This is a genomic window from Blautia sp. CGZ-1-C1, assembly GCF_056504575.1.
In genome coordinates this window covers 1-115,343 of sequence record NZ_JBWLUT010000116.1, presented here as the reverse complement: position 1 = coordinate 115,343, position 115,343 = coordinate 1, and the positions used below count along the sequence as shown (strand labels likewise).

The 115,343-nt window shown below is 40.6% G+C and carries 94 protein-coding genes, 4 pseudogenes and 1 other annotated feature; of the genes and pseudogenes, 85 read left to right on the top strand and 13 right to left on the bottom strand.

The window, feature by feature from the left end; genetic code table 11:
* Positions 1-388 precede the first annotated feature (388 nt).
* Both AC058W_RS11020 and AC058W_RS11015 read right to left on the bottom strand, forming a co-directional pair.
* Positions 389-3,721, bottom strand: coding sequence for a TRAP transporter large permease subunit (locus tag AC058W_RS11020; protein ID WP_479390079.1), 3,333 nt, complete (start codon positions 3,719-3,721; stop codon positions 389-391).
* Complete coding sequence (locus AC058W_RS11015) at positions 3,722-4,276, bottom strand: TRAP transporter small permease (protein WP_008705255.1); 555 nt, start codon at positions 4,274-4,276, stop codon at positions 3,722-3,724.
* A 1,035-nt stretch (positions 4,277-5,311) separates the two neighbouring features.
* Here AC058W_RS11015 and AC058W_RS11010 point away from each other — a divergent pair.
* Both AC058W_RS11010 and AC058W_RS11005 read left to right on the top strand, forming a co-directional pair.
* Complete coding sequence (locus tag AC058W_RS11010) at positions 5,312-5,779, top strand: DUF3990 domain-containing protein (RefSeq protein ID WP_019163165.1); 468 nt, start codon at positions 5,312-5,314, stop codon at positions 5,777-5,779.
* Entirely contained in the window at positions 5,763-6,206 is a 444-nt protein-coding gene (locus AC058W_RS11005; RefSeq protein ID WP_118411492.1) for a hypothetical protein, read from the top strand. The genes AC058W_RS11010 and AC058W_RS11005 overlap by 17 nt, the downstream gene beginning before the upstream one ends.
* Before the next feature lie 72 nt (positions 6,207-6,278).
* Here AC058W_RS11005 and AC058W_RS11000 read toward each other — a convergent pair whose 3' ends face one another.
* Complete coding sequence (locus AC058W_RS11000; RefSeq protein ID WP_118411491.1) at positions 6,279-6,644, bottom strand: MGMT family protein; 366 nt, start codon at positions 6,642-6,644, stop codon at positions 6,279-6,281.
* A 386-nt stretch (positions 6,645-7,030) separates the two neighbouring features.
* Positions 7,031-7,546, bottom strand: coding sequence for a DUF2798 domain-containing protein (locus AC058W_RS10995; protein WP_118136222.1), 516 nt, complete (start codon positions 7,544-7,546; stop codon positions 7,031-7,033).
* Between the two features lie 420 nt (positions 7,547-7,966).
* Here AC058W_RS10995 and AC058W_RS10990 point away from each other — a divergent pair, with 420 nt between their 5' ends.
* From AC058W_RS10990 to AC058W_RS10960, 7 genes are all read left to right on the top strand, one after another.
* Positions 7,967-8,359 (top strand): VOC family protein, encoded by a 393-nt coding sequence (locus AC058W_RS10990; protein WP_118411490.1) that lies wholly within the window; start codon positions 7,967-7,969, stop codon positions 8,357-8,359.
* 95 nt (positions 8,360-8,454) lie between these two features.
* Complete coding sequence (locus tag AC058W_RS10985) at positions 8,455-10,221, top strand: sensor histidine kinase (RefSeq protein WP_118419937.1); 1,767 nt, start codon at positions 8,455-8,457, stop codon at positions 10,219-10,221.
* Entirely contained in the window at positions 10,218-11,606 is a 1,389-nt protein-coding gene (locus AC058W_RS10980) for a response regulator transcription factor (protein WP_479390078.1), read from the top strand. The genes AC058W_RS10985 and AC058W_RS10980 overlap by 4 nt, the downstream gene beginning before the upstream one ends.
* A 98-nt stretch (positions 11,607-11,704) precedes the next feature.
* Positions 11,705-13,714: an alpha-amylase family protein gene (locus tag AC058W_RS10975; RefSeq protein WP_019163155.1), complete on the top strand. Its 2,010-nt coding sequence runs from the start codon at positions 11,705-11,707 to the stop codon at positions 13,712-13,714.
* A 23-nt stretch (positions 13,715-13,737) separates the two neighbouring features.
* Complete coding sequence (locus AC058W_RS10970) at positions 13,738-15,045, top strand: extracellular solute-binding protein (protein WP_118136217.1); 1,308 nt, start codon at positions 13,738-13,740, stop codon at positions 15,043-15,045.
* Between the two features lie 76 nt (positions 15,046-15,121).
* Positions 15,122-16,018, top strand: a complete 897-nt coding sequence (locus AC058W_RS10965) for a carbohydrate ABC transporter permease (protein WP_019163153.1) — start codon at positions 15,122-15,124, stop codon at positions 16,016-16,018.
* A gap of 225 nt (positions 16,019-16,243) precedes the next feature.
* Positions 16,244-16,864 (top strand): carbohydrate ABC transporter permease, encoded by a 621-nt coding sequence (locus tag AC058W_RS10960; RefSeq protein ID WP_182364448.1) that lies wholly within the window; start codon positions 16,244-16,246, stop codon positions 16,862-16,864.
* Positions 16,865-16,933: 69 nt separating this feature from the next.
* Here AC058W_RS10960 and AC058W_RS10955 read toward each other — a convergent pair whose 3' ends face one another.
* Positions 16,934-18,157, bottom strand: coding sequence for a dicarboxylate/amino acid:cation symporter (locus tag AC058W_RS10955; protein ID WP_118411488.1), 1,224 nt, complete (start codon positions 18,155-18,157; stop codon positions 16,934-16,936).
* Positions 18,158-18,582: 425 nt separating this feature from the next.
* On the opposite strand from AC058W_RS10955, the gene AC058W_RS10950 reads away from it, so the two are divergent.
* The 12 genes from AC058W_RS10950 (at position 18,583) to AC058W_RS10895 (ending at position 31,760) form a co-directional block, all read left to right on the top strand.
* Complete coding sequence (locus tag AC058W_RS10950) at positions 18,583-18,966, top strand: DUF3783 domain-containing protein (RefSeq protein WP_118411487.1); 384 nt, start codon at positions 18,583-18,585, stop codon at positions 18,964-18,966.
* Positions 18,967-18,994: 28 nt separating this feature from the next.
* The gene (locus AC058W_RS10945) at positions 18,995-20,116 is read left to right on the top strand and encodes a glycerate kinase family protein (protein WP_173699744.1); all 1,122 of its coding nucleotides are present in this window, start codon (positions 18,995-18,997) and stop codon (positions 20,114-20,116) included.
* A 188-nt stretch (positions 20,117-20,304) separates the two neighbouring features.
* Positions 20,305-21,240 (top strand): LysR family transcriptional regulator, encoded by a 936-nt coding sequence (locus tag AC058W_RS10940; RefSeq protein WP_055054165.1) that lies wholly within the window; start codon positions 20,305-20,307, stop codon positions 21,238-21,240.
* Between the two features lie 305 nt (positions 21,241-21,545).
* Positions 21,546-23,624 carry a beta-galactosidase gene (locus tag AC058W_RS10935; RefSeq protein WP_118411485.1) on the top strand — a complete coding sequence of 693 codons (2,079 nt, stop codon included), beginning with the start codon at positions 21,546-21,548 and terminating at the stop codon, positions 23,622-23,624.
* 246 nt (positions 23,625-23,870) lie between these two features.
* On the top strand, positions 23,871-24,311 hold the full coding sequence (locus tag AC058W_RS10930) for an extracellular solute-binding protein (RefSeq protein WP_479390077.1): 441 nt from the start codon (positions 23,871-23,873) through the stop codon (positions 24,309-24,311).
* Positions 24,280-25,182 (top strand): ABC transporter substrate-binding protein, encoded by a 903-nt coding sequence (locus AC058W_RS10925; protein ID WP_479390076.1) that lies wholly within the window; start codon positions 24,280-24,282, stop codon positions 25,180-25,182. Before AC058W_RS10930 ends, AC058W_RS10925 begins: the two co-directional genes overlap by 32 nt.
* A gap of 73 nt (positions 25,183-25,255) precedes the next feature.
* Positions 25,256-26,134, top strand: a complete 879-nt coding sequence (locus tag AC058W_RS10920) for a carbohydrate ABC transporter permease (RefSeq protein ID WP_117675534.1) — start codon at positions 25,256-25,258, stop codon at positions 26,132-26,134.
* Positions 26,135-26,147: 13 nt separating this feature from the next.
* Positions 26,148-26,984 (top strand): carbohydrate ABC transporter permease, encoded by an 837-nt coding sequence (locus AC058W_RS10915; RefSeq protein WP_118411483.1) that lies wholly within the window; start codon positions 26,148-26,150, stop codon positions 26,982-26,984.
* A 76-nt stretch (positions 26,985-27,060) separates the two neighbouring features.
* Complete coding sequence (locus tag AC058W_RS10910) at positions 27,061-27,858, top strand: response regulator transcription factor (protein ID WP_479390075.1); 798 nt, start codon at positions 27,061-27,063, stop codon at positions 27,856-27,858.
* 35 nt (positions 27,859-27,893) lie between these two features.
* Positions 27,894-28,760: a hypothetical protein gene (locus tag AC058W_RS10905; protein WP_479390074.1), complete on the top strand. Its 867-nt coding sequence runs from the start codon at positions 27,894-27,896 to the stop codon at positions 28,758-28,760.
* Complete coding sequence (locus tag AC058W_RS10900; protein ID WP_479390073.1) at positions 28,721-29,680, top strand: sensor histidine kinase; 960 nt, start codon at positions 28,721-28,723, stop codon at positions 29,678-29,680. Before AC058W_RS10905 ends, AC058W_RS10900 begins: the two co-directional genes overlap by 40 nt.
* Before the next feature lie 22 nt (positions 29,681-29,702).
* Positions 29,703-31,760 carry a beta-galactosidase gene (locus AC058W_RS10895; RefSeq protein ID WP_243009934.1) on the top strand — a complete coding sequence of 686 codons (2,058 nt, stop codon included), beginning with the start codon at positions 29,703-29,705 and terminating at the stop codon, positions 31,758-31,760.
* A gap of 198 nt (positions 31,761-31,958) precedes the next feature.
* Here the strand turns inward: AC058W_RS10895 and AC058W_RS10890 are convergent, their stop codons facing one another.
* Both AC058W_RS10890 and AC058W_RS10885 read right to left on the bottom strand, forming a co-directional pair.
* The gene (locus tag AC058W_RS10890; RefSeq protein WP_117675528.1) at positions 31,959-32,501 is read right to left on the bottom strand and encodes a prolyl-tRNA synthetase associated domain-containing protein; all 543 of its coding nucleotides are present in this window, start codon (positions 32,499-32,501) and stop codon (positions 31,959-31,961) included.
* Between the two features lie 709 nt (positions 32,502-33,210).
* Complete coding sequence (locus AC058W_RS10885; protein WP_117845810.1) at positions 33,211-34,107, bottom strand: helix-turn-helix domain-containing protein; 897 nt, start codon at positions 34,105-34,107, stop codon at positions 33,211-33,213.
* Between the two features lie 411 nt (positions 34,108-34,518).
* On the opposite strand from AC058W_RS10885, the gene AC058W_RS10880 reads away from it, so the two are divergent.
* From AC058W_RS10880 to AC058W_RS10755, 26 genes are all read left to right on the top strand, one after another.
* Entirely contained in the window at positions 34,519-35,757 is a 1,239-nt protein-coding gene (locus AC058W_RS10880; RefSeq protein WP_117845809.1) for a galactokinase, read from the top strand.
* A 122-nt stretch (positions 35,758-35,879) separates the two neighbouring features.
* The gene (locus AC058W_RS10875) at positions 35,880-37,685 is read left to right on the top strand and encodes a histidine kinase (protein WP_243009938.1); all 1,806 of its coding nucleotides are present in this window, start codon (positions 35,880-35,882) and stop codon (positions 37,683-37,685) included.
* Between the two features lie 33 nt (positions 37,686-37,718).
* Positions 37,719-39,329 carry an AraC family transcriptional regulator gene (locus AC058W_RS10870; protein ID WP_243102385.1) on the top strand — a complete coding sequence of 537 codons (1,611 nt, stop codon included), beginning with the start codon at positions 37,719-37,721 and terminating at the stop codon, positions 39,327-39,329.
* A 402-nt stretch (positions 39,330-39,731) separates the two neighbouring features.
* Positions 39,732-40,874 carry a sugar ABC transporter substrate-binding protein gene (locus AC058W_RS10865; protein ID WP_118609355.1) on the top strand — a complete coding sequence of 381 codons (1,143 nt, stop codon included), beginning with the start codon at positions 39,732-39,734 and terminating at the stop codon, positions 40,872-40,874.
* A gap of 158 nt (positions 40,875-41,032) precedes the next feature.
* Entirely contained in the window at positions 41,033-41,971 is a 939-nt protein-coding gene (locus AC058W_RS10860; protein WP_117675012.1) for an ABC transporter permease, read from the top strand.
* An 11-nt stretch (positions 41,972-41,982) separates the two neighbouring features.
* A complete protein-coding gene (locus AC058W_RS10855) occupies positions 41,983-43,479 on the top strand; it encodes a sugar ABC transporter ATP-binding protein (RefSeq protein ID WP_019163060.1) in 1,497 nt (498 codons plus the stop codon).
* Positions 43,480-43,491: 12 nt separating this feature from the next.
* Positions 43,492-44,451: an ABC transporter permease gene (locus AC058W_RS10850; protein ID WP_117675010.1), complete on the top strand. Its 960-nt coding sequence runs from the start codon at positions 43,492-43,494 to the stop codon at positions 44,449-44,451.
* Between the two features lie 404 nt (positions 44,452-44,855).
* The gene (gene pduB / locus AC058W_RS10845) at positions 44,856-45,572 is read left to right on the top strand and encodes a microcompartment protein PduB (protein WP_119242286.1); all 717 of its coding nucleotides are present in this window, start codon (positions 44,856-44,858) and stop codon (positions 45,570-45,572) included.
* Positions 45,573-45,814: 242 nt separating this feature from the next.
* The gene (locus AC058W_RS10840) at positions 45,815-46,303 is read left to right on the top strand and encodes a DUF2798 domain-containing protein (RefSeq protein ID WP_118136177.1); all 489 of its coding nucleotides are present in this window, start codon (positions 45,815-45,817) and stop codon (positions 46,301-46,303) included.
* 448 nt (positions 46,304-46,751) lie between these two features.
* Entirely contained in the window at positions 46,752-47,612 is an 861-nt protein-coding gene (locus tag AC058W_RS10835) for a 4Fe-4S binding protein (RefSeq protein WP_479390072.1), read from the top strand.
* Entirely contained in the window at positions 47,605-47,850 is a 246-nt protein-coding gene (locus AC058W_RS10830; RefSeq protein WP_117675001.1) for a sulfurtransferase TusA family protein, read from the top strand. The genes AC058W_RS10835 and AC058W_RS10830 overlap by 8 nt, the downstream gene beginning before the upstream one ends.
* A 91-nt stretch (positions 47,851-47,941) precedes the next feature.
* Positions 47,942-48,259: a thioredoxin family protein gene (locus AC058W_RS10825; protein ID WP_117674999.1), complete on the top strand. Its 318-nt coding sequence runs from the start codon at positions 47,942-47,944 to the stop codon at positions 48,257-48,259.
* Positions 48,260-48,303: 44 nt separating this feature from the next.
* Complete coding sequence (gene thiS / locus AC058W_RS10820; RefSeq protein ID WP_117674997.1) at positions 48,304-48,510, top strand: sulfur carrier protein ThiS; 207 nt, start codon at positions 48,304-48,306, stop codon at positions 48,508-48,510.
* Positions 48,510-49,316, top strand: a complete 807-nt coding sequence (locus AC058W_RS10815; RefSeq protein ID WP_118247514.1) for a HesA/MoeB/ThiF family protein — start codon at positions 48,510-48,512, stop codon at positions 49,314-49,316. The genes thiS and AC058W_RS10815 overlap by 1 nt, the downstream gene beginning before the upstream one ends.
* 110 nt (positions 49,317-49,426) lie before the next feature.
* Positions 49,427-49,837 (top strand): M67 family metallopeptidase, encoded by a 411-nt coding sequence (locus AC058W_RS10810; protein ID WP_117674993.1) that lies wholly within the window; start codon positions 49,427-49,429, stop codon positions 49,835-49,837.
* A gap of 21 nt (positions 49,838-49,858) precedes the next feature.
* The gene (locus tag AC058W_RS10805; protein ID WP_118247513.1) at positions 49,859-50,857 is read left to right on the top strand and encodes a sulfate ABC transporter substrate-binding protein; all 999 of its coding nucleotides are present in this window, start codon (positions 49,859-49,861) and stop codon (positions 50,855-50,857) included.
* A 162-nt stretch (positions 50,858-51,019) separates the two neighbouring features.
* Positions 51,020-51,856, top strand: a complete 837-nt coding sequence (gene cysT, locus AC058W_RS10800) for a sulfate ABC transporter permease subunit CysT (protein WP_118411127.1) — start codon at positions 51,020-51,022, stop codon at positions 51,854-51,856.
* Positions 51,856-52,680 (top strand): sulfate ABC transporter permease subunit CysW, encoded by an 825-nt coding sequence (gene cysW / locus AC058W_RS10795; RefSeq protein ID WP_118411126.1) that lies wholly within the window; start codon positions 51,856-51,858, stop codon positions 52,678-52,680. The genes cysT and cysW overlap by 1 nt, the downstream gene beginning before the upstream one ends.
* Before the next feature lies 1 nt (position 52,681).
* Positions 52,682-53,740: a sulfate/molybdate ABC transporter ATP-binding protein gene (locus AC058W_RS10790; protein ID WP_118136165.1), complete on the top strand. Its 1,059-nt coding sequence runs from the start codon at positions 52,682-52,684 to the stop codon at positions 53,738-53,740.
* A 21-nt stretch (positions 53,741-53,761) separates the two neighbouring features.
* The gene (locus AC058W_RS10785) at positions 53,762-55,573 is read left to right on the top strand and encodes an adenylyl-sulfate reductase subunit alpha (RefSeq protein ID WP_118411125.1); all 1,812 of its coding nucleotides are present in this window, start codon (positions 53,762-53,764) and stop codon (positions 55,571-55,573) included.
* Positions 55,570-55,884, top strand: a complete 315-nt coding sequence (locus AC058W_RS10780) for a 4Fe-4S dicluster domain-containing protein (protein WP_117674980.1) — start codon at positions 55,570-55,572, stop codon at positions 55,882-55,884. Before AC058W_RS10785 ends, AC058W_RS10780 begins: the two co-directional genes overlap by 4 nt.
* A 98-nt stretch (positions 55,885-55,982) precedes the next feature.
* Entirely contained in the window at positions 55,983-56,882 is a 900-nt protein-coding gene (cysD, locus tag AC058W_RS10775) for a sulfate adenylyltransferase subunit CysD (protein ID WP_117674978.1), read from the top strand.
* Between the two features lies 1 nt (position 56,883).
* Positions 56,884-58,524, top strand: a complete 1,641-nt coding sequence (locus AC058W_RS10770; RefSeq protein WP_117674976.1) for a sulfate adenylyltransferase subunit 1 — start codon at positions 56,884-56,886, stop codon at positions 58,522-58,524.
* 562 nt (positions 58,525-59,086) lie between these two features.
* Entirely contained in the window at positions 59,087-59,824 is a 738-nt protein-coding gene (locus AC058W_RS10765; protein ID WP_479390087.1) for a DMT family transporter, read from the top strand.
* Between the two features lie 309 nt (positions 59,825-60,133).
* Positions 60,134-60,388 carry a kinase gene (locus tag AC058W_RS10760; RefSeq protein ID WP_117674972.1) on the top strand — a complete coding sequence of 85 codons (255 nt, stop codon included), beginning with the start codon at positions 60,134-60,136 and terminating at the stop codon, positions 60,386-60,388.
* Between the two features lie 130 nt (positions 60,389-60,518).
* A complete protein-coding gene (locus AC058W_RS10755; RefSeq protein ID WP_118411124.1) occupies positions 60,519-61,238 on the top strand; it encodes an SGNH/GDSL hydrolase family protein in 720 nt (239 codons plus the stop codon).
* Positions 61,239-61,440: 202 nt separating this feature from the next.
* On the opposite strand, the gene AC058W_RS10750 is transcribed toward AC058W_RS10755, so the two are convergent.
* Both AC058W_RS10750 and AC058W_RS10745 read right to left on the bottom strand, forming a co-directional pair.
* Positions 61,441-62,544: an FAD:protein FMN transferase gene (locus AC058W_RS10750; protein ID WP_117845799.1), complete on the bottom strand. Its 1,104-nt coding sequence runs from the start codon at positions 62,542-62,544 to the stop codon at positions 61,441-61,443.
* A 13-nt stretch (positions 62,545-62,557) separates the two neighbouring features.
* Positions 62,558-62,617 (bottom strand): annotated as a pseudogene (locus tag AC058W_RS10745) (DUF6783 domain-containing protein); the annotation flags it as partial.
* Between the two features lie 229 nt (positions 62,618-62,846).
* Here AC058W_RS10745 and AC058W_RS10740 point away from each other — a divergent pair.
* The 16 genes from AC058W_RS10740 to AC058W_RS10665 all read left to right on the top strand — a co-directional run bounded on the left by AC058W_RS10740 (position 62,847) and on the right by AC058W_RS10665 (position 87,671).
* Positions 62,847-64,448 carry an AAA family ATPase gene (locus AC058W_RS10740; RefSeq protein ID WP_118590609.1) on the top strand — a complete coding sequence of 534 codons (1,602 nt, stop codon included), beginning with the start codon at positions 62,847-62,849 and terminating at the stop codon, positions 64,446-64,448.
* Positions 64,449-64,464: 16 nt separating this feature from the next.
* Positions 64,465-64,647, top strand: coding sequence for a DUF6472 family protein (locus AC058W_RS10735; protein WP_118136154.1), 183 nt, complete (start codon positions 64,465-64,467; stop codon positions 64,645-64,647).
* A gap of 231 nt (positions 64,648-64,878) precedes the next feature.
* On the top strand, positions 64,879-65,508 hold the full coding sequence (gene upp / locus AC058W_RS10730; RefSeq protein WP_118590611.1) for a uracil phosphoribosyltransferase: 630 nt from the start codon (positions 64,879-64,881) through the stop codon (positions 65,506-65,508).
* Positions 65,509-65,552: 44 nt separating this feature from the next.
* Positions 65,553-65,693: a sequence feature (ribosomal protein L10 leader region), on the top strand.
* A gap of 41 nt (positions 65,694-65,734) precedes the next feature.
* A complete protein-coding gene (gene rplJ, locus AC058W_RS10725) occupies positions 65,735-66,238 on the top strand; it encodes a 50S ribosomal protein L10 (protein ID WP_118590613.1) in 504 nt (167 codons plus the stop codon).
* Positions 66,239-66,305: 67 nt separating this feature from the next.
* Positions 66,306-66,680: a 50S ribosomal protein L7/L12 gene (rplL, locus tag AC058W_RS10720; RefSeq protein WP_019163102.1), complete on the top strand. Its 375-nt coding sequence runs from the start codon at positions 66,306-66,308 to the stop codon at positions 66,678-66,680.
* Positions 66,681-66,767: 87 nt separating this feature from the next.
* Positions 66,768-68,867 (top strand): right-handed parallel beta-helix repeat-containing protein, encoded by a 2,100-nt coding sequence (locus AC058W_RS10715; protein ID WP_479390071.1) that lies wholly within the window; start codon positions 66,768-66,770, stop codon positions 68,865-68,867.
* A gap of 248 nt (positions 68,868-69,115) precedes the next feature.
* Positions 69,116-72,979, top strand: coding sequence for a DNA-directed RNA polymerase subunit beta (gene rpoB, locus AC058W_RS10710; RefSeq protein ID WP_118247503.1), 3,864 nt, complete (start codon positions 69,116-69,118; stop codon positions 72,977-72,979).
* Positions 72,980-72,996: 17 nt separating this feature from the next.
* Positions 72,997-76,737: a DNA-directed RNA polymerase subunit beta' gene (rpoC, locus tag AC058W_RS10705; protein ID WP_117674953.1), complete on the top strand. Its 3,741-nt coding sequence runs from the start codon at positions 72,997-72,999 to the stop codon at positions 76,735-76,737.
* Between the two features lie 437 nt (positions 76,738-77,174).
* Positions 77,175-79,223: a serine/threonine-protein kinase gene (locus AC058W_RS10700; RefSeq protein WP_118247502.1), complete on the top strand. Its 2,049-nt coding sequence runs from the start codon at positions 77,175-77,177 to the stop codon at positions 79,221-79,223.
* Positions 79,207-80,022: a PP2C family protein-serine/threonine phosphatase gene (locus tag AC058W_RS10695; protein ID WP_117674950.1), complete on the top strand. Its 816-nt coding sequence runs from the start codon at positions 79,207-79,209 to the stop codon at positions 80,020-80,022. Before AC058W_RS10700 ends, AC058W_RS10695 begins: the two co-directional genes overlap by 17 nt.
* A 14-nt stretch (positions 80,023-80,036) precedes the next feature.
* Positions 80,037-81,266, top strand: a complete 1,230-nt coding sequence (locus AC058W_RS10690) for a hypothetical protein (protein ID WP_118247522.1) — start codon at positions 80,037-80,039, stop codon at positions 81,264-81,266.
* A gap of 422 nt (positions 81,267-81,688) precedes the next feature.
* Positions 81,689-82,963, top strand: coding sequence for an extracellular solute-binding protein (locus tag AC058W_RS10685; RefSeq protein WP_118247501.1), 1,275 nt, complete (start codon positions 81,689-81,691; stop codon positions 82,961-82,963).
* A 176-nt stretch (positions 82,964-83,139) separates the two neighbouring features.
* Entirely contained in the window at positions 83,140-84,030 is an 891-nt protein-coding gene (locus AC058W_RS10680; protein WP_278277948.1) for a carbohydrate ABC transporter permease, read from the top strand.
* Positions 84,031-84,042: 12 nt separating this feature from the next.
* The gene (locus AC058W_RS10675; RefSeq protein ID WP_117845793.1) at positions 84,043-84,888 is read left to right on the top strand and encodes a carbohydrate ABC transporter permease; all 846 of its coding nucleotides are present in this window, start codon (positions 84,043-84,045) and stop codon (positions 84,886-84,888) included.
* A gap of 83 nt (positions 84,889-84,971) precedes the next feature.
* Positions 84,972-86,507, top strand: a complete 1,536-nt coding sequence (locus AC058W_RS10670; protein WP_118136147.1) for a glycoside hydrolase family 32 protein — start codon at positions 84,972-84,974, stop codon at positions 86,505-86,507.
* Between the two features lie 165 nt (positions 86,508-86,672).
* Positions 86,673-87,671, top strand: coding sequence for a LacI family DNA-binding transcriptional regulator (locus tag AC058W_RS10665; protein ID WP_118247500.1), 999 nt, complete (start codon positions 86,673-86,675; stop codon positions 87,669-87,671).
* A gap of 112 nt (positions 87,672-87,783) precedes the next feature.
* Here the strand turns inward: AC058W_RS10665 and AC058W_RS10660 are convergent, their stop codons facing one another.
* Together AC058W_RS10660 and AC058W_RS10655 are read right to left on the bottom strand one after the other, a co-directional pair.
* Positions 87,784-88,923, bottom strand: coding sequence for a serine hydrolase (locus tag AC058W_RS10660; RefSeq protein ID WP_243009334.1), 1,140 nt, complete (start codon positions 88,921-88,923; stop codon positions 87,784-87,786).
* Between the two features lie 45 nt (positions 88,924-88,968).
* Entirely contained in the window at positions 88,969-89,979 is a 1,011-nt protein-coding gene (locus tag AC058W_RS10655; protein ID WP_117674945.1) for an N-acetylmuramoyl-L-alanine amidase, read from the bottom strand.
* Between the two features lie 634 nt (positions 89,980-90,613).
* Between AC058W_RS10655 and rpsL the strand changes: the two genes are divergently transcribed.
* The 10 genes and pseudogenes from rpsL to AC058W_RS10605 all read left to right on the top strand — a co-directional run bounded on the left by rpsL (position 90,614) and on the right by AC058W_RS10605 (position 98,260).
* Positions 90,614-91,030 (top strand): 30S ribosomal protein S12, encoded by a 417-nt coding sequence (rpsL, locus tag AC058W_RS10650; RefSeq protein ID WP_117674944.1) that lies wholly within the window; start codon positions 90,614-90,616, stop codon positions 91,028-91,030.
* Between the two features lie 224 nt (positions 91,031-91,254).
* Positions 91,255-91,725, top strand: a complete 471-nt coding sequence (gene rpsG / locus AC058W_RS10645; protein WP_020993199.1) for a 30S ribosomal protein S7 — start codon at positions 91,255-91,257, stop codon at positions 91,723-91,725.
* Between the two features lie 17 nt (positions 91,726-91,742).
* On the top strand, positions 91,743-93,863 hold the full coding sequence (gene fusA, locus AC058W_RS10640; RefSeq protein ID WP_117674943.1) for an elongation factor G: 2,121 nt from the start codon (positions 91,743-91,745) through the stop codon (positions 93,861-93,863).
* Between the two features lie 273 nt (positions 93,864-94,136).
* Positions 94,137-95,330 carry an elongation factor Tu gene (gene tuf, locus AC058W_RS10635; RefSeq protein ID WP_019163091.1) on the top strand — a complete coding sequence of 398 codons (1,194 nt, stop codon included), beginning with the start codon at positions 94,137-94,139 and terminating at the stop codon, positions 95,328-95,330.
* A 120-nt stretch (positions 95,331-95,450) separates the two neighbouring features.
* Positions 95,451-95,660 (top strand): annotated as a pseudogene (locus AC058W_RS10630) (TnpV protein); the annotation flags it as partial.
* 134 nt (positions 95,661-95,794) lie between these two features.
* Entirely contained in the window at positions 95,795-96,139 is a 345-nt protein-coding gene (locus tag AC058W_RS10625) for an eL24 family ribosomal protein (protein WP_019163089.1), read from the top strand.
* Between the two features lie 55 nt (positions 96,140-96,194).
* Positions 96,195-96,560: an SdpI family protein gene (locus AC058W_RS10620; protein WP_019163088.1), complete on the top strand. Its 366-nt coding sequence runs from the start codon at positions 96,195-96,197 to the stop codon at positions 96,558-96,560.
* Between the two features lie 49 nt (positions 96,561-96,609).
* Positions 96,610-96,801: a DUF6019 family protein gene (locus AC058W_RS10615; protein WP_008705135.1), complete on the top strand. Its 192-nt coding sequence runs from the start codon at positions 96,610-96,612 to the stop codon at positions 96,799-96,801.
* Positions 96,802-96,838: 37 nt separating this feature from the next.
* Positions 96,839-97,153: a DUF3784 domain-containing protein gene (locus AC058W_RS10610; protein WP_118572144.1), complete on the top strand. Its 315-nt coding sequence runs from the start codon at positions 96,839-96,841 to the stop codon at positions 97,151-97,153.
* 150 nt (positions 97,154-97,303) lie between these two features.
* Positions 97,304-98,260 (top strand): helix-turn-helix domain-containing protein, encoded by a 957-nt coding sequence (locus tag AC058W_RS10605; RefSeq protein ID WP_479390070.1) that lies wholly within the window; start codon positions 97,304-97,306, stop codon positions 98,258-98,260.
* A 456-nt stretch (positions 98,261-98,716) separates the two neighbouring features.
* Here the strand turns inward: AC058W_RS10605 and AC058W_RS10600 are convergent, their stop codons facing one another.
* Positions 98,717-98,935, bottom strand: coding sequence for a hypothetical protein (locus tag AC058W_RS10600; protein WP_019163084.1), 219 nt, complete (start codon positions 98,933-98,935; stop codon positions 98,717-98,719).
* 132 nt (positions 98,936-99,067) lie between these two features.
* Between AC058W_RS10600 and AC058W_RS10595 the strand changes: the two are divergent.
* The 3 genes and pseudogenes from AC058W_RS10595 to AC058W_RS10585 all read left to right on the top strand — a co-directional run.
* Positions 99,068-99,679 (top strand): annotated as a pseudogene (locus AC058W_RS10595) (AAA family ATPase); the annotation flags it as partial.
* 253 nt (positions 99,680-99,932) lie between these two features.
* On the top strand, positions 99,933-100,748 hold the full coding sequence (locus AC058W_RS10590) for a hypothetical protein (RefSeq protein WP_019163080.1): 816 nt from the start codon (positions 99,933-99,935) through the stop codon (positions 100,746-100,748).
* Between the two features lie 69 nt (positions 100,749-100,817).
* Positions 100,818-101,507 (top strand): response regulator transcription factor, encoded by a 690-nt coding sequence (locus tag AC058W_RS10585; RefSeq protein ID WP_118609367.1) that lies wholly within the window; start codon positions 100,818-100,820, stop codon positions 101,505-101,507.
* 224 nt (positions 101,508-101,731) lie between these two features.
* Here AC058W_RS10585 and AC058W_RS10580 read toward each other — a convergent pair whose 3' ends face one another.
* Positions 101,732-102,934 carry an IS110 family RNA-guided transposase gene (locus AC058W_RS10580; RefSeq protein WP_117677739.1) on the bottom strand — a complete coding sequence of 401 codons (1,203 nt, stop codon included), beginning with the start codon at positions 102,932-102,934 and terminating at the stop codon, positions 101,732-101,734.
* 315 nt (positions 102,935-103,249) lie between these two features.
* Here AC058W_RS10580 and AC058W_RS10575 point away from each other — a divergent pair, with 315 nt between their 5' ends.
* The 9 genes and pseudogenes from AC058W_RS10575 to AC058W_RS10535 all read left to right on the top strand — a co-directional run bounded on the left by AC058W_RS10575 (position 103,250) and on the right by AC058W_RS10535 (position 114,918).
* The gene (locus AC058W_RS10575) at positions 103,250-104,248 is read left to right on the top strand and encodes a sensor histidine kinase (protein WP_479390069.1); all 999 of its coding nucleotides are present in this window, start codon (positions 103,250-103,252) and stop codon (positions 104,246-104,248) included.
* 1,214 nt (positions 104,249-105,462) lie between these two features.
* On the top strand, positions 105,463-106,215 hold the full coding sequence (locus tag AC058W_RS10570) for a TRM11 family SAM-dependent methyltransferase (protein ID WP_479390086.1): 753 nt from the start codon (positions 105,463-105,465) through the stop codon (positions 106,213-106,215).
* A 148-nt stretch (positions 106,216-106,363) separates the two neighbouring features.
* Positions 106,364-106,582 carry a helix-turn-helix domain-containing protein gene (locus AC058W_RS10565; RefSeq protein ID WP_118609369.1) on the top strand — a complete coding sequence of 73 codons (219 nt, stop codon included), beginning with the start codon at positions 106,364-106,366 and terminating at the stop codon, positions 106,580-106,582.
* Positions 106,582-108,501, top strand: coding sequence for a Dam family site-specific DNA-(adenine-N6)-methyltransferase (locus AC058W_RS10560; RefSeq protein WP_479390068.1), 1,920 nt, complete (start codon positions 106,582-106,584; stop codon positions 108,499-108,501). Before AC058W_RS10565 ends, AC058W_RS10560 begins: the two co-directional genes overlap by 1 nt.
* Positions 108,486-110,204, top strand: a complete 1,719-nt coding sequence (locus AC058W_RS10555; protein ID WP_118609371.1) for an AlwI family type II restriction endonuclease — start codon at positions 108,486-108,488, stop codon at positions 110,202-110,204. Before AC058W_RS10560 ends, AC058W_RS10555 begins: the two co-directional genes overlap by 16 nt.
* A gap of 34 nt (positions 110,205-110,238) precedes the next feature.
* A pseudogene (locus tag AC058W_RS10550) lies at positions 110,239-111,916 on the top strand (AIPR family protein).
* Positions 111,917-112,312: 396 nt separating this feature from the next.
* A complete protein-coding gene (locus AC058W_RS10545; protein WP_025580146.1) occupies positions 112,313-112,978 on the top strand; it encodes an energy-coupled thiamine transporter ThiT in 666 nt (221 codons plus the stop codon).
* Positions 112,979-113,357: 379 nt separating this feature from the next.
* Entirely contained in the window at positions 113,358-113,819 is a 462-nt protein-coding gene (locus tag AC058W_RS10540) for an NUDIX hydrolase (protein WP_117846376.1), read from the top strand.
* A 118-nt stretch (positions 113,820-113,937) separates the two neighbouring features.
* Positions 113,938-114,918, top strand: coding sequence for a Wadjet anti-phage system protein JetD domain-containing protein (locus AC058W_RS10535; protein ID WP_479390067.1), 981 nt, complete (start codon positions 113,938-113,940; stop codon positions 114,916-114,918).
* Positions 114,919-115,343 lie beyond the last annotated feature (425 nt).

The window sequence follows — 115,343 nt, the reverse complement described above, 5'->3', positions numbered from 1 at the left end:
TCCGGTTGCCCTCGGTAAAATTAATGTGAAAAGAATTTAAGCATCCCACCGCCCAAAGTTGGATGCTTATTTCTTTTTATGTTGATCTATGTAAGTCAATGCCGTAAAGATTACTAATAATAAAGTAAGAACTTCCATTGTGTTCATCAGGCATCCCCTCCTTTCATAAAACTGGAAGGCAAGGGTAGAAACTTCGCATCCGGAGTCTGTTCAATTATACCAGTTCAGTATAACGTTAAAGAGAGAAGATATCAAGTACTTTATGTTCTAATACTTAAATTATATAAATAATTAAACAGGGTATGAAGCTCATCTTTATTTGATGAAACTTCATACCCTGTTCTTTTATTTTTATGGAGATATTAACTTTTCTAATTGGATAAAGGTGTTATTTTGTAAACAGATCAACCAGATCCTGAGCGTCGTCGTAGTCCTGGCTCTTGAGTTCGTTTACGAACCACTCGTCAACGCCGTCAACAGCTTCCTTGAAGGAATCGATATCCATATCAGATTTCTCTGTGAATGTCACGCCGTTTTTGGATTCCCAGCGTTCTTTGATCTCATCATCGCTGGAACGGTTGATGTAACGCTCGTATTCAACTGCTTTCTGTCCACATTCATCAACAACAGCCTGCTGTTCTGGTGTCAGGTCGTTGTAGATGTCTTCGTTGATACAGAAGAACAGACAGTCATAAATTGCATCCCACATAGAGCAGTAAGGCTGAACTTCCTGAACGCTTGCAGCGTCGATAGCAGGAAGTGGATTCTCCTCACCCTCAACAGTGTTCTGCTGAAGTGCTGTATAAGTTTCAGACCAGTTCATGTTAGTAGCATCAGCACCCCATCTCTTGTAACATTCCATCAGAAGGTTGGAACCGGCTACACGAACTTTGAGGTTCTTCATATCGTCAACAGTTTTCACTTCATGTTTGCTGTTTGTCAGTTCGCGGAAACCGTTTTCTGCGATACCCATGCAGTGGAGTCCGTATTCACCGAGGATTTCTTTCAGCTTCTCACCGGCTTCGCCGTCAAATTTTGCATCAGCATCATCATAAGAATCATAGATGAATGGAAGAGAAACAACATTGAAACGTGGATCGAATGCGGAGTAAATCAGGTTGGAATGCATGGAGATCTGAACCGGGTCACCATTCATCAGAGCCTGAATACCTTCGGACTGGTTGCCGTTTGTCAGCTGGTCGGCAGCGTAAATGTTGACTTTGACTTTGCCGCCTGTAGCTTTTTCCATCAGTTCACCGAACTTACGTCCGCCGTCAGCCCATGTACTTGTCTCAGTGGTGGAGCATGCGAAGTTCCAGGTTGTTTCCGGCCAGTCCAGATCACTGTAATCTTCCACTGTGTTGAAGGAATCCTTTGTGAAAAGATCAACCAGATCCTGGGCATCGTCATAGCCCTGGCTCTTCAGTTCGTTTACAAACCAGTCATCGATACCGTCAACTGCATTTTTGAAGGAATCGATGTCCATGTCTTCTTTCTCTGTGATTGTTACACCGTTCTGGCTTGCCCAGCGTTCTTTGATCTCGTCATCTCCGGAACGGTTGATGTAACGCTCATATTCAACTGCTTTCTGTCCTGCCTCGTCAACAACTTCCTGCTGTTCTGGTGTGAGGCTGTTGTAGATGTCTTCGTTGATACAGAAGAACAGACAGTCATAAATTGCATCCCACATAGAGCAGTAAGGCTGAACCTCCTGAACACTTGCTGCGTCGATAGCGGGAAGTGGATTCTCCTGACCTTCAACAGTGTTCTGCTGAAGTGCTGTGTAGGTTTCAGACCAGTTCATGTTTGTGGCATCAGCACCCCATCTCTTGTAGCATTCCATCAGAAGGTTGGAACCTGCTACACGAACCTTCAGGTTCTTCATATCGTCTACAGATTTAATCTCATGTTTGCTGTTTGTGATTTCACGGAAACCGTTCTCTGCAATACCCATGCAGTGGAGTCCGTATTCACTGAGGATTTCCTTCAGCTTTGCACCTGCTTCGCCGTCGAATTTCGCATCTGCATCGTCGTAAGAATCATAGACGAACGGAAGAGAAACAACGTTGAAACGTGGGTCAAATGCAGAGTAGATCAGGTTGGAGTGCATGGAGATCTGAACCGGGTCCCCATTCATCAGAGCCTGAATACCTTCGGACTGGTTGCCGTTTGTAAGCTGGTCAGCAGCGTAAATGTTGACTTTGACTTTGCCACCTGTGGCTTTTTCCATCAGTTCACCGAACTTACGTCCGCCATCAGCCCATGTACTTGTCTCAGTAGTGGAGCATGCGAAGTTCCAGGTCATTTCCGGCCAGTCAAGGTCGCTGTAATCTGCGATTGTGTCAAAGGAGTTATTGCCGTCTCCTGCCTCCTTGGAAGCTGTGTCAGAGGAAGCGGAGGACTGATCACCTGTGTAGGAGCCTTCTTTTGCAAGAGCTTTTGGAAGGAAAGTGGAGGTGATCGGGATGTATGTAACGATCAGAAGAACTGCAACGCAGGCTGCGATCATTGGCACAACTGCCCTTGAGATCTCCTGCAGAGTAACTTCCAGACCTTTTTTGATCTTGATGCTGATTGCTACGAAAAGGTTTACGCCTACAGGAGGAGTTACCTGTCCGATTGCAAGGTTTACAGTTGCCATAACACCGAATGCTACTATATCGTATCCAAGAGCCTTACATACAGGAAGCATGATCGGGATGAAGATGTACATAGCGGAGTTTGCATCGATGAAGCATCCTGCGATCAGGAAGATGATATTTACGATCAGCAGGAAGGTAAACTGGTTATGTGCGATGCTTCCAAGTAAATTGGAGGCGGCATCTGCAATACCGAATTTGGTACATACAAAGGAGAACAGAGAGGCACTTGCTACGATGAGCATGATACCGCCGGTTGTCTTTGCTGAGTCTACCAGAATGTCAAACATATCGCGGAAGGAAACTTCGCGGTAGATGACCATACCTACGAAGAGTCCGTATACAACGGATACGGCTGCTGCTTCTGTTGGTGTGAAGATACCGCCGTAGATACCGCCCAGAATGATGACCGGCATCAGGAATCCCCAGAAAGCATCTTTAAAAGCGTCCCAGCGTTCTTTGCCTGAGGCTTTTTCTCTGGATGGTTTGATGTTGTGTTTCTTTGCTTCCAGCATTACTACGATTACCAGTGCCACGCCCATAAGAAGACCTGGTACGATACCTGCCATGAACATATCTGCGATGGATGTGCCTGTGATGGAGGCATATACAACGAAGGCGATACTTGGCGGGATGACAATGGCGATGGAGCTTGAGGTTGCCATCAGTGCTGTGGAGAATGGTGCGGAGAAACCGCCTTGTTCTACCATTGCAGGGATCAGTACGGCGCCAAGAGCTGCAACAGTTGCAGGGCCGGAACCGGAGATGGCGCCGAAGAAGCAGGCTACGATAACACATACGATGGCGATACCGCCTTTTTTGTGGCCTACGCAGGTATCAACGAATTTGATCAGTCGTTTGGAGATACCGGCTTTTGCCATGATGTTTCCTGACAGTACGAAGAATGGGATTGCCAGGAGCAGGAATTTGCTGATTCCTGAGTACATGTTGGTTGCTACGATCGTCAGGGATGTACCGGAGTAGAGGATTGCGCATACGGAGGAAAGTCCGAGGCAGATTCCGATGGGTACACCCAGGATCAGGAATATGAAGAAGGAGATAAATAAGATTGCACTGATCATTTATTTGGCCTCCTTTTTGTCTGTTGTGATTGTGTTCATGTTACTTTTTGTGCTGTTGTCGGTATTTTTGGCACTGTCGGTTTTGCAGCAGAAGTCCAGACAGAATTCAATGAAGTGAAGAATCATGCATCCTGCACCGATGGGTACGAAGGACCAGAAGATCCATTCAGGCCAGTTTAATACGAAGGTTCTTTTTCCATTCTGAAGCTGAGTGATTACTTTGTCCATTCCGTATTTGAAAAGGATGACGCTGAAGATGATGCTCAGGACTGTGATCAGAATCACGGATGGTTTCTTCAGTTTCTTTGGAAGGCGGTCTGTGACCAGTGTCAGGCTGACCAGTTCTCCTTCGCGGCAGGCCAGTGCGGCTGCCAGCAGGGTGATGAGTACGAATACCGCTACTACAAGTTCTTCTGTGAAGGACCAGGAACGGTGGATGACTTTACGGGAAAATACGTTTCCCACAGTCAGCACCAGGATCAGCAGTGTGGAGATCACAAGGACGATCTTTTCTACTGCAGCCAGTGCGTTCATGATTTTTTTGTAGATTTTCATGCTCTCTACTCCTCTCAAAAAATTTGCTGCTGTTTTTCGGAATTTGGAGCAGATTCAAGGCAGATGGAATGTAATGGTTATAATATGTAATTAGTTACATTTTTCATCTGTGGTGAATTCTGTTGTCTGCGAAAAACAGAAGTAGTGTTTCGGTTTCAGATCGACAGCCTGGAAAAGAAAGTATGTCTCGTGTGTCAGGGCTTTTTTATGTTATAGGAATATTATGGAGTAATTTCCTATAACATAAAAAAAGTCCGCCCCATGCAGGGACGGACATATGATATTCCGTAACCACCCTGTTTCACCTTTGAAACAAGTACGATTCTGCAACGTACCGATATACGCGGCTCCTGTAACGGGGGGCGGCCGGGGAAGCTTACTGTGAATACGGCAATATCTGTGATGGCTGTATTCAAGGGTTCGGCTTTCCTTCTCGGGGATGATATTCGAAACAGGTCTGTCACTGCATTTCACCGGACTGCAGTTCTCTGAGGACAGGGGGACTGTTTTTACTGGTTCCCTTCGTTGAATTTATGCGTTATAGGTTTAGCTGTTTAAAAAGCTAAAGCAATTTTAACGCTGTTTGTTTTGAAAGTCAAGAGGTTTTTGTAAGTATTTGGGGGAAGTTTGTTGGTGTGGGGCGTACACAGCGCAAGAGGGGACGCGCGAAGCAGCATCTCTCTGCAGGTTCAGTTCCGGGGGCTAAGTAACTCTAAGGTGGGGGAAATTCGCTAAAAGCATGAAGAAAAATGCAAAACTCGCTCCGTCGCAGACTCCGCTCAGACAGGTTGCTATTTTTCTTCATAACGCGGATTTCCCCCGTCTAAGAGTTACTAAGCCCCCTCCAAATTCACCTGCAGAGAGATGCTGCTTCACGCTGATTATTGGATGTGCTAGAAGAATGAGTTTGTTGGAAGAAATTGGGTGGAGCCAATTTCTTCTTGGGGTGGTTGTGGAAGGGTAGGGGATGATATATACTTATGACATGAGTACATACAGTGATTATAAAATTAGGAAGGGGAGGTCATAATTTAGATGGTGTTGTTTCATGGAAGTAGAGAAATCGTTAGATTTCCTGAGGTGAGAAGAGCGGTTTTTAATAAAGATTTTTATTTCGGTTTTTATTGTACTGTTTATAAGGAACAGGCAGAACGGTGGGCGACCAGATATGGGAAAAAGGGATATGTGAATAGTTATGATTATATTCCGAATCCTGCATTGAAGTATTTGAAGTTTGAAAAAATGACGGATGAATGGCTTGATTTTATTGCAGCATGCAGAACGGGAAAATCGCATACTTATGATATTGTAGAGGGACCTATGGTTGAAGATACAATCTTCAATTATGTACAGGCTTTTGTGGATGGGAAAATAACAAGGGCTGCATTCTGGGAGCTTGCAAAGTTTAATCATCCAACGCATCAGATTAGTTGTCATACAATTTCTGCATTAGATACATTAACATTTATGGGAAGTGAGGAAGTTTATGGGAACAAGAAATAACAGCAATTTATTTTATACGTGTAGTTTGATTGAATATGTAGGGCGTATTCGGAAACAGAAACGTTGTATGGTTCTGGATTTGATGGGGAGAGAAACACTGGAGCGGATTTATGACTATGCGGATGTTTTTCATTGTGAACCAATTGAGAAGGTTGCATCAGAATTTGTAGAAGAATGTCAGATTTCAGAGGGTGAGTTTGATAATGTTGGAGAGTGCAGGTATCGTGTTCCGGATTATTGGACGATCGGTGAAGTTTATGAACGGGTGATTGAAGATTGTTATCAGGATCAGAAGATTATGAAAGGGGTATGGGAAGTATATCATTCCTGGATAGATGAAAGTATATCGGACTATAATACGGATTTTTATTATCAGTCACGTGATTATATTGCAGAATGTTATAAAGCTGGAGAGATACTGGAATAAATGATGGTATAAACAAGTAAGTTTTCTGTTTTAACTGTAAAAAACAATAAGCAGAGAACTTACTTGTTTTGTTTATATGTTATTTTGCTTAAATACACTTTCAAAATACAAAGCATCGTCAAGGGTAGTTTTCCACTGATATTTTTTGAGGTCGGTTTTCCATCCCTTGTCTGTGCGGATGACAGTTACTCCTTCACTTTCGAGAAGGATTTTTTGCTGGTCGTAGGTTTCGAAAGAGGTGGCGCCGCTTAGAATGCCGGAGGCGTTCAGGATTCGGTGGGCGGGGATGTTTGGGTCGAGTTTGCCGGTGCGGAGGGCGTAGCCTACCTGACGGGAGTTTTTGGGTTTCTGGCAGAGGAGGGCAATCTGACCGTAGGTGACGACGGTGCCGTAAGGGATGTTTTGGCAGACGATGGAGGCGCGTTTGTAGAAGTCCATGAATATAAAAATCCTTTCGTTTGAAGTGAGTTTTTGCTTGTAAAATTAGATGAAAATATAAGAAGAATATATCATGGATTTTAAGAAAACACAAAATGATTTTTTGTCTTAATGTTTGACGAAAATTGCGCAGAAAAAATGTTGCTGATAATTATCTTTATGAGTATAATATAATAGAAATTTGAAATTTCAAAAATTAGTGAATCTTTTTCATAAAGAGAGAACTAAAAAGCTGGTGAGTCTCCACCATAAAGGGAGAACTTAAAAAAGCGGTGAGTCTCCACCACAAAGGGAGAACCTAAAAAAGCTGGTGAGTCTCCACCATAAAGAGAGAACCTGAAAAGTCAGAGGGCGAGAAATCACCCTCTCTTTATTATTATATGGACTTATTCCGCAAATCCTTGCTGTTCCATTTCATGTTCTATTTTACCTTCATTTTCCTGACCTGCTGATACGAACAGGTGACGGAATACGAATCTGCAGAATGGTCCGACAACCAGGATCTGCAGTGGGTAGGCTATGATGAAGTTCAGGCAGATGGTCTGGAGCCAGATGAAGATGAGATTTGAAGTGATTCCTGAAGATTCGATGGTTCCAAGCAGGCTCATCAGCGGTACCATTGTGCAGACGGTGAAGGTCTGGATGCAGAGGATGATGAAGATCGGGCGGTCAGTTGGTTTGGCTACGCGGAACGCGAAATATTTGGATGTTTTGCTGGCGATGAAGAATGCGCAGAGGAATCCGATGAACCATTCCAGCGGAAAAGAATGCAGTGCGTGACTGAATGTAGCCGCCTGAAGTCCACCGGTGTGGATAGCGACGTTATAAACGCCCATGATAAAGATTATACAGCCGGATGTGATAAGGGTGAAAATAAATTCCTGAAATTTTGTTTTTGGCATAGTTAAGCCCTCCTCATAAAATAATAAAAAACTCCATATAAACGCAAAAATGCCGCCTACCCGTCTGACAATGGATAAGCGACATTTTTTGTCGTATTTATTCTATCAGTTATTGGGATTCTATGTTATGGGAATTTTGCACAAAATATAATCGTGAAATAATAGCTTTAGAGTCTTTTTGACAAAGGGATAGGAACGTTTATTCATGGATGAGGATAAAATAAAGTATAAATAGAAGTTACAAATTCACTTGACAACCGAATAATTCTCTGCGTATATTGTAAAAAAATGAGATATTAAGTGACTGAAAAGTCTGATTATGGTTACTGGTTATTGCGTTCTCAGTAACGGATTATGAAAAGCAGTCTGACATAACGAGCGACAAAAAGTCACAAGGATCAGCAGAAAGGGGCAAAAACTATGGATTTAAAGAACTACTCAACAGGGGTACAGCACATTGGAATTCCGACAAATGACATTGATAAAACAGTAGAATTTTATCACAAATTAGGTTTTGAAACAGCATTTGAGACAGTAAATGAGGAAGCAAACGAGAAGGTTGTTTTCCTGAAACTGGGAACTCTGGTAGTGGAGACTTATGAGAACCATGCAGCGAAAATGGAGCATGGCGCGATCGATCATGTTGCACTTGACGTAAAAGATATTGAAGAGATTTTCCAGTATATCAATGAAGCTGGTTTAAATTCTACACAAGATACCATTCATTTCCTGCCATTCTGGGAAAATGGAGTGAAGTTCTTTACAATTGAAGGACCGAATAAGGAGAAGGTGGAATTTAGTCAGTATCTGTAAATAAAAAGGAAATAATCATTAAGGGTCGATACATTGACGGAAACAGTGTATCGGCTTTTTGGGTAATGTTGGATTAATAAGTGGGGGTGGTGCGAATGCGTAAAAAATATCATGAGCTGTCTTTGGCGAAAAAATTTTCTCTTACAAGTATTGGCTTCTTTTTTCTCACAATCCTTGTATTAACTGTATTGATTCAGTTTTTATACGAAAAATCAGTATTAAATATCACCAGCGAAAGCTATAAGGAAAAGTTTGAGATAGTGTCTGATAACAGTCAGAGTATATTAGAGAATTCGGGAAAGATAGCTAAGGTAATATTAACAGATGAAGCAATACAAAACTGGTTTTTACAGGATTCTGAGGAATCAGCAGATCAGTTAAAATATAAAATGCAGGTAGAGAAACGTCTGGATTATTTGGATGCATTGTATCCAGATAAACAGTATAGCAGTATTTCTGTTTTTGACTCATATGGACATATGGTAAATTCTAACAGTATTCGATCTGAGGCATCAAAATACGAACAGTTTTTTAACATAATAAAAGAGAATTATAACGTAAAATGGTTGGATTTATATGAAGTATCCCTGGGAGATTATGAGAAAAATGGAATTGGTTATATCAGATATTATAGAGATTACGATTCGGGACTTATTAAAGGATATGTTCTTATAGAATATCAGTCGCCACTTCTGATAAATAATTTTGCACATATCAGATATGGGGAGACAGGCAGTTATCTGATTGCTGATACAGATGGAAACAAAAAAATAGAAAATGATCAGGATGTATCAGGAAATATTTCGGAAGAAGAGTATTTTCAATGGGCTGAAGATAATAAAAAAGGAGGAAAAGTATTCAGGATTGACGGTAAAAGATATCTTGTGACAGCGTCAGTAATCCCTACACTGGATTGGCTTATGATTGGTCTGACACCAGTGAATGAACTTACAAAAGCCGGGAAAGCGATGACACAGATTATTTATGTAGTAGGAATTATTGCTGCTTTAATCAGCACATTTTTCAGCCTGAGGGTTTCTCGCAGTGTAACAAAGCCTTTGATATATTTGACAGATACCATGAAAAAATTTGGAAAAGGAGATCTTTTTGTACGTGTTCCTGTATTGTATGAGGATGAAATTGGAATATTATCGGAAGAGTTTAATAAGATGTCTGAACAAATCAGGCAGCTGGTTGATCAGGTATATAGAGAGCAACGGGCAAAAAGAAAATCTGAGCTTGCAGCACTTCAGGCACAGATTAATCCACATTTCTTATATAATACATTGAATAGTGTAAGTTCGCTTATCAAAATGAATTGTCCGGATGAAGCATTTATCATGATTCAGGCGATTGGTACATTTTATAGAACTTCACTTAGCGATGGAAAAACATTAATACCGCTGGAACAGGAAATAACAAATATAGAGAATTATATAAAAATACAGAAAGTCAGATATGGAAATAAAATAGAATATGAGATTGATATAGAAAATGAAATTTTGCAGGAGTGGATTGTAAAACTGACACTTCAGCCATTGGTAGAAAATTCTATATATCATGGTATAAAGGAAATGAGGGGAAAAGGAATTATCCGAATCAAAGGATGGAAAGAGAAGAATAAGGTTTTTATTCAGGTGTCAGATAATGGGCTTGGAATTCCAGAAGAAAAATTAGAAGAACTGTTTAGTAAAGATTACAGAGAAAAAGGCTCAGCATTTGGATTATTTAATATTCAACAAAGATTGCAGATTTATTTTGGAAAAGAATATGGTCTTACAGTAGAAAGTAAACTGAGTCAGGGAACGAAGGCAACAGTGTGCATTCCTGTAGATTTTAAGAGAGAAGAGGATAGAAAATGAGGGTATTCCTTGTAGATGATGAATTTTTGCAGAGAGCGTTAGTGAAAAAAACAGTTGACTGGAATAGTCTGGGTATGGAAATATGCGGAGAAGCAGAAGAAATTATATTGACCGCTTATGGTGAATTTGAATATGCAAGGGAGGCACTTTCTTTTGGAGCAGTCAGTTTTGTGCTGAAACCGTTGGACCCTGAAGAATTAACAAAAGAGCTTCAGAAGTGTAAAGAAAAACTGGAACATATTTATAGACAGAAATCTTCTGTAAAGAAAATGCAAAAGGATCAGTTTCTTTTAGAACAGCTTTCAGGTATGGTACCTTCTGAAAATCAGCAGAGTAAATGGGAGGAAATGAAGATTCCGTTTGATAAACCATTATCAGTGGCTTTGATTAGACCTGAAAATAAACAACAGAATAACAAAATGGCAGAAGAAATGGAAGAAATAATCCAGGATTATTTTCCGGTATATGAAATGATTTCTATGAACCAAGGATATGCTTTTATTCTATTTGGAGAAGAGAATATGGAATATCAGATTCAGCTTCTCTGTACTTATATGCAGGAAATTATGAATAGTAAAAGGAACTGGAATGGAGGAATCAGCAGGGTATTTTCAGACATCAGAGAATTGAAAGCGGCCTATCAGGAGGCATATTCTGCAGCCAGAAAAGGAAAAACAGAACAGAAAATTCTGATTTACGAGCCAGTAGATATGTTTCAATTTATACGATCATCGTTATATGATTCGGAAGTATTTTTGTATTATATCAGAAAAAATGAATATGAAATGCTCACAAAAGAGATAGGTGAAATGTTTATTCAAATGGAAGAACAGAATGTCCTTTCTGACACAGCAGTATATATATCTACGGATATTCTGATCCATATTTGTCTGTATATGTCTGAACTGGGAGTTGATTTTTCTTTAGTTGTGGAAAAAGAACAGAGACAATTAACAGGATTGCAGAATAATGGTGAAATTGAAGAAATTAGAAGTGTATTAATGTGTATATTGGAAAAATGCCGCATATGTGCAGCAGAAAATAAACTTCCTGCAACAAAGAAAAAAGTAAATGATGCAGTAGATTTTATTGATAGTAATTATAGTAGGATTGATATGAGCTTGAATCTGGTAGCAGATACAATTGGGGTGAATGCGAGTTATCTAAGTAATATATTTAAAAAAGAAAAAGGATGTTCATTAAGTAAGTATTTGACTCAGACACGTCTGGAACAGGCAAAGAAATATCTTACAGAGTATCCGGATAAAACACTTATAGAAATTGCAGAGTCAATAGGATACAGTGACGTTTATTATTTTAGCAAGAATTTTAAAAAGTATTATGGTATTTCTCCGTCTAAGTACCAGGAAGAGAGAAAAATGTAATTATCCAAAATATTTCCCAGACGTCCAAAGAATCTACATTCACGTAATAGCACAAAAATGGTAATCTTGTCTCATCAAAAGACAGGAGGTAAAAGGAAATGGCTGAAAAGGAAATTCCATTTCGACAAATTCATCTGGATTTTCACACCAGTGAAGCCATTGAGGGGGTCTGCTCAGAATTTGATGCGGAAGAGTTTGCCCAGACTCTTGCGGATGCGCACGTGAATTCTATTACTTTGTTTTCTTGTGGACATCACGGAAATTTATATTATGATTCCAAAATGTTTCCGGAAATGGTCCATCCTCATCTGGCACACAGAGATTTGTTGAGAGAACAGGCTGAAGCCTGCAGAAAACGTGGAATACAGGTAAACCTTTATACAACCATTCGCTGGAACAAGAGAATCGCAGATATGCATCCGGAATGGATCTGTATTGATGAAAACGGAGCACTTCAGGACTATAAGGGAAAGGGGTATTTTGAGGCTGGTTTTTATAAAAACCTTTGTGTAAATACACCGTATCGTGATTTCTTGAAAAAGCAGTTCGGAGAAGTTCTGGAAACGATTCCGGGAGATGGAGTATGGTATGATGCAGCTTTTATGAATGAATGCTGCTGTCCATCCTGCCAGAAACTTATGCGGGAAAAAGGTCTGAATCCTGCAAAAAAGGAAGACCGTCAGGAATTTGCAAGGTGGACTTATTATGATATGGTCGAAGATCTGACCGCATTTGCAAAAAAATATAATCCAGATTTTCATGTCTGCTATAACAAAGGACATGTTGGATATCTCGATAAACCAGTGATAAAGGATTATTCGTATTTTTCTTTTGAATCTCTTCCGGGAGTAGAATGGGGATATCTTGATTTTCCTGTTTCTGCTAAATATATGAGGAATTTTGGAAAAGAGTGTCTTGGACTGACAAGCAGATTCCACACAGAATGGGGCGATTTTCATGCATTTCGTAATGAGGCAGCTATGGAATATGAAGTATTTTCCATGCTTTCCCATGGATGCAAATGTACGATTGGTGACCAGATGGATTACTGGGGAAAATTGAATAAGGATATGTATCAGCAGATCGGAAGGGTTTATAAATCTGTAGAAGAAAAAGAACCCTGGTGTGAGAATGCAAAACCAGTATCTGAAATTGGTGTTTTTACAGCAGAAGAATTTTATGCTACAGGCGTAGCAGGACAGATTCCAGGTGCATCTGAAGGTGTGGCAAGACTTCTGATGGAATATGGATATCAGTTTGATTTTATTGACAGTACTTCTGATTTTGGAAAATACAGGTTGTTAATTTTACCGGATGTAATTCCTGTAGATGAAATATTAGGCCGGAAACTGAGTGCTTATATAAATGCAGGAGGCAAATTACTGGCAAGTTATCAGTCTGGTCTTGACAAAGATCACCAGAAATTTATGATCTCAGAACTGGCAGTAAAATATCTTGGAGATGCACCATATAGTCCGGATTTTATATGGCCGAAAGAACATCTGGCAAAGGGTCTTGCAGATGCAGAACATGTAATGTATGACAAAGGAACACTTGTAGAAGCGACAGATGAGGCTCAGTTTGTCCAGAAAGTAATCCCGCCGGTATTTAATCGTACATATGAACATTTTTGTTCTCATCTTCATTCTCCATCAGGAAGAAAAGAAGTATATCCTGGTATTGTGGAAACAGAAAATACAGCGTATTTTATTCATCCGATTTTTACAACATATCAGAACTGGGCACCTGCATGGTATAAAAAGATCCTGAGAAATGAATTAGACAGAATGCTTCCGAATCCGCTGATTCAGCATAATGGACCATCAACAACACAAGTTACAGTGTTAGATCAGGAACAAGAGAACAGAAGAATTGTACATGTACTTCATTATGTACCGGTGAAGAAATGTAAAAATCTTGAGATTGTTGATGATATTATTCCTTTATATAATCTTAAGATTACTATGACAGAAGAACGTGAAGTAGAGAAAATTTATACAATACCCGATAAACAGGAAGTTCCATTTGTACAGGATGGAAAAAAACTTGAATTTACTCTAAAAGAGATTAAGGGACATCAGATGACTGCTGTTTGTTACAAAAATTAGTAAGGAAAAGAGGAGGTTTTTATATGAAGACAGGGAAAAAAGTTTTAGGGGCTGTATTAGCGGCAGCAATGGCATTATCATCTATTACACCGGTATTTGCAGCAGATAAAGTTAAGATTACATTTATGAGCCGTGACAGTGGTGATACACCTATAGCAAAGGTTTATGAAGACCAGATTGCAGCATTTATGGAAGAAAATCCTGATATTGAAGTTCAGAACGATTCTGTTTATGAGGAATCTGCTTATAACAATAAACTGAAAGTTGCATTATCTACAGGAGAAACACCAAATATCTTTTATTATCCGGCAATTGCCGGCCTGAAAGAATGGGCACAGAATGGAGTTCTGTTGGATCTGACAGATTCACTTAACGAAGATGAAGAATGGAAGAACACGTTCCTGGATGGAGCATTAGATACATATGATCTGAGTGCTTATGGAGTGGATGGAATCTATGCATTGCCAAATGAACTGAATGTGGATGCTATTTTCTACAATAAGGCTTTATTTGAAAAAGCCGGTATTGAGAAAACTCCAGAAACAATGGATGAACTGTATGAGGATATTGATAAGCTGGTTGCTGCCGGAATTACTCCGTTTGGAGTAGGCGGAAAGAATACCTGGGTTATGGGACATATCTTTAATAATATTCTTGCTAAAAGAATCGGAAGAGATGGCATTATAAAATTGGGTACTGGCGAGAAAAAATGGACGGATGATGATGTAGTAGAATGCCTGCAGATTACAAAAGATTTAAAAGATAAAGGTGCTTTTGCAGAAGGATTTGAAGGAATGGATTATAATACTCAGATGAATCAGTTCCTCACCGGAGAAGTAGCAATGATTTCTCACAGCAGCCCTATCATTCCTGAAATGTTTAATACTGAATCAGAAATTTTGGATGATATTTCATTCTTTGCATTCCCATACTTTGAAGATAAACCAGAGTATAAAGATACACATGTAGTATATACTTCCGGATGGATGCTTTCAGGAACTATGAGTGATGAGGAAAAAGAGGCAACTCTAAAACTGGTGAAATATATGACATCTAAAGAGTCTATTCAGGCACGTATGAATGCAGCGATGAGAGTTGCTCCATATAAAGATATTGATGCATCGGAAGACGCACCGCAGATTTTCAAAGATATGGTTGAATATACAGGTACTATTAAAGATTCTGTAGGAGAATATTTTGACTATGATACCTGCTCTACATTAGTAGATACTTCAAGAAATGGAATTTTGAACATGATGCTGTCTGATTCCGCTGAGAATACAGCACAGACTATTCAGGCAGATATTGATGCAAACCGTCCACAGAGCTGACAGATAAAGCAAAAGGAAGGGGGGGAGAGCACCCTTCCTTTTGTTTACTCAAAAATAGAAAAGAGGAGGGGTTATTTTGGAAAAAATAAGGAAAAATAAGAAAGTTATTGCGGTATTTTTGATACCTGCAGTATTGATCTATCTTTGTTTTGAATTGATACCTGTAGTTATGTCTGTCTATTTTTCATTTAATGACTGGCCTGGGCTTCAGGCGGTGCCGCTTAAATTTGTAGGATTTAAGAATTATAGTAATCTGTTCCATAATGCAGTTTTTCTTAAGTCGTTGCAGAATGTTCTTATTTACGTTGTTGTAAGTGTTATTTTGCAGGTTCCTATTGGATTTGGACTTGGATTACTGATCCATCATTTCAAAAAAGGACAGAGATTTTTTAAAGCTGCATTTTTTATTCCTATGATTTTATCAGTGACAGCAGTAGCATTGTTATGGAATTTTATTTATTTTCCTACTGACAAGGGAATTCTGAATAGTCTTCTTATTAAAATTGGACTTGGAAATTATATTCAGCAGTGGCTGGTTAATCCTAAAACTTCTTTGATATGTCTGATTGTTGTCAGTACATGGACCAGTGTAGGATATTATATGATCATTTGTTTGGCTGGTCTTACTTCTATACCGGATTCTGTTTTGGAAGCAGGAGAATTAGATGGAGCAACTGGCTGGAAAAAGATTTGGAATCTTTATATTCCAATGCTTTGGGAACCATTAAAAATGTCTACGATCATGGTGATCACTGGAGTATTAAAGATTTTTGATACTGTATACATTCTGACACCTACAGGAGGAACCAGTAACTGTACTATTGTACCAGCACTTTTAATGTATAATGAAGCTTATAGATATGGTCATTATGGAACTGGAAGTGCGATTGCTACGGTCATCTTTGTATTAAGTGCTGCTGTTTCTATTTTTAGTTTGAAACTTATGAATCAGAAAGAATCCATAGAATATTAGGGGGGATAGATCATGAAAACAAAAAAACATTCCGCAGGGTATTATATAGGATTTCTGATATTTATTATAGTTGCTTTGATCAATATTTATCCGATGGTATTTTCAATCTTCTGTTCTTTTAAAGGAAATTTGGAAATATTTTCATCATTTACTGCTTTACCTAAGAAATTACGGATAGAAAATTATTTAACTGCATGGAATGTGGGAAATATAGGAAGATATTTTTTGAATACAATTATTCTTGCAGTTGGAACTCTTGCGATATCATGTCTTTTTGGAGCAATGGCATCGTATGTTCTGGCAAAATTTAAGTTTCGCGGAAAATCAAAAATATATTTACTGTTTATTTCAGGAATGATGATTCCTATTCAGGCGGTATTAATTCCGTTGTCTTATATTTTTGGAAAACTTGGAATTATGGATAATTATCCGGTATTGATTTTGCTTTATGCGGCGTTTTGTTTTCCAATGACAATTTTGATTCTTACTGGATTTATGAATGGAATTCCGACAGAATTAGAAGAAGCGATGGTAATTGATGGAGCAAATATTTATCAAGTATTTTTTAAGATGATTTTGCCACTGTCAGTTCCGGGAATTGTAAGTGTTTCAATTTTTAATTTTATACAGGTATGGAATAACCTGTTGTTTCCTCTTATTTTTATTTCTGATAAAGATAAAGGTACTATTTCTATGGGACTTCTTGCATTTTTTGGAGAATACAGTACAGATTATAGTTCCAGCATGGCAGGAATTTGTCTTACAACCATTCCGGTAATTATTGCGTATATTTTCTTCCAGGAAAAAATAGAGAATGGTTTAATGAGCGGAGCTGTTAAAGGGTGATAAAAAAGTTGTTGTACTTTTCATTTCCAATATGAAAAGATACAACAACTTTTTTGTATTCCTTATGTATTAATCCTCAAGCTTAATTTTCTCTTTCAGAACTACACAGCCTGCCATATCGCCAATAACGTTAACGCAGGTAGCACCCATATCGCAGAGTGTATTGATACTGATATAAACACCCATAACACCTGCCGGCAGGCCTGCCATAGTTGCCAGGGCTGCGAAGGATGCGATGGCACCGCCCGGGATTCCAGGGGTTCCGACTGACAGGAGTACGTTTGCCAGAAGGATTACGATCATCATGGAAATGCTTACATTAATTCCACATGCATTAGCGAAGAACATGATCATGAATGACATCAGGATGGATACGGCATCCATGTTTACAGTAGCACCAAGAGGAATGGCGATACTTGTGATTTTGTTGGATACGCCCATTTCATCTTCCATACGCTGTTTGCTGATGGGAATGGTTGCTGAACTGGAGCAGGTTCCGAATGCGTTCAGAGCTGCAGGAAGCATTGCTTTGAAGAATTTCACAGGGCTTTCTTTGCCGATGAATTTCACGGAGCCGCCGTAAATGACCAGGGCAAATCCGAAGAATGCCACATACAGGATGATCAGCTGAGTTGCCAGTGAAATGATGGTTTCTGTACCGTTGGCTTCTACAACAGGAACGATAGTACAGAATACACCGATAGGTGTGAAGTACATAACTGTGCTGATGACTTTCAGACAGACTTCATTGCAGGAATCGATTACATTCAGAAGTGCTTTACCTTTTTCACCGATAGCGATAAGTGTGAAGCCTACGATGACTGCGAATACAAGTACCTGAAGCATATTTCCGTTTGCGAAAGCTGCAACCGGATTGGATGGGATCAGGTTTTTGATGGTGTCCAGAATGCTGGTCATCTCAGTTGCCTGGATGTCGGAAGTTGCCATCTCGAATTTAACACCTTCGCCAAGATGGATCAGTCGCGGGATGATCAGTCCTGCCAGGCTGGCAAGTGCTGTGGTGCACAGGAAAAAGATCATGGCACCGGCTGTGATCTTGCCGGTTGTGCGGGCATTTCCGATACTGGAGATACCCATGATAATGGAACAGAAGACCAGTGGAAAGATCATCATGTTCAGGGCATTCATGTAAATGCTTCCTATGAGACTTGTGACGGTAAGAACCGGTTCGAACCGGTTTGCCAGAAACAGACCGGTAATGATACCCAGGATCAGTCCGGTAAAGATTGCTGTGGTAATATGTTTTTTATACCACGAATAGAATTTTTTCATTTGTTCCCTCCTCGTTTTCGTTTCCTGATATGGAAAAATAACACGACAATACTTTACCACAATAATGTGTGAATTACAATATTTCCCGTTGTTTTCTTATTTGAGTGGGAGTGTTTCCGAAATGCTCAAGGAACATCCTGCGAAATAGTTTGTAATTGATAAAGCCATGCCGCTCCAAATTGTAACACAGAAAAACAGGCATCGATGATACAGATATCGAAGCCTGTTTTTCTGCGTTGCCGGAAATTATTTTGTAATATTCCTGTGACATAAAAAGTCCTATACAGGCTATTATGATTGTCAGGTGCAGGTGAAGAGGGTATAATAGTTGTAATTATTTAACTAAATCAAGGAAGAACCTGCTTCAATTGTAAAGAGCAATAAGTAGTAGGTGGGGATTTACTTGTATCAGAAGGAGTGTTTATATGAAACCAACTATTTTATTAATAAATTTTCAGGATCAGCAGAAGCTTCGTAAGTTAAAGATGGCATTACTGCCTTTTAAGATTCGTTTAAAAACTGTAGAAACTCAGGACTATAGTCAGCCAATCGGATATCTGGCAGGAGTAAAGGACGTTTCTCAGGTACAGATTCCATCAGCGCTGATACCTCAGGAGCAGATGGAGAAGGAAATGCTGATTCTTGCAGGAATCACCGGGAATCTGTTTGACCAGGTGCTTTACACTCTGCGGAAAGCAGGTACACCTGTGGATTACAAGGCAGTTCTGACGGAGCATAATCAGAACTGGAACTGTATGCAGCTTTATAAAGAACTGGAGAAAGAACATAATATGTATCACCCGTCTTAAATAATAGAAATAGTTGGAGGTTTTGGCTATGAAGGTTGTAGTTGCAGTTGATTCATTTAAGGGAAGTATGACTTCCATGGAAGCAGGAATGGCTGTCAAAGCAGGTATTCTTGCAGCAAAAAAGGACGCAGAAGTGATCGTAAAACCTCTGGCTGACGGTGGAGAGGGAACTACGGATGCGCTGATCGAAGGTCTGAAGGGAGAACGTGTGGATGTGACAGTTACAGGTCCTTATCATGAGCCGGTTCAGGCATATTATGGATATCTCAGGGAAAGTAATACCGCAGTCATGGAAATGGCAACAGCAGCAGGTATCACACTTTCAGATAAGAAGGAGCCTATGACCGCTACCACCTATGGAGTGGGAGAACTGATCCTTCATGCAATCGGCAGAGGTATCCGCAACTTCATTATCGGTATTGGCGGAAGCGCCACTAATGACGGCGGAGTGGGTATGCTGAAAGCACTTGGCTACAGATTTCTGGATGAAAAGGGAGAGGATGCCGGAGAAGGCGGACAGGCACTTGCAAAGATTGTATCTGTAGAAATTTCAGACAAAAAGCAACTTCTTTCCCAGTGTAATTTCAGGATTGCCTGTGATGTGATCAATCCTCTCTGCGGTTCTCAGGGAGCTACATATATCTATGGACCGCAGAAGGGAGTTACCTCCGATATCCTTCCGGTTCTGGATGCAGGCATGAAAAACTATGCAGAGGTTACTGCCAAAGTGATTGGTAAAGATAACCAGAATGCAGCAGGTGCAGGTGCGGCAGGCGGACTTGGATTTGCATTTCTGAATTATCTGGATGGAGAGCTGACACCGGGAATACAGCTTATTCTGGATGCTGTCCATATAGAGGATGAGATGAAGGATGCAGATGTGGTTGTGACAGGGGAAGGTCGTCTGGATCATCAGACTGCCATGGGAAAAGCCCCGGTGGGCGTTGCGAAGCTTGGCAGGAAATATGGCGCAAAAACCATTGCATTTGCAGGAAGTGTTACGAAGGAGGCAGTTGCCTGCAATGAAGTAGGAATAGATGCCTTCTTTCCAATCGTGCGCGGAATTTCCACACTGGAAGAAGCAATGGATCCGGACACTGCAAAAGCAAATATGGCTGCAACTGCAGAGCAGGTATTCAGACTGTTGTAATTATTTTTTATAAAAAATCTTCTGAAGCAGATAGGAAATCGATTTGATATGTCTGCACAGGAGATTTTTGTTTGCAGAAATTGCAATGTTGAGAAACTTCAGATGATATAGTAAAATTATTACAGCCAGAGAAAATACTTTGAAAAAAGTTGATTAAAAGATCTAAGGATATGTAAGGGAGAGACAACATGACACTAACACAGATGAATTATATCATCACAATTTCCGAAACTGGTTCATTAAATAAAGCTGCGGAGGCGTTGTATATTTCCCAGCCTTCTCTGACCAATGCAGTGAAGGAACTGGAGAAGGAGCTTGGAATCATTATATTCAACCGCAGCGGCCGTGGTGTGACACTGACCAATGACGGGACAGAATTTCTGATGTATGCCCGTCAGATATACGGACAGTATGAAAGTGTGGTTGAGAAATACAGTGAGGGTGGTTCCTATAAGAAGAAATTTGGCGTTTCCACCCAGCATTATTCTTTTGCAGTGAAAGCATTCGTGGATATGGTGCAGAAGTTTGATGTGTCGGAATATGAATTTGCCATCAGGGAGACAAAGACTGCAGATGTGATCAGTGACGTCAGCGCCATGAAAAGCGAGGTGGGAGTACTTTATCTCAGTGATTTCAACAGAAAGGCACTGCTAAAGCTTCTCCACTCTGCGAATCTGGAGTTTCATCATTTGATTGACTGTCAGGCATATGTATATTTGTGGAAAAATCATCCACTGGCAAATGAGAAATCTATCAGCTACAGCCAGCTGGCAAAATACCCTTGTCTGTCCTTCGAACAGGGAGATAAGAGCAGTTTTTATCTGTCAGAGGAGATTCTGTCTACCAATGAATATTCCAGAACAGTTAAGGCTTCAGACCGGGCGACTATGCTGAATCTGATGGTAGGACTTAATGGCTATACCCTGTGTTCCGGAATTATCTGTGAGGAGCTGAATGGCAGTGACTATCTGGCAATTCCCTTTGAAGGAGATGAGCAGAACCAGAACAGCGACATGGAGATCGGCTATATTACCAGAAAGAATTCGATTCTCAGCAAGGTGGGGAATCTGTATGTCTCTTCACTGAAGAAATATCTGGAGCAGAATACTGTTTCTGCGGAGTAATAAAAAAGAATTACAGAAAGCAGAGGAATATTGATTTCCTGATTTGCATATGCTATAGTGCTTGTAGGCAAAAGGATAATATATGTCTGTGATAGACGACAAAACCCCGGAAGTGTACCAGATTTCCGGGGTTTTTATTCCTGTTTTAGGAGTGGAAAGGATGTAAAACAAATAAGTGATATTTATCTGAGAAAAATGATATTTACCCGAGATATGTGATATCATATCCTGCAGATTTCAGTTAATATAAGAAAACAATTAAAAGGAACATTACAGTCAGAGTATCAGTCAGGAGGATATTATTAATGAAGAAACTTCTCTACGGAGCAGCATATTACGATGAATATATGCCATATGACCGCCTGCAGCAAGACGTGGCAATGATGAAAAAGGCAGGAATCAATACAGTAAGGATCGCAGAATCCACATGGAGCACCTGCGAACCACAGGAAGGTGTTTTTGATTTCTCACATGTGGAACGTGTTATGGACGCAATGGAGGAAGCCGGGATCAATGTGATCATCGGAACTCCTACATATGCAATTCCTACATGGATGGTGAAATCCCATCCGGATGTTATAGCAGAAACTGTAAAAGGCAGAGGAATCTACGGAGCCCGTCAGATAATGGATATCACTCATCCGGTCTATCGTTTCTATGCGGAGCGTGTGATCCGCAAATTAATGGAATGCACTGCACACAGAAAATGTGTTATTGGCTTCCAGGTAGATAATGAAACTAAGTATTACGGGACAGCAGGTAAAAATGTTCAGGAGAAATTTGTAAAATACCTCCGTAAGAAATTCAATAATGATCTGGATGCCATGAATTATGAATTTGGTCTGGATTACTGGAGTAACCGTATCAATGCATGGGAAGATTTCCCGGACGTAAGAGGAACTATCAATGGAAGTCTTGGTGCAGAGTTCGAGAAGTTCCAGAGAACACTGGTAGATGAATTCTTAAGCTGGCAGGCAGATATCGTAAACGAATACCGCAGAGAAGATCAGTTTATCACTCATAATTTTGACTTTGAATGGCGGGGATATTCCTATGGAGTACAGCCGGATGTAAACCATTATCATGCAGCGAAGGCACTGACGATTGCAGGCACAGATATTTATCATCCAACACAGGATGATCTGACAGGGGCAGAGATTGCATTTGGTGGTGATATGACACGTTCTTTAAAGAGAGATAACTACCTTGTTCTGGAAACAGAAGCACAGGGTTATCCGGGATGGACTCCGTACAAGGGACAGCTCAGACTTCAGGGTTATAGTCACCTTGCAAGTGGTTCTAACAGCGTAATGTACTGGCATTGGCATTCTATTCATAATTCTTTTGAGACATACTGGAAGGGACTTCTCAGTCATGACATGCAGGAGAATGCACCATATCGCGAAGCATGTATTATGGGTAAGGAATTCTCAGAAATCGGAAGTCATCTGGTGAATCTGAAGAAGAAAAATCATGTTGCTATCCTTGTAAGTAATGAGGCATTAACGGCTCTCAAGTGGTTCGGAATCGAGGCAACTGCGGCAGGAAATAATGGCATTGGATACAATGATGTTGTTCGCTGGATTTATGATGCACTGTATCAGATGAATATTGAGTGTGACTTCGTATGGCCGGAATCTGATAATCTGGAACAGTATAAAGCAATCTTTATCCCGGCACTCTATGCAGCACCAGATGAACTTCTGGAAAGACTGAAACAGTATGTGGCAGATGGTGGTACGTTGGTGGCAACATTTAAGACGGCATTTGCGAATGAGAATATTAAGGTAAGTCATGAAATGCAGCCGCATATTTTAAGTAACTGCTTCGGAATCAACTATCAGCAGTTTACCTTCCCGAAGAATGTCGGACTGACTGGAAGTATTATCCGAGAAAGTGGTGCAGATGAAGCAGATAAGAAAAACGAAACAAAAGAAATTATTGAGACTGAAGAAAATACAGATGTGCCTGCAACAGCTAAAGTATTCATGGAATTATTAATGCCACAGGAAGCTGAAGTTTTGGCATTTTATGACCATTATAATTGGAAAGAATATGCAGCAATCACTAAGAATCATTATGAAAAAGGAACTGCCATCTACATTGGTTGCATGACAGATGACAATACTTTAAAAGCAGTGATCACAGAAGCACTTAGGAGCGCTGAGTTAGAGCTTCCGGAATACAGATGGCCGGTGATCGTAAGAAAAGGAACCAACGATCTGGGAAAATGTGTCAGATATATCCTGAACTATTCTGCAGAAGAACAGAAAGTTTCTTATTATGGAAAAAACGGTACAGAGTTGTTATCAGGAGAATCTGTACAGGATGGAGAAAGCATCACGGTTTCACCATGGAATATAAAAATTGTTGAAGAAGCATAAAATATAGGTAATGTAAAACACAGGGAGATTTTTCTTATAGATATTCCTGTGTTTTATATTGCCTTTAAATATTGATATTATATTGTGCAAAAACTATAAAAGACAAAAAACTAACAAATGAATGACAAAATAACAAACAAAAAGGATATAATTCTTTCTTTAAATGAATGTAAAAATTGATAAAATGTTCTTATGGAAAACACAGAGATATATACAAATATCACAAACAGGGAGGAAAGAAATAAGATGAAAAAATTTACAGTGTGTTTACTGATCGGTGCAATGGCTGCAAGTATGCTTACCGGCTGTGGAAGCAATGGTGGAAGCTCTGATTCTTCAGACTCAAAAGCAGACAGCAGTTCAGAAACAATGACTATTATGATGAACGGTTCTGATTCAGATGCATATATGGAAGGATACCGTAAGATCATTGATGGATTTAATGAGTCCAACGAGTATGGAGTAAAGGTAGAAATTCAGAACGTAACCAACTCTGACTATAAGACAAAACTGACAACAATGATGGCTTCTGACTCTGAAACAGATATTATCTTTACATGGGAACTTGGATATCTTGAAAACTTTGTAAATGGTGATAAAATCGTCAGCCTTCAGAAATATCTGGATGAAGACGAGGAGTGGAAGAACAGCTTCAATGGAGGTATCTTCAGATCCTTTAACATATGATGGTGAAGTATATGCGATTCCGACTCAGCAGAGTACAGCTATCATGTATTATAACAAAGCAATTTTTGATAAATATGGTCTTGAAGTTCCGACTACATATGATGAGTATGTTCAGGTATGCGACACATTAAAAGAAAATGGAGTTACACCTGTTGCATTAGCTTCTACAGCGGATGATGCATGGCTTGTATCTCAGTATATCCAGCAGCTGAGTGATGGAATTAAAGGCGAGGATTTATTCAACTCTATAAAAGGCGGCACAGGAAAATGGAACGATGAAGGTATGGTTGAAGCTGGTAAACTGTTCCAGGAAGAAGTTAATAAAGGATATTTTGAAGATGGATTTACCGGAGTATCAAGAGAAGAGGCACAGTTACAATTTGCAAATGGACAGACAGCAATGTACTTCAACGGATGTTGGGAAATCTCCAATCTGGATAAGAAAGAGAATGCTGCAGAAGCAGAAAATATTAGTTGTTTCTTAATGCCGGCAGTAAATGAAGAATATGCAGGTGTAGAAGTTGGCTCTGTTGATACTTCTTATGCGATTACTAAGAACTGCAAGAATGTAGATGCTGCAGTAGCACTGTTAAAATATATGACAAACGAAGAATCAACTTCTTCATTACTTTATGATTATGGACGTTTCCCAAGTACAAACATTGATATCGACGATTCAAAATTAACACCGCTGTGTGCAGATTTCGTAAATCTTCTGGGAGATGCAAAGGCACAGACGCCATGGTTTGACCGTGTAGATACTGATCTTGGAAATGAATTTAACAATACAGCAATTGGAATTGCAAACGGTGATGATGTGCAGGAAGCATTTGATACCCTGCAGTCTTATGCAGAAAGCAAGAGTAAATAAACAGATTGTTAAATAAACTGGCGGAACCTGAGATTTTACATTGGGTTCCGCTTGTTAAAAGGGAGAGTTGTCTATGAATAAAGTAATGGGTAATAAGAAAACCATAGCACTTTTTGTATTGCCTGCATTTATTATTTATGCAATCTTTGCATTAGCTCCTATCTTTTATAATGTGTATCTTTCATTATTTGATACAGACCTGATGTCAAAGATGAACTTTGTAGGAATCAAAAATTATCTGAGTCTTTTCAGTGATAAAACATTTAAACATGCATTTGGAAATAATATTCTGATGGTTGTCGGATCTTTGGTGGCACATATGCCATTAGCAATGTTCTTTGGTAATGCAATCTTCAAAAAAATCAAAGGTGCATCATTTTTCCAGACTGTATTTTTCCTTCCATGCGTAATCTGTGGTGTAGCAGTTGGTCTTACATGGACATTCATTTACAATGGTAACTATGGTCTTTTGAATGGATTCTTAAAGGCAATCGGACTTGGCGGTCTGCAGCAGATGTGGCTGGCTAACAAAGAGACAGCAATGCTTTGTATCATTATTGTTATCATGTGGCAGTATGTTGGTTATCATATGGTAATTCAGCTAGCTGCAATGAGAAATATTGATTCTTCTTTCTATGAGGCTGCTGAGATTGATGGTGCTACAGGCTGGCAGCAGTTTAAGTACATCACATTTCCGCTTATCAAACCAATCCTGAAAATTGACGCGGTTCTGATTATTACAGGTTCTCTGAAATATTACGATTTGGTTGCTGTTATGACTTCAGGTGGACCAAACCATGCAACAGAGGTTATGTCTACATATATGTATTATCAGTCATTTAATATTCTGAATTATGGATATGCCAGTGCAATCGGTGTTGTTTTAATGTTACTGTGTATATTATCTGTAGGAATTTCCAACAGAGTATTCAAGACAGACGAAACAGTGTAGGAGGTGTTGGGAAATGAAGAGAAGTGCCTCAGAAAATATATGGCTCGTTATTAAATATATATCGCTGATCGGGTTTACGATTCTTTGTATCTACCCTCTTGTATGGCTGTTTTTGGCATCATTTAAAACGAATGCTGAATTGTATACGAATACATGGGGATTACCGGAACAGTGGTCAATGACAAACTATGTAAATGCAGTTGTAAAAGGTGGTGTATTCAGATACTTTGGAAACTCAGTTATTATTGCTGTTTCTGCGGTTCTGGTTACTGTAATCCTTGCAACAATGGCATCTTATGCAATTGCCAGAATGCATTGGAAGCTTGCAAACCTTACACATAGTATTTTCCTTTTAGGAATGATGATTCCTATTTATGCTCTGGTAATTCCTCTGTTCTCTATTTTTAAGGGGATGGGGCTTCTGGATACACATCTTGCTGTTATTATTCCGCAGATTGCTGTAGGATTTCCGATGGCCATTTTCATTATCTGCGGATTTATGAGAAGTATTCCTACAGAACTTGAAGAGGCAGCAATTATTGACGGATGTACGGTATTTCAGTGCTTCTTTAAGATTATCCTGCCAATAGCAAAATCTTCAGTTGTAACAGTTGCAGTCGTTCAGTTTATCAATGTGTGGAATGATCTTCTGTTGCCGAGAATTTTCCTCACGGAAAGTTCAAAAATGACGCTGCCGGTAGGACTTACCAACTTCCAGGCGATGTATTCTACAGACTATGTAGGTATGATCGCGGCAGTTATTATTACAATTATTCCTAGCATTGTAGTTTATATTTTATTACATAAGCAAATTATGGAAGGTATGGTTGCAGGTGCTGTAAAAGGATGATATGATTCAGAAAAAAGAAATCACTGCTTCTTATATGGGGCAGTGATTCTTTGAATCAGAAAAAGGTGGTAATGTTATGAATTTGTTGATTGCAGATGATGAGGTTGTAATTCGCAGGGGACTGCTGAGTCTTGACTGGAAATCAATAGGAATTACAGATGTGTATTCGGTTGCAAATGGAGTAGAAGCGAAAGAACTTTTATTGAGCACATCGATAGATCTGGTTATTTTCGATATCAGAATGCCCGGTTTCAGTGGACTGGAACTGGCGCAGATGGTGAAAGAACGCTCTATGGATGTGGCTGTTGTAGTTTTATCTGGATTTTCAGAATTTGAATATGCAAGATCGGCAATGCGATATGGTGTATATGAATATCTGCTTAAACCGGTTTCTCCAAATGAACTGATGGAAACAATGCATAACGTTATGCACCGTCTGGAACAGAAAAGATTTGAACAGAAGTTATTAAGCCAGAAGGATGAATTTGGGGAAAAGCATGATGCGGTATCGCAGGTAAACAGTCTTTTTGTACAGTCATCCGGTGCAATCAAATCGATTCTGACTGATATCGCGCAGAATTATGAGCAGAATATTTCTTTGTCAGATCTGGCTGAGAAGTATCATTTTTCAGAGAGTTATATTTCACGTAAGATTAAGAAAGAAACAGGCTATACTTTTGTGGATATTCTAAACGGGATTCGTCTGATGTGTGCTGCGAGTCTTCTTAAAACAGGTGAAAAGATAAGCGATGCGTGTGAAAAAACAGGATTTAATGACCAGCATTATTTTTCACAATTGTTTAAGAAAACATTTGGATGTACACCGTCGAATTACAGAAGTGAAAGCGGGAGAAACTCTCTCGGGGCTTTATGAAATTCTGAACAGTAAAGCTGGAAATGGAAAGTGATATGGCAAGACAAAATAAATTAAAGAAAACAGGTGGCTTAAAAACAAATGGCGGCCTGATGAACAAAATTTTTAAAGTTTATATGCTGTTAATGTTCATTTCCTGTATGGTTCTTCTGATTGTTTTTGGAATTCGTTTTTCGAGCGTTTATAATTCACAGGCAAAATCTCATATGAATGATGTTACTGCAGCTGCGGAAACAGGAATAGAAGAAAGAATCAGCCAGATAGATCAACTTTCTGTGTCAATTCTGATCAATAACAGTGTGCAGGAGAATTTAAAATCAATTAATCATCAAAAGGTTATGGAACCGGAGAAAACATCTTTTCAGATTGAAAAGGCAGCGATTTCCAGAGATATTCGAGGAAGTATTTTTAATATTCCAGGTATTGTATCAGCCAGAATATATTCTTCTGATGGTGTGGAAATTGTAATAGGAACTTCCGGCAAAAAGATGAAAGCCGATGATATCACAAGAGAAAAGATATATGCAAAAAACGGAGGTGCATTATGGGCAGACGATGAAGAAAACGGGATGGTTGGCCTGTATCGCGCAATCTTAAGTGTTGACGATTTTAAGCCTATTGGATATATGGTTATTGAATGTAAAAATTCATACTTCAGTGAGAAGCTTCGATCTGTTCCGAGTACTTATAAAAACCGTTTTTATCTTTTGAATAATGAGATGGATATTATTGCATCCAGTGAAGAAAATATGCTGGGAATTTCTTTTCCACTGAAGACCAGAGATTTTAAGAGAGTAAAAATTGTCAGAGATCCCAGTACTGAGAAGAATAGCTATTTCACATATCAGTATATGAACAATGGATGGCTTTTGGTTTCTACTATCAACGTAGGGCAGTTGTAGAAGATATCGGAATTGCCCTTTTGAGTGTACTTCTTACGTTTGGAATCGTGATTCTGGTGTCTCTGGTAATAATGAGACATGTCGCCAGAGTTATGGTAAAACCGACAAAGAAGCTGGTGGATAGTATGACTGCATATCAGGAAGGAAACTTTGATTCCCGATTCAAGGTGGAAAGTCAGGATGAGATCAGCCAGATTGGTATGGTCTATAACCAGATGGCAGATAAGGTACAGAATCTGATAGAGAAGAATTATACACTGGAAATCGCAAACAGAGAGGCTGAAATCGAATTTCTGAAAATGCAGATCAACCCTCATTTTCTGTATAACTGCCTGGATACGATAAGCTGGCTTGGCTTTTCAAATGGAAACAGTGAAATAACGGATTTGGCAGTTGCTCTGGGAAAATTTCTCCGGGCAAGTATTAAAAGGGAAGACTATTATACGGTAAAACAGGAAATGGAGGTTGTAGATAACTATTTATTTATCCAGAAATACAGGTTTGGAGACAAAATAGAGATCAGACATAATATTCCTGATGAAGTGCTGAATTTCTATATACCAAGCTTTATCATTCAGCCGGTTATAGAAAACAGTATTGGACATGGTCTGGAAGAACAGATTGAAAAAGGTATCTTGTGGATCAACATTCAGCTATGTGATAACAAATATCTTCAGTTTAATCTGACGGATAATGGAAAAGGCATGGATGAAGAGCAGTTAAAACAGGTCATTCAGAATTATAGTGATAAAAATAAAAAAAGCAGTATTGGATTGAGTAATGTATATCGAAGGTTGAATTTGTTATATGGAGAAGCATGTGAATTTCATGTGACAAGTGTAGCGGGAGAAGGAACAGAGGTGACTTTCAGGATTCCTGTAATGCAGGTACCTGGCAATCATACTCAGAATGAAATATAAATGTTTGGTGGAGGACATGACAATGAATGCAAAACAGAACTACAAATGGAACGAACTGACAATGGGAACCTGTTATTATCCGGAACACTGGGATAAGAAACTCTGGGCAGATGATCTTGACAGAATGAAGAAGGCCGGAATTTCTGTAATCCGTATTGCAGAGTTTGCATGGAGCAAAGTAGAGCCGGAGGAAGGTGTTTTTACCTATGATTTTTTTGATGAATTCCTGGATCTGTGCAGTGAAAAGCAGATGAAGGTTATCTTCGGAACACCTACTGCAACTCCTCCTGCATGGCTGACAGAGAAATATCCGGAAGTCTTAAATGCACGGAAAGATGGTGTGCTTCTCAGACATGGAGGAAGAAGACATTATAATTATAACTCACCGGTTTATCAGAGACTTTGTGCAAGAGTTGTGGAGAGAGAAGCTGCTCATTATGCGAAACATCCGGCAATCGTGGGATGGCAGATTGATAATGAGATCAACTGTGAAGTGAATGAGTTTTATTCAGAGGCAGATTCTGTTGCATTTCGTGAATTTCTCAGAAAACAGTATGGAACTCTGGAGAAATTAAATAAAGCATGGGGAACTACCTTCTGGAATCAGACTTATACAGCATGGGATCAGATTTATGTTCTGCGCCCGGTTTTAAGTCAGGGAATTAATCCTCATCAGCATCTGGATTATATCAGATTTATTTCAGAGAGTGCCCGTCATTTCTGTAAAATGCAGGCAGAGATTATCAAAAAATATGTAAAACCGGGAGACTATATCACAACAAATGGTAAATTCTGGAATCTCGACAATCATAAAATGGAGAAAGAGTCTCTTGATGTTTATTGCTATGATTCTTATCCGGATTTTGCATTTGGTCTGGATCGCGATCCGCTACACAGTGATGATCTGAATGATCGTAAATGGTCCCATAATCTCGCAGAGGTACGTTCTATTTGCCCTCATTTTGGAATTATGGAACAGCAGTCCGGTGGAAATGGCTGGACAACCAGAATGGAAGCACCGTCTCCGCGTCCGGGACAGTTAACTCTCTGGGCAATGCAGAGTGTAGCTCACGGTGCTGATTATATTTCTTTCTTTCGCTGGAGAACTTGTACATTTGGCACAGAAATCTACTGGCATGGAATTCTGGATTATGATAATCGTGAGAATCGTAAATACAGAGAGGTTCAGGATTTCTATAGGAAGTTAAAAGCAATTGACGGTGTATGCAATTCGGAATATAAAGCAGCATTTGCAATCGTTAAGGATTATGATAACGAATGGGATACTTCTGTAGACGCATGGCATAACAGAGTTGCAGGAGCAAGTGAGCAGGGAATCTTTAAAGCTGCTCAGCTGACACATACACCATACGATATGGTATATCTGCAGGAGGACAGTGAACTTACAGATCTGACGAAATATCCGGTACTGTTTTATGCACATTCGGTACTGATCAGTGAAGAACGTGTGAAACTTCTGAAAGAATATGTAGAGCAGGGAGGAACATTAGTTATCGGATGCCGTTCAGGTTATAAAGATATGAATGGCAAATGTGTGATGCTTCCACAGCCAGGGCTGCTGGCAGAACTCACCGGTACAGATGTACGTGATTTTACATTTACAAGTCCTGCAGAAGACGAGGTATTTGCAGAGTTTGGCGATAAGAAAATACCAATGCCGGTATTTAATGATATCATTACACCGCTGGAAGGCACAAAAACACTGGCCGTCTATGGAAACAGTTATTATGAAGGAAATCCTGCGCTTACCTGCCATGCAGTTGGCAAAGGACAGGTACTCCATCTGGGTGCAACTTTCAATAAGGAAAATACTGAAGCATTGTTTGATTATCTGAAGATTAAAGAGCCATTTAAAGAATATATTGAAGCTCCGGAAACAGCGGAAGTGATTATGCGTGAGAAGGATGGAGAGAAATACATTTTTGTATTAAACTACCAGGCTGAAAAGATTGAATATACACTTCAGAAACCAATGATCGCACTTTATGATAAAACAGAAGCAACAGGAAGATGTTCACTTCCTGCATTTGGAACTGCTGTGTATAAAGTAATAGAATAAAAAATATTTCGAGAGTTACCGAAAGAATATAAAGACAGGGATTGACTAAAAACTGCTATAGAAACAAGAATGATATATTTGGCTTGTTATTCAAAGAAACATATATCAGGAAATGTTTGATATAGCAGTTTTTATTTGTCTGTGTATATGACAGGAAGGATAATCTTGGTAATTTTTATCAGGTAGTTTTTTGATAGATTATTCCCCAAGTAATTTCACATAACGTGCCTGATGATGAACGGCAGGGAGAAATACATTTAAAATATCATTTGTCTTTATACGGAGGCTGGAAGTGTTGATACATGGATGGCAGCCAAGATAAGCCTGGTTCAAAAGATCTTCATCAATCAGGAGCTGTACCTTATTGTCCTTGTCGTTCATCAGTCCCATAACACTTACAGAACCCGGAGTGATATCCAGTAATTCTTCCATATGTTTCTCATTGGCAAAGGAGAGCCGGGCGGTGTTTATCTGAGAGGAGAGTTCTTTTGTTTTAAATTTCTTATCTCCTGGCATCAGCAGGAGATAGAAGTCTGTCTCCTGTCTGTTGCACAGGAAGAGGTTCTTGCACATATGTGTTCCGAATAATGCGTCTATATCCTGGCATGCTTCAATAGTCATTGCTGCCTCGTGATCTATCCGGTCATAGGAGATACCAAGAGAGTCTAATAAATCGTAAACACGTATTTCTTTTTCTAATCGCCCGGCGTTAGTGGCAGGACGTCCATTTAATAATTCCATTTTTTAATTCCTTTCGCGTGATTATAAATGTAAAAGCATTGCTTTGAAGATATCTGCAGGCATTGTAGCACAGAGGTTTATAAAAAACAATATAATGGATGGAAAGGGGATTAAAAAGAGTTCTTCTGCTTCTATAAATTGATAGTTAATGAGAAACTTTGCTCGAGATGAGCGTAGAATTTTATAAAAATGTTGTGTTTTATATATTTTTAAATAAATATGAGAAAGGGAAAACTGGAAACATTTTTTATTTACTTAAGTTTGTTTCCAGTTTTGACTTGTAAAGAAATGTTACATATTATCTCTGAATTCTTCAAGAGAAGAGGCGCTAAGAGAAAGTTGAAACCAGGATTTAAGTTTTGCAGGGTTAGTCTCAGCGCAAATTATTTCTTTTAATTCAGGAGATACGGCAAATTTAGATTCGAGAGAATCAAGGAGAACTTTTTGTTTTCCTTCTGTAGTGTTTTCTTTACGCCCGGTATTTTTTACGTAATCCAGAAACTGTAATAGTTCATCGGGAATATCAGTGTTATTTTTGTCGTGGGCATTGAGATAAATTGTTACAATACCATCATTTATAGAATTACCAGTTTCTCTGCAGACAGTATTGGTAGTATAGCGATAAAGCCCATCACCAAAAGGATCAAAATCACAGATAAAGATGACATAAGTGTCTGGAAGGTTCTCATAGGAATCGCCGGAAATTGTGCTATTCTTTTCTCATATTTTGCTTCCTATATTTTTGTGGACTGCAGCCTTTGACCTTGGAGAAGACCTTAGCGTAGTAGTTGGAGTCTGTGAATCCGGATTTCTGAGCGACTTCCATGATGCTGTCGCCGGAACTTAAGAGAAATTCCAGGCTTCGTTCTACGCGGTATTCCTGCAAAAATGTAAATAAAGATACATTCATGTAGCGCTTAAATAAGCGGCTACATTCACTTTCGCAGAGGTGGATTTCCTCTGCGATATTTTTCATCTGAATTTTGTTCATATAGTTGTGTTCCAGGTAGTCCATGATCTCACGCATACGATTACGTTCCAGTTTACTGTGTTCAGTATAGGGAAGATCTTCCGGAAGATTTTGCAGCATGCATCGCCACAGCTTCTGCAAAGTTCCGGTGATATCCAGTTCATAAAAAGCATTCTTTTCTTCATACAGACGTATGATGTCTTTTACATATCCGGCAAAAAGCTGATGCCATGGCTGGGAGTGGTCAATGTAAATTGCGGGAAGTGAGAAGTTCTGTACAAATGGTTCTACATATTTTCGGCGCAGGACGCTTTCATAAGAACCATAAATGATTTTCGGAAGAAAGGTAATGGAAACATATTTTCCATCCTGCATATCTTCCATGAAACCGGCATGAAGGACATTGGCGTTTCCGAGAAGGATATCTCCGGTTTTCATATGGTAAGTACATTGATTTACTTTATAAAGAATCTGACCATCTAAGACAAGTGTGATTTCTATTTCCGGATGCCAGTGCCATAAAAAAGAACCGGATTTATAGCCGGAAAGCTGCTCGTAGCTTACCAGCAGAGGAAATTCGTCACTGCCGTGTTTTTTGAGTTCTTTTTGCGAGCCATCTGTTATAATTTCCGCCATTATAAAAATCCTCCTGATGCAACATAACATATTTCAGTTCAATCTTGGTTTTCTATATACTTTGAAGCTTATATTTATGTCAAAAGACTTGATGAATGATAAACTGAAAGTAACTATATTTATATTGTACACGCATAGAGTGATAAACGCAAGATTTTACTATTTCTTCCTTAAATTATTAAGGAATTTTTCAGTTCACGAAGGTATACTCAATTCCAAGAGTGAAGCCGTAATAAGGCTACCTCGTTACTGGTAACAGTAACGGTTACTCCAAACTTTCATACACATATTCCCGTCTGCCGCTGGCTTTTCATACACTGCCACTGTAAACAACGAAAAGTAAGAGTATACAGCTGTTTATAAGCCTGTATATCAGCGGCCAGACCGGAAAATATCCGGAGGATTTTTGAAATGAATATTCCAAATAAAAATGAATTAACACGTATTTACGGCGAAGCAGAGAAATCATCAGCCCGTTTTCAGGCAGTCGCTGATCACTTCGCAGAAATTTACCATCATGATACAGCAGAATTTTTCACAGCACCAGGAAGAACAGAGATTATCGGAAACCACACAGATCATAATGGCGGCCGCGTAATCGCAGGAAGTATTGATATGGATACCATTGGTGCCGCTTATCCGAACAACAGCAATATCATCCGCATCACAAGTGAGGGATATGATAAAGAAGTTGTTGTTGATATTGAGAAGCTTTCTGATGTACCGAAGGCTCAGGGAACAGTATCTCTTGTAGCTGGTATGGTAGAAGCTATCCAGAAATTTGGCTTCAAGGTAGCAGGATTTGATGCTTACGTGACAACAAATGTAATCCGTGCAGCAGGTGTAAGTTCTTCTGCATCTTTCGAAATGCTTGTATGTTCTATCATTAACTATTTCTTTAATGATGGTGCAATGACATATATTAACTATGCAAAAGCAGGACAGTACGCTGAGAACGTATACTGGCTGAAAGCTTCCGGATTAATGGATCAGCTTGCCTGTGCAGTAGGCGGACCGATTCTTCTTGATTTCTCTGATAAAGAGAACCCGAAATATGAAAAAGTAAACTTCTCCTTCCAGGACTATGGTCACCACCTTGTAATCGTAAATACAGGAAAAGGCCATGCTGATTTAAGCCAGGAATACTCTGAAATTCCGATGGAAATGAGAGAGGCAGCAAAAGCAGCAGGCGCAGAACTTCTCTGCGAGACAACTCTTGAAGATGTGCTGGCGCATATGTCTGAGATTGAGAATGACAGAGCAATCTTAAGAGCGATTCATTTCTTTAAAGAGAATGAACGTGTAGAAAGAGCTGCAAAGGCCGTTGAGGAGAAAGACGGAGAGACTGTACTGAGACTTCTCAGCGAATCCGGAAAATCTTCATGGGAATTACTTCAGAACTGTTATCCGATCAAAGCCTACACAGAGCAGAAAATTTCTGTCGCACTTGCTCTTACAGATCTCTTCCTTGAGAAACTGGGCAAAGGTATCTGCCGTATTCATGGTGGCGGATTTGCCGGAGTTATCATGTGCGTAGTACCGGAAGAAGAGACAGAGAATTACGTTTCCTACATTTCTAAATTTGCAGGAAAAGAGAATGTATATCCGATGAATATCCGCGCGGTTGGTGCAGTACATATCGAACTGTAAAAAATATATAGATTCATATTTTAGAAAGCAGTGGGTTCCCGCTGCTTTCTTTTTTCTTTTCAAGGGGGAATTTCTGTATTATAATTATATAAATCACGATAGTTTTTGAGGGGATACGGATAATGGAGAAAAGATGGACGATGCGAAAAGCTCTGCTCGTTTTGTGTATCAGCAGCGTAGTATTTGCACTGCTTTTACAGACATTTCTGTTTCATCAGTCATTGCGCAGACAAATCCGGGCGGAGAGTATTTCAGACCATGAGCTGTCATTGAATAAAATGCAGACAGATCTGTCTGATTTTATCCATACGATACGTGGTGAAATGCTCACAATTTACAGTGAACAGGATCTGATAAGTGCTATGCGCGATGCGGCAGAGAAGGATGCCAGTCTGAAGGACTATTACTGGAGAAGCTGGTATTTTGCGAGAAGACGATTTACGAAGGAGGATCAGGTTCTGGCTATGTATCTCTATGATACGAAGGATAATCTGATCAGTACTTATCGTTATAATTCAGTTACTTATCCGAGAAATATTTATAAGGCAGATTATGATGACAATGCAGACCGGGTTTATGATTATGTACATGGGGACCGTACAGACCTGATGATCTCAGGCTATCATAATCCTGTTGCGAAAAAAGATATTATCCGGTTTGTCCTGAAGCTTCATAATTATGATGCAGACAGGAGCAGTCTGGGATATCTTGTCTGTGACATCAACAGTGCTGCATTTACCTCTATTATGGCGAAATATGTAGATGTGGAGCAGGTTTGCTTATGGCTTCAGCCATTGAATGACCAGGTAATAGCGATCACCGGTCAGGCTTCAGAAACTCAGCGCAGAATCCAAAAGCAGCTTGCGAAGGTAATTGAGGGCTATTATAAATCGAATGATCTGGAACAGGAATATGAAGGAAATTACCTGATCCAGGTGCCACAGGAGAATTATAATCTGGAAGCGTTTGTGCTTGTTTCGCAGTCACTTCTTACAGCGGCACAGAAGGCACTGATCAGAACACTTCTTATTATAATGACGGCTATGATTTTTGCCATCATGGTGCTGGTATTGTTTGTATCGCAGTGGATGACAAAACCGGTAGAGGAAATGAGCAGTACGATTACGCGGATTAAGAATGGAGAAACCACACTTCGTGTGCAGCCGGTCGGATGGTCACAGGAGCTGACGACTCTGGGTACGGAGTTTAATGAAATGCTTGACCGTATGGAAGTGATGGCACAGGAAGAACTACAGCACAAAATGCTGGTGGAGCGCACAGAATATAAAATGCTTCAGGCACAGATCAATCCGCACTTCCTTTATAATACACTGGACACGATGAGTGGTATCGCGAATGCACAGAATTGTCCGTTGGTAAGTGGAATGTGCCGTTCCCTGTCTGCGATTTTCCGTTATAGTTTGAATATGACGGACGAGCTTTCCACTATGCAGAATGAGATGGCTCATGTGAGAAATTACCTCTATGTAATGGATGTGAGAAATGGCTCTGCGATTGCATATGATTACCAGATAGACAGCGATACACTTCAGGACGAGATGCCGCGAATCTGCATTCAGCCGGTTGTGGAGAATGCACTGTCACATGGGCTTAGAAATGTACGCCGTAAAGACAAGAAGCTTCTGATACGTTCAGAGCATATAGATGAAAACCTGGTCATCACAGTTTCTGATAACGGTGCCGGAATGGATGCGGAATCTATGAACCGGTTGCTGGAACAAAATGATATGAAACGTGTGGAATCTGGTGTTTCTATCGGAATCCTGAATGTCAATGCGCGTCTGAAAAAGCTCTTTGGCGATGAATATGGATTACATATTGAGAGTACAATGGGAGAGGGAACGACGGTAACGATCACTGTGCCGGCTATTGCGACGGAAAACACTGCGAATATCCGATTGACATGAAGATAACACGGAGGGGAGAAAAAATTGAAATCCATGAAATACAAAGTTCTTGCAGCGGACGATGAATTTTGGAGCCGCGAAAATATCCGGAGTCTGATTCCATGGGAAGAATATTCTCTGGAATTTCTGGAGCCAGCCTGCGACGGTGAGGAGGTTATCGAGAGAATCCCGGAGGAGCATCCAGATATTATTCTTACGGATATTAATATGCCATTCTTAAGTGGTCTGGAATTGCTGCAGAAACTTCAGACAGAATATCCGGATATTGTAACGATTGCAATTAGTGGCTATGATGATTTTGAGAAAGTAAAAGGTGTGTTTGTGTCCGGTGGCCTGGATTATCTTCTGAAGCCGGTAGGAAAAGAAGAAATGGTTAAAGTTCTGACCAAAGCACTGGGAGTTCTGGAAGAACGGGAGAATGCAAAAAGGCAGGATGAGACCAGCCGTATTCAGGAGCATAAGCTTTCTTCGTTTCTGGAGGACAGTGAATACTCAGCATTACTTTCCGGAAAGCTGTATGGTCAGTCTGCGGCTCAGACTCATGTATCCAGCACAAGTACTTTCTCAGAAGTAGCTGCCCTGATGGTGAAATTTTATAACATTACAGAAATTGCAGAGCGGTTCGACCATGATAATCTTCAGATGTCATGGAAGATTAAGTCGTGTTTAAAAGAACTCACAGGTGATGCCGGAAATCCGATTATTTTTAACAATAGCAATAAAATGAGTGAATTTCTAATCGTAGAGACAGCGGATGCGAAAGCGCTCAAGACACTTGCCGACAATATTCTGAAGGAATTTTCTATGGAAGAGTACGGTCCGGTTTCTGTGGCCATTCATGAACAGACCAGCTCGTTGGATGACATCGGAACGGTTTACAGAGAATTGATTTCTGCGCTGGTTACCCGTCCGTTCAGCAGAAGTCATTGTGTTCTTTTGTGTCCGGAAGATAAAAGTGGTGAGAATCAGACAATCGGGAAGTCAGCACCTGTTCATATGGAAACAGAACTGTATCATTTACTGGAGACAGGGCAGAGATCAGAGACAGAGAAGCTGATCTTTAAGACTTGTAAGTTCGGTGCGTGTGATGACGGTACCTGGAGTTATCTGGATGTGAAACAGTATGTAGGCAGAATTACCGGGATTTTGTACCGTTATGTGCAGGAAAAATGCCCGGAACTTACCGCACAGGCAGAGGAGGCAATGGATAATATTGATTATTATATGAAATGTCTCAATGCACCATCTCTGTTTGCCGCGCTGAAAATTCTGCTGAACAGTTTATGGGAGAACGGAGAAGATAAAGAGTCGGATTCCAATTCCATCGTGCAGCAGGTAGAGCAGATTCACAAATATATTGAACGCTCCTATCATGAAAATATCACCCTTACTGCATTGGCAGAGGAGTATCATATGGATGCCAGCTATCTTTCAAGGATATTCAGCCAGAAATATGGTGAGACAATCATTGCTTTCCTTACCAGAATCAGGATGGAGAAAGCGGCAGAACTTATGAAGGATCAGGATAAGAAACTTGAGACGATTTCGTTCCTGGTGGGATATGACGATTATAATTACTTCAGCAGAGTATTCCGCAAAAAGATGGGAAGCAGCCCGAGAGAGTACAGAAATAATCTTGTCTAATGATAAATGAGCTCATTTAAATATAGCATAGAAAAAGATCTTCTAACGCAGAAGATCTTTTTCTATGTCTGGTACATTCTGGAATATTCCGATATAGTTTTTTTATGATATAACAAAGCTGTGCGGTCAGGATTCTTTCCTATTATTATATATTGGAAAATAACAATAGCAGGATTTCAAAATTGGATAATTTAGCATCATTTTGCACAAGCTATTCATAATTTGTCCAACTTTTATATACAAACTGGTCAAAAATGTGCAACAAAATTTTCCAAATATGTCCTAACTGAACAAAGCCAAAGTATGGTTTAATAGAATCACAGAGGAACGGAAGTCCCGTGAACTTAAACTTCCGCTCACAAAAATCAAAAAAGCAAATTTTTTCAAGGAGGGTTTTACAACATGAAAAAAAGAATGAGAAAAGCCGTTGCTATCGCAGCAACAGCAGCAATGGTTGGTTCCTTACCAATGAGCGCAGTTACAACACAGGCAGCTGACGACGACATCACAATCGGTGTTTCCATCTGGAGCTCCACAGACGTACTTGGAAGCCAGAGTAAAAAAATCATCGACAAAGCAGCTGATGCTCTTGGTGTTAATGTAATGTATGTTGACCAGGGTCACGTATCTGAGCAGGTTACAGCTTCTGTTGAACAGCTTTGCGCAGCAGGATGTAACGGTATCGTAATCTGTAACTCTGCAGACTCCGAAATGACATCTGCAATCCAGACATGTGATGCAAACCAGGTTTACCTTACACAGTTCTATCGTATCATCTCCGAAGAGAACAGCCCTGAAGTATATCAGACAGCATGCAACTCCCAGTATTATCTTGGCGCAGTTCATGAAGACGAAGTAACAAACGGATATACACTGGTTAACCTGCTTCTTGAGAACGGTGACAGAAACATCGGTCTTGAAGCATGGACAGTTGGTGATGCTACCTTCCAGCAGAGATGGAAAGGTTACAAACAGGCAGTTGACGAATGGAATGAAGCTAACCCGGATGACCAGGCAACAATGACAGAGCCTGTATATGCTAACACATCTTCTGAAGAAGGTGCAGCAGCAGCTCTTTCCCTTTACAACTCCAATCCTGATATGGACGCTCTGATCGTTGCAGGTGGCGGCGGTGACCCACTTGTTGGTTCCATCGGTGCTCTGGCAAACGAAGGACTTACAGGAAAGATCGACGTTGTTTCCACAGACTTCCTTGATGACCTTGGCGAGCAGCTTGAATCAGGCGGAATGTTTGCTGAATCAGGCGGACACTTCTGTGATCCGTTATATGCATTCCTTATCACATATAACGCAATCAAAGGCAACTATGTAAAAGATGAAGGATCCTTCGGATATGAGATCCAGTTCCCATACCTGTATGTATCTTCCTCTGAAGACTATGAAAACTACAAGAAATACTTTGTAGATGACGATCCATACACAGATGAAGAACTTGTTGAATTAGCAGGATACAGCTTTGATGATCTGAACAAAGCAGCTACATCACTTTCTATTGAAGATGTTATTTCCCGTCACAGCAACTAATATGATGAACTTATGCTCCACTGCCTTTTCTCCAAAGGGCAGTGGAGAAACTTTTAAGAGGTAATTGTCAGTGCCCGCTCGAAGCAAAAGGCCAAACCCTGAGGAAGTGTCTGACCTCCTGCTTTTGGCGGGCGGAGAAATGAATAAGGAGAATGGTTATGAAAAAACTCAAACAAAGCCAGTATTATGGAATCGGCCTTCTGGTTCTTATGCTTGTAGTTTTCTGGGCAGTATTTAAAGTACTGGCACCGACTACTTTCGGTTCCCCGGCGAAACTGGCCACTTATATGAAATCAGCATTAATTTACGCAGTTGGCGGATGCGGCCTTTACTTTATCTGCGTAATGGGACCTTTCGATATGAGCGTTGGTGCCAATATCGTACTTTCATCCATTATCGCCTGCAACGCAAGTGAGAAATTCGGTTATGCCGGTCTTATCATTGCGCCGCTGATCTGTGGTACGATCATTGGTCTCATCAATGGTGTGGTTTATATCAAATTACACATTTCTTCCCTGATCGTTACATGTGCCCTGTCGCTGATATACGAGGCGTTCAGTGTATATGCCACAAACGGAAAGAACGTAATCCTTTCCACAAGCTACAGAGCATTCGGTGATTATCCGGTCAACCTGATCCTGGCACTGATCGCATATCTGCTCTGTGCATTCATCCTGAAATACACAAAAATCGGTACTTATACATACGCAATCGGAAGCAATGAAGTTGTTGCAAAGAACATGGGTGTAAATGTTTCCAAATATAAAATCGTAGCCTTTACTCTTGCAGGTTTCTTCTTCGGACTTCAGGCAATCCTGACAATCAGCTTTGGTACTTCCATGACATCAGCTTCCAACCTTTCCTCTATGAGCCGTAACTTTACTCCTCTGATGGGAACCTTCTTTGGACTGGCATTTAAGAAATACGGCCATCCGGTTATCGCTATCGTGATCGGTGAGATGATTATCCAGCTTATGTTCAATGGTTTCGTTGCACTTGGTGCTCCGACTACTATCCAGAACGTGGTAACAGGTGTTGCACTGCTGGCAATCGTTGCACTGACAACCAAACCGGTTAAAGGTCTTGTAGTAAAATAAGGAGAACGATTATGGGTGAAATATTATTAAGAGCAGAAAATATTGATAAACATTTTGGCATCACACACGCCCTGGACAACGTTTCCTTTACATTCAATAAAGGTGAGATCCACGCACTGATCGGTGAAAATGGTTCCGGTAAATCCACATTGACATCCTGTCTGACAGGCATTTACCAGAAAGATTCCGGTAAGTTTATCCTTGAAGGAAAAGAGATCACTGCAACAAACCAGGTTGAAGCCAACCATCAGGGTGTAGCCATCATCGTACAGGAGATCGGAACACTTTCCGGACTGACTGTGGCAGAGAATATTTTCCTTGGAAACGAGGATCAGTTTACCAAATATGGTATCAAAAATACAGCAGCAATGAACAAGAAAGCTCAGGAATATCTGGACAGCTATGGATTCAATTATATTGATGCAACAAAAGTAATCGACGATTATAATTTCGAGGATCGTAAGTTAGTTGAAATTGTAAAATCTACTTACTTTAATCCGAAGGTTCTGGTTGTAGACGAGACAACAACAGCGCTTGGCCAGAAAGGCCGTGAAGAGCTTTTCAAGGTAATGCATAAAGTTCGTGATACAGGAAACTGCGTAATCTTTATTTCCCATGACCTTGAGGAAGTTATTGAGCAGTCTGATAACATCAGCGTACTTCGAGATGGTGTGAAGATCGGTTCCATCACAAAGGAAGAAGCTACACCTGACAGACTGAAAGCCTTAATGGTAGGCCGTGAGATCGGTGACAGCTACTATCGTACAGACTACGGCGAAAAGGTATCTGATGAAGTTGTTCTTTCTGCAAAGAACGTGACAGTAAAAGGACAGATCGAGAACCTAAACCTTGATCTTCACAAAGGTGAGATCCTTGGTATCGGAGGACTTTCCGAATGTGGTATGCATGAGGTTGGAAAGGCACTTTTCGGAGCTTCCTATTTCCGTCAGGGAAGTGTAACTCTGGGAGACGGCACACCGATCAATTCCATTCCGGATGCCATCAAACACAGTATTGCATATGCTTCCAAGGACCGTGACAATGAGTCTCTGGTCATCAATGATACAATTGGCGATAACATCTGTCTTCCATCTCTGGAAGATCTGAAGACTCATGGATTCCTTCGCGCAAAGACGATGAATGAATTTGCCAATAAATTTGCAAAACAGATGAGTACAAAAATGACAGGCGTTGACCAGTTTGTATCCGCTCTTTCAGGCGGTAACAAACAGAAAGTCGTTCTTGCACGCTGGGTTGGAAAGGACTCCGACCTGATCATCCTTGACTCCCCTACACGTGGTATTGATGTCAAAGTTAAAGCTGATATCTACGCCATGATGAACGATATGAGAAAAAGAGGAAAATCTATTATTATGATCTCTGAAGAAATCATGGAGCTTCTGGGTATGGCAGACCGTATCCTGATCATGAAGGACGGTAAGATCAATGGTGAATTCCTTCGCTCTCCGGATCTGAAAGACACAGATCTGATTGACAATATGATTTAAGGGGGTAAAAAAATGAGTACAACAAAAAAATCAACTGAGCAAGTACCATTTCTGGAACGTCCCATTGTGCGTACGATCCTTCCTATTGCAGGATTCGTGATCATCTGTGTATTATTTGCATTCCTCACAGACGGCAGACTGTTTCAGCCGAAAAATATATCACTGCTTCTGAGCCAGTCATACATGCTGCTGATCTCATCTATCGGTGTGTTCATGGTAATGACAATGGGTGGCCTGGATTTCTCCCAGGGCTCCATGCTTGGTGTTGCTTCCATCGTAGTCTGCTACCTTTCCCATTACAACATGGTTCTGGCAGCTCTGGGTGGTGTGGTAACAGGCGGACTGATCGGACTGATCAATGGTTACTTCAATGTTAAGAGAAAAATCACAAGCTTCATTGTTACAATCTGTACCATGTATCTGTTCCGCGGAGTTTGTGCTTATGCAACAACTAACTCACCTGTTTATGCAGTAAGTGATATTTCCAAATACAACACACTGCCATTTATGCTTACTTTCACAGTGCTCATCTTCGTAGTGGCATACCTTGTATTCACTTACACAGGTCTGGGCTCCAGACTGAAGGCAATCGGTGCTGGTGAAACAGCTGCAAGATTCGCAGGTATCCGCGTAGAGACTACAAAGATCCTCGTATTTGTGGCAGCAGGCTGTATCACAGGACTTGCAGCATTCGTAAATGCCATCAAAGTAGGTTCCGTTACATCTACAGCAGGTAACCAGCTGGAAACACAGATCATGATCGCTCTGGTACTTGGCGGAATGCCTGTAAACGGTGGTGCTAAAGTAAGATTCTATAACATCATCCTTGGTGTTATGACATACAAAGTACTTTCCAGTGGTCTGGTAATGCTGATGATGCCGACACAGTTACAGCAGCTCATCCTTGGTATCATCTTCCTGATTGAGGTTGCAATCTTTAGTGACAGGAAGACTGGTATGATTGTTAAATAAAGTTCTTGTTTATGGCTCAGGCTATGGCAGATGGATATTTGCGATATTCAATTGTTACAGATGTATATGGCCCTATGAACCTTAGCCATGTATCTGACATATTCTCATTACTATACTTACATAAAAATCCCGGCTTCTGCAGAGAAAATCTGCGGGAGGCGGGTTTTTTGTCGAAAACTTTTTCTTGTTGAATTTGGGTGTTTGCGTTATAATGAGTCCATAGAGTTCTTCTGTTTCGGAAAGGACAGGGATAGTATTCCAGATGAAGCAGAGGTTTGACATCATATATTTTATAATTTTATTGCTTATCATCTCGGAGCATGATAAGCTAAAAATATAAAAATCTACTTTGGATAAAATCATATATATAAAATGCTATGGGGTAAACATGGAGGGGGTACAAAATGATAGACGTACACAATATCAGTACACACTGTACACGTAGTGAATTTGTGGGCACTGCAGTTCTGGATACGATCGGGCTGGTAATTTCCGGAATCGATGATACGTTGCTTAATGAAATGAACGTGGGAACGAAATATCACTGTCTGGGGCTATTTAGTTCCCGTACCGGAGCAGCAGGACAGATCACTGCCATTGACGATGCGGTAAAAGCGACCAACACAGAGGTCCTTTCTATAGAATTACCGAGAGATACTAAGGGCTGGGGTGGACATGGAAATTATATTGTTCTTGGTGGAACGGATGTCTCTGATGTACGACATGCGGTGTCTATGGCTCTGGAGCTGACCAATAAATATGCAGGAGAACTGTATATCAGTGAGAGTGGTCATTTAGAATTTGCTTACTCAGCCAGTGCAGGACAGGCACTGAATAAAGCGTTCGGAGCGCCAATCGGAGAGGCATTTGGATTCATGGCAGGTTCTCCGGCTGCAATCGGGCTGGTGATGGCAGATACGGCGATGAAGTCGGCTTCTCTTTCCATTGCAAAATATATGACTCCTGATAAAGGCACCAGCCATTCTAATGAGGTGATCCTAGCGGTTTCCGGTGATGCCAGTGCGGCAAAAACAGCGGTACTGAATGCCAGACAGATAGGACTGGAACTGCTGATCGGAATGGGCAGCTACCCGGAAATCCCTGGAGTACCATATTTATAGTATATTTAAACAATATCTCTCCATATTCTTTGTATATAAGTTACAAAAGTGATATAAGAAACAAAAAAATGGATATTGAAAAAAATTCTTGACTTTTCCATCCGGAATCCGTATAATAACCAACGGTAAATTTAAGAGAAAGATATTTGGTTTTATTGGAAACGGTACATCCTCCCTGGATGGTTATGAACAACACAAATTTCTGTTTATGTTATTCATGTACTATTTAAGGAGGATTTTTTATGCCAAAAAACAAGTTTCAGGAAGTAATTTTTACGATCATCATGGTATTTGTGATGGTTTATGCAATGATCTGCTACAATATTGTATTAAATACAGGAACAATGACGAATGAGACATTTCTCTTAGCGTTTCATGAATTAGTATTTATGGGACCGATCGCGTTTATCCTTGATTTCTTTATCATCGGTGCTCTTGCAAAGAAGGTTGCATTTGGTATTGTGGATATGAGAAGAGATAATCCGTTCCACCTTGTACTTGCAATTTCAGCAGTGTCAGTTGCATTTATGTGCCCGTGCATGAGCTTTGCGGCAACTGTACTGATCAAACATGCACCGGTAAGCCAGATCATCCCGACATGGCTTCAGACAACAGCAATGAACTTCCCGATGGCATTCTTCTGGCAGATCTTTTATGCAGGTCCGTTCGTAAGATTCGTATTCGGAAAACTTTTCCCGGAAAAAGAAAAGGCAGCAGCTTCTGCTGAATAAAATATTGAGATTTGACCGCAGCATTCTGTATTTACAGGATGCTGCTTTTTTCATACCGTTTTTGCCAGAGTATTTTTCAAGCACATTTTAGGTTGGGAACAGGCATATGCGTATTGTATTTATTTTGATACACTATTGACAAATAATGTCATTTCGTGTAATATCATAGAAAACATACCAAATAACTATGAAAAGTAGAAAATAGCCATCAAGTTAACCAAATCAAGTAAGTCCCCTGCTTCAATTGTGAAGAGCAATAAGCAGTGGGTGGGGACTTGCTTGTATCAGAAGGGGTACAAGCCCCTTCTGATAAACTGCGGAGCAGTTATTTGGTGTAGAGCCACGTAGCGAAAGCGGATTGCGAATATCCGATTGACTACGGTAAAGTGAACGAGAGAAAGAAAAGTAAACAAAAATCAAGGGAAACTCTGACAGGAGGGAAAGAAAAATGGCAGATTATGCAGCATTAAAAAAAGGCGGATTCATGCGCCAGAAACAGAAAGATAATTTTTCATTAAGAATCCGTGTAGTTGGCGGACATCTGGATGCGAAACAGCTTGCAAAAGTAGCTGAGGTTTCAGAGAAATATGGTGAGGGCTACGTACATCTTACTTCCCGCCAGGGTGTGGAGATCCCATTCATCAAATTAAGCCAGATTGATGAAGTGAAGGAGGCACTGGAAGAGGGAGATGTAGTTCCGGGTGTGTGCGGACCGAGAGTTCGTACCATCACAGCCTGTCAGGGTGCAGCCATCTGTCCAAGCGGATGTATAGATACTTACGCACTGGCACAGGAACTGGATGAGAGATACTTTGGACGTGAGCTTCCTCACAAATTTAAATTTGGTGTTACCGGATGCCAGAACAACTGCTTAAAAGCAGAGGAGAACGATGTAGGAATCAAAGGTGGTATCAAAGTAGCATGGCAGGAAGATAAATGTATCCAGTGTGGTGTCTGCGTGAAAGCTTGTCGTGAAAGTGCCATCACATTAGAAGATGGAAAGATCACAGTAGATTCTTCCAAATGTAACTTCTGTGGAAGATGTACAAAAGCCTGTCCGACAGACGCTTATGACAACACTCACGGATATATCGTTTCTTTCGGAGGAATCTTCGGAAATCACATTAATAAAGGAAAAACAGTGATTCCATTTATCGAAGATCACGAAAAACTTCTCAAGGTGTGTGATGCAGCAATCAGATTCTTCGAGAAGAATGCGAAAGCCGGTGAGAGACTGAAATTTACGATTGACCGCGTAGGCGAGGACGAATTCAATAAAGAAATCCTGGAGGCATATGAAAATGAGTGAGATTAAATTTGATGATACTGTAGATATTACCGATGTTGTCTGCCCGGTAACTTTTGTAAAAGCAAAGGTAGCACTGGAGGAACTGGATGAAGGCCAGATCTTATCCATCCGCATGAATGACGGAGAGCCGGTACAGAATGTACCACGAAGTATCAAAGAGGAAGGACATCAGATCCTGAAACTTGATGATAATGAAGATGGAACCTACACACTTTATGTGAAGAAAGCAGGAGACTGATCCGTGAAAGCGGGAAGCCGGATAAAAAAGACAAGAGACTGAGAATAAGAGGCTGAATAAAAAAGACAGGAACTGACAGGAGTGAACTATCATGGCAGAGAGATTAAACGGAGAGACTTTTAAAGAGAAAGCTTTCCAGCCAGGAAAACTTACACTGATTGATTTCTATTCCGATAGCTGCGTACCATGTAAGAGAATGGTTCCGGTATTTGCAAAGCTGGAAGAGAAATACGGTGATCAGATTTATATAGGAAAAGTAAATGTAGCTTACGAGCAGGAACTTGTAGAAGAATACAAAGTTATGTCGGCGCCGACACTGATTTTCCTGAAAGACGGAGAACAGATCGAGAAGCTGACCGGAGCAAAGAAAGCGGCAGATCTGGAAGAAATCATTGATAAAAATCTTTAAAAAATTACACATATAAAAACATACAGAAATGGAGAACAGAGATTATGGTTATCACAGTAGCAGGAGATAAAAAAGAAGTAAAAGACGCAATCACAGTGGCAGAACTGATCGTACAGGAAGATGTAGAGACTCCTCAGTATGTAACAGTATCTGTAAACGATGACTTTATCGACAAGGCAGAATTTGAAACTTACGCATTAAAAGAAGGCGACAGCGTTGAATTCCTGTACTTCATGGGAGGTGGAAGATAGTGGCATTTACAAATGATCAGCTCGAACGATATTCCAGACATATCATTCTGAAAGAGGTTGGAGCAAAAGGACAGAAAAAACTGCTCAATTCCAGTGTTCTGATCATCGGAGCAGGCGGACTTGGAGCACCGGCAGCTCTTTACCTTGCGGCAGCAGGTGTGGGAACGATTGGAATTGCAGATGCAGATGAGGTAGACCTTTCCAATCTTCAGCGTCAGGTCATCCACGCAACAAAAGATATCGGCAAACCAAAGGTACTTTCCGCAAAAGAATCCATGGAAGCCATCAACCCGGATGTGACAGTTAAAACTTACCAGACTTTCGTAGATTCCGAGACAATCATGGATCTGATCAAAGATTATGACTTTATCATTGATGGAACCGACAATTTTCCGGCAAAATTCCTGATCAATGATGCCTGCGTTATGGCAAAGAAACCATTTTCTCACGCAGGAATCCTTCGTTTCCAGGGACAGCTGATGACATATGTTCCGGGAGAAGGGCCATGTTACAGATGTATATTCAAAGATCCGCCGCCAAAGGATGCCGTACCTACCTGTAAACAGGCCGGCGTTATCGGAGCGATGGGAGGCGTTATCGGAAGCCTTCAGGCGATGGAAGCAATCAAATATCTTCTGGGAGTTGGCGATCTTCTTACAGGATATCTTCTTACATATGATGCACTTACAATGGAATTCCGCAAGATCAAACTTCCGAAACACGTAAAGAACTGCCCGGTATGCGGTGAGCATCCGACAATCACAGAGCTGATCGACTATGAACAGGCAGAATGTGACGGAATCTGATTCGCTTTGGTCGATTCAGATAAGCCTTCTGCTTCGGCTACAAAGAGCAATAAGTAAGCAGCGAAAGCGGATCGTAAATATCGGCTGGAGATAAAGGAGCAAGAAAAATCATGATCACAATGTCAAAGAATGACTACGAAATAATTTTAAAACACGCCAGAGAAAATCTTCCGGAAGAAGCCTGCGGATTGATCGCAGGAACTAAGGATGGAAATGATAAATCTATCAAAAAGGTTTACTGCCTGACAAACATCGATCATTCCAATGAGCACTTTTCGCTGGATCCGAAAGAACAGCTTGCAGCAGTAAAAGATATGCGTGCGAATGGTCTGGTACCTCTTGGAAACTGGCATTCCCATCCGGAAAGCCCGTCCAGACCTTCAGAAGAAGATAAACGACTGGCTTATGACAGCACAGCAAGCTATATGATTCTTTCTCTGATGGACAATGAGAATCCTGTTCTGAATTCTTTCCATATAGAAGGAACGGAATCTGAGAAGGAAGAACTTGTATTACTGTAAAGCAAAGCAGGAGAGAAATAAATGATCAGAAAATTATTTGCATTTGGCCTGGCAGCTGTACTGGCACTGACACCGGTACAGGCTTTTGGAAAAACAGTGTCAATCACCAATGTTTCCTATGACCCTACCAGAGAAATGTTTGAACAGTACAACAAAATATTTGAAGAACACTGGAAGGAGAAAACCGGGGAAGATGTAGAAGTGACACAGTCCCATGGCGGTTCCGGGAAACAGGCATTGGAAGTAGCCAATGGTCTGGATGCAGATGTAGTAACACTGGCACTGGAATACGATATAGAATCCATTGAAAACGCAGGACTGATTGAGACAGGCTGGCAGGATAAGTTTGACAATGAAAGTTCTCCGTATACTTCGACCATCGTATTTCTGGTAAAGAAGGGAAATCCCAAAGGCATCAAAGACTGGGATGACCTGATAAAGGATGGTGTGGGTGTGGTAACTCCGAACCCTAAGACATCCGGAGGTGCGAGATGGAACTACATGGCAGCATGGGCTTACGCAGATAAGAAGTATGACGGAGATGAAACCCGGATGAAGGATTTTATCAGGAAGCTTTATCTGAATGTAGTAGTTCTTGATTCCGGCGCAAGAGGGGCAACCACTTCTTTCGTAGAGAACGGACAGGGCGATGTGCTGGTGGCATGGGAAAATGAAGCATATCTTTCCATGCGTGACTATCCGGATGAGTACGAGATCGTTACTCCGAGTGTGAGTATTCTGGCACAGCCGTCTGTAGCAGTGGTAGATGAAGTAGTGGATTACAGAGGAACGAGAGATGTGGCAACTGAGTATTTAAAATATCTGTATTCCGACGAAGCGCAGGAGATTGAAGCAGAGAACTACTTCCGTCCGACCAATGAAAAGATCCTGAAAGAACACAATGATGTGTTTGACCTGAGCGTAGATCTGGTAAACATCAGCGACTACGGCGGATGGGATGAAGTACAGAAAAAGCACTTCACAGATGGCGGAATCTTTGATGAGATCTATGAGAGATAAAACATCTATATGTAGATTGAGAGCAGCTTTCAGATGGGAATCAAATCAGAATAAACCGCAAAATGTTAAAAGAAATTGGTGCATTTACTTACAAGCATGAAATGAAAGATTGACGAGGATAATGACAGCAGGACATACGAGACAGAGAGGTGGTAATTGATTATGAAAAAAAGAAATAAACCAGTGATTCCAGGATTCGGACTCTCCATGGGAATTACCATTTCCATACTAAGTCTGGTGGTTCTGATCCCACTTGCCAGTCTGGTGATCTACACAGCACAGATGAGCTTTAAAGATTTCATTGAAACCATTACAAGAGCCAGAGTATTGGCTTCCTTTTACACAAGCTTCATATCCGCTTTTGCAGCAGCAGTGATCAATGGAATTATGGGAACTATCCTTGCATGGGTACTTGTAAAGTATGAATTTCCGGGCAAGCGGATCATGGATGGAATGATTGAGCTTCCGTTCGCACTGCCAACCGCAGTTGCAGGTATCGCGCTGACATCCTTAACTTCCGATTCCGGACTCGTCGGAAGCTTTTTTGCCAGATTCGGTATTAAGATCGCATACACAAGGATCGGTATTACAGTAGCCATGATCTTCGTAGGAATTCCGTTTGTTGTACGAAGCGTACAGCCGGTTCTGGAGAAGATGGACAATTCCTACAGCGAAGCAGCCGGAGTGCTGGGAGCAAAGAAATCAATGATTTTCTGGAAAGTCATTTTTCCGGAACTGAAACCGGCGATTTTTGCAGGAACCGGACTTGCTTTTGGCAGATGCCTTGGTGAATATGGAAGTATCGTATTTATCGCAGGAAATAAGCCGTATTACACAGAAATCACACCGCTGATCATTATGTCAGAACTTCAGGAATTTGATTATTCCAGCGCAACGGCGATCGCACTGGTGATGCTGGCGGTTTCATTTTTCATTCTGTTTCTCAATAATGTGATCCAGCAGAGAAACGCGAGAATCTTAAGGGGAGGAAATGCCTGATGGACAACAATGTAAAGACTTCAGAGAAAATCACAAAATGGCTGCTGATCGGTATCAGCGTCCTGTTTCTGGCAGTAATGCTTCTCCTCCCGCTGATCACTGTGATCACAGAGGCTCTGCGAAGCGGCTGGGAAGTTTACCTTGAGGCGGTAACGGATGAGTACACAATTAAAGCACTTCTCCTTACGGTCAAAGCAACACTGATCGCAGTCATCTTTAATACCATTTTTGGTATCTTCGCAGCCTGGGCACTGACTAAGTTTCAGTTCAAGGGCAAAAAACTGCTGACCACATTGATCGATCTTCCGGTTACGATTTCACCGGTCATCGCAGGTCTGATTTTTCTTCTGATTTTCGGACGTCAGAGTCCTGTTTACTTTTTCCTTATTAAATTCGGAATTAAAGTTGTATTCTCTGTACCGGGAATCATCATTGCAACTGTATTTGTAACATTTCCTTTTATTTCCAGAGAACTGATTCCGGTTCTGGAAACAGAAGGAACAGACGAGGAAGAAGCCGCAGCACTGATGGGAGCGAACGGCTGGACGATCTTCTGGAAGATTACTTTTCCTCATATTAAATGGGCGTTGCTTTATGGAGTTGTGCTCTGTACGGCAAGAGCCATGGGAGAGTTCGGCGCAGTATCCGTCCTTTCCGGACATTTAAGAGGAAAGACCAATACCCTTCCTCTCCATGTCGAGATTTTATTTAACGAGTTTCAGTATGTTCCGGCGTTTGCCGTATCTTCATTGCTGGTGATCATGGCAGTTATCATTCTGGTGGTCAGAAGCGTGATCGAATACAAAGGAAAGAAGGAAGCCTGATATGTATGTAGAGTTAAAAAATATAAATAAGACCTATGGTTCCTACCAGGCATCAAAGAATGTAAATTTCGGAATCGAAAAAGGTAAGCTGATCGGCCTGCTGGGACCGAGTGGAAGTGGAAAAACAACCATTCTTCGAATGATCGCAGGTCTGGAAACTCCGGACAGCGGCGAGATCATTATCGATGGAAAAGTAGTCAACGATGTGCCGGCCAGTGAGCGAGGAATCGGATTTGTATTTCAGAATTATGCGCTGTTCCGTTATATGACTGTTTATGATAACGTAGCATTTGGTCTGAAAGTTCAGAAAGTAGATAAAAAAACGATAGACACCCGGGTCAGAGAACTGGTAAAGCTGGTAGGTCTGGAAGGACTGGAGAAAAGGTATCCGAGTCAGCTGTCTGGTGGACAGAGACAGAGGGTAGCATTTGCCAGAGCCCTTGCACCGAATCCACAGGTGCTGCTTCTGGATGAGCCGTTTGCAGCGATTGATGCAAAGATTCGTCAGGAACTGAGAAGCTGGTTGAAAGAAATGATCGAGAAGCTGGGAATTACCAGTATTTTTGTTACACATGATCAGGATGAAGCAATCGAGGTAGCGGATGAGATCATCATTACCAACGCAGGACGGATTGAGCAGAAAGGCACTCCGGTAGAAGTTTACCGAAACCCGGAGACAGCTTTTACCGCATCTTTCTTCGGACAGCCATCTATACTGAAAAATGCAGATGATTTCCACACATTTACTCAGGCGGAGGGTGCAGACAAGATTATTGTCCGTCCGGAATTCGTAAAAGTTTCCAGACTGGATGAAGTAGAAAAGTTCAGATCTTCCGTATCTCAGGGAGTGGTTGAACGAGTTTCCTTCCGGGGAGATAATCTGGAACTTCAGATCAGAGTGAACAATTCGGTGGTAACAGCAAGAAGAAGCCTTGAGAAAGCAGATGTCAGGGAAGGGGAAATCGTTAATGTGTTCCTGTACAGGATTTTTGCACTGAGAGGCGATACGGTACAGCTGATTGAGAATGAAGCTGTAAGAGATGATTCGGTAATTATCTAACACACTTCTGGAGGAAAGGGTATGAGAACAGAGAGAATCAAGACCGACGTACTAATCATCGGCGGCGGAACAGCGGGATGTTTTGCAGCATACGTTATCGGTCAGAAAAGCAACAGGAAAGTTCTGATCGCAGAGAAAGCAAATATTAAACGAAGCGGATGCCTGGCAGCAGGTGTCAACGCCTTAAACGCATATATCACAGAAGGCAGAGTTCCACAGGATTACGTGGATTATGCCAAAAAGGATGCCCATGGAATCGTCAGAGAAGATCTTCTTCTGAGCATGTCGGAGAGACTGAATCACGTGACAAAAGTGATGGAAGATCTGGGTCTGGTCATCCTGAAAGATGAAAATGGCAAATACGTTGCCAGAGGAAATCGAAACATCAAGATCAACGGCGAGAACATGAAGCCAATCCTGGCAAAAGCGGCAGCTGAGCAGGAAAATGTCACAGTTTTAAACCACGTAAACATTACAGACTACAAAACAGAAAACGGAAAGATCACAGGTGCGGTGGGATTTGGCGTAAATGAAGATATTTTCTATGATATCGACGCAGAAGCAGTCCTTTGTGCGACAGGCGGTGCGGCAGGACTTTACAGACCGAACAATCCGGGATTTTCCAGACATAAGATGTGGTATCCGCCATTTAACACAGGTGCAGGATATGCGATGGGATTACTTTCCGGCGCAGAGATGACAACTTTCGAGATGCGTTTCATCGCATTGAGATGTAAAGATACGATCGCTCCGACAGGAACTATCGCGCAGGGCGTAGGAGCCAGACAGGTTAATGCACATGGCGATATTTATGAGACAAAATACGGCCTGACAACTTCTCAGCGTGTTTATGGTACGGTCATGGAGAACAGGGAAGGAAATGGTCCTTGCTATCTCAGAACAGAAGGCATTTCCAAAGAACAGGAACAGGATCTCTATAAAGCATACCTGAATATGGCACCATCTCAGACCTTGAAATGGATGGAAGCCGGCAAGGGTCCTTCGGAAGAAAACGTAGAGATCGAAGGTACAGAGCCATATATCGTAGGCGGACATACAGCCAGCGGTTACTGGGTAGACAATAACAGAGCCACAACAATCGAGGGATTATATGCAGCCGGAGATGTTGCAGGCGGATGCCCGCAGAAATATGTAACCGGTGCACTGGCAGAGGGTGAGATCGCCGCGGAAGCGATTCTGGAATATCTGGGTAATAAAGATGCCGAAACCAGAGGCAAAGGGGCAACTGAAAAACAGCGAGATGCATCTGGGCAGGCAGAAGAGAAAACCGTAACAAAAATAACCAAAGATATAGAAATAGCAGAAGATCAGAAGCTTTCTGAAATAGCAGAAGCAAAGAAAGCAGAGTATGAATCTCACTTAAATTCGCCCCGTTCCCTGATGAATGCAGAACAGCTTGAAGAAGCAATGCAGAAGATCATGGATCAGTATGCAGGCGGAATCGGAACCGATTACAGATACAGTGAGACAAGCCTTGCGAAAGCAGATGAAAAGATCGCAGCACTGCTTCCTGTTGTAGATACACTGGCAGCGACAGATACTTATGAGCTGATGCAGATCTATGAACTTCGTGAGCGACTGATCGTATGCCGCGCAGTTATCGCACATCTGGCAGCAAGAAAGGAAACCAGATGGCACAGCTTCGGAGAGAATACAGATTATCCGGATCAGAGTGAAGACTGGATAAAATATGTAAACTCCCGTATGGAAAATGGTGAGATCAAAATTTTATATAGAGATCTGGTAACAAAAGAGAACGCTGATAAGCAGGAAACAGCAAATACAGCAGAGAAAGGAGCAGGTGAAAGATGAGCATTCGGATTCAGAAAAGCAAATGCGTAGGATGTGGCAAATGCATCGAAGCCTGTCCCGGAAATCTGATTAAAAAGGACAAAGAAGGAAAAGCCTTTATCCGTCAGGTAAGAGACTGCTGGGGATGTACTTCCTGTATCAAAGAATGCAGCCGCGACGCCATCCGCTTCTTCCTTGGAGCTGATGTGGGCGGCAGAGGCGCAAGCATGATCGTGTCAGAAAAGCCGGACATTTCCACATGGACAGTGGAGAAGCCGGACGGTACAAAGATTACGATTCAGGTTAATAAGAAGGATGCCAATAAATATTGACAGGAATTAACTTTGAAAGAAAATTTTCCAAGAATATGGCAGAAAAATATCTGCCAGATTTTTCAAAATATATTTAATAAACAGAGGAGGATAATGCAATGAGTAACTTATCTCATCTTGATGAGCTTGAGGCAGAAGCAATTTATATTATGCGAGAAGTAGCAGCCGAGTGTGAAAAGCCGGTTATGCTTTATTCTATAGGAAAGGACAGCTCCGTTATGCTCCATCTGGCGCTGAAAGCATTTTACCCGGAGAAACCACCTTTCCCGTTCCTGCACATTGATACAACATGGAAATTCCGCGAAATGATCGAATTTCGTGACAGAGTCGCAAAAGAAAACGGAATCGATATGCTGGTATACACCAATGAAGAAGGTGTGAAAGCAGGAATCAACCCGTTCGATCATGGTTCTGCATACACAGATGTCATGAAAACACAGGCATTAAAACAGGCCCTGACAAAATATGGTTTCACAGCAGCATTTGGCGGTGGCCGTCGTGATGAAGAAAAATCCAGAGCGAAAGAAAGAATTTTCTCTTTCCGTAATTCTGCTCAGGCATGGGATCCGAAGAACCAGAGACCGGAAATGTGGAAACTCTACAACACCAAGATCCAGAAAGGTGAAAGCATGCGAGTATTCCCGATTTCCAACTGGACAGAGAAGGATATCTGGCAGTATATTCAGCGTGAAAATATCGAAATCGTACCATTATATTTTGCAAAAGAAAGACCGGTCATCTACAGAGATGGAAACATTATCATGGTAGATGATGACAGATTAAAACTTCGCCCGGGTGAAAAGATCGAGCACAAAAAAGTCAGATTCCGTACTCTTGGGTGTTATCCGCTGACAGGTGGTATCGAATCTGAGGCAGATACACTGGACGAGATTATTGATGAGACATTAAGTGCTGTTTCCTCTGAACGTACCAGCCGTGTGATCGACCACGAGGCAGCAGGCAGCATGGAGAGAAGAAAGAGAGAGGGGTATTTCTAGGATGAAAGGATTATTGAAATTTATTACATGCGGAAGTGTGGATGATGGAAAATCCACTCTGATCGGACATATTCTTTATGATGCAAAGCTTCTCTATGCAGACCAGGAAAAAGCTCTGGAGCTGGATTCCAAGGTAGGAAGCAGAGGCGGCGCCATTGACTATTCACTTCTTCTGGATGGCCTGATGGCAGAACGTGAGCAGGGTATCACAATCGACGTTGCATACAGATATTTTACAACAGATAACAGAAGCTTCATCGTTGCGGACACACCGGGACATGAAGAATATACCAGAAACATGGCAGTTGGTGCTTCTTTTGCAGATCTGGCAGTTATCCTTGTGGATGCTTCCCAGGGAGTTCTGGTTCAGACAAGACGCCATGCAAGAATCTGCGCACTGATGGGAATCCGTTACTTTGTATTCGCAGTAAACAAAATGGATCTTATCGGTTATGATGAGAAGCGTTTCCGCGAGATCGAGAATCAGATCGCAGCACTGGTAGAGGAACTAAAACTTGCCAATGTAACCATTATTCCGGTATCTGCCACAGAAGGTGACAATGTCACAACAAAATCTGACAATATGCCATGGTATAAAGGAGAAGCACTCCTTACACATCTGGAAACTGTAGACATCAAAGAAGACACAGAAAAAGGTTTCTACATGCCGGTACAGAGAGTCTGCCGGCCAAACCATGAATTCCGTGGATTCCAGGGACAGATCGAGAATGGCTCTATTAAAGTCGGTGACCTTGTAACTACACTTCCGAGCAAGGAAGAAGCTCATGTAAAGAGTATTCTGGTTGGAAACAAAGAAGCTGAAGAAGCAGTACAGGGACAGCCTGTCACCATCCAGCTTGACAGAGAAGTGGACGTTTCCCGAGGATGCGTGCTCACAATCGATTCCGGTGCAGTCCTGACAGACTCTGTGGAAGCAGATATCCTCTGGATGGACGACAATGCCCTGACAGACGGCAAGAATTTCTTTGTAAAGATTGGCACAAAGATGATTCCAGGTCTGGTTACAAAGATTAATTATTCCGTAGACGTAAACACAGGCGAAAAGAAAAACGCCTATACTTTAAATAAAAATGAGATTGCCTCCTGTACTCTGGAGTTCTCAGAGAAGATCGTGGTAGACGAATTTGACAAGCACAGAACACTTGGAGAGCTGATTCTGATCGACCGTGTCACAAACATGACATCTGCCTGCGGTGTTGTGAGAAAAACTCTCGTTTCCCAGGATAAATCCCAGATTGGTAAAGTAGACGAGCAGGTTCGTGCCGGACTTAAGGGTCAGACCCCGGTTGTCGTAGAATTCCCAATCGGCAAAGAAGGAATCACACTTGAATTTGCAGAGCAGGTAGAAAAAGGGCTGACTGTACTTGGAAGACATACCTATCTGTATCACCCGGCAGCAAGTGAAAACTATGCAGAAACTGTTCGTCACCTCAAAGCAGCCGGACTGATCGTACTTCTTGTCCTTGATGAAAACACAGCAAAAGACGAGACACTTAAAGGACTGGATGGATTCTATACAAACTGGCAGCTGGATGGACTTACTGTGAAAGACGCAGTAGACTTCGTAAAGAAGAAATCTGTATTTGCAGTACAGAATGCACAGGATGGAAACTATATCTGATCGAATCAGAAAAATGTAAAGACAGCGTATGGAAAACGGTCTGTGTAAGTATGTGAGTAAACTATTGCAGAATAAATTCCGAAAAATAATATAAACCGTCACAGATAACGAACATTTCTGTTACTGTTCACACGTCACTATCCCGCGAGGTGTTTTGGCATGAAAATGCCAAAATCCCGAGACATACCGCGCGAATTTATGCGAATAGCATAAATTCTGTGCATCGCGAAGCGTGTTACTGAGAACGGAGTGAACAGTAACACATTTCTGTGGCGGTTTTTTGCACCCAAATTGATTCCTTGACAAGTTTTGGTATTGCGGATTATACTCATCTCTGATTTATATTAGTGTAGACAGGATATATACGTTATGAATGAGAAAACAAATTCAAACAACAAAAAACGAGAGGTGATTCTGGGAACATTTCTGACGATCATTGGCGGCATTTTGTGGGGAATCTCCGGTGTCTGTGGTCAGTTCCTGTTTCAGAACAAAGAGGTAACGGCCTCCTGGCTGGTGCCGATACGTCTGGTAACAGCAGGAGTTCTGCTTCTGTGCTACTATTTCATCAGAATTAAGGGAAAAACCTTCGATATCTGGAGAAGTAGAGAGAAACAGGGGGGATATTATCATTTACGGGCTGGCGGGAATGATGTTGTGTCAGTACAGCTATTTTCAGACAATCGAGTGGTCCAATGCCGGAACTGCAACAGTCATTCAGTATCTCGGACCTGCGCTGATCGTTGTGTGGGTATGTCTGCGTACAAAACGTCTTCCTGAGAAAAAAGAAGTGCTGGGCGTAACCCTTGCGGTGACAGGAATTTTTCTGATCGCAACACATGGAAATCCTACTTCACTGGCACTATCACAGAAAGCACTGATTATGGGACTAATTTCGGCAGTTTCAGTAGTCATATATACGATAAAACCAGCCAGATTGCAGGCGCAGTTTGATACACCACTTGTACTGGCATGGGGGATGCTGATTGGCGGCGTGGTGCTTATGGCAGTATTTCGTCCGTGGAACTATCAGGTGATTTTTGACGGAGAAACATTTGTGGCACTGGCTTTTATTATTATTTTTGGAACGATGGCCGGATTTTCCATGTACCTGACAGGTGTGAAGATGATAGGCTCCGTAAAAGCCAGTCTTTTCTCCTGTGTGGAACCGGTAGCTTCGATGGTGCTGACCGCGGTCTGGATGAAAGTAAGCTTTACGACACCAGATCTGATTGGAACTTTGCTTGTAATTGCGACGATCATTATTCTGGCGGTTCCGGCAAAGAAGAATAAGAATTGAGTAGCTGCTGTTCGTGCGTTATTATGCCGCTGAGAACGGAGTGAACCGTAATACAATATCTATTTTCGGAATGCCCCAAGTTGTATTCAGATTACATGGGATATTGCAGAGTATGGTATAATAATCTCTATGTAATGGGGTATACATGGGGATGCAAACTATAGCTATTTGCAGTTATTTGTATTTATCTTTCGTATCTTAGAGATATTAAGCAGATAATTGTGTATATGCTGTAATAGTTGTAGTAATTTTTACAGTAAAAATAATCAGTATGAAAATATACTGATCATCCAAACGGGAGGTATTTCGATGCGATTAGAAAAAGTGCAGGAAGCATTAAAAACAAAAAATATTCATTATGAATACACAGAAGAAAATGGATGTGGAAGCCTTGACTTTATGTTCCGTGGTCTGAGATTCCATGTGTGGGAATACGAAGACCGTGTCTGGGGAGCAGAGACAAACGTATTCGAAGCAGGCAGAAGCCAGGATATTGAGGGTGATTATGAAGAAATTATCTCTAAAGAAATCCTCTCATGGCCAGATATGATGCCGGGGATGTAATTACGATATATAGATGCCAGATATATCCATTAGGTAATTATGTGAGAATTCATTCTGAGGGGAGTGAGTACGACAGAAAAAACATAAAATCAAATCAATAATATTAGCAGCAGGCATTGCAGTAATCTGTATGTTCTCAAACGTTTATGCGTCAGAAGTTGCAGGCCCACCAAGACCGGCTGCGATGAAGCCAACATCAACACCTACACCAACGGCAACGCCAAAAGCAACAGCAACACCGAAGCCGACGTCAACACCAGTGCCGACAGCGACACCAGAAGCTGATGAACAGAATCCGGCAGATCAGGGAACGCTGAGCAAACCAAATCATCCCGATACAGTCTCAGCAGACAAGCTTGTTTTCATCGGAGATTCCAGAACAGAAGGACTCAGAGATGCAGTGAACGATGACAGCGTCTGGTCCTGTCTTTCTTCCATGGGTTATGACTGGATGGTATCAACAGGCGTGCCGCAGGTAGAAGATCAGATAGAAGATAACACTGCGGTCATTATTCTGATGGGAGTCAACGACCTCTATCATGTCAATGATTATCTCAGCTATATCAATTCCAAAGCAGCTGAATGGGCTAATCGTGGAGCACAGACATATTTTGTCTCCGTAGGACCAGTGCAGAATGATCCGTATTGTAGCAATACGGAGATTGAGAGCTTCAATGCAGCAATGCAGGCGAATTTAAGTGGTGTTACTTATATAGATGTGTATTCTCATCTGGTATCAGAAGGATTTTCAACCGTAGATGGAACACACTATCCTGACAGCGTATCCATAGATATTTATAACTTTATTCTCGATCATCTGGAAGAACAGAGAAGTGGAATATGGGGATAGTGTACGAATCATCTGATATCTGGCAGCCAGTACGTTATCATATTGATTTCAAAATAACTATATCATTTGCGTGTCTGTGAATTTGATTGTGCAGATAAAAAACTTAACATAGTTGTGGAAAAATTGAGAAAAATAGTGAAAATAAGAGAGCTGCCGTATAACTTTTGGTATAGCAGCTCTCTTATTTCATTTGTGAAGAGTGTCAGTCAGTTTCCGTAACTGTAATTTCTTTCTGGAAGTCTTTCGTATAATGTATCGCATAATCTGAGGTAACAAAAAATGCCTGCACATCATCCAGAGATTCAGCCAGTTTCAATCCATCTTCAAGCCCAAGCGCGAAGCAAGTCGTACTTAGTGCATCTCCATCTACAGACTGATCAGAGATAATCGTAACTGCGATTAGTCCATTGTCATAAGAATATCCTGTCTTGGGATTCAGCAGGTGATGGTATAAAGTTCCGTCCTGTTCAAAACATCTCTCATAAACCCCGGAAGAAACAACAGATTTATCTTTAATATCCATAACAGCGATCGTTTCACTTCGATCCGCAAATGGCTTCTGAATTCCAATCTTAAATGAAGAATCATCCGGTTTTCCACCGATACAGAGAACATTTCCACCAAGATTAATAATTGCGCTTTTCACATCCTGAGAAATCAAGTACTCTTTTAATCGGTCCGCAATATATCCTTTGGCAATAGCACCTAACTCTATGGCAGTGTCGTCAGTTTTTAATGTAATCTCATTATTGTCTTTTCCACCAACAGAGACATTATGATAATCACATTTTGACAGAGCAGTCTGAATCAGACTGTCTTCCGGTACCTGTGGATCTTCAGCGGTAAAATCCCACAAAGAAGTCAGTGGCTCAATCGCAATATCGAAAGCACCATCTGACAAATCAGAATAATAAAGTCCCTTCTGAATCAGTTCAGCCAGAGAATCTGATACCTGATAGGTATTATCTGTTCCATCTACAGGTGTGAGTTGTCTGTGATTTAGTTTATATAATTCGCTGTCACTTGCGGTGCGGCTGAATATTTTCTCATATTTGTCACATAAATTCATACATTCGGTAAGGAGATTTTTGTTCTGAGAATCGTAAATAGTAATTGTAACTGCGGTATTTAGTTTAATCGCGGTAGTAGAAATTGGCTCCTGAGATTCAGAATCAGCGGTCTGAGTGGTGTTTACTTTTGATGAACACCCGGACAAAACCGCAGAAGACAGAATAAGAGTTCCTGCGAGTATTGAAAAAGTACAGTGCTTTATTATTTTTTTTATAGATATATGATATAATGTCATAAATGTAACCTCTTTAATAAGCATGTTTAGAGCGTGTTTGAAAAATTATTTCCGCAATCTGTACGCTCCACTTACAGAACCTGCAACTGGCAGTTCCTTACGGATGCATAGCGACTTTATAGCATATTTTGTAGAAAGTCTTTTTCAAACACATTTATAATGAATGGTGTAATGTACGGATATCACAGATTCAGATAATATTGTTGATAATAATTTATCATCATAGAAACTATATTTTAGTATATCAGAAAAGACATACTCTGCACAGGCAGAAAACAATCTTTTCGGAAAGGAGATTCCAGATGGGAATTTATCTAAATCCGGGTAATAAGGGATTTCGGGAGAGTATACAGTCTGCTATTTATGTGGACAAGACGGAACTGATAGATAAACTAAACGCTGTTCTGGATACCAGACAGAAATATGTATGTATCAGCAGACCGAGAAGATTCGGAAAATCCATGGCGGCAGATATGCTTGCAGCGTACTATGATCGTGAAACAGATTCAAGAAAACTCTTTGAAAAATATAAAATAGCGAAGAGCAGTTCTTATAAGAATCACCTGAATCAATATGATGTGATAAAGGTAAATATGCAAGAGTTTTTAAGTGCATCATCAGATGTGAATGCTATGCTTCTGATGTTGCAGAAAAGACTTGTGCAGGAACTGAAAAATAAATATCCTGAGTTTGTCAGCAGCAATTATCTTGTATTTGATATGCAGGATATTTATGCACATACGCAGCATCCTTTTGTAATTCTGATTGACGAGTGGGATTGTCTTTTCCGAGAATATGAGAATGATCATGAGGCGCAAAAACAATATCTGGATTTTCTGAGAGCATGGCTGAAGGATAAAGAATATGTAGCATTGGCATATATGACAGGAATTTTACCTGTAAAGAAGTATGGCACTCATTCTGCGCTGAATATGTTCACAGAATACTCTATGACAAATCCAAGAGAAATGGCAGAGTACTTTGGGTTTACAGAGGGAGAAGTGAAGGAATTATGCGAAGAATATGGGAGAAGCTTCGAGGAGATGAGTGCATGGTATGATGGATATGAGCTGACTGCAGTAGAAAACGGAAGATTGAAAACATATCCTATGTACAATCCTAAATCGGTAGTAGATGCTATGATAAGTGGAATGTTTGATAATTACTGGAATCAGACAGAGACTTATGATGCGCTGAAAATTTATATACGTATGAACTATGACGGTCTGAAAGATGATGTGATACGGATGTTGGCGGGAGACAGAGTGTTGGTTAATACGGGAACTTTTTCTAATGATATGACTACATTTCAGGGAAAGGATGATGTGCTGACACTTCTTATACATTTGGGATATTTAAGCTATCACTGGCAGGAAAAAACAGTATCCATTCCAAATAAAGAAGTTGCCCAGGAGTATGTAAATGCGATTGGAACTATGGGGTGGAAGGAAGTAATGGACTCCATAGAAAAATCAAGAAAACTTCTGGAAGCAATGTGGAACATGGACGGAGATACAGTAGCTCAGGGAATTGACAGAGCGCATCAGGAAATCTCAATTCTCAAATATAATGATGAAAATACTCTTAGTTGTACGATTAATCTGGCGTTTTACTTTGCGAGAGAATACTATACGATTATTCGTGAACTGCCTGCCGGGAAAGGATTTGCGGATATTTGCCTGATACCACGAAAGATATATGCAGATAAACCTGCGGCAGTTATTGAACTGAAATGGAATAAAAGTGTGGAAGGAGCAATCTCTCAGATAAAAGAGAAGAGATATGTGGATGCGTTGAAGGATTATCAGGGAAATCTTTTGCTTGTGGCAGTAAATTATGATAAAAATACGAAAAGGCATAGCTGCGAGATTGAGAAGTTAGAAATTAGTAAAAGTAAAGAATGATAGGAGGAACCAGACGATGTCCGATGCAGTAAACTGCGAATATTGTGTAAACTACAGTTATGACGACGATTACGAATGTTATACCTGCGAAGTAAATCTCGATGAAGACGAGATGGTGAAATTTATCACCGGAAGCTTCCATCAGTGTCCATATTTCAAGATGGGCGATGAATATCGTATTGTTCGTAAGCAGATGTAAAATATTATTACTGTTCACACGCCACTATCCCGCGAGGTGTTTTGGCATGAAAATGCCAAAATCCCGAGACATATCGCGCGAGTTTATGCGATTAGCATAAATTCTGTGCATCGCGAAGCGTGTTACTGAGAACGGAGTGAACAGTAACAAAATATTCCTTTTATAAAATGCCATCAGGCATTATAATAGGGGAAAACAGTTACAATGTATAACTAAGAGAGGAAAAAGATAATGGAAAATGTTTATATCATGGATCACCCATTGATCCAGCACAAGATCTCCATGCTGAGAAATAAAAACACAGGAACAAATGAATTCCGTAAACTGGTAGAGGAAATTGGAATCCTCATGGGTTACGAAGCTTTAAGAGATCTTCCTGTAGAAGACGTAGAAGTGGAAACTCCGATCGAAACCTGTATGACACCAATGATCGCCGGAAAGAAACTGGCAATTGTACCGGTCCTGCGTGCAGGTCTTGGAATGGTCAACAGCATCCTGACTCTCGTTCCGTCTGCAAAAGTCGGTCATGTAGGACTTTACCGCGACCCTGTAACACATGAGCCGCACGAATATTACTGTAAACTTCCGGAATCCATTGATGAACGAATTGCAGTTATCGTAGATCCAATGCTTGCAACCGGCGGTTCTGCAGAAGCTGCTATTGATTTTGTCAAAAAACAGGGTGGCAAAAACATCAAATTCATGTGCATCATCGCAGCACCAGAAGGACTCAAACGTCTCCACGAAGTACATCCGGATGTGCAGATTTACTGCGGACATCTTGATCGTGAATTAAATGACCATGCTTATATTTGCCCGGGACTCGGCGATGCCGGAGACAGAATTTTCGGAACAAAATAAAAAATATTAAAAATCACTCTTGACAACATAAAGTCAATGTGCTATTATACATCAGAACGCTGCCGAAGACAGTAGGTGCCGTAAGGCATAAGTTGTAAACGCCTACCGAGGACTAAGTATTCTTTATGTTTATGGAAGATTACGCAAGCCTTACTGTCATGCAGTAAGGCTTTTTCTTTACTCATTTGCAGCGGTATACGAAATCTATAAGGAGGTGTACCATTTCATGGCAAAAGTAGAACTTAAACAACCGGTCGTAGAAGAAATTATCAACAACGTGAAAGATGCAGAATCTGTAGTACTCGTTAACTACAGCGGTCTTACAGTTGAACAGGATACTGCTTTACGTAAGGAATTAAGAGAAGCTGGTGTTGTATATAAAGTATACAAAAACACAATGATGCATCGTGCATTCGAAGGTACTCAGTGCGAAGAACTTATCCAGCACTTACATGGAACAAACGCTCTGGCAATCTCTGCTACAGACGCAACTGCTCCTGCAAGAATCCTTGATAAATTCGCAAAGAAGAACCCGGCTTTAGAGTTAATCGCAGGTGTCGTTGAAGGAAACTACAACGATCAGGCAGGTATTCAGGCACTGGCTGGAATCCCGTCCAGAGAAGAACTTCTTGGCAAACTGCTTGGAAGCATCCAGTCTCCGATTACAAACTTCGCTCGTGTGCTTAATCAGATCGCTGAGAAAAACGGCTCTGAAGCAGCAGCTGAATAATTTTCATTAATGCCCAAGGGCACAAAAAGAACGAATCTAAAATAATATTATATGGAGGGAATTTAAAATGGCAAAATTAACAACAGAAGAATTTATTGCAGCAATCAAAGAATTATCTGTATTAGAATTAAACGACTTAGTAAAAGCTTGTGAAGAAGAATTTGGTGTATCCGCAGCAGCAGGTGTTGTAGTAGCAGCAGCTGGAGCAGCTGGAGAAGCAGCTGAAGAAAAAGATGAGTTCGACGTAGAACTTGCAGAAGTTGGACCAAACAAAGTTAAAGTTATCAAAGTTGTTCGTGAAGTAACTGGCTTAGGTCTTAAAGAAGCTAAAGAAATGGTTGACGGTGCTCCGAAGGTTGTTAAAGAAGGCGCATCCAAAGCTGAAGCTGAAGACATCAAGACAAAACTTGAAGCTGAAGGTGCTAAGGTTAACCTTAAATAATTATCTTCCTATTATATATAGAAGATTTACAAGCAGGAATACCAGTGGTGTTCCTGCTTTTTTTACAGAGCCGGAGGGTTACAGACTATGATGAACAGGACAGCAGCAGGGATATTTGGCATTATTATGGCGGCGCAGCTTTGTCTGACCCCATACGCAGGTGTAAATGTACAGGCTGCCCAGCAAGAGGAAGAGCAGTTATTTGAAGACGCATCTGAAAGTGATGGATCTTTTGAAGATGTTTCCGACGCGGATGTGCAATCAGCAGAGAATCCTGCGAATGAATTTACAGAAAATGAATCTGAAGTGGATGGCTTTGATGACGGAAATACGGAGAGCTTTTCCGCGGGAGATGACGATCAGACTCAGAAAGAGATGCAGGAGCTTGTGCTGAATGCGCAGGATGGAGAAGATATCACTGTAAAATTAAATACATTGCTGGCTCAGGCAAGAGACCGTGCAACCGATGAAAAACCATGCAAAGTGATTATTCCGCCGGGGAACTACATGCTTACAGGAACCCTTCATATGTACAGCAACATTTATCTGTACGCAGAAGGCGCCACGATAACGAAAACTTCACCGAGAAAAGAGATTTTACTTCGTCTGGGAGACAGTCAGACATCAGAAGGCGGGTATGATGGATATCGCAATATAACAATCGATGGCGGCATCTGGGATGCAAACTATGAATCGGTGGAAAATAAAGAAGAATCTGGTGGTTTTGTAGGTTTCAGAATAGGACATGCTACAAATGTCACAATAAAGAATGCTACATTTCTTAACAATCTCAAATCCCATTTTCTGGAGCTTGCGGGCGTAAAGGATGCAGAAATCACAGGATGTGCATTCAGAGGCTACTGGAAAGATTATGAAGGCGGCGGTCAGGAATGTATTCAGCTGGATGCCTGTATGCCGAAGATTTTTCCAGGATATCTTCCATATGATGGAAGTGTCTGTGAGAATATCGTGATAAAGGATAACACTTTTGAGGATGTATTTGCAGGAATCGGCAGTCACAGTATGGTGTTTGACAGACCATATAAGAACATTACGATCTGTGACAATCAGTTTGCTAATCTGAGAAAGAGAGCAATCTGGTGTCTGAATTATCAGGATACGGTGATAACCGGAAACGTCATGAGTAATGTTGGTGGCGGAATCTATGTGCGTTCCGTTTATACCAGAAATTCGCACACTCTGGAAGGTCAGGAACTTTCAGCGGCCGGAAACCAGTATGCGGAGAATATTCTGATCGAGAATAACCAGATCGCAATTGCGGATCCGGCACTGATAGATAATAAGCAGTGGGATGGATATGGTATCTGGATCACCGGGGAAATATCTCAGGGGTCAGCCGGAGAGAATAAACCGTCTGAAGATGATGATCCGGAAAATACTGCAAGCCCGGCGGCAAACGGTGTTCCGGCAGGGCGATATATTGTCCGGGGCGTTACTGCCAAAAACAATATGATCAGTGGATATGGGGACGGAATTAAGCTTACCTGGGCTGAGGATTGTATATGCCGGGGAAACACAATAAGGCTTTCACAAAACCAGATGTACAGCAATACGGGAATCAGCGTTGCGAAAGGCAGCAATATCCGGATTTTATATAATGATATGTCTGGTGGAAACGATTATGGAATCTATATAAATGGAACGGAGGCAGCAAAGAAAATCTGCCTGGTTTACAGAAATACCATATCCGGATTTTCAAAAGATGGAATCTGTGCGCTGCGATTTGCAGCAGGAGGCCGGATTGAGAGAAACAGGGTAAGTTCAAATCTTAGAAACGGTATTCTTATTAAATATACAGAAAATAGTATTGTTAATGGAAACTATACTTATAAAAATGAAGGAAAAGGAATACTTTTACAGGGATGTCCGTCAGCGGATATAACGGATAATTTTTCTTCTAGAAATGGCAGCAATGGGATCGAAATCAATGCAGAAAGCGATAATTCCAGAATTCAGGGGAATATATGTGGATCAAATAGCAAATCAGGTTTGTGCATTACAGATTCAAAAGGGATTTCTGTGGATGGAAACACATTTGACAGCAATAAGGACTATGCGGCCGAATTCATCAACTCCCGCATTAACAGCAATAAGGATAATGAATTCAATGAAAATGGTCATTCCGACAATATCCGCACAAAGAACAGCAAAATTTCTGAGGAATAGTTATTATGTACACTGTGAACAATAATAACAAAGACGTTATTGATAAAGAATCGCAGATTTTTATATAGAGAAAAAACAGTAATCCAATTTTTAAAAAAGTATAAAAAAATCAAAAAAAGTGATTGACAGGCGCAACTTGCTGTGCTATAGTGAAGAATGCTATATTATGGCAAGATGTGCCTTTATGTCTTTTGGCAAAAAGGGTCAAGTTATAATAAATTTAAAGAAAAAACAGGGGTGAAACGTCAATGGAAAAAAACAGAATTCGTTCTGTAAAAACTGGAAAAAGCATGCGTATGAGCTACCAGAGACAAGAAGAAGTCCTGGAAATGCCAAACCTGATCGAAGTCCAGAGAGATTCTTATAAATGGTTTCTTGATGAAGGACTGAAGGAAGTCTTTGATGATATTTCTCCGATCGCGGATTACGCCGGAAAGCTCAGCCTGGAATTCATCGACTTTACATTTGACGAGAAAGATGCAAAATATAATATCGAACAGTGTAAAGAACGTGATGCAACTTACGCCGCACCTTTGAAGGTTCGAGTGAGACTGATTAACAAAGAAACAGAGGAAATCAACGAACACGAGATTTTCATGGGAGATTTACCTATCATGACAGTTACAGGTACCTTTGTCATCAATGGTGCAGAGCGTGTAATTGTCAGCCAGTTAGTACGTTCCCCTGGAATCTATTACGCAATCGCGCATGATAAACTTGGTAAGAGACTGTTCTCCAGTACTGTAATCCCGAACAGAGGTGCATGGCTGGAATATGAGACAGACTCTAATGATGTTTTCTACGTACGTGTTGATAGAACAAGAAAGGTTCCGATTACTGTTCTGATCCGTGCACTTGGCGTAGGAAGCAATGCAGAGATCATTGATCTTTTCGGCGAAGAGCCAAAGATCCTTGCAAGTTTTACAAAAGATACATCCACTAACTATCAGGAAGGTCTTCTTGAATTATACAAGAAAATCCGCCCGGGTGAGCCGCTTGCTGTTGACAGCGCAGAGAGCCTTATCAACGCAATGTTCTTTGATCCGAGAAGATATGACCTTGCGAAGGTTGGACGTTATAAATTCAACAAGAAACTCCACTTCAACAAGAGAATCGTTGGTCATAAACTGGCTGAGGATGTTGTTGATGCTTCTACAGGCGAGATCCTGGCAGAAGAGGGAGCTGTTGTAACAAAAGAAATGGCAAATACCATCCAGAACAGCGCCGTTCCATATGTATGGATCCTTGGCGAGGAAGAACGCAGAATCAAGGTTCTTTCCAACTTAATGGTGGATATCCGCCACTACCTTCCGGAGATCGAAGATCCGAAGAGCATCGGTGTTACAGAATCAGTATACTACCCTGTTCTCGAGAATATTCTGGAAGAAAATGACACATTAGAAGACAGAATCGCAGCGATCCACAGAGATATCCACGATCTGATTCCGAAGCATATCACAAAAGAAGACATCTTTGCTTCTATCAACTACAATATGCATCTGGAATATGGCCTTGGCAATGCCGATGATATCGACCACCTTGGAAACCGTCGTATCCGTGCGGTAGGTGAGCTGCTTCAGAACCAGTACAGAATCGGTCTTTCCAGACTGGAACGTGTGGTTCGTGAGAGAATGACAACACAGGATACGGACAATATTTCTCCGCAGTCCTTAATCAATATCAAACCTGTAACTGCAGCAGTGAAAGAGTTCTTCGGTTCTTCCCAGCTGTCACAGTTCATGGATCAGAACAATCCTCTTGGTGAGCTGACCCATAAGAGACGTCTTTCCGCCCTGGGACCTGGCGGTCTGTCACGAGACAGAGCCGGATTCGAGGTTCGAGATGTCCATTACTCCCATTACGGAAGAATGTGCCCTGTTGAGACCCCTGAAGGTCCTAACATCGGTCTGATCAACTCCCTTGCATCTTATGCAAGAATCAATCAGTACGGATTTATCGAGGCACCTTACCGTAAGATCGACAAAACAGATCCTAAGAATCCTCGTGTAACAGATGAGGTTGTATATATGACCGCTGATGAAGAGGATAATTACCATGTAGCACAGGCCAACGAGCCTCTGGACGAAGAAGGACATTTCGTTCATAAGAATGTATCCGGTCGTTTCCGCGAAGAGACTCAGGAGTATGAGCGTCATATGTTCGATTACATGGACGTATCTCCTCGTATGGTATTCTCCGTTGCTACTGCTCTGATTCCGTTCCTGCAGAACGACGATGCTAACCGTGCGCTGATGGGATCAAACATGCAGCGTCAGGCCGTACCGCTTCTGACAACGGAAGCTCCTGTAGTTGGTACAGGTATGGAAGTGAAGACAGCAGTTGACTCCGGCGTCTGCGTAGTTGCAAAGAAATCCGGTACTGTACTTCGTTCCACATCTACAGATATCAGCATCAAGAACGATGATGGTACAAAAGATGATTATCATCTGACTAAATACTTAAGAAGTAACCAGAGTAACTGCTACAACCAGAAGCCAATCGTATTCCAGGGTGAACACGTAGAGGCCGGACAGGTTATCGCAGATGGTCCTTCCACAGCAAACGGAGAGCTTGCTCTTGGTAAGAACCCGCTGATCGGATTTATGACATGGGAAGGCTACAACTACGAGGATGCTGTACTTCTTAGCGAAAGACTTGTTATGGACGATGTTTATACATCTGTTCATATTGAAGAATATGAGGCAGAAGCCCGTGATACCAAACTCGGACCGGAAGAGATCACACGTGATGTTCCTGGTGTCGGCGATGACGCACTGAAGGATCTTGATGAACGTGGTATCATCCGTATCGGTGCAGAAGTTCGTGCCGGTGATATCCTTGTTGGTAAGGTTACTCCTAAGGGAGAGACAGAGCTTACTGCAGAAGAGAGACTTCTCCGTGCGATCTTCGGTGAGAAAGCACGTGAAGTACGTGATACTTCTCTGAAAGTACCTCATGGTGAATACGGTATTGTCGTAGATGCCAAGGTATTTACAAGAGAGAATGGCGATGAGATGTCCCCTGGTGTAAACCAGTCCGTACGTATCTATATCGCACAGAAGAGAAAGATTTCCGTTGGTGATAAGATGGCCGGACGTCACGGTAACAAGGGTGTTGTTTCCCGTGTACTTCCTGTAGAAGATATGCCATTCCTTCCGAACGGACGTCCTCTTGATATCGTGCTGAACCCTCTGGGTGTGCCTTCCCGAATGAATATCGGACAGGTCCTGGAGATTCACTTAAGCCTTGCTGCGAAAGCACTTGGATTTAATGTTGCCACACCTATTTTCCAGGGTGCCAATGAGCATGATATCCAGGATACACTGGAACTTGCAAATGACTATGTAAACACAGAAGATTTCGAAGAGTTCCGTGAGAAATATAAAGATATTTTAGCACCGGATGTAATGCAGTATCTGGATGAGAATAAAGCCCACAGAGCACTGTGGAAAGGCGTTCCGATCTCCAGAGATGGTAAAGTGCGTCTTCGTGACGGACGTACAGGCGAATATTTCGACAGCCCTGTAACAATCGGTCACATGCACTATCTGAAACTGCATCACCTGGTAGACGATAAGATCCATGCACGTTCTACAGGTCCTTACTCTCTGGTAACACAGCAGCCTCTGGGTGGTAAAGCTCAGTTCGGTGGACAGCGTTTCGGTGAGATGGAGGTTTGGGCACTGGAAGCTTACGGTGCATCTTACACACTGCAGGAGATCCTGACAGTTAAGTCCGATGATGTTGTTGGCCGTGTTAAGACATACGAAGCAATCATCAAAGGTGACAATATTCCTGAGCCGGGTATTCCGGAATCCTTCAAGGTTCTCTTAAAAGAGCTTCAGTCTCTTGGTCTGGACGTGAAGGTACTCAAGGATGACAATACAGAAGTACATCTTCTCGAATCTGTAGACTACGGTGACACAGACCTTCGTTCTGTCATCGAGGGAGATTCAAGAAGACATCACGACAGAGAAGAAGACTACGGCAAACACGGCTATACAAAGCAGGAGTTTGACGGAGAAGAACTCGTTGACGTTGAAGAGGACGAAGATGAGGAAGACGACTTCAATGAACTGGATGAAGTTCTTGAAGACAATGACGAAGAGTAAGAAAGGGGAAAGAATACATGGCAGAAACAACTAACGCCAATGAAACATATCAGCCAATGACTTTCGATGCCATCAAAATCGGACTGGCGTCCCCTGAGAAAATCAGAGAGTGGTCAAGAGGCGAGGTTTTAAAACCTGAGACCATCAACTACCGTACCTTGAAACCGGAGAAAGACGGACTTTTCTGTGAGAGAATCTTTGGACCGAGCAAGGACTGGGAGTGCCACTGTGGAAAGTACAAAAAGATTCGCTATAAAGGCGTTGTCTGCGACAGATGTGGTGTAGAAGTTACCAAATCTTCTGTACGTAGAGAGCGTATGGGACATATCGAGCTGGCTGCTCCGGTATCCCACATCTGGTATTTTAAAGGAATTCCGTCCCGTATGGGTCTGATCCTTGACATTTCTCCGAGAACTCTGGAGAAAGTTCTTTACTTTGCAAACTATATCGTACTGGATCCGGCAGATTCCGGACTCCAGTACAAACAGGTACTTACAGAGAGAGAATATCAGGATGCCCGCGAGGCTTACGGATATAATTTCCGCGTAGGTATGGGTGCAGAATCTATCAAAGAGCTTCTCGAAGCAATCGATCTTGAGAAAGATTCCGCAGAACTTAAGAAAGAATTAAAAGATGCTACCGGACAGAAACGTGCGAGAATCATCAAACGTCTCGAAGTTGTAGAATCTTTCCGTGAGTCAGGAAACCGTCCTGAGTGGATGATCATGACTGTTATCCCTGTAATCCCGCCAGACCTTCGTCCGATGGTTCAGCTGGATGGTGGACGTTTCGCAACATCTGACTTAAATGACCTTTACAGAAGAATCATCAATCGTAACAACCGTCTGAAGAGACTTCTGGAGTTAGGTGCACCGGATATCATTGTTCGTAACGAGAAACGTATGCTTCAGGAAGCAGTTGATGCCCTGATAGACAATGGTCGTCGTGGACGTCCTGTAACAGGTCCTGGAAACAGAGCCCTGAAATCTCTTTCTGATATGCTGAAAGGTAAATCCGGACGTTTCCGTCAGAACCTTCTTGGTAAACGAGTTGACTATTCCGGACGTTCCGTTATCGTCGTAGGACCGGAACTTAAGATTTACCAGTGTGGTCTTCCGAAAGAAATGGCAATTGAGCTGTTCAAACCATTCGTTATGAAAGAGCTTGTTGCAAACGGAACTGCACACAATATTAAGAACGCTAAGAAAATGGTTGAGAAGCTGGAGCCGGCTGTATGGGATGTTCTGGAAGATGTAATCAAAGAACACCCGGTTATGCTGAACCGTGCACCTACACTGCACCGTCTTGGTATCCAGGCATTCGAACCGATCCTTGTAGAAGGTAAAGCAATCAAACTGCATCCGCTGGTTTGTACTGCGTTCAACGCTGACTTCGATGGTGACCAGATGGCCGTACATCTTCCGCTTTCACAGGAAGCACAGGCAGAGTGCCGTTTCCTTCTGTTATCACCGAACAACCTGCTGAAACCTTCTGATGGTGGTCCTGTAGCCGTTCCTTCACAGGATATGGTACTTGGTATCTACTATCTGACACAGGAAAGACCTGGAAACAAGGGTGAAGGCAAATATTTCAAGAGTGTAAACGAAGCAATCCTTGCTTATGAAAATAAAGTAATCACACTGCAGTCCAGAATTCACGTTCGCTGCAGCAAGACAATGCCGGACGGAACTGTTCTGACCGGTACAGTAGAATCTACACTTGGACGTTTCCTGTTCAACGAAATCCTTCCTCAGGATCTTGGTTTCGTAGACAGAAGTATTCCAGGAAATGAACTTCTTCTTGAGGTTGACTTCCTGGTAGCTAAGAAACAGCTGAAACAGATTCTTGAAAAAGTTATCAATACTCACGGTGCTACAAAGACTGCTGAGGTTCTTGATGCAATCAAAGCTACAGGTTATAAATATTCCACACGTGCAGCCATGACTGTTGCCATCGCCGATATGACCGTTCCGCCTCAGAAACCGGAAATGATCAAACAGGCCCAGGATACTGTAGACCTTATCACAAAGAACTACAAACGTGGTCTTATCACTGAAGAAGAGCGTTACAAAGAAGTTGTTGATACATGGAAGAAGACTGACGATGAGCTGACACATGCTCTGTTGTCCGGACTTGATAAATACAACAACATCTTTATGATGGCTGACTCCGGTGCCCGTGGTTCCGATAAACAGATCAAACAGCTTGCAGGTATGCGAGGACTGATGGCCGATACAACCGGTCACACAATCGAGCTGCCTATCAAGTCAAACTTCCGTGAAGGTCTTGACGTACTGGAATACTTCATGTCTGCGCATGGAGCTCGAAAAGGTATGTCCGATACCGCTCTTCGTACAGCCGATTCAGGTTACCTGACAAGACGTATGGTTGACGTTTCTCAGGATCTGATCGTACGTGAGACAGACTGCTGTGAGAACAGAGATGAGATCTCAGGTATGTATGTAGAATCCTTTACAGACGGTAAAGAAGAGATCGAAGGACTTCAGGAGCGTATCACAGGTCGTTTCTCCTGTGAGACAATTAAGAATAAAGATGGCGAAGTTATCGTTAAAGCTAACCATATGATCACACCAAAACGTGCAGCCCGTATCATGAAAGAAGGCGTGGACAACCAGACTGGCGGATCTATCGAGAGAGTTAAGATCCGTACAATTCTTACATGTAAATGTAAAGTTGGTATCTGTGCGAAATGTTACGGTGCGAACCTTGCAACAGGTGAAGCTGTTCAGGTTGGTGAATCTGTTGGTATCATCGCAGCACAGTCTATCGGTGAGCCTGGTACACAGCTTACCATGCGTACATTCCATAGTGGTGGTGTTGCCGGTGGAGATATCACACAGGGTCTTCCTCGTGTCGAGGAGCTTTTCGAGGCAAGAAAGCCGAAAGGTCTTGCCATCATCACAGAGATTCCTGGTGTTGCTGTTATCAATGACACTAAGAAGAAACGTGAAGTTATCGTTACAGATCAGGAAACAGGTGAATCCAAGACTTACCTTATTCCTTACGGATCCCGTATCAAGATCACAGACGGACAGATTCTTGAAGCCGGTGATGAGCTTACAGAAGGTAGCGTAAATCCGCATGATATCCTGAGAATCAAGGGTGTACGTGCAGTTCAGGATTACATGATCCGTGAAGTACAGCGTGTATATCGTCTCCAGGGTGTTGAGATCAGTGATAAGCATATCGAAGTTATTGTTCGTCAGATGCTGAAGAAGATCCGTATCGAAGATAACGGAGATACAGAATTCCTTCCTGGAACACTGGTTGACTTCCTTGAATATGAGGATGTTAACGAACAGATGGAAAAAGAAGGCAAACAGCCTGCAGATGGAAAACAGGTTATGCTTGGTATCACCAAGGCATCTCTTGCTACAAACTCCTTCCTGTCAGCCGCTTCCTTCCAGGAAACAACTAAGGTTCTGACAGAGGCTGCTATCAAGGGCAAAGTTGACCCGTTGATCGGTCTGAAAGAGAACGTAATCATCGGTAAACTGATCCCGGCTGGTACTGGTATGAAGCGTTACAGAGATGTAAGACTGAACAGTACAATGCCTGAGCCAGAAGCTCCTGTTGAAGAAACAGCAGAGGAACTTCAGGATGAAGAGATCAAAGACGATGAGATGATCACAATGGATGAAGAACTTCCGGAAGAGGAAGAATTCGATATTGAAGAATTTGATGCAGATGAAGCTGATGATGTGGAAGATGCTGATGATACAGAAGATAACGAATAATTCCTGATTTCGGCACAGGATTTTTATCTGGATTGATTGAATTGCGAATATTCGCTTTAATATGAATGATAAGAGGACTATTATACTGACAGAATTGCTGGTATGGTAGTTCTCTTTTTGATATTATAAAAGATTTAACCAAGTACTGTTCACAGGTAGTATCCCGCGAGGTGTTTTTTGTGAGCGAAGGTCACAGAAAACCCGAGACATACCGCGCGACTTTATGCGATTAGCATAAAGTCTGTGCATCGCGAAGCGTGTTACTGGGCACGGAGTGAACAGTAACTTAACCAAAAGATTCCAGTGGAGATAAAAAGAGAAAAATACAAAGAAGTCGGGTTTTGTGTTATAATTTGCAGATAAGACGAAGATTTGTTTTATGATTTTGATATCATAATGAAAGTATTATAGATATAAGACAAAGAAGGAGGTGCAGCATGGATAAAGAATTGCCGGTTTCGGCATGGCCGGAATGGAAGATCATAGAGAAGATCGGCGAAGGTTCTTTTGGAAAAGTTTACAAAGCGCAGAGAACAGAACGTGGAAAATCTTTCTATTCAGCCATTAAGATCATCAACATACCCGGAAGCCAGAGCGAGCTAAACAGTGTACGTTCCGAAACGGGAGATGACCAGTCCACCAGACAGTATTTTCAGAATCTGGTAGAGGAGTGTATCCAGGAAATCAGCACCATGGAGTATTTCCGGGGAAATTCTTATATTGTTTCTGTAGAAGACTTCAAGGTTATGGAATATCTGGATGCCATAGGCTGGGAAATCTCCATACGAATGGAATATCTTACCAGTTTTATTGATTATTGTGCAGAGAAACAGCTGACTGAAAATGAAGTGATACAGCTTGGAATGGATCTGAGTAAAGCACTGGAGTATTGCCGGAAACTTAAGATTATTCACAGAGACATCAAGCCGGAGAATATTTTTGTATCCAGATTTGGCGATTTTAAGCTTGGAGATTTCGGAATTGCCCGTGAACTTGAGCGGACAATGAGCGGATTTTCCAAGAAGGGAACTTACTCCTATATGGCTCCGGAGATGTATAAGGGCGAGAAATATGACAGCAGAGTGGATATTTACTCCCTTGGAATTGTACTATACAAATTGATGAACCACAACAGACTGCCATTTATGAGTTTGGAAAAGCAGTTTATTACATACAGAGATAAAGAGAATGCATTAAATAAGCGTGTCGCAGGTGAGAAGATGAGCGTTCCGGCGGATGCAGGAGAGTTGTTCGCGCAGATTATTCTGAAAGCCTGTGCCTATGATCCTGCGGAGAGATACCAGACTCCGGAGGAGTTTTATCGTGCGCTAGATGATCTGAAGAATGGAAGAATTATAAAGAATCGGCAGATATCGCAAAGCGAGATGCCTTCATCTAAGATTGCATCAACTGTTGGAAACCGGTATAGGACACCACAAATTACATTCGAACAGAGCTCAAAGAGCCAAAATGAAAAGAAAACGGGATCAGAGATACGGGATGTACAAGAGCAGAATGTGTCTAAAAAGAAAAGCCAGTCAAGTGGACAAAATATTTCAGACAGAAAGAGATTATCAGATGCTCCATCACGCAGTTCCGTAAATAGAAAGACAGCAGCTGTTACATCAGGGCAAAATCCGAATAGGACGAGAACAGCAGATGCATCAGTACAGACTGCTGTATCAGCAGATAAAACGCAGCAGCGAAATGCAGGCGCAGCAACAAGTGCTACAGTTTCAACGGTCAGAAATACGAGTGCTACAGCCTCAGCGGTTAGAAGTACAATTACTCAGGAAACACCATCAGAGACAGTTGCGATGAGATCTGCCAGGGCGGTAGAAGCCAGAAAACGCAGACGCAGAAAGAAGCAGTTGTTGCGAAGGGCACTGGTTGCAATCGTAGCAGGAGCAGCAATACTGGGTATGGCAGGCATTTACTATAAAGTAAGTCTGCGTAACCAGCAGGCAAATCAGGAAGATAATCCGATTGCAATTCTGGAGGATAAGAAATACAGCTCCTCGAAATCTGATTCCAAAGATTTCTCAAAGACATTGGATACAATCAAGGAGCAGGCAACAACGATTACGGACAATCTGGACAGCTATGACTGGGTTGGTACAGAGGGAACTGTTTTACGATATCTGCGCAGAGTTAAGACTACTCAGCAGTCAGACGGAAATATGGACATTGAAAGCGAATGCATGAAAGCTCTGGTTTACCCGGCAGAGTCAGAAGACGGTGTTTATGAGGAATATTTCTATTGGGGTGAGAGGCTTTTCTTTGCATATATCTGGTATGATGAAACTTCAGAATACTATTATTATGATGACGGTGAGCTGATCCGCTGGATCGATTCCAATGGCAAATGCCATGACAATGAAACAGATAATGATGAGTTTGTAAAACGTGGCGAGAAATACTGGAATAATTCACTGAAAGCATTGAAGGGAGAAGGTACAAAGACAGACGATGGCGTATCAGATTGAGTGTGCATATACCTGCCATATGGGAAATGTCAGGGCAAATAATGAGGATAATTTCTGGTGCTTTGGAGAATCCCTCCCAATGAACAATGAGGGGACAAAAGGCATCTGTTCGAAGATTATTTCCGGAAGCAGAGTACCGGCAATGGCAGTATTTGACGGCATGGGAGGAGAAAGCTGTGGAGAAGTAGCAGCTTTTCTCGCTTCCGAAGAATTTGGAAAATTTTACAATACAAATAAAAGAATGCTGAGAGATATCCCGGAAGAGTTCATAGATGGAATATGTAAGAAGATGAATCAGGCAGTATGCAGTTATGGGACGGACAACCATATTCAGAGTATGGGCAGTACCATGGCGATGGTTCTATTTACGCCGGAGTCTATGTTTGCCTGCAATCTCGGAGACAGCAGAATCTATCTCTGGGGTGAAAATAAACTGCGCCAGATTTCTACCGATCATGTTCTGGGAAGGTCGATGGTGGGAAAAGCTCCATTAACACAGTATCTGGGACTTCCCGAGGATCTGCAGATGCTGGAACCATCTGTGGCAGAAATCGAGCATAAAGAAGGTTATAAATATCTGCTGTGCTCGGATGGGGTGACGGATATGCTTTCGGACAGAGAAATCGAAGAAATTCTGTCGGGAGGTCTGGGGCTTTCAGAAATGGTAGATACTCTTTTACAGACTGCACTGGATAAAGGCGGAAGAGACAATGTGACGATCGTGCTTTGCGAAGTGCAGAAGTTAGATACGGTCCGAATGGTAAAAACATGGATGAAAAATCTGAAAGATAAAAAATGAGAGGTGAAGGCAGTATGAAAAATCGTATGCAGGATCTGGACTTTGAGCAGACGGTGGCATTTGATAAAGTACAGGATTATGAATTTACCAGAAGGGCAGCTCAGAGATTCCGCCAGGTAGTAAGCCTTGACAGTTTCGAAGATGAGGATTCAGATGTTATTTTTCATTATTTATATAAAGAGATGGAGCTGGTATCCTTTGGCGATCACCTGAAGCGTTACATTTATGAGAGAGCAGAACTGGAAGAACCTTTCTCAGAAGTTCCACAGGAGGTATATAAGGAAATCATACTGGATTCATTTAAAGAGACCTATACCCCCAAGTCAATGAATCCTACCTCAACGAAATTATCGGCGCTGGTCAATAATTGGCTGAATCAGGCTTCAGTAAAAAGAGAAACCGTTTTCCTGCTTGGATTCGGATTAAAAATGACAGCCGAAGATGTTTCGGATTTTCTGACCAGAGTATTAAAAGAGCAGGATTTTGATTTCCACAATCCGGATGAGGTAATCTACTGGTATTGTTACAGTACCCAGCAGGGATATCACAAAGCAGAGGAGTTAAAGAAGAAATATGAAACGCTCTCTCCGGTAGAAATGGATAATACTCAGGTTCTATACGGAAATAGTCTCTATCTGGATACAGAAGAGAAGCTGATAGATTATCTTGCAAAACTGAAGGCTAAACGAGTAGATCCGATATCCGAGAAAAGCCAGGCATTCCAGGAATTTACGAGACTGCTTTATCATGCAAAACAGATTATCGCCGGACTTTATCAACATGATGAGGAGGAAAAAGGCGGGGATAAAGTGTGGACAGCAGAGAGAATCACACCGTCCGATGTGGAAAAAGTAATCTGCAGCGGGATTCCGATTAACAAAATGGGAAATCTGAAAAAGATGTCGGCTTCCATTCTCGCAAAACATTTCAGCCAGAAGCGTTTCAGCAGACAGAGAATCACGAACATCCTTAGCCACAAACTCCCGGTGGAGCGATTTGACCTGATCACGCTGGAGTTTTTTATTGTATCGCAGGAGATGGAGGATGATGATCCATTTAACAGATACAAGAATTTCCTTGATGAGATTCAGGACATCCTGCTTCGATGCGGAATGGGCGAAATCTACATAGTGAATCCTTATGAATGTTTCCTTCTTATGTGTCTCCTGACGGACTGCCCTCTGGCAGTGTTCTCGGAGATATGGGAGAAGTCCTATGAAGAGGGAGAAGCTGAAGAGGCATAATGGTATAAACAGGAGAAGCCTTTTGCTTTAAGCAGGATAAATCAGTTCGGGATTGCCGGACATAGATTGTTCTATTCTGCATAGGCAGAGGGCTTCTTTTTTGCTCTTATTATTTTGTAAAAAGAACTGCGCTTTGTGCATAATATATAAAAAAAGATATATAATATTGTTGAAAATATTAGAAAAGTAAAAAACAGCATAATTGTCTCTTGACTATGAATCGTTTCAACTATATAATAAAACCATCAAATGAATCGTTTCATTTTTGAAGCAATCATTGATATCAATAATGCATTCATAAAAGTGCTTATCTGAATCCGGCAGATGGAAAAATACTTTTGTGAATGCAAAAAATAAAAGCAAAAATGAAACGTTTCAAAATCAATCCACATAACCAAACTCAAAAATCAGGAGGACGAACAATGAAGAAAAAAGTATTGAGCGTAGTAATGGCAGCAGCTATGATGACATCTGTATTCAGCGTAACAGCTGTTACAGCTTCTGCAGCAGATGCAGAAGAACTTACTATCTGGGTTCATGAGACAGACTCACCGGAAGGACAGCTTTATAAAACACTGATCGATGAATTTAATAAGGAATATGAGGGAACTTATCATGCAACTTTAACTCAGATCGCAAGAAGCGGTGACGCAGGTGGATATGATGATAAAGTTAATGCAGCGATCACAAACGGCGGACTTCCGGATGTATTCACAGTAGATGGCGTTGCAGTTGCACAGTATGCAGATGCAAATGCAATCGTACCGATCGGTGATTATTTCAAAGAAGACGAATTAGCTGATTTCAACCCGTCTATTATCCAGCAGGGTACATACAATGATGAATTATATACATTAGGTGCTATGGACTCCTCTGTAGGTATTTTCTATAACAAAGATATGTTTGAAAAAGCAGGAATTGAGCCTGCTACAGCAGAAAAACCATGGACTCTTGCACAGCTTGAGGATGCAGCTAAAAAACTGACAACAGATGACTGCTATGGAATCACAATGTCTCTGGATGCAAAAGATGAGACATGTATCTACTTCTTCCTTCCACTGATCTACTCTCAGGACAGCAGCGTACTGGACAAAGACGGAGAAACAGCAGAAGGCTTCCTTAACGGTGATGCAACTAAGAATGTATTTAACTGGATCAAGGACATGGCAGACAATGGATATGCAAGTGCAACACCTGCAGAGAACAGCTTTGAACTTGGTCAGGCTGCAATGGCTCTGACAGGATCCTGGGAACCAGGTAATCTTGCAAAATATGATATTAACTGGGGTCTGATGCCAATGCCTGTTTATGATGAGAATTCTACTCCGGCATCTGCTTGCGGTTCCTGGACATTTGCAATGAGCAGCAACTGCTCTGATGAGAAAAAAGAAGGCGCAGCAGAGCTGATTCGCTTTATGACAAGCACAGATGCCAGTGCAAGAATGTACGAAGCAAACGCAATGCCGCCTGCAAGAAGTTCTGCATTTGAGAAAATTGACGCATTCAATGAAGAACCACTGAACGTATTCAGCTATCAGTTACAGAACACAGCAAAAGCAAGACCTGTATCTGTATACTATCCGATCCTCAGCAATCAGTTTGCAACTGCATTACAGAACGTACTTACAGGTATGGAAGTAGATGAAGCTCTGGATCAGGCTGTAGAGCAGTATAACTTCCAGGCAGATATTTACTAATCAGTAATTGTGACTGCAGAGTTTGCTGAACTCCATAAAAAAGTTTCGAATTTCCTGTGACAGAATTCCGGGGCATCATACATGAAAGGTGTCCCGGAATTTGAATTGTAAAGGCGGATCACAAATTTCCGCTTTACTGGCTGAATCTCTGATATGAGTAAAAAGGAGGGTTTCCGGTGAAAGCACCCAGAAAAAAAATGACAAAAGAAAACTGGACGGGACTGGCATTTGTTGCACCTGCATTTGTACTTCTTGCTATTTTCCTGTTTGTTCCGTTCTTTATGACGGTTGGATATAGTTTTACTAATTACAATATTCTGAAACCAGACAGAATGGAATTCGTTGGATTGAAGAACTTTATCCGCCTGACTCAGGATACAGTATTTATGAAGAGTATTGTGAATACATTTGTATTCGTAATCCTGGTAGTTCCGCTTCAGGTATGCCTGGCACTTGGCCTGGCTTTAATGATCAACCGTAAGATGAAAGGAATTTCAGTTTACAGACTTGCATTTTTTGCACCAACTGTATTATCTCTGGTTGTAGTTTCCATTCTCTGGACATATATTTACAATCCGAACAATGGTTTGCTGAACTCCTTACTTGGAAGTGTGGGAATTGGGCCGTTTAAATTTCTGAATGATCCAAAGACCGCAATGCTGTGTATTGTTATTCTGTCAGCATGGCAGGGCTGTGGTTTCCAGATGATGATCTTCTTATCCGGTCTTCAGGATATTCCGCAGTATCTGTATGAGGCAGCAGCAGTGGACGGCGCAACAAAGTGGAATCAGTTCTGGAATATCACAATTCCGGGATTAAGAAATATAACAGTATTTATTTCTCTGTCTATTGTAGTAAGTGCCTTCCAGCTGATCATCCAGCCAATGATGATGACTGCCGGTGGTCCGCAAAATTCTACCATGACGATCGTATATGAAATCTATCAGACTGGTTTCAAATACAACAAGATGGGATATGGTTCTGCAATGGCACTGGTATTTACAGTTATGGTACTGATCCTTACATTGATTCAGAACAAGCTGACAAATAAGAGTAACGAAGATTAGGAGGAAAAATAAATGTATAAAAAACCATCTCTGCCAAAACAGTTTCTTATATATATTGGTATGACAGTGGTAGCATTAATTTTTATGTTTCCACTGATCTGGATGATCGTTTCTTCTTTTAAAGATGATGCCATGATCTTTTCAGATATTACCAGTCTGAAGGCTTTTGTACCGGCATTCAAAGAAGACGTATTTTTTAACTATAAAGAGGTTATCTCAAAGCTTCCTCTTGTAAAAGCAATGCTGAATTCACTGTCATATATTATAGTCATCATTGCTTTGGGACTGATCGTAAATTCTATGGCAGGTTATGCATTTGCCAGATTAAAATTCCCAAAGAAAAATCTGCTTTTTGCACTGATCCTGGCAGTTATGATCATTCCGGCTCAGACAGTTATGCTTCCGCAGTTCTCTATTATCTATAAGATGGGACTTTCAAACTCTTATCTTGCACTGATCTTGCCGGCGATCGCAAGCCCTATGTATATCTTCCTGTTCAGACAGAACTTTATGGGAATTCCTGAGAGTATTGAAGAAGCTGCCAAGCTGGATGGCGCCAGTGCGATTAGAACCTTTTTCCAGCTGGTCGTGCCTCTGGCAAAACCGGTGTATGCAACTGTTGGTATTCTTGTATTTATTGCCTGCTGGAATGATTTTGTATGGCCGGTTATGGTAATCTCAGACAGCTCCAAACAGACCATCCAGATGGCTCTGAGCAGTCTGTTCAGTATCCAGCCGGTTAACTATGGAAATGTTATGGCTGGTCTGACATTGGTAACAATTCCGGTACTGATCATTTTCCTTAGTCTTCAGAAATACTATGTGGCAGGAATTGCATCTACAGGAGCGAAAAACTAATCGGCTGAAGCCATAAAAAATGAAATGAGCAACAACTGGAAGTATAAGATTTTTGAACGGAACAGCTAAATGGAGGATACAAAATGATATTAAACGTTGAAAAACCGTATATCTGGCTCCCGGTAAGCAAAAATGCACCGGAAAGAAAGCTGCATTTTTATATAGAAGGAAAAAAAATCCAGGAGATCGATATTCATCTTGGAAAAACAGATTGTGAATTTTACGGATGCTGGGATGCTTCTGCGTTCTTAGGAAAAGATCTGCAGGTAGAAGGTGCAGACAAGGAACTTCTGGAAGGAATTTTCTGTTACGGGAAACCTTATGATAATGTATATCCTTATCGTCCGAAACTGCATGCTGCACCTGCAACAGGATGGCATAATGACCCTAATGGTATGGTTTATGCAGATGGATTTTATCATCTCTATTATCAGTGGAATCCATATGGAAGTATGTGGGGAAATATGCAGTGGGGTCATGTAAAGAGTAAGGATCTCTATCACTGGGAACAGGAAGGACTGGCTATTGCACCGGATGAAACAGGAACTGTTTACTCCGGCTGCGGAATTCAGGATAAAGATAATCTGACAGGCTATGGCGAAGGAACTTTGTTGTACTTCTATACAGCTGCAGGCGGCAGAAATCAGTGGTCTGTAGATGCAGGAAATCTGTTTACCCAGAGACTGGCGTATTCTACAGATGGAGGAAAAACTCTTCAGAGATCAGAAAAATTCTGTATGCCTCATATTGTAAATGAGAACAGAGATCCTAAGGTTTTTTATCATAAAGAAAGCAAAGCATTTATTATGGTATTATACTTGGACGGATATGATTTTGCTGTCTATCGCTCAACAGATCTGCTGAACTGGGAGGAAACTCAGAGAATTTCAGAGCCTGGAATGTGGGAGTGTCCGGATCTTCTTGAACTGGAAGTTAAAAATGTGCCAGGAGAAAAGAGATGGGTATTCTGGTCCGCAGATGGTTACTATATGACCGGAGAATTTGACGGGTATAAGTTTAAACCTGACGGATGCCGTAAATCCGGGTATAGCTCTGTACTGCCCTATGCAGCTCAGACATTCAGTGGTGTAGATGACAGGGTGATCAGTATGGCATGGCTCCGTATGAAGAATGACAGAGGAAATTACAGAGGACTGATGTCCCTTCCAACAGAATTATCCCTGGTAAAAGAAGGCAGTGATTATAAAATCTGTTTTGCACTTGCCAAAGAACTTGAGAATCTTGAAACAGAATGGTATGATAATCTTAAAAATACGATTTCTCCTGAGGGACAGGCATGCAAGATCGTTCTGACTCCGGAAGCAGGTACTAAGGGAGAGTGGAGACTGACAATAGGAAGCCTGAGACTGATAGTGGATTTTTACAGCAATATCCTGAGTATTGAGGATACAGAAACACATGTATATTATATGAGGGAAAGAATCTCAACAGAACAGGAAATCAGCTTCATTTTTGATCAGGAAGTTATTGAGGTATTTGCAGAAAACGGAAAGGTATATGGAGCAGCGGAAACAGAAGAGAATATTCTGGGTATGGACTGGGAAGTTTTCAGAACAGAAGATTTAAAAGTTTCAGAAAAAATGTGTCTGTATAAATAAAGATTTTTACCGGATCAGGTAAGAATCCTGTTTCAACTATAGTCTGTCCGGATGAGAAACATGAACGCAGATCGCGAAACGTCTGCGTTCATGAGCATATAGTGGAAGTAGATGACTTTGTCCGTTTTATAAGCAATATACAGTAAAAAATATCAGGAGTTGTATATGGTAACAATTAAAGATGTGGCACAGGATGCAGGGGTAGCTGTTGGAACTGTTTCCAAGGTGCTGAACGGACAGTATGTAAGTGAGAAAAACAGAATAAAAGTAGAAGCTTCTGTAAAAAAGCTTGGGTATCAGATGAACTTCTATGCCAGAGGTCTGAAAACAAAGAATACCTACACAGTAGCGGCACTTGTACCTGAAATACTGAATCCTTTTTTTGCAGAGTGGGTTTACTATATTGAGCAGGAATTGTATAAAAATGGTTATAAACTGTTGCTGTGTAATACACAGGGAATGCCTGAGAAGGAAGAATATTATTATCGTATGGCAGAGCAGAATAAAGTGGATGGCATTATCTGTGTTACATATCAGGATGTTGAGCCATATGTATCGGAAAATATTCCTCTTATCTCTCTGGACAGACATTTTCACAAAAAAGTAAGCTGTATCAGTTCAGATAACTATCATGGAGGAGAACTTGCTGCACAGAAAATGATTTCAACAGGAAGCAGACATCTGCTCTATCTGAGAAATGGGTCAGAGATTTCCGGAGAGACGTTGAAGCGGGGGAAAGGATTTAAGAGCTATTGTGATGCTCATGGAGTCTACTGTGAAACATTAAATCTTGGAGACGATTTTGACCTGGTCAGAGGAAAAGCTTCTGTGGAAGATGTATTAAGGAATTTTATCATATCTGCAAGAAAGACCGGAAAAATGAGGTACGATGGTATCTATACCAGCACAGATCTGCTTGCGAAAGCTTTACTGGAACAGCTGCAGTTTCTTGGTGTGGAAGTTCCGGAGGAAGTTCAGCTTGTGGGACATGATGGAATGCAGTGGATGAACAGCGGAAAATATCTGGTATCAACGATCGTACAGCCTGTACCGGATATGGCACGAAAGGCTGTGGAACTTTTATTAAAGAAAATAAAAGGGGAAGAGATAGAAACATTGACGATTCTTCCTGTTGAATTTGCAGAAGGAGGCACAACCCGTTAAGGGATGTGCCTCCTTCTTTTAATCGAATCAAGTAAGTTCTTTGTTTCAACTGTGAATATCTATCTGATTTATGACAATTATCTGGATAGACTGTAGATTCAGAAGATAGTGTTTATTCATTATAATATCCGTAGATAGCGCGTGCATCTGCAGCAATGGTGCTCTGGGCTGCGCCGGTATCGGTGAGATCCTGTGACATGAAGCATACAACAAGATCAATGCCTTTGGCAGTGTCATAGATGATCGCTGCATCATTTTCTACTGTGTCGAGTTCGCCGGTTTTGTTAGCGGTGCCAACGCCCTCAGGGAGCTGAGCCGGAATCTTATTCTTGCGTTGCTGTGTTTTTAACTGGAAGTACATGGCGTCTGCATTTGTGAGAGTAGATGATGGAAGAGTTCCATTGACTACCTGATAAATCTGTTTTAAGAATGTTCCACAGTCTTTGACGGATGTATAATTGTCACCATTTTCTTTACCGGCGAGAAGGAGCCGGTTCATCTGTGTGCTGGTGAAACCATGTTCCTGACAGAAATTATTTACTTTTGCCATACCAGCGGCATCATTGCCGTTTCCGAGCCAGTTTACCAGAGTATTGGCAGCATCATTATCGCTGACGGAGATCATGGCAGAAATATTGCTGTCTATTTCTTCGCTGTTATGGGACTGGGCAATTGTTCCATAATTTTCGTAGACAGCACCCATGATATAAAGTTTGATCAGGCTGGCAGCCTGCATTGGAGTGTCATTGATCGTTCCATCGGAATCTTTCAGCAGGTTGCAGACATATACGGACCAGGTTCCGTTATCTGTTGGGAGTAGTGACTGTACCTGATTCAGAAGATTATCCATACTGGAGTCTGTGTTGTCAGTGAATGTGGTGCCGGAAGAAGGGGAAAGTGTTCCTTCCTGTTCTGATCCTGGAGCGGGTTCTGGTGATTCAGATTGGGCGGCAGCAGTTGTTTCTCCTGTTGTTGTTTGAACGGAACTTTCCTGTTCTCTTAGTTCATCCAGCTGATCTGCCTGGCTGATAAGGGTGTTCGCATCAGTTGAGATATCCTGTACGGTGTTGGAAAGTGTCTGTACTTTCTGCTGGAGGGTGACAAGATGGTTCAGTGATAAGAAGGAGACTGCAGCCAGTGCAATAACAGCAACTGTCAGTACGCCAATCACTGTATACAGGAAAACTGGTTTTTCGCTTTTGGAAAATCTGTCAGTTTCATTATTGTTGTTATCAGAGTTTTTCATGCTCATTTGATTGTTTCCTTTCATATTAATATAGAAGAAATTGCGGTATGATTATGATGCGAAATAGCTGTCAATTCCGTTTGCGATTCCCTGTACCATGGTCTTCTGGAATTCGGTATCGTTCATTTTCAGGTCATCATTCTGACTTGTCATGAAGCCCATTTCCAGGATTGTGACAGGAATGGTGCTCCAGTTGATTCCGGTCATGGTGTCGGTGTATTGGATTCCGAGATTTTGAAAACCGGTTGCGGCACAGTAGGAATCGATGATGCACTGGGATAAATGATTGGACTGGTCGAACAGCTGTGGAATATAGGGGTTGTTCTGGGATGGTGACATTGTCAGGGCTCCGGATGCTGTGTGGGAGTCATCTCCGTTTGCATGGATTCTGACGTAGATTTCTGATCCCTGTGCAGCAGCATATTGAGCTCGCTCCATGTTGCTGATTGCTGTTTCGTTGTCTGTTCTGGTCATTACGACCTGATAGCCTCGCTGTTCGAGTTCGTCTCTTAATTGGAGAGAAATCTCAAGGTTGAGCTGATATTCGGGTACGCCGCTGTAGGTTCCCTGGGTACCGGTGGAGCATTTGGCTTTCATTTCGGAGGAGCCGGGACCGTTTGGCTCTAATGCGCTCATATCTACGGATTCGCTTTGGTGTCCGGGGTCTATTCCTACTATATGGCCGTTGCCTTCTGGCTGGGAGGAGAAAACGCTGGTGTTTGAGCTTGAACCGGAAGAGGTGTTGGCTTCGTTGAAAACGGATGGTTTGGATGGTTCTTCTGTGATTTCGGCTTTTTCCTGTGTTTTCTTCTGGGAGGCTGTCTGTTGTTTTTGTTTCATGCGGTCGATGTTTGATTGAACGGTGTCTATGGCAGTTGCATATTTATTGACGGCTTGTTTGACTTCGTCGCGTTTGGCGGTGAGCTGCTCGGACATGGTGTCGACTTCTTTTTCGGTGGTGGTGATTTGTTTCAGGGTACTTTTATTGAAGAAGATAAGGGCTATGATGCATAGGAGGCCTGTCAGGAATAGAAGTACGCTGATCATGCTGGGTTTCTTCATTTTTGGGTGTCCTTTCTTGAGATTTTGAAAAGTGTTGCTTTGGTTGTTATTATAATGAAAGGGGAGGGAAAATGCAATTGTGAATAGGGGAGGAGGGACGCGCCGGATAATATTTTATTTTGCGTGCGGTTTCGGACACTAAGATATTCTAAGGCATCAAAAATAAAATATTATCCGGCGCTGACTGTTGGCTGGGACTATATGGGAAAATTATTCCTGCAGCATATGTGGATTTATGGGAGCTGTTATCGGCAGCTGCGTTTGGAGGCTTGGTGAGTTTTTGGTGTATTTTGCTTTTAGGAGTTCACATGGTCAGTCACTTATAATAGGAAGAGAATAGTGTCTGGTCGGGATACATTTGGGGAGAGATGGCAGTTAAGATTTTTGGGGAAGGGGTATTGTCTGATAAGTTTATTGCGGTGATGTGGTGTATGAAAAAAGAAATTTATAGTAATGATAAAAATTAGAAAAAATCATGTAAATTTCATGCGAAATCCCTTGACAGCGTGGATTTTACGGGATATAATGAGCAAGCGTGCAAAGAGAACGTTGATTTTTTGCGCGTATTTACATGAATAGCAACCGCAAGGCCCCATAGTAAGCTATGGAGAAATAAATCGGGAGGTGAAATGGAATGCCAACATTCAACCAGTTAGTAAGAAAGGGACGCCAGACAACTGTAAAGAAATCTACAGCTCCGGCTCTTCAGAAAACATTCAACTCTTTAAGAAAGAAAGCAGTTGAACAGTCTGCACCACAGAAACGTGGCGTTTGTACAGCAGTTAAGACTGCAACTCCTAAGAAGCCTAACTCAGCTCTTAGAAAAATCGCCAGAGTTCGTCTTTCCAACGGAATCGAAGTAACAAGCTACATCCCAGGAGAAGGTCACAACCTTCAGGAGCATAGCGTTGTTCTTATCCGTGGTGGAAGGGTTAAGGACTTACCTGGTACAAGATACCACATCATCAGAGGTACTCTTGATACTGCAGGTGTTGCTAACAGAAAACAGGCCCGTTCTAAATACGGCGCTAAGAGACCGAAAAAGAAATAATTCTAAAAAGGTTTCATAAGAATTTTAAGAGCTGATCCTATTGTTTGGGACAGCAGGAATTAATCAATCGAAAATTCACGGAAGACTAGAACTATGAATTTGTACGGTATTCCATATACCCTGCCGGTTGCGGGTTAAATATAGGACCTTACCAGTGCGAACATGCAATAGTTATCTGCGTGAGTACCGATGATTTAATCACAATGATTAAGGAGGGAAGTAACGTGCCACGTAAAGGACATACTCAGAAAAGAGACGTTCTGGCAGATCCAATGTACAACAATAAAGTGGTTACCAAACTTATCAATAACATCATGTTAGACGGTAAGAAAGGTGTAGCACAGAAAATTGTTTACGGTGCATTCGCCAGAATCGAAGAAAAAGCTGGTAAACCAGCACTTGAAGTATTTGAAGAGGCTATGAACAACATCATGCCACTTCTTGAGGTAAAAGCTAGACGTATCGGTGGTGCTACTTATCAGGTTCCGATCGAGGTAAGAGCAGACAGACGTCAGGCACTGGCTCTTCGCTGGTTAACAATGTTCTCTCGTAAAAGAGGCGAGAAAACAATGGAAGAAAGACTTGCAAACGAGCTTTTAGATGCAATGAACAACACAGGTGCATCCGTTAAGAGAAAAGAAGACATGCACAAGATGGCTGAAGCAAATAAAGCATTTGCTCACTATCGCTTCTAATATAGGAGGAAAATCCATTGGCTAAAGAAGGAAGAGAATATCCATTAGAGCGTACCAGAAATATTGGTATTATGGCTCATATCGATGCGGGTAAAACAACTCTTACAGAACGTATCCTGTATTATACAGGTGTCAACTATAAGATTGGTGATACTCATGAAGGTACTGCTACCATGGACTGGATGGAACAGGAGCAGGAAAGAGGTATCACAATCACTTCAGCGGCTACAACATGTCACTGGACTCTGGAAGAGAACTGCAAACCGAAGCCAGGTGCTCTGGAACATCGTATCAACATTATTGATACCCCAGGTCACGTTGACTTCACAGTAGAAGTTGAGCGTTCTCTTCGTGTACTTGACGGTGCTGTCGGCGTTTTCTGTGCTAAGGGTGGTGTTGAACCGCAGTCTGAAAACGTATGGCGTCAGGCCGACACTTACAATGTACCACGTATGGCATTCATCAACAAGATGGATATCCTTGGTGCAAACTTCTACGGTGCAGTAGAGCAGATCAAGACTCGTCTTGGTAAAAACGCAATCTGCTTACAGCTGCCAATCGGAAAAGAAGATGATTTCAAAGGAATCATTGACTTATTCGAAATGAAAGCTTACATCTACAACGATGAAAAAGGTGATGACATCTCCATCGTTGACATTCCTGAAGACATGAAGGAAGATGCTGAGCTTTATCATACAGAGCTCGTTGAGAAAATCTGTGAGCTTGATGACGACTTAATGATGGAATATCTTGAAGGTGAAGAACCAACTGTAGAAAGACTGAAAGCAACATTAAGAAAAGCTACATGCGAATGTACTGCTGTTCCGGTTTGCTGTGGTTCTGCTTACAGAAACAAAGGTGTTCAGAAACTTCTTGATGCTATCCTTGAGTATATGCCGGCTCCTACAGATATTCCTCCAATTCAGGGAACTGATCTGGATGGTAACGAAGTAGTGAGACATTCTTCTGATGAAGAACCATTCTCAGCTCTGGCATTTAAGATTATGACAGACCCATTCGTTGGTAAACTTGCATATTTCCGTGTATACTCCGGTACAATGAATTCCGGTTCTTATGTACTTAACGCTACTAAGGACAAGAAAGAACGTGTTGGACGTATTCTTCAGATGCATGCTAACAAACGTATGGAACTTGATAAAGTATATTCTGGTGATATCGCTGCAGCTATCGGATTCAAATTCACAACAACTGGTGATACAATCTGTGACGAGCAGCATCCGGTAATCCTGGAGTCCATGGAATTCCCAGAACCAGTTATCGAACTCGCTATCGAGCCTAAGACAAAAGCTGGACAGGGAAAACTTGGTGAAGCTCTTGCAAAACTTGCAGAAGAAGACCCGACATTCCGTGCACATACAGATCAGGAAACAGGACAGACCATTATCGCTGGTATGGGTGAGCTTCATCTGGATATCATCGTTGACCGTCTCCTTCGTGAATTCAAGGTAGAGGCTAACGTAGGTGCTCCTCAGGTTGCTTACAAAGAAACAATCACCAAACCTGTTGATGTAGACAGCAAGTATGCAAAACAGTCCGGTGGTCGTGGACAGTATGGTCACTGTAAAGTTAAATTTACACCTATGGATGCCAACGGAGAAGAACTGTACAAGTTCGAATCCACAGTTGTTGGTGGTGCTATTCCGAAGGAATACATCCCGGCAGTTGGTGAAGGTATCGAAGAGGCTATGAAAGCCGGTATCCTTGGCGGATTCCCGGTAGTCGGCGTACATGCTAATGTATACGATGGTTCTTACCATGAAGTCGACTCTTCTGAAATGGCATTCCACATTGCAGGTTCTCTTGCATTCAAGGATGCTATGCAGAAAGCAGCTCCGGTTCTTCTTGAGCCAATCATGAAGGTCGAAGTTACTACACCAGAAGATTACATGGGTGACGTTATCGGTGACATCAACTCTCGTCGTGGCCGTATCGAGGGTATGGAAGATATCGGCGGTGGTAAGATGATCCGTGGATACGTTCCGCTTTCCGAAATGTTCGGATATGCTACAGACCTTCGTTCCAGAACACAGGGACGTGGTAACTACTCTATGTTCTTTGAGAAATATGAGCAGGTTCCGAAGTCTGTACAGGAAAAGATCCTTTCTAAGAAAGACTGATAATTATTGATCATCTGCAGTCTGCCGGTGTTTAAAGCCGGCAGGGTGTAGGAGATATAAAGTTACTGTTCACTATGTTCTCAGTAATGTGTGGACTGTAATGATACAACAATTGATAATGATACACTGTTTATAGTGTGAAACTTATCAAATTGTATAAAATGCTTGCAAATATTCTGGTTATGCAATATAATCAAGGATAGCAAGTTTAAAACCGAAAAAGGCGCTCTATAATAATATAAGAGCCAAATGTTTTAAGGAGGACGTTTTAAAATGGCAAAAGCTAAGTTTGAGAGAACAAAACCGCATTGTAACATTGGTACCATCGGACACGTTGACCATGGTAAAACAACTTTAACAGCAGCTATCACAAAAGTTCTGTCTGAAAGAGTTGCTGGTAACACAGCTACAGATTTCGCTAATATCGATAAAGCTCCGGAAGAAAGAGAACGTGGTATCACAATTTCTACAGCACACGTTGAGTATGAAACAGAGCATAGACACTATGCACACGTTGACTGCCCAGGCCATGCTGACTACGTTAAGAACATGATCACAGGTGCAGCTCAGATGGATGGTGCTATCCTCGTTGTTGCTGCTACAGATGGTGTTATGGCTCAGACTAAAGAGCACATCCTTCTTTCCCGTCAGGTAGGTGTTCCTTACATCGTTGTATTCATGAACAAATGTGATATGGTTGATGATGAAGAACTTCTTGAACTGGTAGAAATGGAAATTCGTGAACTCTTAAGCGAGTATGACTTCCCAGGAGATGACATCCCGGTTATCCGTGGATCAGCTCTTAAAGCTCTTGAAGATCCGAGCAGCGAATGGGGCGACAAGATCATGGAACTTATGGATGCTGTTGACAGCTACATTCCAGACCCACAGCGTGATACAGATAAACCATTCGTAATGCCTGTAGAGGACGTATTCTCTATCACAGGACGTGGTACAGTTGCTACTGGTAGAGTAGAGGCTGGTGTACTTCACGTATCTGACGAAGTTGAAATCGTTGGTATCAAAGAAGAAACACGTAAAGTTGTTGTAACTGGTATCGAAATGTTCCGTAAACTCCTTGATGAAGCTCAGGCTGGTGATAACATCGGTGCACTTCTTCGTGGTGTTCAGAGAAACGAAATCGAGCGTGGACAGGTTCTTGCTAAACCAGGAACACTTACATGCCATACAAAATTCACAGCTCAGGTTTACGTTCTGACAAAAGATGAAGGTGGACGTCATACTCCATTCTTCAACAACTATCGTCCACAGTTCTACTTCAGAACAACAGACGTAACAGGTGTTTGCAACCTTCCAGAAGGAACAGAAATGTGCATGCCTGGAGATAACATCGAAATGACAATCGAACTGATCCACCCAATCGCTATGGCTCAGGGTCTTACTTTCGCTATCCGTGAAGGTGGACGTACTGTTGGATCAGGACGTGTTGCTACAGTTATCGAATAATTTTAGCATAACATCTTAATATAAATATAGAGTACCGCAAGGTACATTGTGTCCAAACGTAAGATACCCCGGAACCGTAAGGTTTCCGGGGTTTTTCTGTTGCCTGGAAACATAAAAATTATGAAAAATAATTCTATATTAAAATATGGATATTTGATGAAATCTTTGCTGTTGAATGAAGAAGAACCGATATATGGAAAATATGGAATGTTGCGAAAACAGTTCCTGAAGGAACACAGATCAGCAAAATATCAATACTTGCTATTGACAGGAAAGCTGACGGAACACCTGAATCAGATTGATCAGGAAGCCAGAAAGCAGGTGGAAATAGGCGGTCGAAAAGGATTGCTTTTTTCTGTTTTGTGTGTATTGGAATAGTATTTTAAAATGAACTATGGTAGAATAAAGTAAAGACAAATCGAGAACTTTTGGATAAAATTTTGAAAATTATCGAGGAAGTTACTATGAAAAAATGTAGATATTGTGGCAAAGAATTAGATAGTAATTTGGAATTTTGTAGCAGTGAGTGCGAAAACAGCTATAGAAAGATAATTGAAAAAGATAGACATAAAATTAAGTATTTCATTTCGGGCATTATTTTAGGGTTTTTAGCTATGTTTTATGGTGTTGTGTCAAGCCGCAATTGCATGATTGGAAGTGGAATTATAGTAATGGGGGTCACTGTTGTTTTGCTTCCATTTACTACTTCAGAAACAACTGCTTTATTTGGAAATAAAAAGGCGAGATTTATTGGAAGAATACTAGGCATGATACTTATAGCGGTTGGAATATGGGTAGGGTTTATTTGATGACAACTTTAGTCTTTAGAGCAAATTAATCAGAAGTTGAGAGGAGATCTCTGTAATGTTTATATTTTTATCTGCGTGTTCACTTTTAGTACCGTTATCTATGATTATATTGGGATATACGTGGAAAGATAAGCCTCCTAAAGATCGGCAGGGGAGTTCGGGATATCGAACTACTATGTCAAGGATGAATGATGAAACATGGAGATATGCACACAGGTGTTGGGGCTGGATAAACTTTGTTTTAGGAATCATCCTGGTGATACTATCGATTTTTATTTTGATTTTAACGAAAGATGATACAAACTTTGAAATGATTTCTGTTTATTTGGTGTTTTTACAATTAGGAATTATGGTGCTTACAATTATTCCGACAGAATTTTTGTTGCATAAACATTTTACAAAGCAAGGAATGAAAAAATAGCTAATTTCCAATTGGCGGAAATGAAAATCGGAAGTTGGAGGATTGAATTATGTGGAATGAATTAGGTATAAGCGGTGGAACCGCAATTGTTATTTTGATTGCACTGTATTTCGTTATCAAATGGGCAGTGAAGAATGGCATCAAAGAAGCCTACAGTGCTATCACTGGAAAGAAAACTGATGAAGATATCCAAAACGAAAAAGAGTTGAAAGAACTTGGATTGGATTCAGAAGATCAATAACTTCAAGTTTGTGGAATCGACTGAAAGGAAGCATTATATGTTCTATATTGTTTTTAACTTTGCAATGGCAGTGATTATGCTTTTATTTGGAATATGGTTTTATAGGTCAAAAGGACAAGCATCCAAATTCTTGTCTGGTTATAATATGAAATCAGCAGAAGAACGAAAAAAATATGATGAAAATGCTATGTGTAAGGCATATGGGAAGAGAATGATGTTTATGTCAATTCCTTTTATTGCTGGAATGATTATAGATATTTGGCATATAGGAATCGGTTGTTTAATTGCATGGGTGATATGGTTTGTTATGTTTATTCTGCTACTTATGGATAGACATAAAAGAGAAGGTTAATTTATAGAGGAATAGAATGCTTTTGGGGTGAAAATACCGTTTATTTGTTTTAGACATACGATGTCCGGTTGAAAATTAGCGGATTCTCGTTTTATGTCGTGGTAATTTTGTCACATATTGGTAAGCTGTAAGTGGAAGAGAGGTAGAGACATGGATACAAAAAAGATTGGAGCTTTTTTAAAGCAATGTCGTAAAGAAAAGAATCTTACACAAGAGCAGCTTGCTGAAAAGTTTGGAGTATCTGCAAGAACAGTTTCCAGATGGGAAACAGGAATAAATATGCCAGATCTCAGTATACTTGTTCAACTTGCTGAGTATTACGATGTTGAGATGAGAGAGCTCCTGGATGGAGAAAGGAGCCAGACTATGAATAAAGAGATGAAAGAAACATTGGACAAAGTTGCGGTGTATGAAGAATGGGTGAAACAAAAAGCATTAAAGGCTGGAAATCTTGCATTTGCATCAATGTTTGTGATTAGTGTGTTAGCGATTATTATTCAGATGTTATTAACGGTGGATATTCGCTTGGTTTTAGGAGAGACAGCAACTGCTTTGGTAGGAGGAATCCTGTACGCCTCTATTATGGTGTACAATGGAATATGGGATAAATGTTTGCCAAAAAGTGCTACTATATGGAGAGATTTTCTCACCAGTGTGATATTTGCAGGAATTTTTACCGTCATCTATGGTGTATGCTTATTTAGAATGGGAGCTACAGAAACACAGATAACACGATTAGCATTGGGATTTCTGATTGGTATTATTATTGTGGCATTTATTATTCTTAGGCTCTTGGCATTTATTAATCGAAAAAGAAACCAGAATTCGTTAAATGTTCAGGAGAAAAAGGAAACTTCCCTATCTAAGGTAGAATGGAAAAAAATTTATAATGCACAGAATATAGTAGAGACAGAACAACTTGTAGAAATGTTAAAGCAAAATGGAATAGCAGCTTTTTCACAGGAAGCAGGTGCGAATGTTGCAATGCATGGGGCACCTGGATTTGGAATATATGGTGTGGATATATTCGTGAAAACCGATGATGCAGAGAAGACAGTACAGCTGATTAAGGAGATTAATAACCAAGAGAATGAAGAAAATTTTTGACATTTTCACACATGCGTGCTAATATGATTATAGAAAAAGAGTGCTACCGATAGACGGTTAGTCCACATACTTAATTGATTAAAAATAACCGTTCAGTTTGCGAGGCTGGGGCGGTTATTTTTGTGTCTTGTTATTATCTTTGCCGAATGTGTATCCGGCACAAAAGCAGGTGATGCCGAAGCTCACGACTGCAATAAAGTCCACAATACTCATTGGCTTAGCCCTCCTTTCCAGTGGATTCTCTTTCGAGTTTCTATGTAATCAGAGGGTCACAGGTCTCCGTTTCACTTCGGTCGTTGCAAAACGAGTGCCACTGGCACTCTGCAACTCTCTGCTGAAGGACTAACCGCCTACTGTTATGATAGCACCCATGTTTCGATTATAACAGTCAAAGTGGGAATCTGCAACCGGAAAGTTGACAGCTCATGAAAATCTGGCTGTGATACCGTTTTGATACTATTTCTGTTCGTTATTGGAAAATTTCTGTGTTAAAAGTTCATCTCGTTTACGGATTCGTGTCTCAAAATCCAGTTCTTCAATTTCTTTATGGGTGACAGGTTTGGAAGTGTAGTATTCCAACGTCTGCTTTTTCCACATATCAAACATATCTTTACCTGTGAAATAAGATTCCAGGCTTTCTCTGTTCTCCTGCAGATCGGCAAGAAAATTGCACATATCTGCATTTAAAGAGTGTTCCGGATCATTTCCATAAAAGCGAAGTCCGGTATACCATTTCTGTGTTTCTGTTTCTATATCACCGGGAAGTTTATTATTTATATCCAGTTCATACCAGAGTTCATTGGATTCATGATTGATGAAAGACTGGAAACTGCTATCAAAGGGACTGGTGCGAGAGTGCTTATTTTAGATCCGATTCAGGCATACCTTGGAGGAACAATGGATATGAACCGGGCAAATGAAGCAAGGAATATGACAAAAAGATTGAGCTTGCTGGCAGAAAAGTATAAATGTGTAATTTTATTAATCGGACACATGAATAAAGCTGGGGGAAATAAAGCTGCACATAGAGGAATAGGTTCGATTGACTTTTTTGCGGTAGCCAGAAGCGTATTACTGGTAGGAAGAATAGAGGGAGAACCGGATTTAAGAGCAGTGGTTCAGATTAAAAATAATCTGGCTGCATTTGGACATTCCAAAGCATTTCGCGTGACAGAAACAGGATTTGAGTGGATAGGTGACTATGAAATCACAGCAGATGAGGTGCTTGGTGGAATTGCCCCAAAGGTAAATAAACTGGAACAGGCAAAGAAGATGCTGAGGGAACTGGCAGAAACATCAACTTCTGTGCAAAGCAGTGAAATCTTTGATATGGCAGAAGAGTTGAATATTTCTAAAAGAACACTGGAAAATGCAAAAAAGGAACTTGGAATTAAGGCAAGACGAATCGGTAATTCCTGATATAGCACTTTAGAAAGCACTATGGTATAATAAGGTGAAGGTAAATCGGAATTGCAGATTTAGAAAAATTTTGGGTATTTGAAAAAAGATTGTAACCCTTAAGAGGCGAGAGTAAATATGGTTTATAGGAAATCTTGTGCTGTTACACTTTCTTGACATTTTCATGACTGTTCTAAGGATATTTTTACATTTGCCTGAGCTATACTTTAGTCATACCAAACAACCGGTAAATAAAAAATCAGGAGGTACTAAAATGATGAACAGATTATTCAAAAGAGGAATGGTAATAGCACTTGCAGCAGCAATGACTACATCCGCAGGTATTCCTGCCATGGCTGCCCAGAAGGAGACACAGGAGGAGACAGTGACTACATCAGAGGTAACACAAACAAATGTAGATTATGGTTCTCTCACTCAGAAGGAGATTGAAGAGTTTAACTCCATTTATGACCGACTTGACGCTATCGACAAAGAGGTAATGAAAGATGCAGATGGTCTTTCTGATGAAGATATCTATGCCAGATACGATCAGTATCAGGATGAAACCGATACCCTCATGGATCGCCTTGAGGAGCTTGATAAAAAAACCGGGTGGATCGACAACGAGGAATATGAATATTCCGAGGATGGGTATAATGCTCTGTACGATACAGGCAAGCTCACCGCAGAGGAAGCAGAACAGCTTCAGAAAGCATATGAAAGAATCGAAGAAATTGATGCGGAAGTGTGGACGGACGATGATCTTTCAGACGATGAGATCGAAGCCCGCTATGCAAAGTATGATGACGAGATTACATCACTGAACGCACAGATTGAAACGCTTGAAAAGAAAGCGGGTTGGTATGAGGGATGCTATGGAAATTTGAGCGAAGATGAAGTCAATCAGCTTAACAGTATTTACAATAAAATTGATGCAATCTATGACAATATTTATAACGGCTCTGATAACCTCTCTGATGAGGAATTTGCTTCTCGCTATGCGAAGTATTCAGATGAGATTGATGCTTTGGAGGCACAGGCAATCGCTCTTGAAGCGAAAGCAGGTGGAACTAAAATACAGACATACTGATTTTGAAAGATATAATATGGGGAATCTCACGGAATTTCTGAGGGACTCCCCTCATGTGGGATTAAAGATATGGCAAAAAAAATCTATTTGGCAGATGATGAACAGGATATACGAGAAATACTCACAGAATTTTTATCCAATGCCGGATATGAGGTAACAGCATACAAGAATGGTGATACACTCTTTTCTGTTTTTCAGGAGAAGCCCTGTGATCTTGTTATTCTTGATATTATGATGCCGGGTTCAGACGGTCTTTCCATATGTAAAAAGTTAAGGACAATATCATCAGTTCCTATTATTATTTTGAAGGCAAAGGATTCAGAGTCTGACCATATGAAGGGATTTATGTATGGAGGGGATGACTATCTGATTAAGCCATTTTCGCCGTCACTTCTTGTTGTCCGGGTAAATGCGTTGTTCCGAAGAGTTGAAATGAATATACCGGTAAAGGCAGATATTTCCTTTGGTGATGTGTGTTTTTCATGGGAGAAGCATAATGCCATTGTGAAAGAGCATGATATTGGTCTGACTATGACAGAATTTTCGCTTCTGGGATGTCTTATGGAACATGGTGGAACGGCAATCCCCCGGAATGAAATTCTCGACAAAGTATGGGGAATAGATTCTACGGAGATAGAAACCAGAGTTGTCGATGAGACAGTAAGAAGAGTCAGGCAGAAAATGAAGACCGCAGGCAGCAAAGTTCGCATTAGTGCTGTCTGGGGCTATGGCTATAAACTGGAGAATTGTAATGAATAAGACACGTTATAAAATTGCCACACTTACAGGTTCCGCCGTTATGGCAGCCATGCTTTTGAGCCTGCTGATTCTGAACATAGTTTTTAATAAAAAAACCTGCTAACAAAAGTCAAGTACTTTTAAGCAGGTTTTTTTAATTATTTCCTTAATCTATTTTTGTGTACAACAAGAAGACTGGCGTTATTTCCAGTCTGTATAATTACATCAGATGATTTTTGTCTTCTTTACTGGTAAACTTCCATCACCCTTGCATAATAAATACGCAGGAATTTATTCAATCCGGCAATTTTTGCATGCTTTTTACTTTTACCTTCACTTTCCTTTTTCAAAATATAATTGTATACGGCATCATCTTTCGGAGCAGAGTGACTTTTCAGCACTCTCATCACTTCATATCCGACTTTTCTGAGCGTTGATGAGCCCCTCTTTGTTATCCTGCGTTTTGAACCAATGAACTGTCCTGATTCATATGGTGGTGGATCAATCCCAGCCCATGCTATGAGTGCTTTTGCATTGTGCAGCTTTCTTACATCTCCAATCTCCGCAATAAGTTTCACTGCAAGGACATTACCAACTCCTCCCATTTCCCTGACAACCGAATATTCAGGTAAGGACTTCGCAAGTTCTTGCATTCGTGTTAAAATAAGAGACAGAGAGCTGTCTACAGCCCTCAATACTGATACTGCTTCCTGTACTAACATTTTGGTCGATGGGGTGCTGGAAGACAGTGTAGGAATACCACTTGAAGCTAATTCATAGACTGCCTCAGCCTTAGATCTGCTTCTGTGGTATTTCTTTTCTCTTGCCCAAGCAATATATTCCTCAGTGAACTTTTCGAGACTCATAGATGTGATCAAATCAAAGTGCCAGAATCTCTCTACAAAGTCGCTGAGTTTATCTTTTCCATTAGCTTCATTCCAACTGTTAAACATCTTCTTTATTCCCGGCAGCACATAATCCAGAACATGTGTCAGCTCCTGTAAAGCTTTCACATGTAACTCCATATAGTACCGATAACGGCGTCCCAAAAGTTTGAGTTCAGCATAGGTTTCTTCAGTGCCTTCATATCGTTGCAACTTAAACCATTTCTCAATTCCGTAGTTTGCGATCATTATTGAATCAAGTCTGTCGGTCTTTGCTCCCCTGATGCTGTTGTCTTTCGCATATTTTTTCATTGCGAACGGATTAACAACAGATACGAAATATCCTTTGTCATGAAGAAATGTCACTACGGGCAGATGGTAAATACCAGTGGCCTCCATCACTATCCTTACCTCTCCATCCAGCTTGCTCAGTAAATTATCAAGATCTTCCATGTCCTTTTCTACATGATGTATCTCAAAAGGACTGCTCACTACTTCTCCGTAAGGTTTAAGTATGCAGACTGTGCTTTTTCCTTTCGATACATCTACACCTACGCTTATCATTTTTTAATCTCCTTAAACTGTATTAGTAATTGTTCCAGCCGCACTTATTACCATCCAGTTTAGTTAGTTACGCGGGAGCGAATCCCTACCTGCTTAATCGAATGCTTATAATAAGGGGTTGGTTAACGGTCTTTTTGACGGATGCAATGATCCAAATAGAGCTACGTCAGACCAATTACTCCCCTATATTATAATAAAATAAGTGCAGCTGTCAGAGTTAATTACTCTCTAACAACTACACTTTTATGGTACTAAATAGAGCTGAGAGCTGAGAATGCAATTAAAAACGTTTTTACTTTGAATTCAGACGAATATTTGAATTACGAATCTGAAAATGATACGGGCTCTTTATATTATGCCTCACTTGTATATATGGGGGCAGATTCAGAAAACAGGGATGACATATATCAGATTCTGACACCCAAAGAGAAGAAACTTATTGACTGGTATGAAACACACCCGTCTGATGAAATGCAAAGGGCAAAAATTAACGAAGCAACTTATTATATGAAAGCCAGAACAGAGTATTACGAAGACAGCAATGAGAGATTACTTGCTTATGTGGATGTTACCGGCGAACCAGAACTCGTAAAAGAAATCAGTTTTGGTGTTTTGCTGGATGCTTTTGTCATTGCCGCTCTCGGTGCTGCCATTGGATATTTTCTCGGGAAAAAACTTGAACAAAATGACAAAGCTCAGAAGACCTTTTTTGAAAATACATCTCACGAATTAAAAACCCCGCTTATGGCAATTTGCGGATATGCGGAGGAGATTGAAATGGGAGTCATTACCGATTATTCTCAAGCGGGCAGAATGATAGTGTCTCAGACGGAGCGTATGAGTAAACTTATTGAGGATATCCTGTATTTATCAAAAATGGAAAGCGGTACGGAACCATTAAAGTGTGAACCAATAGAAATGGCATCACTGGTTCAAGATGTTTTGATGCCGCTTGAAGGAATTGTGAACAGGCGAAACCTTTCAGTATCGTTAGAACTGGACGAAGGATATGTCAACGGAGACCCGGAGAAGCTGGAACACGCTGTTGCTAACCTGATAACTAATTCCGTAAAATATGCGTGTAGTCAAATCGAAATATCGTGGAAAAATCAAGTCCTTTCCATCTGGAACGATGGAGGAGAACTTAGCACAGAGGATTTTTCCCATATGTTTGAACGTTTTCATACGGGACAAAACGGAAACAGCGGAATAGGGCTTGCCCTCTCAAAAGAAATCGTTGAAATGCACGGATGGAAACTTAGTGCGAAAAATGACAGGCATGGCATATGTTTATCAATGGTATGCCACAGTTAATTTAGGAACAATCAGGTTTACAGCTTCCAGTTTGTTGAGATGTTGCAAAATTTGGAATCAGGAGAGAATAAGAATGATTAACAATTTAATGTACATAGAATTAAAAATGGGATATTCTGATGATGATCCGGCATGGATTGGATATGTCAAAACTTCAAAAAGTAGAATAAAAATTTTTTGACATTTCTGCACATGCGTGCTAATATGATTATAGAAAAAGAGTACTACCGATAGACGGTTAGTCCGATATATGTTTTGACAAAAATTGCCGCTTCAGTTTACCAGGCTTGGGCGGCTATTTTTGTGGCTTATTATTATCTTTGCCAAAGGTATATCCAAGACCGAAGCAGGTTAAGCCGAAGCTAACCACAGCTATGAAGTCAACAATACTCATGGCTTAGCCCTCCTTTCCAGTGGATTCCCTTTCGGGTTTCTATGTAATCAGAGGGGTGCTGAGTGCCGGTGGCACTCGTTAAGCACCGACCGTAACGGAGTGTAGACCACAGTCCCTCTGTTGAAGGACTAACCGCCTACCGTTATGGTAGCACCCATGTTTCGATTATAACAGTCAGGACAGGAATCCGCAACCGGAAAGTTGCCAGTGCATAAAAATGGAGATGTGATACCATTTTGATACTAAAAAGTAAAGAGAATAAAAATATAACTTGGAAAATCTGCAATACAGGACAATATGGACACGAAAATCACAGAAAATAAAGAGATTTTAAGAACCTCACAAACGTGAAGGTGGACGTACTGTTGGATCAGGACGTGTTGCTACAGTTATCGAATAATTTTAGCATAACATCTTAATTATATAAATAGAGTACCGCAAGGTACATTGTGTCCAAACGTAAGATACCCCGGAACCGTAAGGTTTCCGGGGTTTTTCTGTTGTGTGAAAATATATAAAAGAATGGAAAAGAATAAGGAACAGTATAGAAAAACGGTTGTTGGGAGAGTAGCTTGACAATCGTTTGTGATAACAAAATGATAACAAAATTTCCAAATTATATTAAACAGGGGATGACGGAACAACTGAAAATGCAGGATCAGATGAAATGGAGCAATGAACAATATTAAAGCCTGTGCAGAAGAAATTGTGTCGAAAGAAATTATATATTTGTAATGAATAAGAAATCTCTGTTCAAATGTTTAGCGATACTTAATATTTGAATGGAGATTTTTTATAGACAAATAAATATGGCAGAAGTATAATAAGCAAAAAGAAAGGGGAGATTCTTATAAGAGAAGCACCAGAAAAATTCAAATTGGAAGACACAACAATATGGTCTTTTCCAGAAAGAGGAAGTTGGGCTACACATTCGGGAAAATATCGAGGAAATTGGTCCCCATACATTCCCAGAAACCTTATTTTACGTTATTCAAAGAAAAATGATTGGATACTAGATCAATTCTTGGGCAGCGGTACAACATTGATAGAAGCAAAGTTATTAGGAAGAAATGCTATTGGTGTTGATATAAATTCCGAAGCCATCAAACTATCTAACACAAATCTTAATTTTACTTGTCAAGAAAGTTCAAAAATTTTCACAAAACAAGGAAATGCAACTGAATTATCATTTATAAAAGATGAGAGCATAAACCTTATCTGTACACATCCACCATACGCAGATATTATACGATATAGCAAGAAAATTCCGGGAGATATTTCACACTTAAAATATGAGGAATTTTTGACGGTATTGGAGCAAGTCGCAAGAGAAGCATATAGAGTGCTGAAGAAGCAGGGAATATGTGCATTTATGATCGGAGATATACGGAGAGCAGGTTATGTGTTGCCGCTAGGAATGAATTCTATGCAGAAATTTGTTGATGCAGGATTTAAACTTAAGGAAATTGTTATAAAAGAACAGCATAATTGTCGATCAGCTAACTATTGGGACGGAAAAGAAAGAAACTTCTTAATGTTGGCACATGAGTATATTTTTATATTAAAAAAGTAGACGGCTATAAATCATAAATATATCGAAAGTAAGAACGAGTGTTTGCACAAAAGTATGCGATCGCTGAAATTAATATTGATACTGCTGAAGTTGCATGATAGAATAACGACATAGCAATATTTTAGAAAAACGAGTTTGAGGTTAAAATATGGCAGTTAGTTATAAAAAATTGTGGAAATTACTTATTGATAGAGATATGAAAAAGAAGGATTTATGTGCGGTTGCAGGTATTAGTCATGCTTCAGTAGCAAAACTTGGAAAAAATGAAAATGTTACTACAGATGTGCTGGTGAAAATTTGCACTGCTTTAAAATGTGATATTAGTGATATTATGGAAATAATAGAGATTGAAGGGGAAAAGGCGTGATGGAACAAGTTTTAAAGAAAGAAAAACAGATACAGGCAAAGCCGATCATGAAATGGGCTGGTGGAAAGACTCAGATGCTAGGTGACATCATGCCTAAAATTCCTCAAAAATATGGGAAATACATAGAGCCATTTATTGGCGGTGGTGCGTTGTTTTTTGCATTAAGTCCGGATAAAGCAATAATTGCGGATAGTAATCCGGAACTGATCAATATGTATCGGCAGGTTGCGGATAATGTGGAAGTTGTTATTTCATACTTGAAAAAGTATAAAAATACAAAAGAAGATTTTTATGAAGTACGTTCATTAGATTGGCTTAAATTAAAAAAGGAAGAAGCTGCAGCAAGAACTCTTTATTTGAATAAGACATGTTTTAACGGATTGTATCGTGTTAATAGGAAAGGTCAATTTAATGTTCCTTTTGGTAAATATAAATCCCCTAATTTTTGCGATGAAGAAGCTTTATACGCTGCTTCAGAAGTGTTAAAAAAAGTAACTATAACATGTGGAGATTATCTTTCAGTATTGAAAGAATATGCAGAACCAGGAGATTTTGTCTTTTTAGATCCTCCGTATTTACCCATATCAGAATATTCGGATTTTAAGCGGTATACAAAAGAACAATTTTATGAAGAAGATCATATAGAATTGGCGAAGGAAGTCAAAAGATTACAGGAGTTAGGCTGCCATGTAATATTGACAAATTCCAATCATCCATTGGTTCATGAATTGTATGCTGATTATAAGATTGAGGTTGTTCAGACAAAAAGGTATATCTCTTGTAATGGTAGTAAACGGAAAGGCGAAGATATTATAGTAGATATTTTGCCAAAACAGAAAACTATGTTAAAAATAGTTCCGAAACCTTTGCCTGAACAGGTAATGAAATATCCGGCAACTAGATATATGGGTTCAAAAAGCAAATTATTACCACAAATTTGGGCGGTGGCTTCACAATTTGATTTTGATACGGTAGTAGATTTGTTTTCTGGATTTGGAATTGTTGGCTATATGTTTAAGACGCAGGGAAAAACTGTGATTAGCAATGATTATATGGCAATGTCAGCAACCTTTACTAAAGCAATGGTGGAAAATAATAGTGTTGTATTACCATTGGATGAGGCAAGAAAGTTATTAATCGAAAAAAAAGAGTCTGATCATTTTGTAGAAGAGACCTTTCAAGGTCTGTATTATAAGGATGAAGAGAATAAGTTAATAGATATTTTAAGAACTAATATCGCTGGTATTAGAGATCAATATAAGAAAGCAATTGCAATGACGGCATTGATTAGAGCCTGTACGAAGAAAAGACCGAGAGGAATTTTTACATATACCGGAGATCGATATAATGATGGAAGAAAGGATTTACAGAAATCTTTAGAACAGCAATTTCTGGAAGCTGTGGAAAGTATCAATAATGCAATTTTTGATAATGGATGTGAAAATAAATCTAAACATGGAGATGCAATGGAAGTAAAAATTAAACATCCAGATTTAGTATATATTGATCCACCGTATTATTCTCCATTGTCAGACAATGAGTATGTCCGTAGATACCATTTTGTTGAAGGGTTGGCACGAGATTGGAAAGGTGTAGAAATACAGGAAAATACGATAACAAAGAAATTTAAATCGTATCCTACACCGTTTTCAACTAGAAAAGGTGCTGCAGATGCATTTGATAAGTTGTTTAAAAAGTTTTCGAATAGTATTTTGATTGTATCTTATTCCTCAAACAGTCAACCAACACAAGATGAAATGGTTGCACTTATGTCAAAATATAAGGAACATGTGGAAGTGGTGCCGATAGATTACACATATTCTTTTGGAAATCAAAAACATGCTAAGACAAATAGAAATAAAGTACAAGAATATTTATTTGTTGGGTTTAATGGAGAAGATGTATGGAAGAAAAAATAGATATTTGGTTAGTGGGGAATACCGGATTACGGAATCCCAATAGAATACAGGAAGGTTTTAAAGCGTTTGCAAATTCGCCATATGTGGGGAAACTTCGTGGGAAAGAGAATGAAATTGGCTTTATGAACTTTCTTAATGATCAAGGAATTATTCAAAATGAAGCTGGGAAAGATACGTCTGGCAGTCATGCACGTAAATGGCGTTTGATGTTTTCGAAAAATGGTTTCATTTATCCACAAGTGAAGAAAAAGGATGGAGATCAGAATGAACTGGGAAATCTGGATGATATAACACCTTTTGGACGAACATTTTTAAAGGCGGATACATATCCGGCAGTACAAGAATGCTATTTAAGAGCATTAAGTGTTGAACAATTTGCTATGCCAGATGGAAAGTCTTATTTTTCTCCATTGAGATGGATATTGGCAATTATGTTGGAGTTAGAGAAGCGAACAGGAAGCTCAGAGATTGCAAGAATAGAGTTTGCATTATGGGGACATACAACCAATCCGAGTTATTCAATTGGAAAGATCGTGGATAATATTTTGGATTTGCGTGCTCGTAGAAAACAAGCTCCATCAAAACGTAATTTTGACAAGAAAGAAGTTGCAGAACGTGGGAAATACTATGATAAGAAAGCAGACAATTTTCTTGATTATAGTGACATGAATATGCGCTACTTACGTATTTCGGGAGTATTGCAACGAAAAGGAAGAGGAATGGTCATTGTTCCGGCTAAGCATATTTTGGCTGAAAAATTGGCAAAGTCAGCATCTAATGAAGAATCGATAATGCTTCAATATAAGCGTCTATGTGAAGGGGCAGAATTACCAACAGATAATGAAGATACAGCTAAAGTATTACTAAATGACTTAATGAAGCAAATGAAAAGCAGACAAATTTTGTTTGATATTTCTGATCTTCCGCTGAATACTGCAACAGAAATTAATATTGCCAGACGACGATTAGAAGATTTGTTGTCCAAAACAGATGAAATTCAATATGCAAAAGAGCAATGTAATCAATGGCAAGAAATTGCTGATTATATGGAATTGTTGATCAAAGGTGGTGGGAAGCATACATATGATGATGACAATGTTATAGAAGTACCAAAAGATGAAACACCAGCATATTTAGAATGGATTTTATGGAGAGCATCTTTAGCTATAGATCATATGGTCAATAAACCTTATGAGGTAAGAGGATTTAAACTTGATTCTGATTTTCTCCCGGTATCTGCAGCAGGCGGTGGAAAAGGTGATCTGTATTGTGAATTTAACGATTTTACAATTTTAACAGAAGTTACGATGTCTACATCATCACGCCAGGAAGCAATGGAGGGAGAGCCTGTAAGAAGACATGTATCAGATGCGGTTTTAAAATACGATAAGCCAGTTTATGGAATGTTTATTGCTGTAAAAATAGATACGAATACAGCAGAAACGTTCAGACATGGAATTTGGTATGCACGAGGAGATGTAAAGCAGAGATTGGATATTGTGCCGTTAACATTAGCTCAATATAGAGAATATTTTATGGCAATGTTTAGAACAGGTCATGCTAATCCGGAAAAATTACGAGAATTAATTTTGCTTTGTGAAACCAGAAGAGATATTTTAAACGCACCGAGATGGAAATCGTATATAGGTACTGCGACCAATGAAATAATAAGACAAATGGAAAAGGAAACTTCTGGTAATTGAAAATTATAAATGGTGTATACAAGGAGAAGGATGAATGGCAACATACGGAAAATATCAGGTATATTATGAAAAGATAAAAACAGAAGTAGAAAAAATTAAAGAAGAAAATGGCTATCTAAATCTGTCTAAAGCATTTGCACATTGGTATTTGGAAAATGCACTGAAAATGGATGAACAAAATATTGCAGAAACAATTATTGATGGGAATGGGGATAATGGAATTGATGCAATTATAATAGAAGATGCGAAGATGACCTTATTTCAATTTAAATTTCCAGATAAGGGGAAAAATATTGACAAGCAAATTGATGAAAAGACGGTTTTGAAGATATTTAATGGATACAAAAAACTTGTAAGTATTAGAAAACCACGATCAGTAAATGAAAATTTTTTGAAATTTAGAGAGTTTGTGAAGGAAAAAAATATTTTTGATTATGAGTTTGTGTTTATATCATTTTCAAATGGGTTTTCACAACCAGCATTAGATGCATTTGAGAATGAAAGTGAAGAAATAAAAAATACAACAGGAAACGATATACAATATAGGATGATTCTACAAAAAAATATATGTGATTTATATGACAGAGTACAGAAGAAGGCGAAAATAGATATCAATATTACATATAAAAAATTGGATCAAAGTTATAATTTAGATGAAAATGTAAAATCATTTGTTGGTTTTGTTTCGGCAAAAAAATTGATAGAAGCATGTGAGTCACATATGGATGTTATTTTTGATGAAAATATTCGTTTATATGAGGGTGATGATAATCATGTTAATGAAGGAATATATAATACTGCTATAGGAGAAGATTCTTGTAATTTTTTCTTTTATCATAATGGTATTGTGCTTATTTGTGACAAATGTAAACAGTACAGGGAATCAAAGTGTTTTTTTAGATGGAGCATCAGTGGTAAATGGGTGCCAGACAATTAATAGTTTAAAAAGGGCATATGACGATTCGAAACTAAAAGAAGATGTATTTATACAATTTAGAATTATAGAAACAGATGATTTTGATTTAAGAGCAAAAATAACAGAATATTTAAATTCTCAAACACAAATTAGTAGCAGCTATTTTTTGGCAAATAATTCATTTATACGAGCGTTACAAATTGAATTATTGGATAAAGAATACTTTTTGGAAAGATTAAGCAATGAATATGTATATAAACATCGATTAGGTAAAGTAAAGGAATATGATAAAAAGCATATTTTGAATCTGGAAAAGGTTATTCAAATTTTTGCGGCGTTTTATTTCAATGAATACGCAGTACGAGCAAAGAGTGGAAAAGGTGAATTATTTGATAAAAAAATTGCAGAAATTTTAGTTAATGATATTGATGCAACAAAAGTTATTCATGCTGTTGAGTGGTATGAAAAAATAAGCCAAATAATTACATTATATAGAAAATGTAAGCGTTCCAATAACCATAAAATGGATTTTTTTGAGTATATGGATATGGATGTATCAGATGAGGAATATCAAAAAAAATTAAGTGAATTTTTATTTTTGAACACTGGAGATTTATTGTTGCTAAACACAATTTCAAACTTGGAAAAGAAATGTATCTATGAAGATGAACAAGATATGGTGATTGATGCGATAAAGATGTGTAAGAATGCAGTTATTAATAGTAAATTGCAACCATATCAAGCAACAAGGAATGCAACAGTATTTGCTCAAATACAAAACGATGCTAATCAATAAGTGATAACACCGTGATAACAAAATCTCCAAAAACCACACGGACACAGCGGAAAATCCGTATTTTCCCACACAAAATGAACGAAAAATAACCCTTTAGCCTCTGTAACACACCATTCTGATACCGTGAAGGTGGACGTACTGTAGGATCAGGACGTGTTGCTACAGTTATCGAATAATTTTAGCATAACATCTTAATTATATAAATAGAGTACCGCAAGGTACATTGTGTCCAAACGTAAGATACCCCGGAACCGTAAGGTTTCCGGGGTTTTTCTGTTGAGCTGAGAGAGTAATTATTTGCGGATTTTCAATAAGAAAGCAGGAACAATTGACGAAGAATGATAAAATCCTTATAATAAATTATACAAAAATTAATAACAAGAGGGAGGTCATTTCATGTTTGGTTTTATGGTAACTGCTGATGGCGGACTTACAACTGCCGGATATGTGATTACAGTTATTGCCGGAATCATTTTGTTTTTCCTGGCGATTTATTTTGCAGGGAAGAATTCAGACAAGAAAAAGCTTACCACAAGACAACTGGTATTCTGTGCCGTAGCTATTGCACTTGCTTTTATTACGTCTTATCTGAAAATCTTCAAACTGCCGTGGGGAGGAAGCGTCACTCTTTGCAGTATGCTTTTTATTGTTCTGATCGCAAACTGGTATGGGGTTGGAACAGGTATTATGGCTGGGTTTGCTTACGGAATCCTGCAGTTTATCCAGGAGCCTTATATACTTTCATTTTTTCAGGTATGCTGTGATTACATACTTGCATTTGCAGCACTTGGCCTGGCAGGATTATTTGCAAAACAGAGTCATGGACTTCTGAAAGGATACATAATAGCTGTAATTGCCAGAGGAGCTTTTCACTCTCTGGGCGGTTATCTTTATTGGATGAGCTATATGCCGGACAATTTCCCGAAATCTCTGACAGCCGTATATCCGATCTTATATAATTACAGCTATCTGCTGGCAGAGGGCATTATCACGGTGATCATCATTTCAGTACCTGCAGTGTCAAAAGCACTGACCCAGGTAAAGCGTGCCGCACTGCAGTAGTTTGTTTTGTCTGGCAACAGGGATGTGTCGTTGCCCGGTACTCAGAACATTTGGTATAGTAATTTTGTTTAACAAGATATAACAAGGATTCTCCCACCTCTATAGGGACGCCGCTGAAAAACTGTTTTTTCATACTATATACAGTGTCTCAAAGTTGATTGATGTACTTTATTTTGTGCTAATTTATACGCAAAAAGGACTTTTTCAGTGGCCTTCTATAGGTGGTGAGATGAATTGCAAACAAGAAAATGAACGGCAGTGGCGGGCGGAGAGAAATCGGTATCCCCCACTGACATGAGGCAAATCACAGTCAGCATGTTGCTGACATGTCAGACTCTGTGAAATTACCGACTGTGAGTTGAAACAAGGAAGTGTAAGAATGACAATAACGACTTTATGCTATATAGAAAATAATGGCAAATATCTGATGCTTCACAGGGTAAAAAAGCATAATGATATCAATGAGGGAAAGTGGATTGGAGTTGGCGGACATGCAGAGGGCCAGGAATCCCCGGAGGAATGTCTTTTGCGTGAGGTGGAAGAAGAAACAGGATTAACGCTGACGTCATATAAACTTCGAGGTCTGGTTACATTTATAAGTGATAAATGTGAACCGGAGCTTATGTGTGTGTTTACGGCCAACGAATATATCGGTGAATTAACAGAATGCAATGAAGGAGAACTTTACTGGATAGATAAAGCTGTTGTGCCGACACTTCCCACATGGGAAGGCGACAGAGTTTTTCTGGATTTGCTTCTTTCAGGGGATGAGCGATTTTTTTCTTTAAAATTGCAGTATGAAGGGGAGAAACTCGTAGATAAACAAGTAAATTTATATTAACCGAAAATTATAGCAATTCCATATGGAATTGCTATAAGTAAGTCCTCTGCGGAGGTTGCGAAAAGCAATAAGTTAAGCGGGTGGGACGAATATTCACCCGTTCTGGAGGAATTTATCAATGAAACGAATATCGCTGGATGACCTTCTTCATACCAGACAGAATCTTGACTATCAGGAACAGTATGAATACATAATGACATTACTGGAAAAAGGTCAGATAAAACCTGTAAAGGCTTCTAAGAGCAATGGCAAGAAGCCGGCGCTTTATCGAGAATACTGGATGGTAGAAGAACAGAAGGATTACAGCAATTATATAGAAGAAATAAAATATACCTTTTCTACTATGATTTCCGTAGATTATTATCTGGCGCATCTGGATATGTATGAGAAAGACAGAATCTGGGTACTTATGCTGAACGAATATCTGAAAAAATATACAGATGCATTACTGACACCGGAATCGCTGAATGAAAGAAGCTTTGAAATATGGCACAGAGAGAAATTTCTGGACAGAGAGCAGGGAAAGAAGATTCTGAAACGCTGCGGACTCAATGTGGAGGCTCTGAATGTATACAGGACAACAGAGCCTCTTTCATATTATACACATACAAGAAATACGCCGCAGAATATCCTGATTCTGGAAAATAAAGATCCTTTTTTCAGTATGCGCAATTACCTGCTGAATGGACATACGGAAATTTTTGGTGCAGAAATCGGAACCCTGATTTATGGTGCAGGAAAGGGTATTATTCGTTCTTTTCAGGATTTTGATCTGTGCGCGGAACCCTATATGAAACATCCGAAGAATACAATTTATTATTTCGGAGATCTGGATTATGAGGGCATCGGTATATACGAAAATCTGGCAGAAAAATTTCGCAGCAGATGGAAAATTATTCCTTTTGTGCCGGCATATCAGGCTATGCTTGGAAAAGCAGAACAGATACCTGAACTTCCGGAGACAAAGGAGCATCAGAACAGAAATATCAGTATACAATTTTTCTCCTGTTTTGATGAAATAATGGTCAAAAAAATGGAAGCTGTTCTGGATAAGGACAGATATATACCCCAGGAAATTTTAAATACTGCAGATTTCTGATACAGATTCTGATACGGAGAGGAGACTACATTACTGTTCACTCCGTTCGCAGTAACGAAGCTTCTTTTTATATTATGGATTATGGAGAATCTTATGATAAAAAATAATTGATTTTTAAAAGACAGTCTGTTAGAATATACCTGTGAAAAGGGAGTAGCTTGCCGAGTGGATTCGGTTCACTTCTTCGTCAAGACAGTTATTGAAACATATAACTCGGAAAGTGATGAAATTGCGAGACTTTTACTGTGAATGCAGTAGGAGTCTCTTTTTTTATACCTACTGCAAAATAAATGTATTCCCGGAATCTTTTTATATTTGATTTTGTGAGTACGTAATAAAAGAAAGAGAGGTATAAATGATGTTTTTACAGGTTATTATTTTGCTGGCAGGTTTTTTGTTTCTGGTGAAAGGTGCAGACTGGTTTG

What these genes read in the sequence shown, in the direction of transcription:
- AC058W_RS10810 (WP_117674993.1), top strand. Translation starts at nt 49,427, where the DNA reads ATGATCACAATGTCAAAGAATGACTACGAAATAATTTTAAAACACGCC.
- AC058W_RS10940 (WP_055054165.1), top strand. Translation starts at nt 20,305, where the DNA reads ATGACACTAACACAGATGAATTATATCATCACAATTTCCGAAACTGGT.
- AC058W_RS10785 (WP_118411125.1), top strand. Translation starts at nt 53,762, where the DNA reads ATGAGAACAGAGAGAATCAAGACCGACGTACTAATCATCGGCGGCGGA.
- AC058W_RS10850 (WP_117675010.1), top strand. Translation starts at nt 43,492, where the DNA reads ATGAGTACAACAAAAAAATCAACTGAGCAAGTACCATTTCTGGAACGT.
- AC058W_RS10790 (WP_118136165.1), top strand. Translation starts at nt 52,682, where the DNA reads ATGTATGTAGAGTTAAAAAATATAAATAAGACCTATGGTTCCTACCAG.
- cysD (WP_117674978.1), top strand. Translation starts at nt 55,983, where the DNA reads ATGAGTAACTTATCTCATCTTGATGAGCTTGAGGCAGAAGCAATTTAT.
- AC058W_RS10750 (WP_117845799.1), bottom strand. Translation starts at nt 62,544, where the DNA reads ATGACATTATATCATATATCTATAAAAAAAATAATAAAGCACTGTACT.
- AC058W_RS10920 (WP_117675534.1), top strand. Translation starts at nt 25,256, where the DNA reads ATGAATAAAGTAATGGGTAATAAGAAAACCATAGCACTTTTTGTATTG.
- AC058W_RS10590 (WP_019163080.1), top strand. Translation starts at nt 99,933, where the DNA reads ATGATGAACAGATTATTCAAAAGAGGAATGGTAATAGCACTTGCAGCA.
- AC058W_RS10585 (WP_118609367.1), top strand. Translation starts at nt 100,818, where the DNA reads ATGGCAAAAAAAATCTATTTGGCAGATGATGAACAGGATATACGAGAA.
- rplL (WP_019163102.1), top strand. Translation starts at nt 66,306, where the DNA reads ATGGCAAAATTAACAACAGAAGAATTTATTGCAGCAATCAAAGAATTA.
- AC058W_RS10670 (WP_118136147.1), top strand. Translation starts at nt 84,972, where the DNA reads ATGATATTAAACGTTGAAAAACCGTATATCTGGCTCCCGGTAAGCAAA.
- AC058W_RS10950 (WP_118411487.1), top strand. Translation starts at nt 18,583, where the DNA reads ATGAAACCAACTATTTTATTAATAAATTTTCAGGATCAGCAGAAGCTT.
- AC058W_RS10545 (WP_025580146.1), top strand. Translation starts at nt 112,313, where the DNA reads ATGTTTGGTTTTATGGTAACTGCTGATGGCGGACTTACAACTGCCGGA.
- AC058W_RS10880 (WP_117845809.1), top strand. Translation starts at nt 34,519, where the DNA reads ATGAATATTCCAAATAAAAATGAATTAACACGTATTTACGGCGAAGCA.
- AC058W_RS10610 (WP_118572144.1), top strand. Translation starts at nt 96,839, where the DNA reads ATGTTCTATATTGTTTTTAACTTTGCAATGGCAGTGATTATGCTTTTA.
- AC058W_RS10900 (WP_479390073.1), top strand. Translation starts at nt 28,721, where the DNA reads ATGGCTTTTGGTTTCTACTATCAACGTAGGGCAGTTGTAGAAGATATC.
- AC058W_RS10560 (WP_479390068.1), top strand. Translation starts at nt 106,582, where the DNA reads ATGGAACAAGTTTTAAAGAAAGAAAAACAGATACAGGCAAAGCCGATC.
- AC058W_RS10975 (WP_019163155.1), top strand. Translation starts at nt 11,705, where the DNA reads ATGGCTGAAAAGGAAATTCCATTTCGACAAATTCATCTGGATTTTCAC.
- AC058W_RS10955 (WP_118411488.1), bottom strand. Translation starts at nt 18,157, where the DNA reads ATGAAAAAATTCTATTCGTGGTATAAAAAACATATTACCACAGCAATC.
- AC058W_RS10905 (WP_479390074.1), top strand. Translation starts at nt 27,894, where the DNA reads ATGGCAAGACAAAATAAATTAAAGAAAACAGGTGGCTTAAAAACAAAT.
- thiS (WP_117674997.1), top strand. Translation starts at nt 48,304, where the DNA reads ATGGTTATCACAGTAGCAGGAGATAAAAAAGAAGTAAAAGACGCAATC.
- AC058W_RS10835 (WP_479390072.1), top strand. Translation starts at nt 46,752, where the DNA reads ATGGCAGATTATGCAGCATTAAAAAAAGGCGGATTCATGCGCCAGAAA.
- AC058W_RS10735 (WP_118136154.1), top strand. Translation starts at nt 64,465, where the DNA reads ATGTCCGATGCAGTAAACTGCGAATATTGTGTAAACTACAGTTATGAC.
- rpoB (WP_118247503.1), top strand. Translation starts at nt 69,116, where the DNA reads ATGGAAAAAAACAGAATTCGTTCTGTAAAAACTGGAAAAAGCATGCGT.
- AC058W_RS11010 (WP_019163165.1), top strand. Translation starts at nt 5,312, where the DNA reads ATGGTGTTGTTTCATGGAAGTAGAGAAATCGTTAGATTTCCTGAGGTG.
- AC058W_RS10825 (WP_117674999.1), top strand. Translation starts at nt 47,942, where the DNA reads ATGGCAGAGAGATTAAACGGAGAGACTTTTAAAGAGAAAGCTTTCCAG.
- AC058W_RS10535 (WP_479390067.1), top strand. Translation starts at nt 113,938, where the DNA reads ATGAAACGAATATCGCTGGATGACCTTCTTCATACCAGACAGAATCTT.
- AC058W_RS10600 (WP_019163084.1), bottom strand. Translation starts at nt 98,935, where the DNA reads ATGTGCAATTTTCTTGCCGATCTGCAGGAGAACAGAGAAAGCCTGGAA.
- AC058W_RS10860 (WP_117675012.1), top strand. Translation starts at nt 41,033, where the DNA reads ATGAAAAAACTCAAACAAAGCCAGTATTATGGAATCGGCCTTCTGGTT.
- AC058W_RS10605 (WP_479390070.1), top strand. Translation starts at nt 97,304, where the DNA reads ATGGATACAAAAAAGATTGGAGCTTTTTTAAAGCAATGTCGTAAAGAA.
- AC058W_RS10555 (WP_118609371.1), top strand. Translation starts at nt 108,486, where the DNA reads ATGGAAGAAAAAATAGATATTTGGTTAGTGGGGAATACCGGATTACGG.
- AC058W_RS10930 (WP_479390077.1), top strand. Translation starts at nt 23,871, where the DNA reads ATGAAAAAATTTACAGTGTGTTTACTGATCGGTGCAATGGCTGCAAGT.
- AC058W_RS10910 (WP_479390075.1), top strand. Translation starts at nt 27,061, where the DNA reads ATGAATTTGTTGATTGCAGATGATGAGGTTGTAATTCGCAGGGGACTG.
- AC058W_RS10625 (WP_019163089.1), top strand. Translation starts at nt 95,795, where the DNA reads ATGAAAAAATGTAGATATTGTGGCAAAGAATTAGATAGTAATTTGGAA.
- AC058W_RS10870 (WP_243102385.1), top strand. Translation starts at nt 37,719, where the DNA reads ATGAAATACAAAGTTCTTGCAGCGGACGATGAATTTTGGAGCCGCGAA.
- AC058W_RS10980 (WP_479390078.1), top strand. Translation starts at nt 10,218, where the DNA reads ATGAGGGTATTCCTTGTAGATGATGAATTTTTGCAGAGAGCGTTAGTG.
- AC058W_RS11005 (WP_118411492.1), top strand. Translation starts at nt 5,763, where the DNA reads ATGGGAACAAGAAATAACAGCAATTTATTTTATACGTGTAGTTTGATT.
- AC058W_RS10935 (WP_118411485.1), top strand. Translation starts at nt 21,546, where the DNA reads ATGAAGAAACTTCTCTACGGAGCAGCATATTACGATGAATATATGCCA.
- AC058W_RS10655 (WP_117674945.1), bottom strand. Translation starts at nt 89,979, where the DNA reads ATGAAGAAACCCAGCATGATCAGCGTACTTCTATTCCTGACAGGCCTC.
- AC058W_RS10755 (WP_118411124.1), top strand. Translation starts at nt 60,519, where the DNA reads ATGTTCTCAAACGTTTATGCGTCAGAAGTTGCAGGCCCACCAAGACCG.
- AC058W_RS10890 (WP_117675528.1), bottom strand. Translation starts at nt 32,501, where the DNA reads ATGGAATTATTAAATGGACGTCCTGCCACTAACGCCGGGCGATTAGAA.
- AC058W_RS10970 (WP_118136217.1), top strand. Translation starts at nt 13,738, where the DNA reads ATGAAGACAGGGAAAAAAGTTTTAGGGGCTGTATTAGCGGCAGCAATG.
- AC058W_RS11020 (WP_479390079.1), bottom strand. Translation starts at nt 3,721, where the DNA reads ATGATCAGTGCAATCTTATTTATCTCCTTCTTCATATTCCTGATCCTG.
- AC058W_RS10660 (WP_243009334.1), bottom strand. Translation starts at nt 88,923, where the DNA reads ATGAGCATGAAAAACTCTGATAACAACAATAATGAAACTGACAGATTT.
- rpsL (WP_117674944.1), top strand. Translation starts at nt 90,614, where the DNA reads ATGCCAACATTCAACCAGTTAGTAAGAAAGGGACGCCAGACAACTGTA.
- AC058W_RS10615 (WP_008705135.1), top strand. Translation starts at nt 96,610, where the DNA reads ATGTGGAATGAATTAGGTATAAGCGGTGGAACCGCAATTGTTATTTTG.
- AC058W_RS10565 (WP_118609369.1), top strand. Translation starts at nt 106,364, where the DNA reads ATGGCAGTTAGTTATAAAAAATTGTGGAAATTACTTATTGATAGAGAT.
- AC058W_RS10665 (WP_118247500.1), top strand. Translation starts at nt 86,673, where the DNA reads ATGGTAACAATTAAAGATGTGGCACAGGATGCAGGGGTAGCTGTTGGA.
- AC058W_RS10780 (WP_117674980.1), top strand. Translation starts at nt 55,570, where the DNA reads ATGAGCATTCGGATTCAGAAAAGCAAATGCGTAGGATGTGGCAAATGC.
- AC058W_RS10685 (WP_118247501.1), top strand. Translation starts at nt 81,689, where the DNA reads ATGAAGAAAAAAGTATTGAGCGTAGTAATGGCAGCAGCTATGATGACA.
- AC058W_RS10840 (WP_118136177.1), top strand. Translation starts at nt 45,815, where the DNA reads ATGCCAAAAAACAAGTTTCAGGAAGTAATTTTTACGATCATCATGGTA.
- AC058W_RS10855 (WP_019163060.1), top strand. Translation starts at nt 41,983, where the DNA reads ATGGGTGAAATATTATTAAGAGCAGAAAATATTGATAAACATTTTGGC.
- AC058W_RS10865 (WP_118609355.1), top strand. Translation starts at nt 39,732, where the DNA reads ATGAAAAAAAGAATGAGAAAAGCCGTTGCTATCGCAGCAACAGCAGCA.
- tuf (WP_019163091.1), top strand. Translation starts at nt 94,137, where the DNA reads ATGGCAAAAGCTAAGTTTGAGAGAACAAAACCGCATTGTAACATTGGT.
- AC058W_RS10875 (WP_243009938.1), top strand. Translation starts at nt 35,880, where the DNA reads ATGGAGAAAAGATGGACGATGCGAAAAGCTCTGCTCGTTTTGTGTATC.
- AC058W_RS10915 (WP_118411483.1), top strand. Translation starts at nt 26,148, where the DNA reads ATGAAGAGAAGTGCCTCAGAAAATATATGGCTCGTTATTAAATATATA.
- rpoC (WP_117674953.1), top strand. Translation starts at nt 72,997, where the DNA reads ATGGCAGAAACAACTAACGCCAATGAAACATATCAGCCAATGACTTTC.
- AC058W_RS10990 (WP_118411490.1), top strand. Translation starts at nt 7,967, where the DNA reads ATGGATTTAAAGAACTACTCAACAGGGGTACAGCACATTGGAATTCCG.
- AC058W_RS10675 (WP_117845793.1), top strand. Translation starts at nt 84,043, where the DNA reads ATGTATAAAAAACCATCTCTGCCAAAACAGTTTCTTATATATATTGGT.
- AC058W_RS10770 (WP_117674976.1), top strand. Translation starts at nt 56,884, where the DNA reads ATGAAAGGATTATTGAAATTTATTACATGCGGAAGTGTGGATGATGGA.
- AC058W_RS10895 (WP_243009934.1), top strand. Translation starts at nt 29,703, where the DNA reads ATGAATGCAAAACAGAACTACAAATGGAACGAACTGACAATGGGAACC.
- AC058W_RS10805 (WP_118247513.1), top strand. Translation starts at nt 49,859, where the DNA reads ATGATCAGAAAATTATTTGCATTTGGCCTGGCAGCTGTACTGGCACTG.
- cysW (WP_118411126.1), top strand. Translation starts at nt 51,856, where the DNA reads ATGGACAACAATGTAAAGACTTCAGAGAAAATCACAAAATGGCTGCTG.
- cysT (WP_118411127.1), top strand. Translation starts at nt 51,020, where the DNA reads ATGAAAAAAAGAAATAAACCAGTGATTCCAGGATTCGGACTCTCCATG.
- AC058W_RS10995 (WP_118136222.1), bottom strand. Translation starts at nt 7,546, where the DNA reads ATGCCAAAAACAAAATTTCAGGAATTTATTTTCACCCTTATCACATCC.
- upp (WP_118590611.1), top strand. Translation starts at nt 64,879, where the DNA reads ATGGAAAATGTTTATATCATGGATCACCCATTGATCCAGCACAAGATC.
- AC058W_RS10700 (WP_118247502.1), top strand. Translation starts at nt 77,175, where the DNA reads ATGGATAAAGAATTGCCGGTTTCGGCATGGCCGGAATGGAAGATCATA.
- AC058W_RS10690 (WP_118247522.1), top strand. Translation starts at nt 80,037, where the DNA reads ATGAAAAATCGTATGCAGGATCTGGACTTTGAGCAGACGGTGGCATTT.
- AC058W_RS10580 (WP_117677739.1), bottom strand. Translation starts at nt 102,934, where the DNA reads ATGATAAGCGTAGGTGTAGATGTATCGAAAGGAAAAAGCACAGTCTGC.
- rplJ (WP_118590613.1), top strand. Translation starts at nt 65,735, where the DNA reads ATGGCAAAAGTAGAACTTAAACAACCGGTCGTAGAAGAAATTATCAAC.
- AC058W_RS10740 (WP_118590609.1), top strand. Translation starts at nt 62,847, where the DNA reads ATGGGAATTTATCTAAATCCGGGTAATAAGGGATTTCGGGAGAGTATA.
- AC058W_RS11015 (WP_008705255.1), bottom strand. Translation starts at nt 4,276, where the DNA reads ATGAAAATCTACAAAAAAATCATGAACGCACTGGCTGCAGTAGAAAAG.
- pduB (WP_119242286.1), top strand. Translation starts at nt 44,856, where the DNA reads ATGATAGACGTACACAATATCAGTACACACTGTACACGTAGTGAATTT.
- AC058W_RS10985 (WP_118419937.1), top strand. Translation starts at nt 8,455, where the DNA reads ATGCGTAAAAAATATCATGAGCTGTCTTTGGCGAAAAAATTTTCTCTT.
- AC058W_RS10760 (WP_117674972.1), top strand. Translation starts at nt 60,134, where the DNA reads ATGCGATTAGAAAAAGTGCAGGAAGCATTAAAAACAAAAAATATTCAT.
- AC058W_RS10830 (WP_117675001.1), top strand. Translation starts at nt 47,605, where the DNA reads ATGAGTGAGATTAAATTTGATGATACTGTAGATATTACCGATGTTGTC.
- AC058W_RS10715 (WP_479390071.1), top strand. Translation starts at nt 66,768, where the DNA reads ATGATGAACAGGACAGCAGCAGGGATATTTGGCATTATTATGGCGGCG.
- AC058W_RS10620 (WP_019163088.1), top strand. Translation starts at nt 96,195, where the DNA reads ATGTTTATATTTTTATCTGCGTGTTCACTTTTAGTACCGTTATCTATG.
- AC058W_RS10540 (WP_117846376.1), top strand. Translation starts at nt 113,358, where the DNA reads ATGACAATAACGACTTTATGCTATATAGAAAATAATGGCAAATATCTG.
- AC058W_RS10925 (WP_479390076.1), top strand. Translation starts at nt 24,280, where the DNA reads ATGGAGGTATCTTCAGATCCTTTAACATATGATGGTGAAGTATATGCG.
- AC058W_RS10695 (WP_117674950.1), top strand. Translation starts at nt 79,207, where the DNA reads ATGGCGTATCAGATTGAGTGTGCATATACCTGCCATATGGGAAATGTC.
- AC058W_RS10945 (WP_173699744.1), top strand. Translation starts at nt 18,995, where the DNA reads ATGAAGGTTGTAGTTGCAGTTGATTCATTTAAGGGAAGTATGACTTCC.
- AC058W_RS10885 (WP_117845810.1), bottom strand. Translation starts at nt 34,107, where the DNA reads ATGGCGGAAATTATAACAGATGGCTCGCAAAAAGAACTCAAAAAACAC.
- AC058W_RS11000 (WP_118411491.1), bottom strand. Translation starts at nt 6,644, where the DNA reads ATGGACTTCTACAAACGCGCCTCCATCGTCTGCCAAAACATCCCTTAC.